Genomic DNA, 115343 nt, shown 5'->3' on the forward strand with positions numbered 1-115343 from the left:
CCGGCACGCACTCTCGCCGCACCGGACGAAAGCCCTAGTAGCTCCGCTACGAGGACTTCCGCCCGCCACGCCGAGAGCACGCACCGAACGCCGCTCCTTCTTCCACGGAGATCCATCAGAAGGGCCCTAGCGGACTTCGACGGCTAGCACCGCAGGTCACCGCACTAACACGAGCGCCGCACACGAGCGCCGCACACGAGCGCCGCACACGAGCGCCGCACACGAGCGCCGCATACCGCGCAGGAAACGGTGAGAACGAACATGACGCAACCCGCCCTGGCCGACGTCCTCCCCCTGACCCCCCTCCAGGAGGGCCTGTTCTTCCACGCGCTGTACGAGGCCGGGCCCGAACAGGGGCAGCCCGCACCGGACGTGTACCTGGTGCAGCTCGTCGTAGAGCTGGAGGGAACGGTGGACGCCGGCCGGCTGCGCGCCGCCGGACAGGCGCTGCTGGAGCGGCACCCGAACCTGCGGGCCGCCTTCCGGCAGCGCCGGGGCGGTCAGCCGGTGCAGGTCGTACCGCGTCAGGTGACGCTGCCGTGGGCCGAAGCCGACCTGAGCACGGCGGACGGGGACCGCGATCTGGAGCAGAGGTGGAGCCGGCTCCTGGAGGAGGACCGCGCCCGCGGCTTCGCCCCCGCCACCCCGCCGTTGCTGCGGTTCACCCTGGTGCGCACCGCTGAGCGGCGGTACCGGCTGGTCATCACCCACCACCACATCCTGCTCGACGGCTGGTCGGTCTCCGTCCTCTTCCGGGAACTCCTCACCCTGTACACGGCGGGCGGCGATCCTGCGTCCCTGCCGCCCGTCCCGCCCTACCGCGCGTTCCTGGACTGGCTGGCCCGGCGGGACCGGCCCGCCGCCGAGGCCGCGTGGCGCGAGGCGCTGGCCGGAGCCACGGAGCCCACGCGGCTGGCGCCGCCGGCCCCGGGCGGCCTCACGTCCGGGGGCCTGGCGCAGGCCAGGACCGAGCTGTCGGCGCAGACCGGCGCGGCGCTCACCGCACGGGCCAGGGAACTCGGCGTCACCGTCAACACCCTCGTCCAGACCGCCTGGGCGATCGTGCTCGGCCGGCTGACCGGACGCGACGACGTCGTCTTCGGCACCACCGTCTCCGGACGCCCGCCCGAACTGCCCGGCGTCGAGTCGATGGTCGGTCTGTTCATCAACACCGTCCCGCTGCGGATCCGGCTGCGCCCCGACGAAGAGCTCGGCGCCGTACTCATCCGGCTCCAGGGCGAGTACGCCCGCCTGCTCGACCACCACCACCTCGGCCTCGCCGACATCCAGCGGGCGGTCGGCACTCCCGAACTCTTCGACACTCTGCTGGTGTTCGAGAGCTACCCCATCGACCCGGCGGCCACGGACGGCGAACCGGCGGATGCCGGTGAGCACGCCGGCGACCGGCTGCGCGTCCGCGGTGCCACCGGCCGGGACGCCACCCACTACCCCGTCACCCTCGTGGCCGTCCCGGGCCCCCGGCCGCGCTTCCGGCTGGCCTACCGACCGGACCTGTTCGACCCCGACTGGGCCGAGGCCACCCTCGCCCGGCTCGTCCGCGTCCTCGACGCCATGGCCACCGCCCCGCAGCTCCCCGTGGGGCGCGTCGACATCACGGCTCCCGAAGAGCGCCGTCGGCTCACCGCCGAGACTGCCGGTGCCACCCCCACCGCCCCGGCCACCCGCACCCTCACCGAACTGTGGGCCGCCCAGGCCGCGGCCACCCCGGACGCCGTGGCCGTGCTGGACCACGGCATCCGGCTGACGTACCGGGAAGCCGACGCCAGGGCGGACCGGCTGGCCCGTCGGCTGACCGCACGCGGCGCGGGCCCCGAGCGACCCGTCGGCATCGCGCTGCCCCGCACGGCGGACCTGGTCGTCGCGCTGCTCGCGGTGCTCAAGGCGGGCGCCGCCTACCTGCCGCTCGACCCCGCCTACCCGGCCGACCGGCTCGCGTACATCGTCGGCGACGCCGACCCGGCCGTCGTCCTCGCTACGACCGCCACCGCCGGGGCCCTGCCTGACGGCACCCCGATGCTCACCCTGGACACTCCCGACACCGACGGCGAACTGGCGGTCCAGCGACCGTTCCTGACGCACGATCACCCCGCCTACGTCATCTACACCTCAGGATCCACCGGACGCCCCAAGGGCGTGGCGGTCACCCACCGCAGTGTGGTCGAACTGGTCGAGTGGGCACACGCCGAGTTCGGCCCCGACCGGCTGGCGAAGGTGCTGTTCTCGACCTCGCTCAACTTCGACGTGTCCGTGTTCGAGATCTTCCCGCCCCTGCTGTGCGGCGGCCGGATCGAGATCGTCGAGAACCTCCTCGCGCTCGTGGAAGAGGATCGGGCGGACGGCTGGGACATCGGCCTGATCAGCGGCGTGCCGTCGGTCGTGGCCACCGTCGTCGCCGCCGACCGGCCCACCGTCTCGCCGTACACCGTCGCGCTGTGTGGAGAGGCCGTCACCGCACAGCTCATCGACGACATCGAGGCCGCCTTCCCCGGCGCGCGGATCGCCAACATCTACGGCCCCACCGAGGCGACCGTCTACGCCACCGCCTGGTACGCCGACCAGAACCCGGACGGCAAGGGCACCCCTCCCATCGGCCGGCCCCTCGCCCGCAACCGGGCGTACGTCCTGGACCAGACACTCCAGCCCGCGCCCGAGGGCGTCGCCGGCGAGCTGTACCTCGCGGGCGGCGGCCTGGCCCGTGGCTACCTGAACCGCCCGGGTCTTACCGGGCAGCGGTTCGTGGCCGATCCGTACGGTGCTCCCGGCGACCGCATGTACCGCACCGGCGACCTCGCCCTGCGCCGCCCCGACGGCCAGTTGGAGTTCGTCGGCCGGGCCGACCACCAGGTCAAGGTCCGCGGCTTCCGGATCGAGCTGGGCGAGATCGAGTCCGTCCTCAGCCGCCACCCCTCCGTCGCCCAGGGCGCCGTCACCGTCCGCGAGGACCAGCCCGGCGACAAGCGGCTGGTGGCGTACGTGGTCCCCGCCGAGCCGCTCGGCGGCACCGACCCGGCCTCCGTCCTGCGCGACCACCTCGCCCACACCCTGCCCGCCTACATGGTCCCCTCCGCGTTCGTGGTCCTGGACGCCCTGCCGCTGACCGCCAACGGCAAGCTGGACCGCAAGGCCCTGCCCGCACCCGGCACCGGCGGCGACACCGGTGGCGGTGCGCCGCGCACCCCGCAGGAGGAGATCCTGTGCGGCCTCTTCGCGGACGTTCTCGGCCTGCCCCGGGTCGGTGTGCACGACGGCTTCTTCGACCTCGGCGGCCACTCTCTCCTCGCCACCCGACTGACCTCCCGTATCCGTTCGGTGCTGGGCGCCGAACTGCCTGTACGCGCCGTCTTCGACACCCCGACGGTCGCCGAACTGGCCCGCCGCCTCACCGTCCGGGCGACCGGCCGCCCCGCCCTGCGCCCGGTCCCCGAGTCCGGGCGGCCGGACGAGGTGCCCCTGTCCTACGCCCAGCGGCGCCTGTGGTTCCTGGACCGGCTGCACGGACCCGGCGCCACCTACAACATCCCGATGGCCGTACGGCTGACCGGCCCGCTCGACGCCGAGGCCCTGGGCGCCGCCCTGCACGATCTGACGGCCCGGCACGACGTCCTGCGCACCACCTTCCCCGACACCGACGGCAGGCCCCGCCAGCGGATCGCCGACCCCGCCGCCGTACCGCTGCCCGCCCTGCCCATCGCCCAGGACGATCTCCCGGACGCGCTGGCCGAAGCGGCCCGGCACGCCTTCGACCTCGCCGCCGAACCGCCGCTGCGTGCCACCCTCTTCGGCCTCGGCCCCCGGGAACACGTCCTCCTGCTCGTCGTCCACCACATCGCCGCCGACGGGTGGTCCTCCGGCCCGCTCGCCCGCGACCTCGGCCTCGCCTACGCCGCCCGGTGCGCGGGACGGGCCCCGCAATGGCCGCCGCTGCCCGTCCAGTACGCCGACTACACGCTGTGGCAGCGCCGGTGGCTCGGCGCCGCCGACGACGAGAACAGCCCGCTGGCCCGCCAACTCGGCTTCTGGCGCGAGGCACTCGACGACCTGCCCGAGGAACTCGACCTGCCCGCCGACCACCGTCGGCCCGCCGAGCCCGGCTCCGCCGGCGGCAGCGTCCCGCTGGAGATCGGACCCGATCTGCACCGCGCCCTGACCGATGTCGCCGTACGCAACCGGGCCACCCTCTTCATGACGGTCCAGGCCGCAGTCGCCGCCCTCCTGCACCGGGTCGGCGCCGGCGACGACATCCCCCTCGGCACCACTATCGCGGGCCGCACCGACGAAGCCCTCGAACCCCTGGTCGGCTTCTTCGTCAACACCCTCGTGCTGCGCACCGACCTCTCCGGCGACCCGACCTTCGCCGAACTGATCGGCCGCGTACGGGACTTCGACCTCGCCGCCTACGAGCACCAGGACGTGCCCTTCGAGCACCTGGTCGACGTACTGGCCCCGGAACGCTCGCTCGCCCGTCACCCCCTCTTCCAGGTCCTGCTCGCCTTCCAGAACACCGCGCGCGCGGACCTGGACCTGCCCGGCGTGGACGTGCGCGGCGAGCGGGTCGACACCGCGACCGCGAAGTTCGACCTCTCCTTCCACTTCCGGGAACGGCGCGGCCCGGACGGCACCCCGCAGGGCATCGACGGCGACCTCGAATACAGCGCCTCCCTGTTCGACCGGGACACCGTCGAGCGACTGGCCCAGCGGCTGGTGCGGATGCTGGCGGAACTCGCGCGGAACCCGTCGCGGCGGGTGGGCGCCGTCGACGTGCTGCTGCCGGGGGAGCGGGAGCGGCTGCTGTCCCTGTCCCGGGGCGAGGAGACGGACCCGACGCCGGGGTCCTTGCACGGGCTGGTGGAGGCCCAGGCGCTGCGTACCCCGGACGCCTGCGCGGTGGTGTGTGGTGGGGCGGAGGTGTCGTACGCCGATCTGGTCGCGCGTGCCGAGCGGCTGGCGCGGGTGCTGGCCGGGCGCGGGGCGGGACCGGAGCGGGTGGTGGCGGTGGCCGTGCCGCGGTCGGTGGACGCGGTGGTGGCGCTGCTGGCCGTGCTGAAGGCCGGCGCGGCCTATGTGCCGGTGGACCCGGCGTACCCGGCGGAGCGGATCGCGTTCATGCTGGCGGACGCCCGACCGGTCTGCGTCGTCACGGCACCCGGGGTGGAGCTGCCCGCGACGGACGTGCCACGGGTGGAGGTCGGCGCGGACGCGGACGCGGTGGCCGACGTGGAGCCGCACCCCGGTAGCGACCCGCGTTCCGCCGCGTACGTGATCTACACATCGGGGTCGACCGGTCAGCCCAAGGGCGTCGTCGTCGCGCACGCGAACGCGGTCAACCTGGTCCGCTGGGCGGTGGCGGAGTTCGGCCCCGCGGCCCTGGCGCGGGTGCTGTGCTCGACGTCGCTGACCTTCGACGTGTCGGTGTTCGAGCTGTTCGCGCCGCTCGCCTGCGGCGGCCGGGTGGAGCTCGTGCCCGACGCGCTGGCGCTGGCCGAGCGGGATCCGGCACCGGGCGGGGCGGGCCTGGTCAGCGGGGTGCCGTCGGCGCTGGCGGCCGTGGTGTCGGCCGGGCGGCTGCCGCGGGGCGTGGGCACGGTCGTGCTGGCCGGTGAGGCACTGCCGGGGACACTCGTGGCCGATGTCCTGGCCGCCGCGCCGCAGGCGCGGGTGGTGAACGCCTACGGGCCGACGGAGTCGACCGTCTACGCGACGGTCTGGTCGACGCGGGACCCGGTGGCGGGCCTCCCGCCGATCGGCCGGCCGGTGGCGAACACGCGGGCGTACGTCCTGGACGCGGGGCTGCGGCTGGTGCCGCCGGGCGTGGTGGGCGAGCTGTACCTGGCGGGCGCCGGACCGGCGCGCGGTTATCTGCGCCGACCGGGACTGACGGCCGGCCGGTTCGTCGCCGACCCGTACGGCGCTCGGGGTGACCGGATGTACCGCACCGGCGACCTGGTGCGCTGGTCGGCCGCCGGGCAGCTGGAATACGTCGGCCGCGCCGACGACCAGGTCAAGGTCCGCGGCTTCCGCATCGAACTCGGCGAGATCGAGGCGGTGCTGTCCCGGCACCCGTCCGTGGCGCGGTCCGCCGTGGTGGTCCGGGACGGAAAACTGGTCGGACACGTCGTGCCGCACAACGCCGCCGACCCGGCCGCCCTGCGCCGCCACGTCGCCGCGTCCTTGCCCGACTACATGGTGCCGACAGCCCTCTTCGTCCTCGACCGGCTGCCGCTGACCGCGAACGGCAAGCTGGACCGCAAGGCCCTGCCCGCCCCCGGGATCCCCGCGGGCGGCGCGAAGCAGGCGCCGCGCACCCCGCAGGAGGAGATCCTGCGCGACCTGTTCGCCGACGTCCTCGGCGTCTCCGCGGACCAAGTGGGCGTGGACGACGGCTTCTTCGACCTCGGCGGCGACAGCATCGTGATCCTCCAGCTCGTCAGCCGCGCGCGGACCGCGGGGCTGGTGATCGGCGCGCGCGACGTCTTCGTCCACCGCACCGTCGCCGAACTGGCCGCCGCCGCCCGCGAGAAGACGGCGCCGACGGCCGAGGACGACGGCGTGGGACCGCTGCCCGCCACGCCCGTGATGCACTGGCTGGCCGAACGCGACACGCCCTACGGGGAGTTCTGCCAGGCCGTGGTCCTGCGGGCCCCGTCCGACGCGGACCTGCCCCGGCTCACCCGTGCCGTACAGGCCCTGCTCGACCATCACGACGTACTACGGCTGCGCGTCGCACCCGGACTGATCGCGGAGGTCGCGCCGCGCGGAACCGTTCAGGCCGGAGACCGCCTGCGGCGCATATCGGCGGGCGGCCTGCCCGACGAGGAGTGGCTGAGCCTGCTGGACGCCGAGGCCCGCGCGGCCCGGTCCCGGATGGACGTCGCGGCCGGGCGGCTGGTGGACGTGGTCTGGTTCGACCGGGGGCACGGCGAGCCCGGACGTCTGCTGGTGACCGTGCATCACCTGGCGGTGGACGGCGTGTCGTGGCGGATCCTCACCGAGGACCTGACGGCGGTGTGGCGCGGTGACCAGCCCATGCCGGTCGCCGTCTCCTACCGGCGCTGGGCGCGAGTGCTCGCCGAGGAGGCGCTCACGCCCGCGCGGGCGGCCGAACTGGACCTGTGGCGCGGCATGCTCGACCGGCCCGATCCGCTGCTGGGCAACCGGCCGCTCGACCCGGAGCGGGACACGGCCGGCACGGCCCGCAACGTCACGCTGTCCCTGCCGCCCGACCTGACCGACCTGCTGCTGACGACGGTTCCGGCGGCCTTCCACGCCCGGGTCAACGAGGTGCTGCTCGCGGGTCTGGCGCTGGCCGTCGACCGATGGCGGGAGCGACGGGGAGGCGACACCGGCGCGGGCGTCCTGGTGAACGTGGAGGGCCACGGCCGCGAGGAGATCGCGGACGACCTCGACCTGGCGCGCACGGTGGGCTGGTTCACCGCCATCCACCCCGTACGGCTAGAGGTGACCGGACGTACCGCAAGCCAGACGGTGACCGAGGCCAAGGAACGACTGCGGACGTTGCCCGACAACGGGATCGGCTACGGCCTCCTGCGCTACCTTAGCCCCGAGACGCGTCCCCTCCTCGGCCAACTCCCCGTCCCGCAGATCGTGTTCAACTACCTCGGCCACTTCCGGACGCCGGCCTCCTCCGGCGACTGGTCCTACGCCCCCGAACGCCCCGCCCTCACCGGCGGCGACGCCGGGCTCGCCCTCGCCCACACCCTGGAACTCAACGCCGCCGTCTGGCACACCGAGAACGGTCCACGCCTGGACGCCGGGTGGACCTGGGCCGACGGAGTGCTCACCGAGGCGGAGGTGCGTGAGCTGGGCGAACTGTGGCAGCTGGCGCTGGAGGAGTTGGCCGCGGTCCCCGAGGGTGAGGCGGGCTGCTACGCGCCGTCGGATTTCCCGCTGGTCTCGGTCAGCCAGGAGGAGATCGACGCCTGGGACACCCCGCAGACCCCCCTCGACGAGGTGCTGCCGCTGTCGCCCTTGCAGGAGGGCCTGTTGTTCCATGCCCTGTACGACACACAGGGGCCGGACGTATACGCGGTGCGGCTGGTGCTGGAACTCGAAGGGGAGGTCGACGCGGCACGGTTGCGGGCGGCCGGTGAGGCGCTCCTGGAGCGGCATGCCAACCTGCGGGCCTCCTTCCAGCAGCGCGAGGGCGGGCGCCCGGTACAGCTCGTGAGGCGCCGTGTGACCCTGCCGTGGCGCGAGGCCGACCTGTCCGCACTCGGCGCCGAGGAACGCGAAACCGCCTGGGCGCGGCTGCTGGCGGAGGAAGAGACTCGGCGTTTCGACCTCGCCGCCGCGCCGTTGGTGCGATGCGTGCTGGTGCGGTGGGCGCCGGGCCGGTTCCGCCTGATCCTGACGCACCATCACATTCTGTTGGACGGCTGGTCGACGCCGCTCCTGGTGGGCGACCTGCTGGCCCTGTACGCGGGCGCAGAGCTGCCTCAAGTCGTCCCGTACCGCGACTACTTGGCGTGGCTGTCCCGGCAGGACCGTACCGCCGCCGAGACCGCCTGGCGGTCCGCGCTCGACGGCCTGGCGGAGCCGACCCGCCTCGCCCCCGCCGACAACACGGCGCCCGGGTCCGCACGGCCCGAACGGCTCACCGCGGACCTCCCCGAGGAGGTGACCGGCGCCCTCACCGACCTCGCACGCCGCCACGGCGTCACCCTCAACACCGTCGTCCAGGCCGCCTGGGCGTTGCTGCTCGCCCAGCAGACCGGGCGCGCCGATGTCGTGTTCGGTACGACGGTCGCCGGACGGCCGCCCGAGCTGCCGGGGTCGGAGTCCATGGTCGGGCTCTTCATCAACACCGTCCCCGTCCGCGTGCGGCTCGACCCGGCCGAGCCCCTGGAGACACTGCTGGGCCGGGTGCGCGACGAGCAGGCCGAGCTGATGCCGTATCACCACCTCGGACTCGCCGACATCCAACGCGCGGCCGGACTTGGCGAGTTGTTCGACACCACGGTGGTGTTCGAGAACTACCCGGTCGACCCGGTGTCCGCCGCCGACCGTGACGAGGACGTCCGGCTGGTGGCCGGCGAGACCCGGGACGCCACGCACTACGCCCTGACGCTCGTGGCCCTGCCCGGCGATCGGCTGCGCTTCCGCCTCGACCACCGGCCGGACCTCATCGGCCGGGGCGAGGCACAGCGGATCGCCGCCCGCCTGGTCCGCCTGCTGGAGAAGCTCGCGACCGACGACCCCTCGGTCCCGGTCGGGCGCGTCGACACCCTGGAGCCCGCCGAACGGCGGCGCCTGCTCACCGAGTGGAACGGCACGAAGCCCGCCGAAGGGCCGTCGGCCACCCTGCCCGAACTGTTCGCCCGCCAGGCGGCCCGGACCCCCGCCGCCACGGCCGTGGTGCACGACGGGACCAGCCTGTCGTACGCCGAACTCGACGCACGCGCGAACCGCCTCGCCCATCTGCTGGCCGCCCGGGGCGCCGGCCCAGAACGCCTCGTGGCGCTCGCGCTGCCGCGCTCGGCGGACCTGGTCGTCGCGGTCCTCGCCGTCCTGAAGACCGGGGCCGCGTACGTCCCGCTGGACCCGGAGTACCCGGCGGACCGGCTGGCCTTCATGCTTGCCGACGCCCGGCCCGCCCTCCTCGTCACCAGCGCCGACAGCGCCTCGGGCCTGCCCGCGCACGACGTCCCCCGCCTCCTCCTGGACGCCGAGGAAACCGCCGCCGCACTGCGCGCGTGCCCCGACACCGATCCCCGCCCGAAGCTCACCCCCGACCACACCGCGTACGTCATCTACACCTCCGGCTCGACCGGACGCCCCAAGGGCGTGTGCGTGCCGCACGGCAACGTGGTGCGGCTGTTCGACGCCACCCGCCACTGGTTCGGCTTCGGCCAGGACGACGTGTGGACGCTGTTCCACTCCTACGCCTTCGACTTCTCCGTCTGGGAGTTGTGGGGCGCGCTGCTGCACGGCGGCAGGCTGGTCGTGGTCCCCTTCGCCGTCAGCCGCGAACCCGGCGCGTTCCTGCGGCTGCTCGTCGACGAGCGGGTCACCGTCCTCAACCAGACGCCCACCGCCTTCGGTCAACTGCTGCACGCCGACGCCGAGTCGCCCGACCTGGGCCGGCGACTCGCCCTGCGCTACGTGATCTTCGGCGGCGAGGCCCTGGACTTCCGCAAGGTCGCCGACTGGTACACGCGCCACCCGCAGGACGCCCCTGTCCTGGTGAACATGTACGGCATCACTGAGACCACCGTCCATGTCACCCACCTGCCGCTGACCACGGACCGGGCCCGCGGCCAGGACACGAGCCGCATCGGCCGGCCCATCCCCGACCTGCGGCTGTACGTCCTCGACCCGGCGCTGCGACTCGTGCCGCCCGGCACGGTCGGGGAGCTCTACGTCGCCGGTGCCGGTCTGGCCCGCGGCTATCTGAACCGGCCGGGGCTGAGCGCCGGACGGTTCGTGGCGGATCCGTTCGGCGGGCCGGGGGAGCGGGTGTACCGCACCGGTGACCTGGTGCGGTGGTCGGCGGACGGCGAGCTGGAGTACGTGGGCCGGGCGGACGACCAGGTGAAGATCCGCGGCTTCCGCATCGAACTCGGCGAGGTGGAGGCGGCGGTCGCCGGCCACCCGGACGTGGCGGAGGCTGCCGTCCTCGCGCGGGACGGGCGGCTGGTGGCGTACGCGGTACCGCGCGGCGGTGCCGAGCCCGACCCCGCCGAACCCCGCCGTCACGCCGACCCCGCCGAACTCCGCCGTCACACGGCCGCCGTCCTGCCGGACCACATGGTCCCGGCCGCGGTCGTGCTCCTGGACCGGCTGCCACTGACCGCGAACGGCAAGCTCGACCACAAGGCGCTGCCCGCCCCCGACTTCGCCCCCACCGCCGCCTCGCGCGCCCCCCGGACCCCGCGCGAGGAGACCCTCTGCGCCCTGTTCGCACAGGTGCTCGGCGTGACCCGGGTCGGCATCGACGACAGCTTCTTCGAGCTCGGCGGCGACAGCATCGTCTCCATCCAGCTGGCCGGCCGGGCCCGGGCGGCCGGACTGGCCGTCTCCCCGCGCGACATCTTCGAACACCGCACCCCGGCCCGGCTGGCGGCCGCCGCCCAGGACCTCACCGCCCCGGCCGCGCAACCCGACGACGGCACCGGACCGGCCGAGCCGACCCCGATCATGCACTGGCTGCGCGGCCTCGGCGGCCCTGTCGGCCCCTACCACCAGGCCATGCTGCTCCAGGCTCCCGCCGACGCGGACCTGGCCCGCATCCTGGTCGCCGTACAGGCCCTGCTCGACCACCACGACGCGCTGCGGATCCGCCTGCTGCCCGACTGGACCCTCGACGTGGCCCCGCCCGGCACCGCATGCGCCGACGACGTCGTACGCCGGATCGACGGCACCGACCGGCACCCGGTCGCCGCGACGAGGGTGACCGAGGAGGCGCGGAAAGCCGCCGGACGGCTGGACCCGGAGGCCGGAGTCATGGTCCAGGCGGTGTGGTTCGACCGGGGTCGGGACGAGCCCGGACGTCTGCTGCTCACCGTGCACCACCTGGCGGTGGACGGCGTGTCGTGGCGGATCCTCACCGAGGACCTGGCGGCGGTGTGGCACGGTGACCGGCCCGCGCCGGTGGCCACCTCCTTCCGGCGGTGGACGCGCCTGCTCGCCGAGGAGGCCCGCACACCCTCGCGGACGGCCGAGCTGGACATATGGCGCGGCATGCTCGACGGCCGGACCGAGCCGCTGCTGGGCGACCGCGCGCTGAATCCCGCTCACGACACCGTCGCCACCGCCGAGGCCGTCACCGTCACGGTGCCGGCCGGCCCGCTGCTGACGACGGTTCCGGCGGCCTTCCACGCCCGGGTCAACGAGGTGCTGCTCGCGGGTCTGGCCCTGGCCGTCGAACGGTGGCGGCAGCGACGGGGACAGGACACCGGAGCCGGCGTCCTGGTCGACGTCGAGGGACACGGCCGCGAGGAGATCGCCGAGGGCGTCGATCTGTCCCGCACGGTGGGCTGGTTCACCAGCCTGTACCCGGTACGGCTGGACGCCGAGGCCCACCCCGCCCGTACGGTCCGGCGCGTCAAGGAGCGGCTCCGGACGCTGCCCGACAGCGGCATCGGGTACGGCCTGCTGCGCCACCTCAACCCCGGGACCGGCCCCGTCCTGGCCCAACTCCCCGTCCCACAGATCGCGTTCAACTACCTCGGCCGCTTCGCAAGCGGCACGCCGGGCGATACGGCGGCCCACTGGACGCCCGCCCCGGAGACCGGCCCCCTCGGCGGCGGCTCCGACCCGGCCGCGCCACTCGCCCACGTCGTGGAGATCAACGCCTGGACCCTGGACGGCACCGACGGGCCCACCCTCACGGCCCAGCTGTCGTGGGCCGGCCGGCTCCTCGCCGAGGCGGAGGTGCGTGAGCTGGGCGAGCTGTGGCGGCTGGCGCTGGAGGAACTGGCCACGGTGGCCGACGACGAGGCGGGCGGGCATTCGCCGTCCGACTTCCCGCTGGTGTCGGTGACCCAGGAGGAGATCGACGCGTGGGGTGCCCCGCAGGCCCGGCTGGACGACGTACTGCCGCTGTCGCCGTTGCAGGAGGGCTTGCTGTTCCATGCCCTGTACGACACGCAGGGGCCGGATGTGTACGCGGTGCGGCTGGTGCTGGAACTCGAAGGCGAGGTGGACGCGGCACGCTTGCGGGCGGCCGGTCAGGCGCTCCTGGAACGGCACGCCAACCTGCGGGCCTCCTTCCGGCAGCGCGAGGGCGGGCGCCCCGTCCAGGTGATCCGCAGTCAGGTGTCATTGCCCTGGCGCGAGGTGGACCTTTCCGACCTCACCGGGGACGCCCGGGACGCGGCCTGGACCGGATGGCTCGACGAGGAACAGCGCCACCGCTTCGACCCGGCCGAGCCGCCGCTGCTGCGCTGCACGCTGGTGCGATGGGCGCCGGGCAGCTTCCGGCTCGTGCTGACCCACCATCACATCCTGCTGGACGGCTGGTCGACGCCGCTCCTGGTGGGCGACCTGCTCGCGCTGTACGCGGGCGGAGAGCTGCCTCAAGTCGCGCCGTACCGCGACTACTTGGCGTGGCTGTCCCGGCAGGACCGTACCGCCGCCGAGACCGCCTGGCGGGCCGCGCTCGACGGCCTGGAGGAGCCGACCCGCCTCGCCCCCGCCGACAACGCGGCGCTCGCGTCCCTGCGGCCCGAACGGGTCACCGTGGACCTGCCGGAGGAACTGACCGACGCCCTGACCGACCTCGCCCGCCGGCGTGGGGTCACCCTCAACACCGTCGTCCAGTCCGCCTGGGCGTTGCTGCTCGCCCAGCAGACCGGGCGCGCCGATGTCGTGTTCGGTACGACGGTCGCCGGACGGCCGCCCGAGCTGCCGGGGTCGGAGTCCATGGTCGGGCTGTTCATCAACACCGTCCCCGTCCGCGTGACGCTGGATCCGGCCGAGCCCCTGGAGGCCCTGCTGCACCGGCTCCAGGACGAGCAGCTGCGCCTGATGCCCCACCAGTACCTGGGCCTGAACGAGATCCAGCGACTGGCCGCACTCGGTGAACTCTTCGACACCGCCATGGTGTTCGAGAACTACCCCGTCGACCCGGAGTCCTTCGCCGATCGCGGCGAGGACGTCCGGCTCGTGGGGGCCCGGACCCACGACGCGACGCACTACGCGCTCGCCCTCACCGTGCTCCCCGGCCGCCGGCTGACGCTCCGGCTCGACCACCGCCCCGACGCGCTCACGGCGGCCGAGGCGGGGCGCGCCGCCGCCCGGCTCGCCCGGCTGCTGGAATCGCTCGTCACCGATCCGGCCCTGCCCGCCGGACGGCTGCACGTCCTCGACGCCGACGAACTGCGGCGGATCGAGGAGTGGAACGCGACCTCGCGCGAGACGCCGAGGGCGTCGCTTGCGGAGCTGCTGCGCGAGCAGGCCGCACGGACACCGGACGCGCCGGCCGTCACCGACGGGACACGCGAGCTGTCGTACGCCGAACTCGACGCGCACGCCGAACGGTTGGCGCGGGTGCTGGCCGGGCGGGGCATCGGTCCCGGGGACGTGGTGGCCGTACGGCTGCCGCGTTCGGTGGACCGGGTGGTGGGCGTGCTCGCGGTGGCGCTGGCGGGCGCCGCCTTCCTGCCGGTGGATCCCGAACTGCCCGACGAGCGCATCGACTTCATGCTGGCCGACGCCCGGCCGGCACATGTACTGACGGACGCGGCACCGGACGGCGACCCGGGCGAGCTGCCCACCGCCCACGACCCCGCACAGGCCGCCTACGTCATCTACACCTCCGGCTCGACGGGCCGGCCCAAGGGTGTGGTCGTAGAGAACCGAGGACTGGCCGACCTGGCGGCCACACAGCTCGAGCGGCTCGAACTCGGCCCCGGCGCACGGGTGCTGCAGTTCTCGTCGCCCGGATTCGACGCGTCCGTCTTCGAGCTGCTGATGGCCCTCGCCTCGGGCGGGACGCTGGTGGTGCCCGCGCCGGGACCGCTCGTCGGGGAGGCACTGGAGCGGGCGTTGACCGACGGGCGGATCACGCACGCGGTGATCCCGCCCGCGGCGCTGGCGACACTCGCGGCGGGCGCGTTCCCGCAGCTGCGGTCGCTGATGGTGGCCGGCGAGGCCTGCCCGGGCGAGCTGGTGGCGCGATGGGCGCCGGGCCGGAGCATGGCGAACGGCTACGGACCGACGGAGACGACGGTCTGCGCGAGCATCAGCGTGCCGCTGACCGGCGACCGGACCCCGCCGATCGGACGCCCGATCGTGAACACCCGGGCACATGTGCTGGACGCCTGGCTGCGGCCCGTTCCCATCGGCGTGGTGGGCGAGTTGTACATCGCCGGTGCCGGTGTGGCCCGTGGCTATCTGAACCGGCCAGGGCTGAGCGCCGGACGCTTCGTGGCGGATCCGTTCGGCGGGCCGGGGGAGCGGGTGTACCGCACCGGTGACCTGGTGCGGTGGTCGGCGGACGGCGAGCTGGAGTACGTGGGCCGGGCGGACGACCAGGTGAAGATCCGCGGCTTCCGGGTCGAACTCGGGGAAATCGAGGCGGTGTTGTCCCGGCATCCGTCGGTGGCGCAGTCCGCCGTGGTGCTGCGGGACGGCAAGCTGATCGGATACGTCGTGCCCCACGGCACCGCCGACCCGGCCGCCCTGCGCGGTCACGTCGCCGCGTCACTGCCGGACTACATGGTGCCCACGGCCGTCGTCGCCCTGGACGCCCTTCCGCTGACGCCCAACCGCAAAGTCGACCGCAAGGCGCTCCCCGCACCCTCGCCGGTGGCCGCCACGGGCCGGCCCCCGCACACCGACCGGGAGAAGCTCCTGCGCGACCTGTTCGCCGGCGTCCTCGGCATCCCGGCGGACCAGGTCGGCACGGACGACGGCTTCTTCGACCTCGGCGGCGACAGCATCGTCTCCATCCAACTCGTCGGCCGGGCCCGGGCCGCCGGCCTGGAACTGACTCCACGCGATGTCTTCCAGCACCGCACCGTCGCCCGGCTCGCCACCGTGGCCCGCCTCCCCGAGGAGACCGCACCGGCGGACGACGCCACCGGACCCGTGCCCCTCACCCCGGTGATGCGGTGGGTGGCGGAACACGGCGGCCCGCTCGGCGGATTCCGCCAGTCCCTGCTGCTGAACACCCCGGCCGGTGCCGACCTGCCGCGCCTGACCGCCGTACTGCGGACCCTCCTCGACCGCCACGACTCCCTCCGCCTGCGCGCCGAGGACGGCTGGCCGGCCCTGGAGGTCCTGCCGCCCGGCTCCGTCCCGGCCGCGGACGTCGTACGGCGGGTCGACGCGGGCCCGACGGCGGCGCCGTCCGACGAGGAGTGGACGGCGCTGCTGCGCGACGAGGCGGCCGACGCCAAGGCGGCCGTGGACGCGGCGGCCGGACGGCCGCTCGGCGCGGTGTGGTTCGACCGCGGGCCCGACCGCCCCGGACGGCTCCTCCTGGTCCTGCACCACCTCGCGGTGGACGGCGTGTCCTGGCGGATCCTGACGGCGGACCTGGCCCAGGCGTGGCAGGCGGCCGAGGAGGGCCGTGACCCGCGACTGCCGCCCGTCGGTACCCCGCTGCGTCGCTGGGCCCGGCTGCTCGACACCGAGGCCCACGAGCCGTCGCGGATCGCGGAGGCCCGGGTGTGGCGGGACCTGCTGCAAGCCCCCGAACCGCTCCTCGGCACCCGGCCGCTCGACCCCGCACGGGACACCAACGCCACCGCCGGCCTGGTCACCCTGTCCCTGCCGCCCGCCCTGGCCGCGCCGCTGCTGACCGCCGTGCCCGCCGCATGCGGGGCACGGGTGAACGAAGTGCTGCTCGCCGCCCTCGCCCAGGCCGTCGAGCGATGGCGCGAACGGCATGGCCAGGGCACCGGCTCCGGTGTGCTCGTCACCGTCGAGAACCACGGCCGGGAGGAGCAACTGGCCGACGGCACCGACCTGTCCCGTACGACGGGCTGGTTCACCGTCGTCCATCCGATACGGCTCCACGGGGCGGGCCTCGACCCCGTCGCGGCCGTCCGGGAGACCGCCGAACGGCTGCGCGCGCTGCCGGACCACGGCATCGGATACGGCCTGCTCCGCCACCTGAACCCCGAGACCGGCCACGAGTTGGCCCAACTACCGGCCCCGCAGATCGCGTTCAACTACCTGGGCCGCGTGGACGCAGCCGACGGGACGTCCGACTGGGGGCGCGCGCCCGAGGCGGACACACTGCCCACCGCCACGGACGGGGCACTGCCGCTCACCCACACACTCGGCGTCAACGCCGTGGTGTGGGACACCGAGGACGGGCCCCGCCTGGACACCGGCTGGTCGTGGCCCGCCGGCGTACTGACCGAGACGGACGTGCGGCAACTGGGCGAACTGTGGCGCCAGGCACTGGAAGCGCTCGTCGCCCGGTCCACGAGCGCCGTAGCACCGGCCGCCACGGACTCCCCGCGCCCGCAAGGCGGCCTCCTCGACGTGCTGCTGCCGCTGCGCCCGAAGGGAAACCGCGCACCGCTGTTCTGCTTCCCGCCGGTCTCCGGACTGGGCTGGACCTTCACCGGACTGACCCGGCATCTGGACACCGAGCGGCCCCTGTACGCCTTCCAGTCACCCGGCCTCGCCGGGCAGGAGCGCCCGGCCCAGAGCCTCGCCGCACTGGTCGCGGACTGTCTGACCCGGCTCCGCGAGGTCCAGCCGCACGGCCCGTACCACCTGCTCGGCTGGTCGATGGGAGGCCTGGTCGCCCATGGCGTCGCCACCGCCCTCCAGGCCGACGGCGAGGAAGTCCCCCTGCTGGCGATGCTCGACTCCTTCCCGGAGCACTCGCGCGCGGGCCGGAAACCGAACGGCACCGATCGGCAGGCCGCCTTCTACGACCTGCTGGGCATCCTCGGCCGCGACACCGGGCCCCGGGACACGACGGACGGCACGCTGACCGAGGCCCGTTTCCTCGAACTGGTCCGCCGGGTGCCCGACCTGCCCGCCAGCCTCGACGACGAGGAACTGCTGACCCTCGTGGACGTCACCGCCCGCAACCGCCGCCTGATCGAGGAGTTCGCTCCGCGTTCGTACCGGGGTGATCTTCTGTTCTTCACCGCCGCACAGGATCCGGACGCGGGCGCGTACACGTACACCTCATGGCGACCGTACGTGGACGGACGGATCGACAACCACGACATCCCCTGCACGCACGACGAGATGACCCGGCCCGACTCCCTCACCCGGATCGGACCGGTGCTCGCGACACGCCTCGCCGAGACCGCCGACTTCCCAACCGTAAACATCCGCCAGTGAAGCCCCGACCGTGAGGAGCCGGACATGACCACCAACCCCTTCGACGACGACAGCCTGGAGCACTACGTCCTGGTGAACGACGAGGGCCAGCACTCACTGTGGCCCGCCTTCGCCGAGGTCCCGGCCGGATGGACCGTCGTCCACGGCCGCGCGAGCCGCCAGGCCTGTGTGGAGTACGTGGACGAGCACTGGACCGACATGCGTCCCAAGAGCCTGATCCGGGCCATGGGTGAGTAGCGGAACACGAGGTAGCGGAACACGAGGTAGCGGAACACGAGGTAGCGGAACACGAGGTAGCGGAACACGAGAGGGAAACGCGATGACCACGCGGCGGACGATCGCCCCGGACGAGCTCGACACACTGAACCTGGCCGATCCGCGGCTGCACGCCGAAAACGACCTGTCCGCCGTGTGGCGCCACCTGAGGCGGCACGACCCGGTCCACTGGAACCCGCCGACCGGCTCGGCCCCCGGCTTCTGGGCGGTGACCCGGCACGCCGACGTCACCTCCGTGTACCGCGACAGCACCCGCTTCACCTCCGAGGGTGGCAACGTCCTGGAGACCCTGCTCGCCGGCGGCGACTCCGCGGCCGGCCGCATGCTCGCGATCACCGACGGGGAGCGGCACACCGGGCTGCGCCGCATCCTGATGTCCGCCTTCACGCCAAGGGCCCTGGAACCGATCGTCGCGAGCGTGCGGCGCACGGTGGAACGGCTGCTGCGGGACGCGATCGAGAAGGGCGACTGCGACTTCGCCGCCGACGTGGCGGCGGGGATCCCGCTCGGCGCCATCTGCGACCTGCTCGGCGTGCCCGACAGCGACCGGGCCCACGTGCTCAGCCTGACCTCGTCGGCGCTGGGCTCGCACGAGGCGGACAGTACGGCGGCCGACACGTGGATCGCCAAGAGCGAGATCCTGCTCTACTTCGCGGGCCTCGCCCGCGACCGGCGCGAGGGCCCTCACGCGGACGTCATCGCGCTCCTCGCGGGCAGCCGCGTGAACGGGCTGCCGCTCGACGACGACGAGATCATGCTCAACTGCTACAGCCTGATCCTCGGCGGCGACGAGACCGCCCGGCTGTCCATGGTCGGCGCCGCCCTCGCCCTCCTGGACCACCCCGACCAGTGGCAGGCGCTCAAACGGGGCGACGCCGGAATCGACACCGCCGTCGAGGAGATGCTCCGCTGGACGACCCCCGCCCTGCACTCGGGACGCACCGCGACCACCGACACCGAGGTCGGGGGCCGCCCGATCGCCGCCGGGGACATCGTCACCGTGTGGAACGCCTCCGCCAACCACGACGAACTGGTCTTCGACGCCCCGGACCGACTGCGCCTGGACCGCACCCCCAACCGGCACATCACCTTCGCCCACGGCCCGCACTTCTGCCTCGGCGCCTACCTGGCGCGGGCCGAGATCGGGGCCGTACTGGCGGGACTGCGCGACCAGGTGGCGGAGATGGAGCGGACCGGCCCGGCGCGGCCCGTCTACTCCAACTTCCTCAGCGGGATCAGCTCACTGCCGTTGGCGCTGAAGAGCGCGTGACGCGGGGACGCGGCGGGGGGAGGCGTCGATCGGCTAACGGCGGTGCCGGCGCACGTGCCGCGACCGTCGGCGTACGAGTCGGCGCAGCCATCGCAGGGGACGCACCTCGGAGCCGGCGGTCCGGGGCGGTGCGTGTCGAGCGGTGAGCGGCGCGTAGGGCACGGGGGTGCGGACGCCGTCCGCTTCCATGACACAGACGGGGAGGTCCCGGGCCTCTTTCGGCCGGTCGAGGCGGACCGTGAAGGGATGCGGCGGATCGCCGGGCAGTTCCGCCGCCAGTACCGTGACGTCCTTGCCGCGCCTCTTGTGCGAGGCGACCACTTTGCCGTCGACGAGGAGCTCGACCGCGGCTGATGGCGCGCCCGTCTGCACCGTGACCGAATGGCCGTCCCGGTCGAGGTGAAAGCGCTGGCCGCGGGTCATGGGACACCTCCCGATCCGGTCATTTCGAGGGAATCAGCCTGTCTTCCACCCCCACCGAGTGTCGATCCGCTCCCACTCCTCGGCCCACTGCGCCATACGCCGTCGGTCCAGCTGCAGACGTACCACCCAGGCGGCGCCCAGGGTCGCCCCGCCCGCACCCATCGCCGCCAGCACGCCTCCCGAGATCGCGTGCAGCCTGGTCTCCGCGGCGCTCAGGGGCTTGGTCGTGATGTTGTCGTTCCGGTCCGTCCACACGGTGACCGTGCTGCCGGCCCGGGTCTTGGCGGGCACCCGCGCCTTGTCCGTGTGCGTCGTGCCGTCCGGGGCGGTCCAGCGGACCTTGGCCGACACCCGGTAATCGGTCGGCACCCGCTCGGACACCCGGTCCTTCGCGTCCTCGACCAGGACGGCCGAGACCTCGCGACCGTGCGCCCGCTGTTGTTCCGCTGCCCGCTCCACCGCGGCCGCCGTCGCCTGGCCCGCGATCAGGGCACCCACCAGGGCGAACAGCCACCCGGCGAGCACGATCCAGGCTTCGATGACGTCGCTGCGCCGCCTCAGCGGGCTACGCCGCCACCGCCACAACCGCACCCTCGTACGCCGTGACGCCGCCATCGGCCGACACCCCCTTGTGAGCACCGACAGCACATCTCCAGTGTGCGCCCGACGACGGCGTCGCGTATGTTTCCCGTCAATGTCCTGGCCGGAGCACCGCACGTGTACGACGCTGGGGCAGGGAGATGCTCAGCGGATGGGAGCCGGTCGAGCGTGCTCGTGACCTGGCGGTCGCGGAGCAGGTGAAGGCCGGGCCGGGCGGGCGGGCGCAAGGGGGCACGCGCCTGCTGGGCGTGATCACCGCCTCGCACCTCCCGCACGAGCTCCTCGGCGCGTCGGGCGCGCTGACCGCCCCGTGACCGCCAGGGCGTGCCAAGCGCGCGCCATGCGGCCTGAGAGATGAGTACACAGCGGGCCGCGATGAGGAAAGGGAATCGACGTCTCCCTGGTCATCGCCGCGAAGAAGGCCCGCCCCTCGCGCGTCTGCGACGTGGTGCTCCACCGGTGGTCCGGAAAGCGGGCGAGTAAACCATGCACGAGTTCACGCCCGAGGCCCTGGCGCTGCCAGGTTTCGAGGACCCAGACATCCAGGATCCGCCCCGTCCGGCACGCCACGCAGGTGCGGAAGCGCAGCCGCCCGATGAGCGTGTCCGGCCCCTCCAACAGCACTAACTCGGTCGCGGAGTCCCGACCCGAAGCAGTGATTCCGTTCATGTGCGGCTCGCCCCTCAGTACCACCACCGCTGCGTCTTCGGAGCGGCAACCCTGAGAACACTATGGCGAACCTGTGGCGGATCCGTGAAGTCAACTCCAACTCGTGGTCAAGACCCGCACAGGCCGCCCAAGCCCCATTGCCCGCCATCTCTGGGTACTCGTACGTCCACGAACCGACGACCGGCGGGGACGGGAGGACGGCACACATGCGCACAGCCTTCCCGCCCCACGCGCTGCACGACTACGCGCTGCTGGCCGACGGCGAGCGCGGCGCGCTGATCGGACCCGACGGCGCCATCGGCTGGCTGTGCTCGCCCACCTGGCACGACGAATCGGTCTTCGCCACCCTCGTCGGCGGCGCCGGCGTCTACGCCGTCACCCCTGCAGTCCGGCACGTCTTCGGCGGCTACTACGAGGAAGGCACGCTGATCTGGCGCAGCCGGTGGGTCACCGACGACGGCATCGTGGAGTGCCGGGAGACCCTGGCCTTCCCGGGCGAGCCCGACCGTCTCGTCCTGCTGCGGCAGCTGCGGGCCGTCGACGGACCCGCCCGGTTCTCCGTCGTCCTCGACCCGCACGGAGGCTACGGCGGCGAGCCGGTCACCTCCGTCCGGCACGGCGACGACGGGGTGTGGGAGCTGCGCACCGGCAACCACCGCCTGCGCTGGCAGGGCGGCCCGCACGCCGTGGCCGCCGATCAGGGTCTGACCGCCGACATCGTGCTCAAGCCCGGCGAGCGGCACGACCTGGTCCTGGAGTGCGCCGCCTGCGCACTGCCCCGCGAGCTCCCGCGCGCCGAACAGGCCTGGGCCGCCACCGAGGCCGCCTGGCGGCGGGCGGTGCCCCCGCTCGAGAACACCGTCGCCGTGGGGGACGCGCGCCGGGCGTACGCCGTGCTGCGCGGCCTGACCACGCACGAGGGCGGCATGGTCGCGTCCGCCACCACCAGCCTGCCCGAGCGTGCCGAGGAAGGCCGCAACTACGACTACCGGTACGTGTGGATCCGCGACCAGAGCTTCGCCGGGCAGGCCGCGGCCGCCGCCGGTGCCTACGACCTCCTGGACGCCGCCGTCGGCTTCGTCGCCGCCCGGCTGCACACCGACGGGCCCCGGCTGGCCCCCGCCTACACCGTGCACGGCAGCCCCGTCCCCGATCAGCGCGACCTCGAACTGCCCGGCTACCCGGGCGGCTTCGACCGCGTCGGCAACCAGGTGCGCGAACAGTTCCAGCTCGACTGCTTCGGCGAGGCGCTGCTGCTGTTCGCCGCCGCCGCGCGCCTTGGGCGGCTCGACGAGCACCACTGGCAAGCGGTCGACCTCGCCGTGCGCGCGATCGGCGAACGCTGGCGTGAACCGGACGCCGGCATCTGGGAGTTGAACAGCCGGCTGTGGACCCACAGCAGGCTCATCTGCGTCGCCGGCCTGCGGGCCGTGGCCGACGCCGCGCCCCGCCGCCCGCCGGCGCTGACCTGCACCCGCCTGGCCGACATGATCCTCGGCGCCACCGCGCGCAGCAGCGTGCACCCCGACGGACACTGGCAGCGCACCCCCGACGATCCGGCGGTGGACGCCGCCCTGTTGCTGCCCGCCGTGCGCGGCGCGCTGTCCGCCGGTGACGTGCGCACCCGCGCCACGCTCGCCGCCTGCCGCCGGGAACTGGCCGAGGACTACCTCATCTACCGCTTCCGGCACGACGACCGCCCGCTGGAGGACGCCGAGGGCGCCTTCCTGCTGTGCGGGTTCGTCATGGCGCTCGCCGAACACCAGCAGGGCCGGACCGTCGAGGCGTACCGCTGGTTCGAACGCAACCGCGGCGCCTGCGGCGCATCGGGCCTGTACGCCGAGGAGTTCGACCTCGCCCAGCGCCAACTGCGCGGCAACCTCCCGCAGGCCTTCGTGCACGCCCTGCTCCTGGAGACGGCGGCACGCCTCGGCGACTGACCCCTCCGGCTCCGGGTACTGGCGCGCGCATGGCGGTGGATTGCTGCGCTGGGCGACGACGACCGAACACAAGACGATCGGCGACCTCTACCTGGCGACCGCCTTCTCCTTCTTCCTGTTCGGCGGTGTCCTCGCGCTGCTGATGCGGGCCGAACTCGCCCGTCCTGGGCTCCAGTTGTTCAGCACGCAGTAGTACAACCAGCTGTTCACGATCCACGGCACGGTCATGATGCTGCTGTTCGCCGGGTCCGCCAACGCGGTCATGCCGTTGCAGATCGGCGCCCCGGACGTCGCGTTCCCCAGACTCAACGCGCTGTCGTAGCTCAACAGCGCGGTCCGCAGCCCCGGCGCGGGCGGTGACCTGTGGACCATGGGCCTGGTGGTGACCGGAGTCAGCACCACGCTCGGCGCGGTCAACCTCATCACCAGGGCGAGCAGCAGCCCGGGGAGCAGCAGGATGTGCAGGGAGTACAGGCGCGGGACCATGTCGTGCCCGGGGAACTCGCCGCCGAAGGCGAACATGCTGAGGTACGTCCCCGCCACCGGGATCGACAGCATGATGCCCTGCGCGATCCTCAGGCCCGTGCCCGACAACAGGTCGTCCGGCAGGGAGTAGCCCGCGAAGCCCTCGGCGAGCGCCAGCGTGAACAGCGTCACCCCGATCACCCAGTTGACCTCGCGGGGCCGGCGGAACGCGCCCGTGAAGAAGACCCGCAGCAGATGCGCGCCGATCGCGGCGAGGAACACCAGCGCGGCCCAGTGGTGGAGCTGCCGGATCAGCAGACCGCCGCGCACGTCGAAGCCGATGTGCAGCGTCGAGCGGTACGCCTGAGACATGCGCACCCCGGCCGGCGGACGGTAGGAGCCGTCGTAGACGACCTCCGTCATGGACGGGTGGAAGAACAGCGTCACCGGCAGCCGGCCGTCCACCCAGTCGGCGGTGCGCTCCGTCGCGTTTCGGGCCCGGGCGCCGGCCCGGGCCCTTCTCCTTCTCAGCAGCGCCGCGCACGGGTGCCCTGGCGCCCGTGCCGGAAACAGCTACGTGCGATCACCCTTCGGCTTGCCCCGCTGATCAGGGGTGCCGTGCGGCGGCGGGCTGAAGGGCTGCGACGCGGTCGTGGGCGACACCGGGGAGCCGGTGTGGCCCTCGGCCTGTTCCGGGCGCAGCGCGCCGGGGTCCCCGGACGTCGGCTCGGCACCCGCCTCCAACTGCTCCAGGCGTGCCGTCAGCACTTCGGTCACCGGGCGGCGGTCGGCGTGCGTCCGCTCGTACGCCAGCAGCTCCTCGACCTCCGGCGCGGTCAGCGACCGCACGCGGCTCTCCAGGCCGCCGATCGGCAGGTGGTCGTAGTCGGGCAGCGGCAGGGCGGTGCGACCGGAGTCGGCCATGGCTCTCACTTCCCTCTGTTCGATGGTCCCGTCTGCGGTGGTCCCGTTGCGAGGTGCTCAGCGACCGCCCGGCCCGCCGCTGCCGAAGGAACCGCTGCTGCCCTCGTCCCAGCGGGGCCGTTCCTTCGACGGGCCGGTCCGGGTTCCCGCGTTGCCGTGGCCGGGCAACTGGTGCGGTGTCAGGCGCTGACGGCCTCGGGGCACCTCGTCGGGCTCACGGTTCTCCATGACCTCGCGGACCGGGCCGCCCTCCGGCATCCGTGGCTGCTCCTCGGGGACCGGCGGGGGCGGCTCACGCCGCTTGACGCGGACACCCAGCCAGAAGGCACCCATCAGCACCGCCACGACCACCACACCCGCCACGGCCAGGCCGACGCCGAGCCCGCCCCGACCTGCGGCGATGTCCATCCATGAGGCATTCATGGGACGCGAGTACCCCTGGCCGTGCCGGTGAACCGACTCACCCCGAGCGGGACGCCCGTGTCTGAGAGCGGTTGGCCTTGCGGACCGCGTCGAGCAGTTCTCCCTTGGTCATCCGCGACCGGCCGTCGATGCCCAGGTGCTTCGCGACGTCGTACAGATGCTTCTTCGAGGCGCTCTCGTCGACACCCTCGCCACTGCGCCCGCCGCGTCCCCGGGGCCGTGCCGACCGCGGGTCCGAAGGGCCCTTGCGAACGCCTTCCTTGCGCTCCCCGTGGTCGGCGACCTTCTCGTACTTGTGCTTGAGCGCGCCGTACGCCACCCGGTGGGCGCGCTCGCCCTCGCCGTACTGCTCCACCGCAGAGTCGTGCGCCTTGATCCAGGTGCGCTGGGCGTCGTTGGCGGAACGCTCCAGGGTCGACGGCAGCTCTTCTCGTGCGGGCACGGGTCCACCTCCGTCCGTCGTGGTCCGCTGTGGTGCGCGGACGCCGCCCGGGTTCCCGGCGCGGGTGGGGAAAATCCGGCGGAAACCCTGGGCGCACCGGGTTTGACGTGGTCGGCTCCGGCTACCCGCGCGGTGTGACATCGACGACATCCCAGGAGGAGCTCTTCCGGTTCCTGGAAGACAGGTTCGCGTGCGCCCAGGCGTGCACCGAATGTGCGCGGGCGTGCGCCCTGCGCGCGAGCCTCGTGGATCCGGACGGGACCGAGGAGCAGGAACTCGTACGACGCAAGGGCATCATGTGCGCGGAGGTGTGCGACGCGACCTGCCGGGTGCTCTCCGAGCAGAACCGGCTCGACGAAGCCGGCATCCGCGTCCAGCTGGAGTGGTGCCGGTCGGTCTGCCTGGAGAGCGCGCACGTCTTCGACCGGCACCCGAGCGCGGAGGACAGCGCGAAGGCGTGCCGGGAGTGCGCGCAGGCGTGCTCGGGCTTCATCGCGACGCTGGCCTGAGTGGTCGCGGGGGCAGGCTGTGCACGGTCCATGGGCTTTCGCATGCCCATTCCCAATTTCTGAAACACGTTCTACGGTGTGCGCCGTCAGGACCGGCCTTGGGAGCCTGGAGGCGCCGTGCATCTCGATCACACGCCCGAACAGCAGCGGCTGCGCACCGAACTACGCACCTATTTCGCCGAGTTGGTGCCGGACAACGCCCACGCCCGGTTCACCGACCGCGCGGCCCAGAAACGCTTCTACCGCGACACCATCCGCCGCCTGGGCACCGACGGCTGGCTCGGCGTGGGCTGGCCGAAGGAGTACGGCGGGCGGGGCCTGACGGCGATGGAGCAGTTCATCTTCTTCGACGAGGCCGCCCAGGCCGGCGTCCCGCTGCCGCTGATGGCGCTGAACACCGTCGGCCCGACGATCATGCGGTACGGCACGGACGAGCAGAAGGCGTACTTCCTGCCGAGGATCCTCACCGGCGAGATCGATTTCGCGATCGGCTACAGCGAGCCCGACGCCGGCACCGACCTGGCCTCCCTGAAGACGCGCGCCGTGCGGGACGGCGACTCGTACGTCGTCAACGGCCAGAAGATCTGGACCACCAACGGCGACACGGCCGACTGGGTCTGGCTCGCGGTCCGTACCGACCCCGACGCCCCGCCGCACAAGGGCATCACCATGCTCCTGATGCCGACCTCCGCCCCCGGCTACTCCTGCACCGTCATCAACACGCTCGCCTCGCACGACACCACGGCCGGCTACTACGAGAACGTCCGCGTCCCCGTCGACCACCGGGTCGGTGAGGAGAACCGGGGCTGGCGCCTGATCACCAACCAGCTCAACCACGAGCGGGTCACCCTCGCCGCGCACGGCACCATGGCGATCCGCGCCCTGCACGACGTGCAGCGCTGGGCCATGGAGACCAAACTCGCCGACGGCCGCCGCGTGGTCGACCTGTCCTGGGTCCGCCGCCTACTGGCCCGCACCCACACCCGCCTGGACGCGCTCAAGCTCCTCAACTGGCGGATGGTGGGCGCCGTCGAGGATGGCACCCTCACCCCGCAGGACGCCTCCGCTGTCAAGGTGTACGGCTCCGAGGCCCGCCGGGACGCCTACGCATGGCTCATGGAGATCGTCGCAGCCGCGGGCGCCCTGAAGGAGGGCTCGGCGGGCGCGGTGCTGCACGGCGAACTGGAACGCGGCTACCGCTCGGCGGTGATCTTCACCTTCGGCGGCGGCAACAACGAGATCCAGCGGGAGATCATCTCGTGGATCGGGCTGGGGATGCCGAGGGTGCGGCGTTAGCTGGGTTGTGACCCTTCTTCTTTCCGGCAGCAGGCAAGGTGATCAGCAGCACAGCTGCTCCGAGGAGTGCGATGACCGCGATCCAGCCCGCGCCGACGTGCATAGCATGGATAAACGCATGATCGGCAGCCTGAGCAAGAGCGGGCCGGTGGATAGCGGTGGCGACGTGGCGGGCCTGTTCGGCGGAGACTCGCGCCTGATCCTGCACCGGACCGGGTGCACCCTCCAGCGACGGTTCGATCGCCCGTCGGTACACGATCGACATGATCGTGCCGCCTACTGCGATTCCGATCACACTGCCGGTTTGCCGCACGGTGTTGGTGACGGCCGATCCTGCACCGGCCTGTTCCAACGGCAGGTTGCTGATCAATGCGGCCGTAACCGGGCCGATCACCATGCCGATCGAGAGACCCTGTATCAACAACAGGATCTCGATCCCGACGAGTGGCGTTTGGAGTCCGAGGAACCCGTACCCGCCCATGGTCAGCGCGGCCAAGGTCAGCGCCGGCACCGTGACAAGGCGTAGCGACAGGCGGCGAACCAGGCGCGAGGCAAGGGGCGCCCCCGCGAGCGCGCCGAGTGCGGTCGGGATATTGGCCAAACCCGCCTTCATCGGCGAAAATCCGAGCGCGCCTTGCAGGTAGAAGGCGTTGTAGAAGGTAATGGCGGCCACACCGAAGAGCAGCAATCCGAGCGCCACATTGCCGCCACCGAATGTGCGTTGCACGAACAGTCGCGGATCAAAGCTGGGCACCTTGACACGCAGTTCGACGAGTACGAAAAGGGCCAGCAGAACCAGACCGACAACGATCGGCGCCCAGACGTCGGTACGACTCCACACAGCCACCTGCCCCGCACGGATCAGCCCGTAGGCCAACGCCACGAGCCCACTGACCGACAGCAACATTCCAGCGGGGTCCAGTGGTCGCAGAGTGGGGCTGCGGAAATTCGGAACCAGCACGGCGAGCCCGATCAACGCCAATGCCGCGACCGGGACATTGATCAGAAAGACCGAGCCCCACCAGAAATGATCGAGCAGGAACCCCGCCAGCACCGGGCCGGCAGCCATTCCGACACCGGCCGACGTCGAGAAAATGCCGATCGCGGCAGCCCGCGCGGGGCCAGTAAAGGTCCACATAAGGATGGCCATCATGGCGGGCGTGATCAGCGCGCTGCCCACCCCCATCGCAGCTCGAGCCGCAATCAGCTGGCCCGCATCGCTTGCGTACGCCGCCCACAGCGAGGACCCGGCGAAAATAACCAACCCGCTGGAAAACACAGTCCGGTGACCGAACCGATCGCCCAATGCGCCCGCAGTGAACATCAATGTGGCGAAGGCCAGAGTGTACGAACCGGTCGCCCATTGCAGCTGACCGGGATTGGCCCCCAGTCCACGGACCGGGTCTGCAAGGGTCTCGAGCGTAGTACTCAGGACGGTATTGTCCAGCCAGATCATCAGCGAACACAACATAAGAACGGCAAGAATTAACTGCTGCCTGAACTTCGGCAACGTTGGAGGCGCGGTCATGGACACCTTCGGATATCGATCGGCGGGCACCTGAACGACTGGACCATAAGCAAACTCCACGACGCCGTCAAGCTCAGAGTTTCTTGTCAAGACTGTTGCGGCTGAACAGGCCATATGCCCTCTGCGGGGTTTGCGGACCGAGCAAATTTGTGCCCTCTGGCGAATTTGCGAGTCGAAGGGTTTCATGACTTACGGAGGGTTGCGATTGGGCGGATTTCATGCCCTGAGGAGACGGCGGTCGGGCTGCCTGCGCATCTGTTCGCTGATCGGCAGCAGGGGTGCGCTCCGGCTGCCGCGCGCCCGGGTGGTGCCCCTGTCTGCCCCGCCGTCGTCTTGCACCGCGGCGGGGTCAGGAGTCCTCGCCCAGCCCCTCCCAGTGGTCGGCGAGGGAGGTGAGCAGACGCATGATCTCTTCGCGCCGCTCCGGTCCGAACGGTGCGAGAAGCCGTTCGTCCAGCTGCCGGGCGCGGAGGTTCGCGTCATGGAGGGTCCGCTTGCCCTCCTCGGTCAGATGGAGCAGCTTGCGCCGGCCGTCGTCCGCCGCCGTCCTGCGGACGATCAGGCCCCGGTTCTCCAGCCGCCGGGCGACGTCCGCCATCGTCGACGTGTCCAGGGCGACCGCCGACGCCATCGACCGCTGGTCGTGCCCCGGGGCCGACTCCACGGCCTGGAGCACCGCGAACTGCGGCCCGGTGAGCGTCGGGTCGACGGCACGGATCCAGACCGCGAGATACGCCTGGTAGAGGCGGCGGACCTGGTAGCCGGGCGCGGCGGTGAGTGCGGGGGGCGGCCCGGGAGGCGTGGACGTCGTGGTTGCGGTTTCGTCACCCATGGAGCTCACTTAAGCACGGCATTTGATCGGACCGGCAGTCGGTCGGTAGCCCGTCGGCAGTCGGATCGGTAGCCGGTACGACGGTCGGATCGGTAGCCGGTACGACGGTCGGTCCCGCGCCTCCGGGAACTCGCGCTCCTCCGTCAGGTCAGCATCGGACGCAGCGCCTCACGCAGCGCCGCGAGCGCGGCGGGCGGGTTGTCCCAGAACAGCATGTGGCCGGCGTCCGGGATCTTGGTCAGTACGGCCGAAGGCAGCAGCCCAGCCGCCTCCGCGGCGCCCTGCGCGGTGACGACGGGACTGTCCGCGCCGTACAGCAGCGCCGTGGGACCGGGCACGGAGGGCCACCAGTCGAAGAAGTCCTCGCTCTCGAAGCCGCGATGCGTGGCGGAGACGGCCTCCGTGTCGCAGCTCGCCAGCCAGCGCGCCCGCAGCTCCCGCTCACGGCGCGGCCAGCGCGGCCAGGACCGGGCCACCTCGTCCGCGTCGGTGCCGCGCCGCGCCTGGGCCAGCTGGTCCAGGAACGCGGCCAGCGGTGTGGGATAGGGCCCGCGGCCGGGACCGCTCATCGGCGGATCGCCCAGCACCGTGCCCCGTAGCCCCACCTTCGCCCGGACGGCGGTCACGGCCGCGATCCGCGCGCCCATGGAGTGCCCGAAGAGGACCGGCCGGTCGAGCCCGAGGCCCGTGACGACGGCCTCGGTGTCCTCGGCGTACTCCTCCAGTCCGTACGAGCCGCCGCCGTCGGACAGCCCGCGCCCGCGGACGTCGACGACCAACGGCCGTACGAGACTGGTCAGTTCGCGCGCCACGAAGTCCATCGTGACGGCGGGGCTGGTGATGCCGGGCAGCACGACGAGCGGGACGCCGTCACCCCCGTAGTCCAGGACGTGCAGACGTGTGGCACCCGAACGCACCCAGCGACTGGTGGCGGGAACGTCGGCGAGATCGGCGAGCGCGGGGTGCGCCAGCAACCGGGTGGGCGGAGGCGTGGGCGCGGTCATGAGGTCCTCCGTAGTCCGTCGAGATACGAGACGGCGTCCTTGAGGACGATCACGTCGCCGTACTTGGCGTGGATGTCGAAGAGGTTCGCCTCGTGCGGCCCCTGCGCCCGGTCCCCGACGCACTCCCGAGGCACCAGCACCGGGAACCCGCACTGCACGGCGTCCACGGCGGTGGCCCGTACGCAGCCGCTCGTCGTCGCCCCGCACACCAGCAGCGTGTCGCAGCCGGCCCCGGTCAGCAGGGCGGCCAGGGAGGTGCCGAAGAACGCGGAGGCACCCTTCTTCACGATCAGGTGGTCCTCCGGTGTCCGCGGCAGCCGCGGATCGAGTGCGACCCCCTCGCTGCCCTCGACCATGCTCCGCATGCCCGGAACCTTGTCCAGCCAGGTGACGGCGGAGCCCGTCGCCTCGGCCGGTGTGTAGGCGATCGTGGTGAACACGACCGGCACCCCGGCCGGACGCGCCGCCGCGATCAACTCGCCCGTGGCTTCGACCACGTCGGTGAGATCGGCCCCCGTGGGGAAAGCCGCCTCGGTGAAACCGCGGGTGAGGTCCACCACGAGGACGGCGGGTCGGCCGCCGCGGCGCACGGACGCGCCGAATCCCGCCCGCTGGTAGGTCCGCTCGGTCTCCTGCCCGTACCGCGCCTCGCCGCTCATGACGTCCTCCGCAGGGTCCGCAGCTCCCGCGCCTGGGCGCCGAGCCGGCCCAGCAGCCAGCCTTCGAGGAGGCCGAACGCGAACGCCCCGGCCACCAGGCCGTACTTCGCGGCCGAAGGGCCGAGCAGCATCGCCAGGCCGTCGAGGTCGGGATTCTGTGCGAGGGCAGGCCGCGCCGCGGCGGGAGCCTCGGGCAGGACGGTCCCGGTGACCTGGTCCTGGTCCTGGTCCCGGTCCCGGTCCAGCAGGCTTCCCAGGTTCCGCGCGAACTGCTGAAGGATCCGGTCCGACACCGTGACGATCGCCCCCTTGCCGAACTGGACGATCTTGCCGCGGATCACCAGGTCCGTGGAGAGCTGGAGCAGTGCTCCCTCGGGCGCCGCGAGCACTTCGAGACGGACCTCGGCCTCCGCGTCCCCACTGCCGTGGATGTCGGCGCCTCTGGCCTGCGCCCGCAGCCGCCGCCGCTCGGCATCGACCTCCAGGAACCGTACGGTGCCGGCGTAGGAGGCGCTGATGGGACCCACCCGGATCTTCACCTTCCCCCGCCAGGCGTCGCCGTCCTGCCCGTCGAGCGCGGCGCCCGGCATGCAGGAGGCGACTCGTTCGACGTCGTTCATCAGGGCGAAGACCTCGTCCGGGGAGGCTTCGACCAGCACCGTATTGGTGAGCCGCATGGGTCAGTGCTCCTTGCTGCTGTCACAGGGCTGTGCGCAGGCCCCGCGCCGAGCCGTTGCGCATCCGTCGATCGCCTCGACGATGGTCTGGTAGCCGGTGCACCGGCACAGATTGGCGGCGACCACCTCACGGATCTCCTCCTTGGTCGCCTCCGGCCGCTCGGCGAGGAACCCCTCGGCGAGCATCAAGAACCCAGGCGTGCAGAACCCGCACTGCAGCGCGTGGTGCTCGCTGAACGCCCGTTGCAGATCGCTCAGTTCACCACCAGAGCCCTTACTCAGCGATTCGACCGTACGAATCCGGGCTCCCTCGGCCTGCGCCGCGAACATCAGGCAGGCGCGGACGGGCGCGTCGTCGACCAGGACCGTGCAGGCGCCGCAGATGCCGTGCTCGCACCCGACGTGCGTACCGGTCAGCCGCAGCGCGTGCCGCAAAACGTCGACGAGGGTGCGGCGGGGCTCGGTGACGACGTCGTACTGCTCGCCGTTGACGTCGAGGCTGATGAGTTGCAGCTCCGGCTGCACCGTAACGGCGTCGTGGTTCATGAGGACAACTCCAGGTTCAGGGCACGGTTCAGGGCGCGGTGCACCGTCTCGGGCGTCACCGGGGTCTGGTCGAGCTCGATCCCCGTGGAGCGCAGGCCGTCGTTGACGGCGTTGAGGACGGCGGCGGGCGCCCCGATGGTGCCGCCCTCGCCGACGCCCTTCGCGCCGGTCTCGGTGAACGCGCTGGGCGTCTGAAGGTGGTGGATCAGCACATCGGGGATCTCGTGGGCGGTGGGCACCTTGTAGTCCATGAAGCCGGTCGCCGACGGCTCGCCCTGGTCGTCGTACGTCACCTGCTCGAACAGCGCGCCCGCGATGCCCTGCGCGATGCCGCCCCGGCACTGCCCCTCCACGACCTGTGGGTTGATGGCGACACCGCAGTCCTCGACGCACACGTACCGCAGGATCTCCACCTGCCCGGTGCCCTCGTGGAGTTCGACGACGCAGCCGTGGGTGGCGTTGGCGAAGGTGCCGTCGCCGAAGACGTCGAAGGTGGCGGTGACCGACAGGCCCGGCTCGATGTCCTTCGGCAGCAGGTGGGCTTGGAGGTAGGCGATGTCGGCGATCTCCTCGTAGGTGAGGACATCCTCCTGGTAAGTGGGGGCGTCGCGGCGGCGCGCGGCGCCGTCCGCCAGCTCCACCTCCTCGGGGGCTACGCCCCAGCGTGCGGCGGCGATGGCGCGCAGCTTGTCGCCGAGCTTCGCCGCGGCGAGGCGTACGGCGCTGCCGCCGATGGTGATGGAGCGGCTGGCGAAGGTGCCCCAGCCGTAGGTGATGCGGTCGGTGTCGCCCTGATGGATCCTCACCTTGGCGATGTCCAGGTCGAGTTGGTCGGCGACGATCTGCGCCATCGTCGTCTCGTGGCTCTGTCCGTGGTTCATCGTGCCGGTGGTGAAGGTGACCGCGCCGCTGGTGTCCATCCGCACCTCGGAGATGTCGAACCCGGGCACCACCCGCATCTTGCGCTGCGCGAAGGCCGCGGAGCCGTACCCGGTGCGCTCGCTGAAGCAGGAGTAGCCGATGCCGATGTGCCGCCCCTCGGCAGCCGCCGCCCGCTGCTTGTCGTACCAGCCCTCCTCCCGAACGAGTTGCTCGCACAGGTTGAGCGACTCCAGGTAGGAGCCCGGGTCGTACGTGATGTTGTTGACGCCGGTGTACGGGAAGTCGGTGATGACGTTGCGGCGGCGGATCTCGACCGGGTCCAGGCCCAGTTCGCGGGCGGCGCGCTCGAAGAGCCGCTCCACGACCATGACGTACTGCGGACGGCTCACGCCGCGGTACGGCGCGGTGGGCGCCTTGTTGGTGGTGACCGCCCTGCCCCGCACCCGGTACGCGGGCACCTTGTAGACGCCGGGCATCTCGGCGGACGCCATCAGCGGCTCGATGCCCGCCGTGAAGGGATAGCAGGAGTATGCGCCCATGTCGCAGACCACGTCCGCGTCGAGCGCGAGGATCCTGCCCTCGGCGTCGAAGGCGGCGCGCGACCGGTAGTGCTGCTCGCGGGCGAGGAACGAAGCGGACAGGGCGTCCTTGCGGTCCTCGATCCACTTCACCGGCCGCCGCAGCCGCAGCGCGGCCGCCGCGGCGGCGATCTCCTCGCGGCCGACGACGCATTTCTGGCCGAATCCGCCGCCCATGTCGGGCACCACGACCCGCACGGCGCGTTCGTCGAGCCGCAGACATCGGGACGCCACCGTCCGCACCTGGTGCGGAATCTGGGTGCAGGTCCGCAGAACGAGCTGGTCCTCGCGGTCGTCCCAGTGCGCCACGACGCCCCGGGTCTCCAGCGGCAGCGCGTTCTGCCGTCCGGTCCTCGTGTCGACCTCGACGACACAGGGCGCGGACTCGAAGATCTCGTCGATGCCCTCGGTCGCGAAGAGCGAGAGGTCCAACAGTGTGTTGTGCGCGGCCTCCGCGTGGAGGAGCGGGGCGCCGGGGGCGAGCGCCGCCTCCTCGGACGTCACCGGCGGCAGCGTCGTGTAGGAGACCTTCGCCGCCTCGAGTCCGTCCTCCGCAGCGTACGCGTCGCGGGCCACGACGACGGCGATCGGCTCCCCGACGAAGCGGACCTTGTCGCGGGCGAGGACCGGCATGGCGGTCGGGACGAACTCCGAGAGCGGGCGACCCAGTTGGGCGACGATGTCGCCCAGCTCCAGGTCGTCCGCCGTGAACGCGGCGACGACGCCCGGGACTTCGCACACCGCGGAGAGGTCCACCGAGGCGATCTCGGCGTGGGCGACGGTGCTGCGCACGAACTGGGCGTGCAGCATGCCGGGCAGCGCGATGTCGTCGACGAACCGCCCGCGCCCGGACAGCAGCCGAGGGTCCTCGCGGCGCGGGACCGACCTGCCCACCAACATCCGTTCATTCATGGGGACATGGCCTCCTCACAGGCGCGCCGGACCAGGGTCCGGACGAGTTGCTTGCGGTAGTGCGTGGAGCCGGACGCGTCGGCGGGGGGCTCGACGGCCTCCGCCGCGGCGGACGCGCAGGCCTCGAAGGAGCCGCCGGCGGTCAGCACGGCCTCCGCCTCGGGCACACGGACGGCGGCGGACGCCACACCGCCGAGCGCCACCCGGCCGGAGCGCACCTCGCCGTCCTCGACGTCGAGGTCGACGGCGGCGGCCACGAGGGCGAAGTCCCCGCGCCGCTCGGCGAACTCGGTGAGCGCGGCATGCGGCGCGGGACGCGGGAAGACGATCTCGACCAGGAGCTCGTCCGGGTCGAGGGCCGTCGTGTAGTAGCCGAGGAAGAAGTCCCCGGCCGCGATCCTCCGTTCTCCCCGGGGACCGCGTGCCACGAACTCGGCGCCGAGCGCCACCGCGAGCAGGCACCACTCGGCGGTGGCGTCGCCGTGCGCCATGCTGCCGCCGACCGTGCCCCGGGTGCGGATCGGGAGGTGCCCGATCCAGCTCATGGCCTTCTTGAGGACCTCGAAGCCCGCCCCCAGAATCCCGTCCGGGTCGGTCTCCACCCTGTGATGGGTGGTGAGCGCCCCGATGCGCAGACCGCCGCCGGAGTCCCGGTGCATGCGGTCCAGTTCCCGCAGTCCGCCGATGTCGACGAGGTGCCGCGGGCGGGCCAGCCGGAAGTTCATCATCGCGACGAGGCTCTGCCCGCCGGCGATGACCTTGGCGTCGTCACCGAGCTCGGCCAGCAGCCGCGCGGCTCCGTCGACGTCGCGGGCCCGGTGGTACTGGAAGGGGGCGGGCTTCATGGTCCTCCTGTCGGGCGTTGCGTGCGGGGCCGTGCTGCTCAGGGGCTCAGAAGACCGCCCGCTCGGCGACACCCTGACGCGCGAGTGCCGACGACTCCTTGCCGTCGCTGTCCTCGTCGAGTCCCCGACCCTTCGTCTCGGGCGCCGCGACCGCCATCCACACCACGGCCAGCAGTACGGCGATCCCCAGCACCGCGAAGGTCCACGGCAGCCCCAGCAGGGGCCACATCAGCGAGCCGAACACCATCGGGGCGAACCCGGTGAGCGCCCGGCTGACCGACGAGGCCCAGCCGAAACCGCTGGCCCGCAGCTCGGTGGGATACAGCTCCGAGACGTACGCGTACAGGACGGGAATGGTGAGCTGGATCAGGAAGCCGAAGACGGCGATCGCCACGACGGACCCGGTCGGCATCTCCATCACCAGCGCGAACACCACCAGCGCGAGGGACGCGACCGGCGCCGAGACCCCGATGAGCCACTTGCGGCCGACGATGTCGACGAGCGCCGTGGACACCAGCACCCCGACGATGCCGACGGCGCTCATGAGGGTGGTCTTCATGAACGCCGCCGTGTCGCCGAGGCCCTCGTCCCGCAGGATCGACGGCATCCAGCTCAGGGCCGCGTAGTAGACCAGCATGATCGTGGCGAACAGCAGCCAGGCCGCGGAGGTGATGCGCGGGCTGAAGCGCCAGATGCCGCGCAGCTGTTCGGCCGCGGCGGCCACTCCGCGCGGCCCGGTCTCGGCGACGGGCTCGGGAATCACGTACGGCACGACGCGGGCGCCGGTGCGGGCGACCAGGTCGTCGATGACCTCGCGGGCCTCCGCCTCGCGGCCCTTGCGCGTTAAATAGACGGGCGACTCGGGGATGCCGCGGCGGGCCCAGAACAGCAGCAGCGCGGGCAGGACCATCGTCGCCAGCATCCACCGCCAGTTCCCGTCGGCCGACAGCAGCGCCGTCGACACGAAGCCGCACAGCGTGATGCCCACCGGCCACCACACATCGAGCGCGGTCAGCACCCGGCCCCGGTACTTGCGCGGCGAGAACTCGCTCACCAGCGCGTAGTCCACCGGAATACAGCCGCCGAGACCGATGCCCGCGAGGAAACGCAGCGCGAGGAAGACGGAATACGTGGGGGAGAGGGCGCCCAGGACGGAGAACAGGGCGAAGATCAGCAGCGTGACGCTGAAGGCCTTCTTCCGGCCGATCCGGTCCGCGACCGAACCCCAGATGATGGCGCCGACGGCCATACCGACGAGGTTGGCGGTGGCGACGAGCCCGCGATCGCCGAGCGAGAGGTCGAAGTGCGCACCCACGAGCGGCATGAGGAAGCCGTTCAGGGCGATGTCGTACGCGTCGAAGAGGTAGCCGAGGCCGCCGATGATGAAGATCTTGCCCTGGACGGGCCATTTCCAAGGGAGTTCCTGAACGATCTGATCGCCTGTTTTCACGTTCGCTCCACGGGAGGGGGCGGGTGGGGGGACGGGGCATCCTTTCGTGAGGGGGCCGTCTTGGACGAGGGGGGGCCAGGCTCAGCGGCCGAACTGGTAGGAGAAGGCGCCGAGATCGGGGTCGTCAAGGGGGGTACCCGACCACAGCCAGTCGTAGGACAGGTCCGACTCCCCGTCGAAGTTCCTGAGCAGCTTCTCGTCCCTGGCCCGTTGCTCGGGGCCGTCGGGCAGGTGGTAGAAGTCCTTGTTCCGCAGTGACGCGTCCTGGACCATTCCGGCGTGCTTGGCGCGCCGGTCGACATAGCGGCGCAGCGCTCCCTCGACCCCGGCGGCCGTGACCGCGCCGAGCTCCTCGGCCAGTACGGCGGCGTCCTCCATGGCCTGCGAGGCGCCCTGCGCCTGGTAGGGGAGCATCCCGTGGCAGGCGTCGCCGAGGAGGGCGACCCGGCCGTCCATCCACACCGGATCGCGGCGCCGGTGGTGGAGCGCGAAGGCGGAGACGTCCTCCTTCGCCTTGGACAGCATGGCCGGCACGCGGTCGTCCCAGCCGGGGAACGCGTCCACGAGATCCTGCGCGGTCGCGGACACGCTCCACTTCTCGGCGACCTCGTCCGTGCAGGGCACGCAGGCCACGACGTTGAGGTACTCGCCGCCACGGATCAGGTAGTGGACGAGATGCCGGTCGGGCCCGTACCAGATAGTGCTCTGGAAGCGGTCCATGAGCCAGCGCGTCGCCGGATCGGCGGCGATCAACTCGCCCGGAATCAGCGCCCGGTAAGCCATCTCGCCCGAGAATAGCAGCGTGTCGCAGAGACCGATCAGGTCACGTGTCCGCGAACGGATGCCGTCGGCACCGATGAGCACGTCGCCGGCCTGGCGACGCCCGTTCTCGATGACGGCCACGGGACGCTCGGGGTCCGTGCGGTCCAGCTCGACGACCTTGCTCCCGGTGTGCACCGCCACGACGGGGCCGGGACCGGCGGGATCGACGCACGCGTCCAGCAGCATCCGGTGGAGATCGGCCCGGTGGTAGTGCCAGTAAGGGGCGTTGAACTCGTCCTTGCAACGCTGCCCGAGCGAGGTCAGGCCGACGATGCCGCCGTCCTGCCACCGGCGCCGCACCTGATCGAGCGGCTCGGTACGGATGGCCTCCATCTGGCGGCGCAGCCCGAGACCCATCAGCACCCGGCTCGCGTTGGGCGCCGTCTGGATGCCCGCGCCGACCTCGCCGAGCTCGGCCGCCTGCTCCAGGACGGTGACCCGCAGACCGCGCTGCCGCAGAGCCAGCGCTGCGGTCAGCCCGCCGAGACCTCCCCCGACGACGGTGACTTCGTACGACTGACTGGACGCCACGCTTCCTCCAATTCGCGGGCACGTACGGGCACTTCGTGCGCGAGCCGACGCGGTCAGCCGTCGGTGAGCTGCCCGCCGGTGACGACCGCGACGTCGTCGACGGTGACGGTGCAGCCGCGCATCGCGATGTCGAGGTGGGCGTACGACTCACGCCCGAGGACCGGATGCGGGCCGGTCGACCAGAGGAAGTTGCCGGCGAAGGCGCGGGCGTCCATGCCCATCAGGTCGTCCTTGCCGTACATCGCCGTGGCGAACCAGTCGGCGGTGCGCATCAGGCCCCAGCCCATGTGGGAGAGGCTGCGCGCCCACTGGTCCTGGGCGTCCTCGAAGAACGTCGACAGCAATGCGGCCTCGGCGCCGCCGGACACCTTCTCGATGTGCCCGCCCGTGATCTGCAGGGTGACGGGGGAGCGGACGTACTCCTTGAAGGGCAGCAGGATGTCGCCCTCGGCGAGTACGATCTGCCCGTCGGAGATCTCCGGCCAGCACAGCACCATCGTGCTGGGCCAGTGGTCCCAGCGGCCCGGATCGTCGGCGAAGCCGCACTGGAACTCCGGCTTCGACCCGGCGAGTTGAACGGTCAGGTCGGTCCCCGCGTCCGAGGTGACCCGCATGACGGACGACCGCTTCAGCAGGTCGACGCCCGCCAGCACCTCGGCCTTGTCGCCCTCCTTGGGCAGATTGCGGATCAGTACGTCGGGGGCGTCGCAGACGAAGATGATGCGGGTGCCGGCACGCAGGATCTCCTGCTGGACCGGCGCGTGGATGAAGCCCTCACGGGTCAGGTCGACGACCAGGTCGGCCGACTTCAGCAGGTCCTGCGCGGTGCTGTCGTGGAGTACGGAGACCAGGCCCGGGCCCGCACCGGTGTGGGTGCTGGGCATCGGCGCGGGGCTGCCGCCCGGCACGGTCGCGGCGATGACATGCGCCCCGCAGGCCTTGGCCGCTCCGAAGGCGGCCGCGACGTAGTCGCCGCGGCTGCCGGGCTCGGACAGCACCACGACATGCTCGCCGCTGCGCAGCTTGCACAGGCGCAGCTCACGTGTGAAGGCGTCGAGCAGATCGACGGACGAAAGATCGAACACGGGCTTCCTCCCGGGGGCTTGCTGACGGGTTCCCGTCGCTCCTCGTACCCGAACCGGGCATGGCGCAGCCGTGCTCCGGGCACGGCGCTGGAAGGAGGGAGGGGACGGGAGTTGAGCAGCGGATACGGGACGGTGGGGCGCCGCCCGACTGAGATAATCCGAACACGTACTATCTCGGCTTGGCAAGGGGGCGTGGGCCGAGTTAACACGGTTCTTTCATGACGGACCGTCAGCTCGAGTCCTGAAGCGCGTCGGTCAGGCGTTGGCGGCGATCGGCCGCATCCGCGGCCGGACGATCCGCGAACTGTGGGTCCCGGCCGAGGAACTCGACTGAGCGTCGTGACGGCCCCGAGGCGAGCCTAGGGGCGCGCCAAGTGCCGCATGGTCAGTGCCAGTTGCAGTCTCAGCCGGCCCTGGGGCGTGCGCACCGGCCAGCCGAGCAGGTGCTCGGCATGGGTCAGGCGGTCCTGGAGCGTGGAGTGGTGGACGTTGATCTCGGCGGCCGCCGCACGCAGGCTCGCCGTCGAGGCCACGGCGTGCAGCGTGGCCAGCAGCCAGGGTGCGGTCGTGGCGGCCGCTTCCACGGCGTGGACGTCGGGCGGCGGTTCGGCGCCCGGTGTGACGAGGTCGGCGAGGAGGGCGACGCCGCCGAGCTCGTCGGCGTGCACCACGAGCGGGCCCGGGTCCTGGGCGGTGCCGTCCGCGGTGAAGCGCAGGGCGATGCGGGCGGCGTCCCAGGAACGCGGCAGGTCGGGCACCGGGACGGCGGGGCCGACTCCGAGGCGCCCGGCGGGCAGTCCGGCGTCGGAGTGCGCGGGAACGATCCTGGACTGGCCGTCACGCCGGGCCAGGGCACGCGCCGGCGCGCCGATGTCCAGCCCCAGCCCGCGCGCCGCGTGCAGCCGGGCCGGTTCCGGAGCCGTGGCGTCCAGGACCGTCTCGACCAGCGCGGGATCGTCGACCGGGGCCCGGCCCCGGGTGCGGTCCAGGACACGCCGTACGGCACCGGCGGCCCGCTCCAGGATCACCGCGTCGACCACACTGGGCGCCGCTTCCGGGCGCTCCAGCCACAGGGCGGGCGCCCCGCCCGGCGTCAGTGCCGCGAACGGCCAGGCGGGATCCGGCGGGAGATCCGAGTCCCGGCGCATGCCGTCGGCCTCGACGCGGACACGCGCCCGCCGCTCGGTGTCGGCCAGCCGGGCGGGGACCCCGGACAGCACCGCGGCCCCGCGCACCAGCGCCTCCAGGCCGGCCCGGGACTCGACCAGCCGGTCGAAGTAGGCGATGACCTGGACGGCGGCACCGGCGTCCGGGTCCAGCGCGGTCAGGCGCCCGGCCAGCTCTTTCATACATCCATGGTGCGCTATGCGGTCAGGTTCCGTGCAGACTGCGTGGAGAGCTTCCGCTGTACGGAAACGACCGAGGGTGCCTCCCCGGAGGCGGCGGTCAGTCGCCCAGCAGCCTGCGCAGCCACTCCAGCTGGGCCGCCCGGGCCGCCTGCGAGAGGGCCGCCTGCGGGGCGAAGCCGTCGAAACCGTGGAAGCCGCCGGGCCACACGTGCAGCTCGGCCACCCCGCCGGCCTGCCAGATCCGTGAGGCATAGGCGACGACCTCGTCCCGGAAGGTCTCCGCGGAACCCACGTCCAGGAAGGCCGGGGGCAGCCCGGTCAGGTCCTCGGCCCGGGTCGGCGCCGCGTACGCGGGTACGTCCGAGCCGCCGCGCGCCTGGCCGAGCAGCGCCGACCAGCCGGTCTCGTTCGCCGTACGGTCCCAGACGCCGAGGCCCGCCATCTGATGGGAGGACGGGGTGTCGTTGCGGTCGTCCAGCATCGGGCACATCAGCAGCTGGCCGATCGGCCGCGGCCCCTTGCGGTCCCGGGTGAGCAGGGCCAGCGCCGCGCTCAGCCCGCCGCCCGCGCTGGCGCCCGCGACGACGATCCGCTCCGGGTCACCGCCGATCTCGGCCGCGTGCTCCGCCGTCCAGACGAGACCGGCGTAGACGTCCTCCACCGGGGCGGGATGCGGATGCTCGGGCGCCAGCCGGTACTCCACGGACACCACGACCGCGCCCAGCTCCTTCGCCCAGGTCAAGGGACCGTCCACGCCGAACCGATTGGTGCCGAGGATCATGCCGCCGCCGTGCACGTGGTAGATGACCGGCAGAGGGAGGCCGACCGCGAGCGCCGGGGCGGTCGGCCGGCAGATCAGCAGCGAGATCTCGGGAGCGCCCTCGGGCCCCGGCACCGCGCGGTCCTCGACCTCGAAGAACCCGCCCATGGTCACGTCCAGCTCGGCCAGCTGCTGGACCGTCGGGCCCTGGCGTAGGACGTCGATGTCGTCCGGGCCGAAGCCGGGCGATATGAACTCCTTGATCAGATCCAGGGCGGCGGCGAGCTCCGGGTCGAACGGGGGCGGGGCGTGTCTCATGGTTTCTCCTCACGCGGGGCGCGGCGGCTCGTAGCGCCATAATCCGCACACCGGCCGCCGTCCGGAGCGCCGCCGGACGGCGGAACCTGCCCGCCGTCCGGCGGGTGGCACCCCCCGGCTGCACGCCGCGCTCCCGGCCCTGACCTGCTGATCCAGTGAACGTCAGATCTGGACGGCCTGGAAGCTGGTCCTGCACGCACTGCACGAGTCCGGGGTCCACGTCCCGGAGATCGGCATCCCCTTCTCGCTCGGCTTCATCGTGCTCGTCCTGGCGGTCACCACGCCGACCAGCCTGCGAGCGGCGAAGCAGCAGGAGGCCGCCGGGACGGAACGCGTGGCGTAGCGGCCGGTCAGTCCTTCGCGGGGGCCGCCTCGGCGCGCATCAGGACACAGTCGAACTCCACGACCCGGCCCGTGGCCGCCTCGCGCGTCACCGGATACATGCCGGTGATCCCGAAGCCGCTCTTCTCGTACGTGGCGATGGCCTCGTTCATCGCCGGGCTGCCCTCGTACAGCCGCAGCACGGCGACCTCCGACTGCATGCCCAGGAAGTCCGCGATCCGCTCCCCGGCGCCCGTGAACACCTCGAGGTCGAAGCCCTGCGTGTCCATCTTGAGGAACGGGCGCGGCTCGGCGATGCCGTCGAGCGCCTTCTCCATCATGCCGTCCAGGCGCCGGATCTGGATCTCCTCCGTGCGCTGCGTCTCGAAGCGCGGGTAGCGGTCGCGGCCGTAGTCGCTGGGCGGCAGCAGCGAGTTCATCGTCTTCCAGCCCACATGGATGGAGCTGACCGTGTCCTCGCTGCCCAGGCCCAGCTGGTACACCCACCAGTTGGGGTCCTTCTCGGCGGCCTTCTCCAGGCGGGCGAAGGTCTCCGCGGTCGGCTCGAAGGAGACGATGCGTCCCTTGTAACCGAGGCGGCGCAGACGTTTGGCGTACTGGCCGGTGTTGGCGCCCACGTCGAAGACGCAGTTCACGCCGTAGAAGTCGAGCATGGCGGCCACGTGCTGATGGCACAGGTACTCGGCGGCCGACAACTGGAGCTTGCGCTCGTCGGTCCCGGCCTGGTCGTCGAGCAGGAGATGCGCTCCGGTGGCGCCGAGGGGGACGGTGCGCAGCCGCCCGCCGGACTTCCCTTTCTGGCGGGTCTGGTTCCGCGCCACGAGCCAGGCGTCCTCGCCGGTGGTGGTCACCTGGTAGCGGCCGCCGTCCCGGGTCAGCAGATCGGCACCCGGTCCCAGCGGGGTCCGGACCCGCCCGCCGCGCCGCGAGACCACCGCGCTTCCGGGGCCGAGATCGGTCACCTGCATGCCCAGTCGGGGCATCAGCTTGAGCAGTCGTCGGTAAAGGGTCTGCATTCACTCACCCTTGCAGAGATGACGGGAAGTGGTTGTTGGTTTGAACGCATTACGTCGGCCCGGTGACTCTTTGGGTTCGTCAAGTGACGGACAAGAGCCGCTGTGGCCAGTGTGGCGACCAGCATGCACACGCCTGACCAGCCGAAGCCGGCGTATGCATACGTTCCCAGCCAGGAGCCGGCGGTGCCGCCGAGGTAGGCACAGGTCATGTACGCGGTGGTGAGCCGGCCGCGGACATCGGCGCCGAGCGCGTAGATCCGCACCTGGTTGGCGACCGTCCCGGACTGCATGCCGACGTCGAGCAGCAGGGTGCCGACGACCAGGGCGGCGATCCCCGGTCCACCGCCGAGGCTGCCGAGCGCCAGGACCGCGGCCGACGCGCCGACCACCAGGAAGCACACGAGGCTGACCGCGTCCGGCCCCCGGCGGTCCACCTGGCGCCCGGCGTACGGCGTGCACAGCATGGTGGCCGCGTTGACCAGGGCGAGCAGCCCGGCGGCCCGCGCGCTCATGCCGTACTCCGGACCCGTGAGCAGGAGTGCGACGCCGGTCCACACGGCGGAGAAACCGGCGAACACCGTGGCCTGGTAGAGGCAGGAGCGGCGCAGCTCGGGCTCGGCGCGCAGCAGCCGCAGCGGTGCCGCCAGCAGGGCCGGGTAGCGCTGAGCGGACGGCGGCGGAGTGGTCGGCAGCGTGCGGGACAGGAGGACGGCCACGGTCAGGGAGAGCGCCGCGGCGCACACGTACGGCGCCCGCCAGCCCAGCCAGTCGCCGAGGGCGCTGCCGGCCGTGCGGGACAGCAGCATGCCGGCGAGGGAACCGCTCAGCAGGGTGCCGCTGACCACGCCCCGGCGCTCCTCGGGCACCAGACCGGCGGCGAGCGGTCCGGCCAGGGGCGCGACCACCGTCGCCGTGCCGATCAGGACGGAGACGGCGACGAGGGGCACCAGGGCCGGCGCGGCGCTCGCGGCGAGCAGTCCGAGCCCCGTCAGCGTGAGCAGCGTGACGATCAGCCGGCGGGGGACCAGCCGGTCGCCGAGCGGGACGAGCAGGAAGATACCGGCCGCGTAACCGAACTGGGTCGCGGTCACCACCGAGGTGGCCGCATCGGGGGAGACGCCCAGACCCGTGGCCACCAACGGGCTGACGGCCTGCGGGAAGTAGACGTTGCCCACGGCCACGCCGCAGGCCAGGCCCAGCAGTGCGATCACCCGGGGACCTGCGGGCCGGTGCGCTGTACGCTGCCGGTGGATGCGTTGTGTCATGCGCCGAAGTCCACGGCACGGACGCGCGGTGGCCAAAGGATGTAGCCGGGGGCTTAATGATCAGCTTCCTGCTCGACGTCGAGGACCTCGCGGACACCCGGTTCGCGCTCTCGCCGTTGCGCGAGGTGATGGGCAGCCTGCGGGCCCTGCGCGCCCCCGCTCTCTATCCCCTGCACCGCCCGTGGCGCGCGTCCGTCCTGCGCGACCTAGTGCCCCGGCAGGCAAGGTTCGCCCCGTCGCGGCGTCCGGCACGCCCTCTCGCCGCACCGGCCGAAAGCCCAAGTACGTCCGGTCCATCGACGGGGCCTTCCGGCCGGCACGCCGAGAGCACGCACCGGACGCCGCTCCTTGACGGGCAAACGTTGCCTGCCGGGGCACTAGATCCGGCCGACGCCCGGCTGCTGGCGGCTCTGGTGGGACCGACCCTGGCGCTGCCCGACTTCCTGACGCCGAGACCGACGACCTTCGCGCCCACGATCGACGAGCAGTTGGCCGTCGTACGGGCGACGCCGGGGGAGGTCGTACGACGTGACCTGACGGCCGTTCACGCGCCCGGGCCGCTGCCGGAGGCCCTGCGCGCGGTCACCGGGCCCGGCGCCGCGCCGTCGGACCGGCTGTGCCAGGTCCTGCTCCGTTACTGGGAGTTCGCGCTGCTGCCGTCATGGCCGCGGATGCGGCTCGTGCTGGAGGCGGACATCACCTACCGCGCACGGCAGTTGGCGACCGGCGGGGCGCATCTGCTCTTCGCCGACCTGCATCCGAACCTTCGCTGGGACGGCGGGGTGCTCCGCATCGACAAAATGATCGGGCGGCACCAGGTGGACGGATCCGGGCGGGGACTGCGCCTGGTGCCGTCCCTGTTCGCACACAAACCGGCGCCCCCGGTCAGCGCCGCGCAACCGCCGATGCTGGCCGACCCGAGCCGGGGCGCCGCCACCCTGTGGGAGCCGGTACCGGAACCCGACGCCTCGGCCCTGTCCGCACTGCTCGGCGCGCCCCGCACGACGGTCCTGCGGCTGCTGGCCGAGCCGCTGCCCACCGTCGAGATCGCCCGCCGTCTCGGCGTGACTCCCAGCGCCGTGTCCCAGCACCTGAAGGTCCTGCACGCGACGGGCCTGGTCAGCCGGGCCCGCGACGGACGCCGGGTGCTGTACCGGCGCAGCGCGCTCGGCGACCAACTGACGGAGCACTAGCTCCGCGGAAGCTCCTTGACGAACACGATGCCGTCGATTCCCGCCAACTGGGCCGGGTTCAGCGGGGAGTAGCCGAACCAGGGAGATACGCGGGGCGCGGGCCGGACCACTCCAGCAGTGGCTGGTCCCACATGCGCATCGTGCTCTTGCCGCGCTGGAGATGGTTGTGGGCGTGGACCAGCGCCGGGCCTCGTTCGGCGACGGCGAGGAGGTTGTCGGCCATCATCCGGTCGCGCAGGCCCACCAGCCGCGTCATGCGGCCCGGCGAGGTGTCGGCCATCCTGAAGTGGTAGCGCGGCAGGCCGATCGCGGTACGCCCGAACAAGCGCGCCCGGTCGTAGTCCTCCCGCGAGGTCGCCGTGATCAGGTGCGGCGTCCGCGCGTCGAGCAGCGCCGCCAGATCGTCGGCGAGCAGCCGCAGCCGCAGCCGACTGGCCTCGGCCGACTGCCCCACGGACTGCGCCGGGTCCGTCATCGCGGCGGGCTCGGTCCACCGGTCGTCGGTGCCGAGCAGGCGGTCGAGCGTTTCCGCGGCGCAGGGGAGCGGGTCCGCGTCCACCCGGGCCAAGAGGTGGTCGTGGGGTGCGGTGAGGGACTGCCGGGGGCTCTCGGCGTGGGTGATCTCCAGCGGACCGTCGACACCGGCGAAGCGGACTCGCTCGGACGCGGGCCGACCGTCGTTGAACGCCCGTAACCAGCACACGAGTTCGCGGTTGGCCGTGGACGCGCCCCACCCGTGGCGGAATCCGCACCGCATGACCTCGTCGAGGGTGCCCGTGCCCGCGGTCCGTAGGTCGATCGATCTGGCGCGCAGGCACGGTCTGTCCACCAGGTGCGGGCGGCCGGCGGGCTGGAGCCGCTGGAGGCCGCACTGACGCGTTAGCCGGGGAACGCTCGCGGACGGGCTCATCGCCACGTCAGTGCTGTCCGCTCGGCGGCTCCGGCTTCGGCTACACCTGCGAGGCGGCGAGCAACTGCAGTGCCTTTTCCTTCAGTTGGGGACTGGCCTCTGCGGCGTTGCCGGAGTCGAAGGGAGGCTGGGGGTCGTATTCGACGGCGAGTTGGATTGCTTTGGCCGTGTCGTCGTCCGCAATGAGGGAGGCGAGATACAGGGCCATGTCCACTCCCGCCGACACCCCGGCCGCAGTGATGATCTTCCCTGAGCGTACGTAGCGCTGTGGCAGGTAGGTCACGTCGAACGTGGACCGGAAGTACTCGGCGGAAGCCCAGTAGGTCGTCGCCCGCCTTCCGTCCAGCAGCCCGGCCCCGGCGAGGATGATGCTGCCGGTGCACACGGAGGTTGTCCATTGGCTGTGCCGGTGGATCTGGCGGATCCAGCGCAGGAGCGCCTCGTTGTTCATCGCCGCGACGGTGCCCCGGTTGCCCGCGCCCGGCACGAGCAGGACGTCGAGACGGTCCACCTCGTCGATGGACTGCTCAGCGACCAAGGCCACGTCTGCCGTGTCCGTGCGGACCGCGCCGCGCCGCTCGGCGATCATCGTCACGGTCGCGTCCGGCAGCCGGGACAGCACCTCCGCCGGACCGGTCGGGTCCAGCAGGCTGTAGCCGTCGTACAGCAGGATTCCGATGTTCGGCCCCGCGCCGCCCCGCGGAATGGCGTGCGCCACCCCGGTCGGGGCCGCAGCCGTGGCGGCGAGGGCGGCCGTGGCCACGGTCCCCCGAAGTACGTTTCTGCGTGTCGCCGAATGCCTCATGGCCCGGAAGTCTTCTGCCTCGGCGTGACGCGCGCAGCCGGCATGTCCGGCATCCTGCGAATCCTGTCCCCCGTGACCCCGTAGTGGTCGAGGAACGCCTGCCGCAGCGTTTCCGCCGACCCGAAACCGCAGCGACGGGCGATCGCCGCCATGGACAGTCCGCTGGACCGCACCAGATGCGCCGCTGCTTCGGTACGCGCCACGCGCACGGCCCGTGCCGGGGTCGTACCGAGGTGCGTGGTGAACAGGCGTGTCAGGTGCCGGGGGCTGACTCCCGCCCGCGCTGCCAGGGCGGAGGGCGTGAGGTCCTCGGCCAGATGACCGGCGATATGACCCACCAGATCCCGCACCAGCCGGTCCTCCGGCGGCGGAGCGGCCAGGAACATGGAGATCTGCGCCTGATCGGCCGGCCGGTGCAGATGAGTGACGAGCTCCCGGGCAACGGCACGAGCCAGCGTCGGCCCGTGGTCGTCCTCGATCAGCGCCAGCGTCAGGTCGAGTGCGCTGATGACTCCTGCCGAGGTGTAAACGTTGCCGTCGCGTATGTAGAGAGGAGCGACGTCCACGGCCACGGCGGGGTGACGCTCGGCAAGTCGTTCCCCCCACCCCCAATGGGTCGTCACCCGCCGGTGGTCCAGCAGCCCGGCGGCGGCGAGCACATAGGCACCGGTACAGACAGAGGCCACCCGCCGACTGAGTCCGGCCAGCCGGCGCACCTGGCCCAGTAATCGCTCGTCCGACGCCGCGTCCTCACAGCCGATGCCGCCCACCACGAACAGGGTGTCCACCGGCCCCTCGACCGTCTCCAGTCCTTGCCCCGCTCCCATCGCAATCCCCGCCGAGCTACGGGCGACCCGACGGCCCAGGGTCCCCAGTTCGATGGAGTACGGCGGCTCGGCGCCGTACCGGTTGGCGATGTCCAACCCGCCACTGGGACAGGCGATGTCGAGAATCTGCGCACCGTCGTAGGCGACGATCAGCACGCGCCGCTTGTTGTCCATGCCCTGATACCAGCACATCCCGCAACGCCACCTGCCAGCGCGGCAGCGACGATTCAAGACCGCGGACGGCTTGGATGGGGTCGCAGGCGAGGAAGGTCGCGACGTCGGCTGGTGTGCGGACGCGGGCCGTGGGTGCGCTTGACTTCGAGAGCACTCGAAGAACTAGCGTCACCAGCGGCGGTGACGGTCCGGAGGAACGAGGAACGGAGACAGGCATGCGGGTGGGCGTACACATCAACCGGTTCGACCACGTCGGAGGCGCACCCGCTGTCGGCGCCGAACTCGCCGCGGCGGGCGCCGCGGCCGAGGCGGCGGGCGTGAGCTGGCTGTCGGTCATGGACCACTACTTCCAGATGGAGTTCAACGGCGGCGCCGAAGCCCCCATGCTGGAGGCCTACACGACGCTCGGCTACCTCGCGGGCCACACCTCGACACTCCGGCTCGGCGCCCTCGTCACCGGCGTGACCTACCGCCACCCGGGCCTGCTCGCCAAGATCGCCACCTCGCTCGACGTACTGTCCGGCGGCCGGGCCACCCTCGGCATCGGGGCCGCCTGGTACGACCGCGAACACCTCGGACTCGGCGTGCCGTTCCCGCCGCTCGCGGAGCGCTTCGAGCGGCTGGAGGAGACCCTGCGGATCTGCCTCCAGATGTGGGACCCGGAGGCGAACGGCCCCTTCGAGGGCGAGCACTACCGGCTCGCCGAGACCCTGTGCGTACCGGCACCGGTGAGCTCCCCGCACCCCGAGATCATGATCGGGGGCGGCGGGGAGCGGAAGACCCTCCGTCTGGTCGCCCAATACGGCGACGCCTGCAACCTGTTCGCCACCTCCCCGGAAGAGGTCACGCACAAGCTGGGCGTCCTGCGCGGCCACTGCGAGACCGAGGGCCGCGACTACGACGAGATCCGCAAGACCGTCGCCTACACGGGCGAGCCGTCCACCGAGGGCGACCTGGAGGCCTTTACCCGGGACATCACGGGCTACAGCAAACTCGGCATCGACACGGTGATCCTCTCCCCGCGCATCGGGCCGTCGGCCGAGTGGATGGAGCGCTTCGCGGCCCCGGCCGTTCAGCGGCTGGCCGAATTCGACTGAGCGCCCGCGGGCCGGCTGCGGGAGAGGACCCGGGAGCCGCGGTCGTCGACCACCCGGACCTGCAACGAGCCGCAGGCGCAGCGCGTCCACACCGTGCGGCCCGCCGCCGTGCTGTGCCGGGACACCACCTGGAAGGGCTCGGCGCCATCGGGCCATCCGCAGTGCGGGCAGACGACGCCGGTCGTGCAGGTCATGAGGGACTCCTTCGTACGGGCTGGCTGTTGGGCCGTCGCGACACAGCCAGGGTGCGTCGAAGTCTTCGTACACGTCCAGGTTGACTTTGTGGACGTGACCCTGAAGCGTTGACTTCATGATTGACCTGCGCCGGCTTCATGTCCTGAGGGCGGTGGCGCACTACGGCACGGTCACCGCCGCCGCCCGCGCCCTGCACTTCACGCCCTCCGCCGCCTCCCAGCAGGTCCGGCAGCTGGCCCGTGACCTGGGCGTCGACCTGCTCGAACCGCAGGGGCGCGGCGTACGGCTCACCCCGGCCGCCGAGAGTCTGCTCGCGCACGCCGACGCCATCCAGGCCCGCTGGGAACAGGCCGAGCTCGACCTGCGCGCCGATCACGGCGAACCCGCCGGGCCGCTGCGGATGAGCGGCTTTCCGCTGGCCGTCTCCGTGCTGCTGGCGCCCATGGCGGCCCGGCTGCGCGCCCGCCATCCGCGACTGGACCTGCGCATCCAGGAAGCGGAGGTGCCGGAAAGCTTCGACCTGCTCTTCGAGGGGGCGGTCGATCTGGCGATCGTCGAGGCGACGGTGTTCAACCCGCCGCTGAGCGACGCCCGGTTCGACCAACAGCCGCTCCTGGACGACCCGTTCGACCTGGTCGTTCCCGAGGGGCATCCGCTGGTCGGACGCGAGGGAGTCGACCTCGCCAAGGCCGCGCACGAGGACTGGATCGCCCCGGTGCTGAACAGCCCGTGCCGTCCGCATGTGCTGTCGGCGTGCGGTGAGGCCGGATTCACGCCGAACGTGGTCCACCACGCCATGGACTGGAACGTCATGGCCCACCTGGTCGCCCACCGGCTCGGCGTCGCGCTGATCCCGCGACTGGCCCAGCTGACCCCGCACCTGCCGATCGCGCGCGTGCGCTGCAGGGGCAACCCGCACCGCAAGCTGCTCACCTGCACCCGCCGGGGCGGCCGGGCTCGCCCGGCGGTCGTGGCCGCGCTGGAGGAGCTGCGGGAGCTGGCGCCGACGGCGGTGGCCTGACCCGAGGAACGGGGCCGGAGACGAAAGAGCGGAGGGGGGCAGGAGCTTCCGACCCCCTCCGGGATGCTCAGAGCACCGCTCAGGCGGCGGCCGCCTCGTCGGCGTGGGCGTGCAGGCGGGCGACCACCTCGGTCAGCTGCGCGGCGACCTCGGCGTCGTCGGCCGGGTGGGTCTCGGCGAAGCGGACCACGGAACCGGGGATGGAGAGCTTGAGGTCCTCGATCACCTTGCCGCCGGCGATGCCCACGGACTTGCGGGTCTCGTCCTGCGCCCACACGCCGCCGTACTGGCCGTAGGCGGTGCCGACCACGGCGACGGGCTTGCCGCCGAAGGCGCCGGCGCCGAACGGACGGGACAGCCAGTCGATGGCGTTCTTCAGGACGGCGGGGATGGTGCCGTTGTACTCGGGCGAGAAGAACAGGAAGGCGTCGGCGGACTGGGCCGCCTCGCGCAGCTTGGCGGCGGCGGCCGGGACGTCGCCCTCGATGTCGATGTCCTCGTTGTAGAAGGGGATGTCGGCCAGGCCCTCGAACAGCTCCACGTCGGCGCCCTCGGGAGCGAACTTGACGGCCGCCTCGGCGAGCTGACGGTTGTGCGAACCGGCGCGAAGGCTGCCGACGAGCGCAAGGATGCGAACAGACATGCGGAACTCCCAGGTGCTGAAACACTGCCGTTACGATCCGGACCGAGGTCCGTTTAAGGTTGTAGCACCCTAATCGGACCGCGGTCCAGTTCTGGCTCCGATGCTTTACGCTGGCTTCATGACGTCCGCCGTCCCGCCGCCCCTCGTCGAGCCGCAACAACCGTTCGCTGAGCCTGAGTTGCTGCAGCTCGGGTCCGCCGAGGACGAGCCCTGCCTGCGCGCCGACGCCGCGCGCAACCGGGCCCGGCTGCTGGAGGCCGCCGCACATCTGGTTGCCGAGCACGGCGCGGCCGGCGTGACGATGGAAGCGGTGGCCGTCGCGGCGAACGTGGGCAAGGGGACGGTCTTCCGCCGCTTCGGCGACCGCACCGGCCTGCTGACGGCGCTGCTCGACCACTCCGAGAAGAAGCTCCAGGCCGCCTTCCTCAGCGGCCCGCCGCCACTCGGGCCGGGCGCGCCGCCCGTGGAACGGCTACGGGCGTTCGGCCGGGCGCAGCTGCGCCGCTCGGTCGACGAACTGGACCTGCAACTGGCGGCCGAGCCGAGCCCGGACCGCCGCTTCTCCCACCCGGCCCGCCGGGTGCGGTTCAGCCACGTCGCCCTGCTGCTGCGTCAGGCGGTGCCGGACGCGGACAGCGAGCTTCTCGCTCATTCGCTCATGGGGTATCTCAGCCCCGTCCTGATCCATCACCTGACCAAGCAGTGCGGGATGCCGGTCGAGCGGCTGGAGGCCGGGTGGGACGACCTGGTCGACCGGGTGACGGGCGGCCGGTGACGCCGGTTCAGGTGCGGGCCGCGAACAGCTGCTCCTCGTAGGCGGCCGGGGCGGTCTCGGTGTCCCCCCGGTGCGCGGCGAGCACGAGGCCCAGCTCGACCCCTCGATGGCGTACGTCCCCCACTCGAAAGCTCGGACACAGGTTCTGCAAGGATGCCGTACGTCATGGTGCAGATACCGAAAACGCCCGCGCCCGCGGCGCCCGCACCGCGCTCCGTGCCCACGAGCGCCGATGTGGCCCGCCTGGCCGGAGTCTCGCGCGCGACCGTCTCCTACGTCCTCAACAACACCAGCGCCGTCCGGATCAGCGAGCCCACGCGCCGCCGCGTCCACGAGGCCGCGAAGGAACTCGGGTACGTTCCGCACGCCGCCGCCCGCAGCCTGCGCGCCGGACACAGCCGTCTGGTCCTGATGCCCGCGCCGTCCTTCCCGGTGGGCCCGCTCTACAGCCAGTTCATCAGCGAGCTCCAGTGGGCCCTGGGCCGTCTCGACTACACGGTCGTGCAGTACGGCACGGTCGGCGTGCACGGCGACGAGGCCGCCCGCGCCTGGGCCGAACTCCGCCCGGTCGCGGTGCTGGTGCCGGGCTCCGGCCTCGGCCCCAAGGGCGTGACCGTGCTCAAGCGGTCCGGCGCCCGGGCCGTGGTCACGCTCGGCCCCGAGTCCGTCGAGGGCGCTCACGCCCTGGTGATGGACCACGAGGCCGTCGGTCACTGCGCCGGCACCCACCTGTACGCCCGCGGCGCTCGCCGTGTCGGTGTCGTCGTGCCCGAGGAGTCAGGCCTGGAGTCCTTCTCCGCGCCTCGCCTCCGAGGTGTACGGCGCGCCCTGGACGGTACGGACGCCACCGTCACCGAGCTGCCCCTCGGATACGAGGAGGCGGCCGCCGCCCGGCTGGCCGCCCGGTGGCGTGACCTCGACCTCGACGCCGTGTTCGCGTACAACGACGAGTACGCGATGCTGCTGATGCGCGCCCTCCAGGACGAGGGCGTCCGCATCCCGCAGGACACGGCCGTGATCGGCGCCGACGACCTCATGCTCGGCCGGCTGCTGCGGCCCCGGCTCAGCACGGTCCACATCGAGCTCCCGTCCGGCCGCGACCTCGCCGAACTGGTCGACCGCGCGGTACGCGATCCCGGGGTCGCGCCCGAGACGCACAAGGTGCTGGGAGCCTCGGTGGTGCACCGCGACTCCAGCTGACGCAGCGGGCGCGCATGCGCACGACGCTCGGCCCGTGCCTGTCCAGGGTGTCGCAGGCCACACGTTTCTCGTGCGGCACGACTAGGATGTTGCACACTCAACAAAATGGGGATGCGTTCGAGAGACGGATGCAGCTCGCACGGCTGCGCCGGATCACCGCATCCCGGCACGCGGCCGCCGAACCGGCCGCGAACGACACGGGACGCTCCCTGCGTGAGTCCCGCCGGTGACCGAACGGAGAGCCGTCATGCCGTTGCTCGACCCCAAGACCTGGCAGCCCACCCCCCTCTCGGGCCCTGAACACGCCGTCACCGAGCCCGCCACCGGCGACACCCTCGGCATCGTCACCCTCGCCACCGCCGAGGACGTCGAAGCGGCCGCCGAGACCGCCCGCGGCGCCCAGGCCGAGTGGGCCCGTGCCCCCCACTTCGTCCGGGCGGGAGTGCTGCGCAGGGCCGGCGACCTGTTCGCCGCGCACGCCGACGAACTGCGCGAGTGGCTGGTGCGTGAATCCGGGTCCATCCCCGGCAAGGCCGACTTCGAACTGCACGTCGCCGCCCAGGAGTGCTACGAGGCGGCAGCGCTCGCCTCCCGCCCGGCCGGACAGGTCCTGCCCAGCGAGGCGCCCCGGCTGTCCTACACGCGGCGCGTCCCGGTCGGCGTGGTGGGCGTGATCTCCCCGTTCAACGCCCCGCTGATCCTCTCCATCCGCTCCGTCGCACCGGCCCTCGCCCTCGGCAACGCGGTCATTCTGAAGCCGGACCCGCGCACGGCGGTCTGCGGCGGCCTGTCACTCGCCGCGGTCTTCGCCGAGGCGGGGCTGCCCGAGGGCCTGCTGCACATCCTGCCCGGCGGCCCGGACGCCGGGCAGGCCCTGGTCGCCGACCCGCGGGTGCCCGTGATCTCCTTCACCGGGTCGACCGCGGCCGGCCGGGCCGTCGGCGAGGCCGCCGGACGCCACCTCAAGCGCGCGCATCTGGAACTGGGCGGCAACTCCGCCCTGATCGTGCTGGAGGACGCCGACCTCGACGCGGTGATCTCCACCGCCGCCTGGGGCTCGTTCTTCCACCAGGGCCAGATCTGCATGACCACCGGCCGCCACCTGGTGCACGAGTCCTTGTACACGGAGTACGTCGAGCGGCTGGCGGCGAAGGCCGACTCGCTCGCCGTCGGAGACCCGCACCGCGAGCAGGTCCACCTCGGCCCGGTCATCGACTCCGGCCAACTCGCCAAGGTGCACGGCCTGGTGGAGGCGAGCACCGCCCGCGGCGCCAAGCTGGCCGCGGGCGGCACGCACGACAAGCTGTTCTACCGGCCGACGGTCCTCGCCGGCGTCGACGACCACACGCCCGCGTACGCCGAGGAGGTGTTCGGCCCCGTCGCGCCCGTCCGGTCCTTCGGCACCCCCGACGAGGCGGCCGCCCTGGCAGCGGAGGGGCCGTACGGACTCTCGCTCGGCATCGTCACCCGGGACACCGCCCGCGGTCTCGACCTGGCCGAGCGGATCCCGACCGGCATCGTCCACATCAACGACCAGACCGTGAACGACGAGGCCGTCGCCCCCTTCGGCGGGATCGCCGCGTCCGGCACCGGCGCCCGCTTCGGCGGCGAGGCCAACCTGGAGGCCTTCACCGAGGTGCGCTGGACGACGGTGCGCTCGGACGTGGCGTCGTACCCGTTCTGAGTGCGGATACGGGGCGAGCGGGTACGGGTGCTTACTCGCCCGTCTGCTCGGCCTGCGCCTGCTGCTCGGCGACGGACTTGCGGACCTCGTCCATGTCCAGCTTGCGGGCCTGCCCGATGACGTCCACCAGGGCGGGCTCGGGCAGGGCGCCCGGCTGGGCGAACACGGCGACCTGATCACGGACGATCATCAGCGTCGGGATCGACTGGATACCGAAGGCGGCGGCCAGCTCCGGCTGCGCCTCGGTGTCCACCTTGCCGAACACCAGGTCCGGGTTCTCCTGAGCCGCCTTCTCATAGACCGGCGCGAACTGACGGCACGGACCACACCACTCCGCCCAGAAGTCGATCAGGACGAACTCGTTGTCCGTGACCGTCTGGTCGAAGTTCTCCTTGGTGAGCTCCACGGTGCTGCTCATGGTGTGATCCCTCTTCCTGGTCTCGGGGCGAAGCCGTCGGCACAACACGGCGGCCCGGGTATGTATTCCGCGCACGTACCCGTGTGGCCTCCGCGCACACCACCCACCAGACTGACCCCATGACGGAAACGGAATCCATCGCCTACGACGTTGTGGTGCTCGGTGCCGGACCCGTGGGGGAGAACGTCGCCGACCGCACCCGTGCGGCCGGCCTCTCCACCGCGGTCGTGGAGAGCGAACTGGTCGGCGGCGAATGCTCGTACTGGGCGTGCATCCCCAGCAAGGCCCTGCTGCGCCCGGTCATCGCCCGCGCCGACGCCCGACTCGTACCCGGCCTGCGCCAGTCGGTGCAGGGCCCCCTCGACGCGGCAGCGGTCCTCGCCCACCGGGACTACTACACCTCCGACTGGAACGACGACGGCCAGATCCAATGGCTCGACAGCATCGGCGCCGACCTCTACCGCGGACACGGCCGCCTCACCGGACCGCGCACGGTGACGGTCACCGGCGGCGACGGCGAGCGGCGAGTACTGACCGCCCGGCACGCCGTGGCCGTGTGCACCGGCACCCGCGCCGTCCTGCCCGACCTGCCCGGCCTCGCGGACGTCAAGCCCTGGACGAGCCGTGAGGCCACCAGCGCGAAGGCGGTGCCCGGCCGGCTGGTCGTGGTGGGCGGGGGAGTGGTCGCCACCGAGATGGCCACGGCCTGGCAGGCCCTCGGTTCGCAGGTCACGCTCCTGGTCCGCGGCAAGGGCCTGCTCAACCGGATGGAGCCCTTCGCCGGCGAACTGGTCGCCGAGGCACTCGTCGAGGCGGGCGCCGACGTGCGCACCGGCACCTCCGTCGAGTCGGTCACCCGCGAGAACGGCACGGTCGTGGTCGTCACCGACGCCGGCGACCGCATCGAGGCCGACGAGATCCTCTTCGCCACCGGACGCGCCCCGCACACCGACGACATCGGCCTGGAGACCATCGGTCTGGAGCCCGGCTCCTGGCTGGACGTCGACGACAGCCTGCGCGTCACCGGCAGCAAGTGGCTGTACGGCGTCGGCGACGTCAACCACCGCGCCCTGCTCACCCACCAGGGCAAGTACCAGGCGCGGATCGCGGGCGCCGCCATCGCCGCCCGCGCCTCCGGCGTCCCCATCCTGGAGTCGGACCCCTGGGGCGCCCACGCGGCCACCGCCGACCACGCCGCCGTCCCTCAAGTCGTGTTCACCGACCCGGAGGCGTCCGCCGTAGGGCTCTCGCTGGCGGAGGCGGAACAGGCCGGACACCGCGTCCGCGCCGTCGACTACGACCTCGCCTCCGTCTCCGGAGCGGGCCTGTACGGCGACGGCTACAAGGGACGCGCCCGCATGGTCGTCGACCTGGAGCGCGAGATCCTGCTCGGCGTCACCTTCGTCGGCCCCGGCGTCGGCGAACTGATCCACTCGGCGACCGTCGCGGTCGCCGGCGAGGTCCCGATCAGCAGGCTGTGGCACGCGGTCCCGTCGTTTCCGACGATCAGCGAGGTGTGGCTGCGGCTGCTGGAGGCGTACCGGGACAACTGACCCGCCCTGTCACCGGGGCAGCTCGAAGCCGAGGGAGGCCGCCGCCTCCTGAGGCGTCGGCTGCGTCCACCGCTGGGCCATCGCCTCGTTGGAGGACAGCGAGCGCGGCTCCGCGCGGTCGAGGTACAGCATGCCGTCGAGGTGGTCGGTCTCGTGCTGGACGATCCGCGCGGGCCAGCCGGTGAACACCTCGTCCACCGGGCGCCCGTGCTCGTCCTCGCCCGTCAGCCGCACCTCGGCGTGCCGTGCCACCACCGCCTGCCAGCCCGGCACGCTCAGGCAGCCCTCGAAGAACGCGGCACGGGCGGTGCCGACGGGTTCGTACGACGGATTGACCAGCACCCTGAACGGCTGCGGTACCCGCCCGCGCGCCAGCCGGACCTCTTCCGGCACCGGCGCCGGGTCCTCGATGACCGCCAACCGCAGCGGCACGCCGACCTGCGGCGCGGCGAGGCCCACGCCCGGCGCCGCGTGCATGGTGAACCGCAGCGCCTCGACGAAACGGGCCAGCAGGGCGGAGTCCAACTGTCCGTCGAAGCGCTCGGTGCCCTGCCGCAGCACCGGGTCGCCGGCCGCGACGATGGGCAACGGGCCGTCCGTGGCCAGGAGTTCCTCGACCAGGTCGCCAAGGGGCGCGCGATCACGGGGAGATGCCATCGCGCCAGGATGCCACAGCACCTCCCGACACCCTTTCCTCCCCTGGGTGTGACGCAGGCCACTCGCGCCTGCGGGAACTCGGGGCCCTCTTCTCCCGACATCTGGACCGCTACAGCTCACTTCTGGACCGCTTCAGCCGCTACAGCCGAGAAACGTCCCCTGCCTCGGGAGAAGCCCGCCGATGACCATCACTCCCTCGACGACCACGGACGAGGCCCCGCAACCCGCCCCCACCCCGCCACCGTCCACCGGCAGTTGGGCCGCGCTGCGCCCGCTGATCCTGCGCCTGCACTTCTACGCAGGAGTGCTCGTCGCGCCGTTCCTGCTCGTCGCCGCCGTCACCGGATTCCTGTACGCCGGCTCGTTCCAGGCCGAGAAGTTCCTGTACGCCGACGAGATGACCGTCTCCGCCGTCGGTGACACCAAGCTGCCGATCTCCGAGCAGGTGGCCGCCGCCCGCGAAGCCCACCCCGAGGGCACCGTCTCGGCCGTACGCCCTTCACCGCAGGCCGACGCCACCACCCGCGTCCTGCTGACCGGCGTCGAGGGAGTCGGCGCGGACCACACGCTCGCCGTGTTCGTCGACCCGTACACCGGCAAGGTGCGCGGTGCCCTCGAGCAGTACGGCTCGACCGGCGCGCTGCCGCTGCGCACCTGGATCGACGAACTCCACCGCGATCTCCACCTCGGCGACACGGGCCGTCTCTACAGCGAACTCGCCGCGAGCTGGCTGTCGGTGATCGCGCTCGGCGGTCTGGTGCTGTGGCTGTCCCGACGCCGCGCCCTGCGCAAACTGCGGGGGACCAGCGGACGGCGCCGCACGCTCGGTCTGCACGGCTCCCTCGGCGTGTGGGCCGCGGCCGGGTTCCTCTTTCTCTCGGCGACCGGACTGACCTGGTCGACGTACGCCGGAGCGAACATCGGCGAACTGCGCACCTCGCTCGGTCAGGCCACCCCGTCGGTCACCGCGACGGCGGGCGGCGAGCACACCGGCCACGGCTCCTCCGCCTCGGCCGGGGGCGCCGAGCACGGCGTAGGCCTCGACAAGGTCCTGGCCGCCGCCCGCGCCGAAGGGCTCGGCGACCCCGTCGAGATCGTCCCGCCCGCCGACTCCTCGTCCGCCTACGTCGTGAGCCAGGTGCAGCGCAGCTGGCCCGAGAAACAGGACTCCGTCGCGATCGACCCGGCCACGGGCGAGGTCACCGACGTCCTGCGGTTCGCCGACTACCCGATGCTGGCGAAGCTGACCCGCTGGGGCATCGACCTGCACACCGGCGTGCTCTTCGGCCTGGTCAACCAGATCGCGCTGATGCTTCTCGCGCTCTCCCTGATCCTGCTGATCGTGTGGGGCTACCGCATGTGGTGGCAGCGCGGCCGCGGCCTGGCCTTCGGCCGGCCGATCCCACGCGGCGCCTGGCAGCAGGTGCCTGTGCAGATCCTCGTTCCGTGCGTGGCCGTGATCGCCGTGCTCGGTTACTTCGTGCCGCTGCTCGGCATTCCCCTGGCCGCCTTCATCGCCGTCGACGTCCTCCTCGGCGAGATCGCCCATCGGAAGGGCTCTCGGGCGAGGGCGAGCGACGCCGGCGTCGAGTAGGGGGCCGAGGGCGGCGTACTGCACGGCTCGGGCCCGGCTCCCGTGAGGAACCGGGCCCGAGGCACGGTGGGATCAGAGCTGCTGGGTGGGGTCGGTGCCGCTGGGGTCAGAGCCGCTCGGTGCGATCAGAGCTGCTCGAAGTCGCCCGCGAGCGCCGAGGCGAGGCGCATGTGCGGTTCCGCCTCCTCCTGCCGGCCCTGCCGCTCCAGCGTGCGGCCCAGCATCAGCCGGGCGTACTGCTCCACCGGGTCGCGCTCGATGATGACGCGCAACTCGGTCTCCGCACGCCGCAGTTGGGCCGAGTGGTAGTAGGCGCGGGCCAGCAGCAGCCGCGGTCCGGTCTGCTCCGGCACCTCCTCGACCAATCCGCCCAGGACGCGCGCCGCGGCGGCGTAGTCCTTCGCGTCGAAGAACATCTGTGCGCGCTGCCAGCGCTCCGTCGGTGTTCCGTGGTCGTAGTACGTCGTGTCCACTGCTGACCTCCTTTGCGGCCTACAACCGCACGAGATGGTCAAACATTCCACTACTTGGGGAGGGTGGCCAGTTCCGCGTTCGCCCGCTCGGTGACCAGGGCCAACACGCGGCCGGTAGTCGCCAGATCCTCCAGGGACAGGCCCGCGTAGATCCGCGCGGAGATCTTCCCGGTCTCGGCGCTCGACTCGGCATACATGTCCCGTCCGGCGTCTGTGACCAGGACATTCGGCCCGTCGCTCGCCACCAGCCCCTTGGCGGTCAACTCCTCGATGACGTCCCGCACTTCCGCCGCCTCGACCTTGAGCGCGTCGGTGACCTGCTCGACGAGTCCGTCGCGCTCGATGGGGGCGTCGGCGATCGCCACGGGCCGCAGGGTCACCGATTGCTGGAATGTCATGCCGTAGCGGGCCAGGACGGTCTCCAGGACCGCGCGTCCGGCGTAGTGCGCCAGGGCGATGACCCGGCCGTTGACGGCGGGTGTGGTGGTGGTCATGAGTGTTCCTCCGCTCCTTGATGCGAATACTGTACATGGCTACTAAAGCCATGGTTACTGTATTCGCGACCCGTGATGAAGCGGAGGTTCTTCGATCTGACGCGGAAGCCCGCACGGGGCTAGGTTGAGCGGCATGAGCAATCTCGATCGCGAGGCGGTTCCCGCCCTGTGCGGTGGCCGCGGCTTCGTGGTGGCGGAGCCCGTGCGGGAACTCCTCAGCCCCCGTCGCGTGCGGCTGGGCGAGTCCACCGAGGTCCGTCGTCTGCTGCCCAACCTGGGGCGGCGCATGGTCGGCGCCTGGTGCTTCGTCGATCACTACGGCCCGGACGACATCGCCGACGAGCCCGGCATGCAGGTGCCCCCGCACCCGCACATGGGACTACAGACGGTGAGCTGGCTGCACGAGGGCGAGGTGCTGCACCGCGACTCCACCGGCAGCCTCCAGACGATCCGCCCGCGCGAGCTGGGTCTGATGACGTCCGGCCGGGCGATCAGCCACTCCGAGGAGAGCCCCAGGTCCCACGCCCGTCTGCTGCACGGCGCGCAGCTGTGGGTCGCCCTCCCGGACGGTCACCGCCACACCGACCCGCACTTCGAGCACCACGCCGAACTGCCGCTCGTCACGGCGCCGGGCCTGACGGCCACGCTCGTCCTCGGCACGCTCGACGGCGCGACCTCGCCCGGCACGGCGTACACCCCGATCGTCGGCGCCGATCTCGCCCTCGCCCGCGGCACGGACGTGCGCCTCCCGCTGGAGCCGGACTTCGAGTACGCCGTCCTGTCCATGTCCGGTGAGGCCCACGTGGACGGTGTGCCGGTCCTGCCCGGCTCCATGCTCTATCTCGGCTGTGGCCGCACCGAACTCCCGCTGCGCGCCGAGTCCGACGCGGATCTGATGCTCTTGGGGGGTGAGCCGTTCGACGAGGAGCTGATCATGTTCTGGAACTGGATCGGGCGGACCCAGGAAGAGATCGCACTGGCGCGGCAGGACTGGATGGAAGGGTCCAGATTCGGTGAGGTGAAGGGGTACGACGGGGGCCCGTTGCCGGCCCCTGAACTGCCGCCGACGCCTCTGAAGCCGCGGGGAAGGGTTCGCTGACCTGCGGATATGGCTGATTTCTGCGTTGCCGCAGCGAGCAGTCGACGGGCTGGCGACAGCCGGGCCACGAGCCGACGGGGGGTTCCCGAGGCCACCGCAGGGTTCACTCCAGCACGACCTGTGGCGGTGCCGCGAGCCGCCCTGCGTCCTGGTCCTGCATGAGGCGTCCCGCGTCGGCGACCGCCGGGTCTGGTGCCCAGAAAAACGACCCCATCCCGTCGAGGGCCGACGTCCGGCGCGGGCTCAGAGCGGCGGACGGCGTCCGCTGCTCTCCCGTACCACCAGTTCCGTCGCCACCTCCACCCGCGTGGTCTCCGGCTGCTCCCCGGACAGCAGCCGCAGCACCATCCGGGCGGCGAGCGCGGTCATGTCGGCGAGGGGAGTGCGGATCGTCGTCAGGCGTGGGGTGACCCAGTCCGCGAAGGGCAGGTCGTCGAAGCCGACCACGCTGACGTCGGCCGGGATGCGCAGGCCCAGTTCGGCGGCGGCCCGGTAGGTGCCCAGCGCCTGGTGGTCGCTGCCGGCGAAGATCGCCGTCGGACGCTCCGGCAACGCCAGGAGGTCCAGGGCGTGTTGGTGCGCGAGACCGTGGGTGAAGTCGCCGTAGCGCACCAGCTCGGGTGCGAAGGGCAGACCGGCCTCGGCCAGTGCCGAGCGGTAGCCGTCGACCCGCGCCCGGGAGGTGAGCCGGCGCTCCGGGCCGCTGATGATCGCGATGCGCCGGTGGCCCAGCTCGATGAGGTGGCGGGTCGCGGCCAGTCCGCCGGGCCAGTTGGTCGCGCCCACCCAGGGCGTGCCCGGTGCGGGCTCGTCGATCGGCGCCACCAGCGCGTAGGGGATGCCGAGCCGGCCTAGCTCCTCGTGCTGCTCGGGCGTCAGTTCGGGCACCACGAGAATCGCTCCGCGCGTGGAGCGGGTGGCCAGCGAGTCCAGCCACTGCCGGGCGCGTCTGGTCCGGCCGTGCGTGGAGGAGACCACCAGCCCCATGCCCGCGTCGTGCAGTACGTCCTCCGCGCCCCGGATCAGCTCGACCGCCCAGGGGCTGTCCAGTTCGTTGATGACGAAGTCGATCAGTCCGCCGGGCGGGGTCGCGGTGGCCGCCGGGCGGTGTTTCGCCAGATAGCCGTGCTGTTCCAGCAGCCGCTGCACCTTGGCCCGCGTCTCCGCCGAGACATCGGATCTGTTGTGCAGCACTTTGGAGACCGTGGACACCGATACGCCTGCCTGCTCGGCGATTTCAGCCAGGGTGCGCCGTCTTCCAGGACTGGATCCTGTCCGAACCGTTGACGTCATCGGATGAATCTCCTACGTTTCCGGGCGATCGAGTTTTGCGAAAACTATCGCAATCCTCGCTCCCGGAGTAAGGCTCCTCGGCGAAAAGGTGGTCCCCCGTGAAGACCTCCCACATGAAGTCCCCCAAGAAGAGATGGCGTTCGGCCTCCCTGGCCGCGGCCGTGGCTCTGCTGCTCTCCGGCTGCGGAGGCACCGGTGGTGGCACTGGCGGCGGTTCGGGCGACGGGAACGGCGAGTTGCTGGTCTGGGTGGACAACACCCGGATGCCCGCGGCCCAGCAGTACAAGAAGGCCCATCCCGACCTGAAGATGCGCATCGTCACCATCCCGCCCGACGCGGGCTACGTGCCCACCAAGATCTCGCTCGCCAACCGCACCAAGAGCGGCTGGCCCGACGTCGTCTTCCTGGCCAACCCGGCCGAGGCGGCGACGCTCGCCAGTGAGAAGTTCGGCTACGCGGCCCCGCTCGACGACCTCGTCCCCAAGTCCGTCCGCGACGGCTTCACCCCCGGTTCCCTCGACACCTGCACCTTCGGCGGCAGGACGTACTGCCTACGCAACGACATCGCCCCCACTGTCCTGTGGTACGACGCGACGCTGATGAAGCGATACGGCTACCAGGTCCCCAAGACCTGGGCCGAGTACCAGCAGACCGGTCTGCAGGCGGCCGCCGAGCACCCCGGCACCATCGTCGGAGCCGTCAACGGCAAGTACGGCGCCGGCATCTACTTCGGCAGCAGCGGCTGCCCCACCCGCGACACGCTCAGCCTCACCAAGGTCCACATCGATCTCGGCGAACCGGACTGCACCCGGGTAGCCGATCTGCTTCAGCCGCTCGCCCGTGAGAAGGCCGTCACCACCGTCGTGCCCATCGACCCGGGCTTCGCCAAGTTCGGCAAGGACGACAAGATCCTGATGCTGCCGGCCCCGGCCTGGTTCGGCGACTTCATGTTCGGCCCCGCCTTCAAGGTGCCGGGGGGCCGGATCGCCGCCGCCCCCATGCCCACCTGGCCCGGCGAGAGCAAGCCGTACGCCGGACAGGTCGGCGGCGGTGCCTTCCTCGTCTCCTCGCACGCCGGCGGACGTACCAAGGAGGCCGCGGACCTGGTGCGCTGGATGACCACCGACGTGGAACTCCAGGCGAAGCAGCCCACCTACCCCGCCTTCACGGCTGCCGCGAAGAAGTGGGGCGAGGCCAAGTCGACGGATCCGTACTACGCCTCCGACCCGATGCCCGCACTCACCGCGGCGGCGAACGCGCTGCGCCCCGGCTTCGGTGCGGTCCGCTTCGAGGCCGACTGGCAGAGCACCTTCAACGACACGCTCGTCAAGGCGATGGACTCCGGTGGCAACCTCCGTAAGGCGCTGGGGAGTTGGCAGGACAAGCTGGAGGCGGCGGCCAAGGCCGGCGGGTACACGGTCGGATGAGGACGCTCACGACGCCCCGTCCGCCCGCGGTCGTCGCGGCGCCGCCGGCGACTCCCCGCCGCCGGCGCCGCCCCGGCCGCAGTGCCGCCGTCTGGATCCTCGTCGGCCCCTACACAGTGTTCCTCGTGGTCTTCGGGCTCGCGCCCGCCGGATACGCCCTGTGGACCTCGTTCGTCGACAACGGCTCCTTCACCGGCGGGCGCGACTGGGCGGCCGTGTTCCAGGACTACCGGCTCGGCGATGCCGCCGCCCACGTGACGACGTATCTGCTGCTCTGGCTGCCGATCCTGCTGCTGACCGTGCTGTCCCTCGCCTTCACGCTGCACGCCCGCCCCGGCCGGACGACGCGTGCGCTCCAACTCGTCTACTACCTGCCCGGCGCGGTCACCGGCTCGGCCGCGGCCCTGCTGTGGCTGTTCATGGTCAGCCCGGACAGCAGCCCGTTCTCACCCCTGCTCGAGCTGATGGACGTCAAGAGCGCCACGGACGCGCTGTCCGGCCCCAGCCTCATCGCCGTCCTCACCGTGATGGGCGTCGCGGTGCACGCCGGCGGCTGGATCGTCGTCCTGTACGGGGCGCTCAACGCGCTCCCCAAGGACGTCCTGGAGGCCGCGCAGGTCGACGGCGCCTCGGCCTGGCGCACCATGTGGCACATCAAACTGCCGATGGTCCGCACGTACGTCGCCTTCGTGCTGATCTCCAGTTTCGCCTCCGGCAGTCAGGTCTTCGTCGAGCCCACCGTGCTGTCCACCGGGGCCCCCGGCCAGATCAGCCCCACCTGGTCCATCAACCAGCTCGCCTACACCTACGCCACCCAGGACGGCGACTTCGGCAAGGCCGCCGCGCTGTCGCTGGCCATGCTCGCGGTCGGCATGCTGGCCGCCTGGATCGTGATCACCCGTACTCGTATGTACGACACCGACTCCTCCGACTCCCGGTGAGTGAGGCGATGACCGCTCTGTCGCGCGGCGCCCGTGCCCTGTTCCTGCTCGGCGCGGCCGTCTTCTTCGGACTGCCCCTGCTCTGGCTGCTGCTCGCCCCCACCCGCACGGCCGACGACCTGACCACCGGCGCACCGCTCGGCTTCGGCTCGCTGGGCAACGTCGGCGAGGCCTGGTCCCACCTGACGTCGTACAACGACGGCGAGATCACCCTGTGGATCGGCAACTCGATCATCTACGCGGCGGCCAGCGTGGCCCTCGCCCTGCTGCTGTGCGTTCCCGCGGGCTATGTGCTCGCCAAACACGACTTCGCCGGCCGCCGGGCGCTGCTCACCCTCTCGATCGTGACGATGATCCTGCCCCCGGCCGCACTGGTGCTCCCGCTGTACCTGGAGATGTCGGCACTCCACCTCACGGGCACGGTCTGGTCGGTGATCCTGCCGCTGTCCTTCTACCCGTTCGGCGTCTACCTGGCCTTCCTGCACTTCCAGGCGAACCTGCCCGACAGCCTGCTGGACGCCGGACGCGTCGACGGGGCGAGCGAACTGCGGCTGTTCTGGTCGGTGGCGGTGCCGCTGGCCCGCCCCGCCATCGCGCTGATCGCCTTCTTCGGCTTCGTCCGCTGCTGGACCGACTTCTTCCTGCCCTTCGTGATGCTCTCCGACGACCGCACCTTCACTCTCCAGCTCGGCCTGATGTCCCTGCTCCAGTCCACCGGCGCGGTCAACAACTCCAGCGGCTTCGCCGACCTCGACATCCACCAGCCGGAGGCGGCCCTGGCGGGGCTCGTGGCCTGCGCGCCGCTGCTGATCGGTTTCATCCTCGCCCAGCGCTTCCTGCGCACCGGGCTGCTGGCCGGGGCGGAGAAGGGCTGATGGGCGGAGAACGGCTGATGGACGACACGCGTATCGAACTCTCCTCCCACGTACGGGATTTGGTGGAGCCCCTCGCGTCCCGCTTCAGCACGGGCCGGGCGCGTGTACGGCTCGGCGTGAACACCGCGATCCACGACGACACGGCCGCCGAACTGGAGGCGTTCGCCCGGCCGTTGTGGGGGCTCGCGCCGCTGGCGGCGGGCGGACAGGCCGTTCCCCACGCCGAGCTGTGGCTCCAGGGACTCGCTCACGGCAGCGATCCCGCGCACCCCGAGTACTGGGGCGAGCCGGTCGACCACGATCAGCGCATCGTCGAGATGGCCGCCATCGGCTTCGCGCTCGCCCTCGCTCCCGAGCAGTGGTGGGACCCGCTGAGCGGCCCCGAACGCGACCGGCTCGCCCGCTGGCTGCTCAGCGCGCTGCCCCGCCAGACCACCGACAACAACTGGCTCTTCTTCCCGGTGCTGGTCGGCCTCGGCCTCGACCGGGTGGGGGTGCCCTACGACCGCTCGCTGATCACCGCACGCCTCGACCGGCTGGAGACCTTCTGGCTCGGCGACGGCTGGTACGCGGACGGCCCCACCGAACGCCGCGACTACTACATCCCGTGGGCCATGCACTTCTACGGCCTGCTGTACGACGTGCTCACGAGTGGCGACCGTTTCAAGGAACGGGCGGCCCGGTTCGCCGGCGACTTCCGGCACTGGTTCGCCGACGACGGCGCCGCCGTCCCGTACGGCCGCAGCCTGACCTACCGCTGGGCGCAGGCAGCCTTCTGGGGCGCGCTGCCGTACGCGGGCGTCGACGTACTGCCGTGGGGCGAGGTCAAGGGGTATCTGCTGCGGCATCTGCGCTGGTGGCGCGGGCGGCCGGTGGCCGGGCCCGACGGGCTGCTGTCCGTCGGGTACGGCTATCCGCAGCCCGCGCTGGCCGAGCAGTACAACGCGCCGGGCTCGCCCTACTGGTCGCTCAAGGCGTACCTGCCGCTCGCGCTGCCGGCCCCGCACCCGTTCTGGACCGCGAAGGAGGAGCCGGCTCCCGCACTGCCCGCCGTCAGCGCCCAGCCGCACGCCGGGGCGGTGCTGATGCGCGCGTCCGGCGACGTCACCCTGCTCGCCGGGCGCCAGCACCACCCGTGGGTGCGCCATGGAGCCGAGAAGTACGCCAAGTTCGCGTACTCGACCCGGTTCGGCTTCAGCCTGCCGAACGGCACACTAGGCCTCGAACAGGGCGCGTACGACTCGATGCTGGCGCTGAGCGACGACGGCGGGGCGCACTACCGGGTGCGCGAGGAGCCGGTCGCGTCCTACGTCACCGCCGACACGGTCCTCAGCACCTGGCATCCGTGGCCCGACGTGGAGATCACCACCTGGCTGACGGCCGCCGCGCCCTGGCATGTGCGCACCCACCGCATCCGCACCGGCCGCGCCCTGCACACCGCCGAGGGCGGCTTCGCCGTCGACCGGGACGCGGGCACGGAACGAGAGAGCGGGCCAGGACACGCACGGGTGTCGGCGCCCGCGGGACTCACCGGACTGCGCGACCTCGACGGCCGGCGCGAGGGCGAGGTCGTCGACTGTCTGCCCGGCACGAACGTCCTCGCACGGCGCACCGCCCTGCCCGTGCTCCTGGGGCAACTCCCACCCGGCGAGCACTGGTTGAGATGCGCCGTGCTCGGCGCCCCGGACGGACCCGAAGCCGAGACGGCCTGGCGAGAACCCCCGACCACCGCACCGCCCCCGACTACCGCACTGCCCCCGACCACCGCACATCCGACGACTGGAGACGTACGGGACATGAGACTTGGAGACGGGACATGAGACTCAGGCACCTGTCCGTACTGGCCGCCGTGACCGCCCTGCTGACCTCCCCGGTCCAGGCGCAGGCGGCGCAGTCCGGCCACACGTACCACGTCGCCCCCGGGGGCAGCGACCAGGCATACGGCACCCAGGCAAGCCCCCTGCGCACCATCGGCGCCTGCCTCGACCGCGTCCGCCCCGGCGACACCTGCCTGATCCACCAGGGCACCTACCGCGAACAGCTCACCCCTCCCTCCGGCACCGCGGGCGCCCCGATCACGATCGCCGCCTACGGCGACGGCCCGGTGACCGTCGACGGGACCGAGCAGGTGACCGGCTGGAAGGACGCCGGCGACGGACTGATCGCCGCCGACACCGACCTGCCGCCCGACCCCGACTTCAACGCGGTGTTCCTGGACAACGCCCGTGCTGCGGAGGGGCGTTGGCCCAACTCCGGCGCCGATCCGCTGAACACCACCTGGGCCGAGGCCGACACCACCTCCACCGACCAGCACATCGACGACACCGACCTGCCCGACGCCGACTGGACCGGCGCCACCGTGCACCTGTGGGCGGGCTCCAACCCCTGGGCCCAGCAGACCGGCACGGTCACCGCCACCGCACCCGGCAAGCTGGACTTCAAGGGCGGCAACTACCGCTGTCCGCCGCTGTGCATGGGCAACCAGACCTACCGCAACTACTACCTCGTCGGGTCGAAGGCCGCCCTCGACCAGCCGGGGGAGTGGTACTACGACAAGACCGCGCACAAGCTCTACATGGTCCCCCCGAAGGGCGGCATCGCCGGACACACGGTGACCGCCAAGCACCGGCTGTGGGGCGTCGACCTGAGCGACAGCTCGTACGTCACCGTACGCGGCCTGAACCTGTGGGGTACCTCCCTGCGAACGGGCGCCTCCAGCAAGGGAGTCGTGGTCGACCGACTGCGCGCCACGTACATCTCCGAGTTCTCCACCCTGCCCATGCCCCCGGACAGCGATCTCGCGATCGAGCCGTTCGAGGGCCATATCGTCGCCTCCCGCATCCTCGACTCCGGCGTGCAGATCCTCGGCACCGGCAACACGCTGAAGAACAGCGAGATCTCGCAGTCGGCCGGTGACGGCGTCCTGGTCCGCGGCACCGGCAACACCGTCACCAACAACTACATCCACGACGTCGGCTGGATGGGCAGCTACACCCCCGGCATCGAGATCAACGGCAACGGCCACACGGTTACCCACAACACGATCCGGCGCACCGGACGGGCGGCCATCGACACCGCCTGGCAGCTCAACGGCACCGAGTTCCACGACAACCGCATCGCCTACAACGACATGTCCGAGGCGATGCGCACCTCCCGCGACGGCTCGCCCTTCTACGTCTGTTGCAGCCTGAACGGCTCCGGCACGTCCATCGACCACAACACCTCGCACGACGCGGACGGTCAGGTCGGCTTCTACGTCGACAACTACTCCGGACACTTCCGGCTGCACCACAACGTCGCCTGGAACACCGGCGCCCGGGGCACCTTCTTCAACGGTCACACCGGCCCGAGCATCGCCAACGAGGACCACAACTCGAGCTACGGCATGGGCATCAACGGCAACTCGGTGCTGCTCAGCGGCGCGACGGACGCCTCCGGCTCGTACATCAGCAACATCGTCGGGCCGAAGCCGATCAGCGCGACGCAGACCGGCGACCCGCTGCCGGTCGTCCGCTCCAATCTGATCAGCGACAAACCCGGTTACACCGACGCCGTCAACGGCGAGCTGTGGCTGACGCCCGGGTCACCCGCCATCGACGCGGGCGAGGTGGTCGACGGCATCACCACCGACACCCTGGGTGCGGCTCCCGACCAGGGCGCCTACGAGTACGGCGCACCCGTCTGGTCGACCGGCTGCGACCTGCCCGGCTGCCAGCAGCGGGTACGGCACGGCAGCTGGAGCGCCACCGCGAGCGACGGCACCGACGCCTCCGCCACCGTCGACGCGGACATCAACACCCGCTGGACGGGCGCCGCCCCGCAGGCCGCCGGGCAGTCCCTGACCGTCGACCTCGGCGAGAGCAAGACCTTCGGCCGGCTCTCCCTCGACGCCGGCCGCGACACCAACGGCCAGCCGTACGGCTTCACGGTCTCCGTCAGCGGCGACGGCGAGAACTGGGGCGAGCCGCTCGCCCGGGTCTTCGGCCGCTCCTTCACCCAGGACGCGGTGTTCCCCAGCCAGACCACCGCCCGCTATGTACGGATCACGCTCACCGCGAGCGGGCCCGTGCCCTGGGTCGTCAACGACATCCGGCTGTACGGCGACGGGCCCGACGCCGCCTCGACGCTCCAGGCCGAACAGGCCACGAGCGTACGAGGGGTGGAGCGCGGCACGGCGGCCACCGGGGTCCTCGGCTCGGGCGACTGGGTGGCCTTCCGCAAGGCGAACATCCGTGGACAGCACCTCACCGCCCGCCTCAACTCCACCTGTAAGCAGGGCTGCTCGCTCCAACTGCGCCTGGACGCGCCGGACGGTCCGGTGGCCGGGGTGGTGCCCGTCGCGGGCACCGGCGACTGGCGGGAGCAGTCCGTGACACTGAAGCGCGAGGTCACCGGCGCGCACGACCTCTACCTCGTGGCGAAGGGCACGGGCCGGGTCGCCGCGCTCGACTGGCTGACGATCAGGCCCTGACAGGCGAGGACCGGGCCGGGCGGCGGGATGGGGAACCCCGTCGCCCGGCCCGGCCGCGATGGCTACCGCGTACCGGTGTCAGCCCGCGATGGAGTCCAGCTGCTCCGCTGCCGGGCGCAGGGCCCACAGATCCCCGCCCGGTGGCGCCTCCAGGGAGGGGACGGCCCGCTGCGCCTGCCGGTCGCCTGCGTCGGCGGCCGTGTGCACCACGTCAGTGGCCGCATACCGGTGGAACTCGAGGTCCGGATGCGGCCAGGTGGCGGCTCCGGTCGCGGCGGGCAGCAGGTAGTCCACCGCCTTGAACAGGGTCTGCCCGTCGGGGCCCCGGTACTTCCACAGGTTCACGCCGACGTGCTCGCCGACGGCCGCGAGCCGGGTGTGGGCGACCAGGGCGAAGGTCGAGTAGTGCCAACTGCGCGTGCGGGTGAGTTCCTGGGGCTGGCTGCCGTCGGCGGCGATCTGCCGGGCGATGCGCGCACTGCCCGCGTTCAGGACCGTACGACGGGCCAGGTCCCTGTCGCCGGTCGCGTAGGCGAGGGCGGCGACCTGCATGTCGTGGAAGGTGCCGTGGTTGTTCGTGGCGGCGCCCTCCTCCTTGCCGAAGTCGCTGTTCCTGAGCCAGTCGAGGAAGTCGGTGTTCCACTTCGTCATGCCGGCGCGGTCCGTCCTGGTCCAGCCGGCGGCGCCGGTGTCCAGGATGGCGAGCGCGTCGAGGACGCTGGTGTACGACTGCGAGAAGTCGATGATGCCGATGGCACGGCCGTCGTACTTGCAGGGGATGAACTGCGCGTGGTTCAGGTTCGGGTTCATCTTCGTGGCCGGGTCGAGGAACCAGGTGCGCAGGATCTGCCCGACCTTCTCCGCGTACCGCTTGTCGCCGGTGTAGTACCAGGCGAGGGAGAGGTCGTAGGCGGAGTCGAAGACCTTCTCGACGTCCTGGCGGTCGGTGCCGGTGTCGACCTCGGGGTTGCGCTCTCCGTCACGCTGCACATATGGGCAGCCCCACGGGTTGCCGGAGGTCGGCGGCTGGGAGGGCCACCAGTACGGGGCCTGGCTGAGGTAGTCGTGGATGTCCCCACCGGGTGCCGGCTTGGGTTTGTCGACGACCGTCCAGGGGCCCTGGTTCAGCCACTTGTCGGCGCGGGCCGTCAATGCCTGGGCGGCTCGGCGCAGTCGCGGGTCGCCGTGGTCCAGACGGACCTTTGCCTGTTGCAGGCGGGTGCCGTCGAGGACGGCGGTGTGCGGGGCCTTGGGCACCGGGTGGGCCACCTCCGCCGAGGCGGCGGGAAGAGCGCCGGCGGTGAACGCGGATAACGCCGCCAGGAGGACACCCAGGCGCGGGAGAGCGCGCATCGGTCAACTCCGATCATGTATGTGAATTCAGGGAACCGTCTTTCTTGGGCGAGAAGAGGTGCCTCAACACCGCGGGGGTGGAAGCTAGATGCCTCGTTCGTCGTCCTCTGCCGCGGCCTTCAGCCCGCGCTGGGCCTCGTACAGGTTCCGCGGCCGTACCGCGCCGGGGTTGCCGTACAGCTCCAGCCGCGCGTGCAGGTCGCCGGTGAAGTCCGGGACGTCGATCTGGTCGAACTCCCTGACCTCGTCGATGCCGACGGTGGCGGAGTGCGGTGCCAGAGCGTCGATCTTCATCAGGCCCGCCCGGCCGTTGGTGACGCGAATGTTCCAGTGCGTGAAGCGGGCGCCGAACAGGGGACCCGCGCTCGCGTCACCACCGTGACGGCCGTTGTTGTGCACGGTGATGTCGGTGCGGACGTTGGCGAAGGGCATCCCGCGGTGGCTGTCGAACGTGCCCATCCGCATGTCACCCCGCGACCACACGTTGTACGAGGACAGTCCCTCGACGTTGATGCCGTGCAGCTGGGTGTTGGCGGGCGCGGGGGTGGTGCGCTCTTCGACGGTGAAGTCCTCGAAGAGGTTGTCGTGTGAACCCTCGCGGCAGAAGTAGGGATGATGGGAGCCACGGCCCGCGACCCGCGTCCGGCGCAGGGTGCAGGCGGACGCGGCTACCAGGCCGAAGCCGTTGTCGACGTGACGGGCCGTCACATCGTCCACCCAGCAGTCGTAGGCGCACTGAAGGACGACGCCGTTGTACCCCTGGTCGAGAAGGTGCGGCTGCTGCGGTGTCTGCACGGCCTCCAGGGTCAGGCCCTCGACTCCCGAGCCCGTCAGCTCCGGTACATGGGTGGTGAGCTGAGGGTTCCATTCGGGGCGTACGTCGAGCGGGAGGGGCCGTTCCAGCGTGACCCTCCGGCCGTGGACACGGGCGATACGCACCGGCCACTCGTAGGGGACGTACGAGGTCAGCTTCGTCTTGTCGTCCCAGTAGTACGCCTCAGGGCCGGGTCCCCCACCTGCCATGTGCTCCAGCAGGGTGTGACCGGTGTCGTCGGCGAGCCGGAGGAGGACGAGCATGCCGGGACGCAGTCCGGCGGGGTCGGTGACCGTCACCGTCCAGGAGCCCTGGCGGGCCGGGGCGACGTCGGTGAGTGGCCGCCATTCGTCGCGCCGGTTGCCGGTCCAGCCCTCGAACGGCCATGCCTTCGCCCGGATCGCGGCGACGAGGGAGTTCCAACGGGCCTCGGGGGCGAGCCAGATGAGGCCGCCCGCCCAGGACCAGGACGACTTGTCGCCGCCGTAGCGGGAGCCGTAGGCGCCGATCAGCTCGGTGAGGCTGCGCGTCGCGTATAACTTCGTGCGACCGCTGCCCGCGCCGCGCAGGACGACGTTCGAGTGACCGAGGCGTATGGCGTCGTCGATCCGGAAGGTCCCGGACGGGATGGAGACCGTGCCACCGCCGGCCCTGCCGGCAGCGACGATGGCACGGTTGATCGCGGGGGCGGAGTCGGTGGTGCCGTCCGCCCTGGCCCCTGAGGCGCGTACGTCGAACACGGGGCGGCGGCGGGGGAAACGCTCCGCGCCGCCGCGGTAGCCCGCCCGGCCGACGTAGGGGATCTGGGAGTGGGTGTAGGGGCTGTCGGTCAACTCACGCCACAACAGCGGGACTTGACCTTGTGCGGCGGGTGCGGCCTGCGCCGTGCCGTTGCCCGCCGCGGCACCGGCCGCCAGGGCCGCGGCGCTGCCCAGCAGGCCTCGTCTCGTGATGCCGGCGTACCTGTCCCCGCTCGCGCACTCGTGTAAGTCGCTCATGTCCGCTCGCTCCTCCACAATTCATGTAGATGAACAACGTTCATAGCTCTGTGTGTCGCGAGCATGACATGCCGCTGCTGGGACGGGAAAGGGTCGTGCACGCCTCTTCCGCCGCGCGAACCTACTTAGTTTCCCCGATACACCCGATGTATTGACGGGTTGTCAGGTTTGTGAGATCGATGAGGACCTCACGCCCCTCGTCCCCGGCAACGGAGTCGGCGCCGCGTCCCCCTCCAGCACGGCCTCGATATTGCTTGCCGCGAGCTCCACCATCGCCGCGCGTGTGGCCTCCGTCGCCGAGCCCACGTGTGGCAGTACCACCAGGTGCGGCTCGGCGAACAGCGGGTCGGCCGGATCCATGCGCGGCTCGTCCACCATCACGTCCAGCCCGGCCGAGTGCAGCTGCCCGCCGCGCAGCGCGGTGAGCAGGGCCGCCTCGTCGACGATTCCGCCCCGGCCGGTGTTGACGAGGGTCGCCGTCGGTTTCATCAGGGCGAGCTCCGGTGCGCCGATCATGCCGGTGGTCTCGGGCGTCAGCGGAGTGTGCACGGACACCACGTCACTGGTCCGCAGCAGTTCGTCGAAGGTGACCCAGCGGGACAGCGCGTCGTCCTCCTTGCGGCGCGGATGGTGGTGCTGGATCCGCATCCCGAATCCGGCCGCCCGGCGCGCGAGGGCCTTGGCGATCTGCCCGTAGCCGATCAGGCCGAGTGTCCCGCCCTGTACGTCGAGCCCCAGGAAGGCGTCCATCCTGAAGGCGCCCCACTCGCCGCGCCGCATCGCGTCGGTGCTGGCGCCGAGGCGCCGTCGCGCCATGAGGATCAGCGCCATCGCCACGTCGGCGGTGGTGTCGGCGAGCACATCGGGGGTGTGGGTGACCACCACACCGCGCGCGGCGGCGGCATCGACGTCCACGCCGTCGTAGCCCATCGAGGCCAGCGCCACGACCCGGAGGCCGGGGCCGGCCGCGTCCAGCAGGGCGGCGTCCACCCGGTCGCTGCCGAGGACGAGCAGCCCCTCGCAACCCCGGGCCAGCGCGCCCAGCTCGGCGGAGGTGGGCGGCGCCGTTCCTTCCCACGCGGTGACGTCGTACCGCGAGGCCAGGCGCCGGACGGCGGCGCCCGGCAGGCCCGTGCGGCTCACCGCGACGCGGGGACGGGGTGCGGAGGTGCCGGACATGCTGAACTCCCGGAGACAGAAGGGGCGTTGGAGGAGAGAGGGAAGGCGTATGGCCGGCCCGCGTCAGAGCTTCGCCGGAACCGCGAAGTCGAGGAGCACCTTGCAGGAACGCGCCGGGTCCGCCGCCAGTTCGAAGGCCTCGCCGGCGTGTGCCACGGGGAGTACGGAGGTCACCACGGGGTCGACGGGGAGGCGGCCGTCGGCCAGCGCCCGCAGCACGTCGCCGAGTTCGGTGTCGAAGCGGAAGGAGCCGACCAGCCGCAGCTCCCGCGTGATCACCGCGTTCGCGGCGACCGGGGTGTCCCCGGGCGGGAGCAGGCCGAGGCCCACCACCAGACCGCCCCGGTCCACTCCGTACACACAGGTGCGCAGCCCGGCCGGATTGCCCGAGGACTCGATGGCGATGTCCGCCGCGAGTTCCTCCAGTTCAGCTCCGCCGCCCGTGGGGCCGCCGACGCGTACGGTCGAGGTGGCGCCCAGCTGCTTGGCGACGGCCAGCGGCTCCTCGTGGACATCGGTCACGGTGATCTCGTCGGCGCCGGCGGCGCGCAGGGCCGCGACCACCAGGCAGCCGATGGGTCCGGCGCCGGTGACCAGGACGCGCTTGCCGCGTACGTCGCCGGCCCGCCGTACCGCGTGCCAGGCCACCGCCGCGGGCTCGGCGAGCGCGGCGAGCCGCAGGTCGAGCCCCTCGGGCAGGGGCAGCACCCGCTCCGCGGGCACCACCAGGACCTCGGCGAAGCCGCCCTGGACATGGGGATTGCGGGCGGCGCTGCCCAGATAGCCGGTGTCCAGGCAGGTGTTGCGCCGTCCCGCGAGGCACTGCCGGCACCTGCCGCAGGAGGCCAGCGGGTGCACGGCCACCGGGGTCCCGGGCGGCGGGGCCTGCGCACCCGGGCCCGCCGCGCGCACCTGGCCGACGATCTCGTGGCCGAGGACCAGCGGTTCGCGCAGCCGGAACTCGCCGACCGCGCCGTGCCGCCAGTAGTGCAGGTCGGAGCCGCAGATCCCGCCGTAGCGGATGTCGACCGCCACCTCGCCGGGGCCGGGCTGAGGCACCGGCCGCTCCTCCAGGCGCAGGTCGCCCGCCCCGTGGGCGACGACCGCTCGCATCGTGGCTGAGTTCGCTGAGTTCGCTGTGTTCCCTGTGTTCATGTCCTCGGTCCTTTCTCAGATGACCGCGGTCAGGCCGCCGTCGACGGCGATCACCTGGCCGTTGACGAAGTCCGACGCCGGGGCGGCGAGCCACACCAGCGTGCCGACCAGATCCTCGACCGAGGCCCAGCGCCCGGCCGGAGTACGGCCCCGGATCCAGGAGTCGAAGGCGGGGTCGTCGACGAGCGGGCGGGTCAGTTCGGTGACCACATAGCCGGGCGCCAGGCCGTTGACCGTCAGCCCCGACTCGGCCCACTCCGCGCACATGCCCCGGGTCAGCATCGCGAGGCCGCCCTTGGAGGCCGCGTAGGCGGCGATGCCCGGACGGGCGAGCCAGGTCTGCACGGAGCAGATGTTGACGATCTTTCCGTGGCCGCGCCCGACCATGCCCGCGGCCACCGCACGGCCGACCAGGAAGGCGCTGGTGAGGTTGGTCCGCACGACCCGTTCGAAGTTCTCGGCGGAGACTTCGAGGAGTGGTTCTCGGTGCTGTACGCCGGTGTTGTTGACCAGGATGTCCAGCGGGCCGATCCGGTCCTCGATCTCCCGGACCGACGCCTGTACGGCCGCCTCGTCGGTGACGTCGAAGGGCACGCCGTGCACCTTGGCCCCGGTGCGTTCGGCGAGGTCGGCGCGGGCGCGTTCCAGGGCCTCGGGATCGCGGCCGTTGAGGACGAGTTCGGCGCCCGCCTCGGCCAGTCCTGCCGCGAGGGCGAATCCGATGCCCTTGCTGGAGCCGGTGACCAGGGCGAGCCGCCCGGAGAGGTCGAACAGGGAAGAACCCTTGGCTGAAACCGTCATGACTTGTCTCCCGTCCGGCCGTTTCCGGTCCCGGTCCCGTTTCCGTTTCTGGTCCCGGTCCCGGTCCCCGTTCCGTTTCCGGTTTCGTAGTAGTGCATGAGCGCGGCGTTGTCGGCGTCGCCGTGGCCCGCGGCGGCCAGCCAGCGGTGCAGTTCTGCGACGGCGGTGGTGACCGGCAGCGGCACTCCCGCCGAGCGGGCGTAGTCGCGGGCCGCCTCCAGGTCCTTGACCATGTTGCTGACCCGGCCGGTGGGCGTCAGATCCACTTCGGCGAACTTCACGAAGAACTCCTGGAGCAGCGCCGAGTCGGCCCTGCCCCCGGTGAGCGCCGCCTGTACCTGCCGCGGCGGCAGACCGGCCGCCCGGATCAGCGCGGCGGCCTCGGCGAGGGCGGCGAACCCGCAGCCGACCAGCACCTGGTTGACGGACTTGACCAGCTGCCCGGAGCCGGCCGGGCCGAGGTGGGTGAGCCGTGAGGACAGCGCCCCGAGCACGGGCAGCGCCCGCTCCACGTGTTCCTCCGCGCCGCCGAGCATCAACGTCAGCTCGCCGCGTTCCGCGCCCGGCGCGCCGCCCGACAGAGGGGCGTCGACCCAGCCGGCGCCGAGCTTCCCGGCCCGTTCGGCGAACTCGCGGGTGCGTCCGGGATCGATGCTGGACATGTCGATGACGAGGACGCCCTCGGGCGTGGCGGCGAGGACGCCTTCGGGGCCGAAGACCACCTGTTCGACGATGTCGGCGGTGTTGAGGGAGAGGATCACCACGGAGGCCGAGGCGAGCTGTGCCGCCGAGTCCGCCGGATCCGCGCCGTCCCCGGCGAGCTCCGCCACCGCGTCCTGCCGGACGTCGTAGACCCGCACGGTGCGTCCGCGCCGCAGCAGTCTGCGGGCGATGGCCGCCCCCATGACTCCCAGCCCGGCAACCCCCACCTCCGGATGTCCTGTCACTCAGACCAACCTCCTGAACGAAATGCTGTTCTCAAGCCAGCATATTGAACCAGGGTGATGGAGAAGTGCAACTGTTCGACGGTGTGAGTGCTCACGTGTTCAGCATGTTGGCTTGAGTGCCGCATGCTGTTACGGTCCTCGCGTCCGCAGATGTACGGCGTGTTACCACGTCGTTTGAGACGGAAGGCGGCATCCCATGCAGGTGCCAGCGACGAGGACACCCCGGCCTGCCGACGGCGGCGGCGAGGAGGAGAACCCGGGTCTGCGCCGTGCGCTCGTCACCAGTTCGGTGGGCAGTGCCCTCGAGTACTACGACTTCGCCATCTACGGCACCGCCTCGGCCCTGGTGTTCAAGCACCTCTTCTTCCCCGGGCTCGGCCCGGCGGTCGGGCTCGTCGCCATCTTCGCCACCTACGCGGTCGGCTTCTTCGCCCGCCCGCTCGGCGGGCTCTTCTTCGGCTCGCTCGGAGACCGGCACGGCCGCAAGACCGTGCTGGTCGTGACCGTCGCGCTGATGGGCGGATCGTCCTTCGCCATCGGACTGCTGCCGACGTACCACACGGTCGGTGCCTGGAGCCCCGTCCTGTTGATGTTCCTGCGCCTGCTCCAGGGCTTCGGAGCCGGAGCGGAGCAGGCCGGGGCCTCGACCCTGATGGCCGAGTACGCCCCGCCGGCCAGACGCGGCTACTACGCGGCGCTGCCCTTCGTCGGCATCCAGGTCGGCATGCTGCTGGCCACCGCCCTGTTCATCCCGCTGGCCCGGCTGGACGACGACGTGCTGTTCGGCTGGGTGTGGCGGGTGCCGTTCCTGCTGAGCGCCGTACTGATCCTGGTCGCGGTGTACATCCGGCTCCAGTTGGAGGAGAGCCCCGCCTTCGAGCAGTTGGAGCAGAGCGGCGAGGTCAGCAAGCGACCGCTGCGCGATCTCATGGTCAAGAGCCGGCGTAATCTGTTCATCGCCTTCGGCCTGCGGATGGCCGAGAACGGCACCTCGTATCTCTACTCCACGTTCAGCATCAGCTACGTGACCACCGTGGTCGGCGTCTCCGACTCGGTCGGCCCGCTCGCCGTGGCCTGCGCCTCGCTCGCCGGTATCGCCACCATCCCCCTGTTCGGGATGCTCTCCGACCGGATCGGCCGGGTCCCGCTCTACCGGATGGCCGCACTGTTCCAGGCGCTCTTCGCCGTCCCCGCCTTCGCGCTGATGAGCTCCGGGAACACCGTGCTGATCTGCGTGGTCATCACTCTCGGTATCGGCGTCGGCGTCAACGGCATGCTGGGGTCCCAGTGCGCCCTGCTCGCCGAGCTGTTCGGGGCGCGGCATCGCTACACCGGTGTCGCGATCGGCCGGGAGATCAGCGCGATCGTCGCCGGCGGAATCGCCCCGCTGCTCGGCGCGACGCTGCTGCTGGCCTTCGACGACGCCTGGTGGCCGCTGGCGGCCTACGTCGTCGTCCTCTCGCTGATCACCTTCGTCACCACCTTCTTCACTCCGGAGACCCGGGGCCGGGACCTCACCGATCTCGCCGACGCTCGCTGAACAGCGAACAGATGAACAGCAAACAGAGTCGCAAGAGAAACGGAGCAGAAGACAGTGATGAAGGACGAGGCCCAGGTGGTGCTCGGGATCGACCTGGGCACCACCGCGACCAAGGTGGTCGCCGTGGACGGGGCCTACCGGGTGGTGTCGACCGTCGAGCGTCCCGCACCCCTGCGCACGGGCCGGCACGGGGAAGCCGTGCACGATCCGGAGACGGTGCTGGCCGGGGTCGTAGAAGCGGTACGGGAGAGCGCTGGGATCTGCGCCGGGCGCGGTCTCTCGGTCGCCGCCCTCTCCTTCAGCGCGGCCCTGCACACCCTGCTCGCCCTGGATTCCCGCGGTGAACCGCTGACCGAGGCACTGAGCTGGGCGGACACCCGGGCCGCCGGCATCGCCAGGGACCTTCGGGCGGACGGGGGCGCCGACGCTCTGCACCGGGCGACCGGAACCCCTGTGCACTCCATGGCCCCGCTCACCAAACTGGCCTGGTTCGCGGCTCACGAGCCGGAACTCGTCCGGCGTACGGCGACTTGGTGCGGTCTGAAGGACTACGTCCTCTCGCGGTTCACCGGCAGCCTGGTCACCGACCTGTCCTGCGCCTCCGCCACCGGCCTGCTGGACCTGCGCACCACCCGATGGCACGGTCCCGCCCTGGACATCGCCGGGGTGAGCGACGACCGGCTGCCCGAACTGGTGCCGCCCACCGCCGTGTTCACGCTGCTCCCCGAAGTCGCCGCCACGCTGGGCCTGCCCGCCGGGCTGCCCGTGGTGGCGGGCGCCGGGGACGGCCCGCTGGCCAATCTCGCCGTTGGCGCCACCGCACCCGCCACGGCCGCGCTCTCCCTCGGCACCAGCGGCGCCCTGCGTGTCGTACGCGACCGGCCGGGCGTGGACGAAGGCTGCCGGGTGTTCTGCTACTACCTCGCGGACGGGCTGTGGGTGCTCGGCGGGGCGGTCAGCAATGCGGGGGTCGTCGCCCAGTGGGCGGCCGACTCCTTCGGCGGCGTCGACGTCGGCGACCTGCTGAAGGAGGCGGCCCAGGTGGAGCCCGGCGCCGAGGGCCTGATCGCCCTGCCGCACCTGCTCGGGGAACGCGCCCCCTGGTGGGATCCGGACGCACGCGGTGCCCTGATCGGGCTGCGCCGCGGACACGGCAGGGCCCAGATGACCCGGGCCATGATCGAGGGTGTCGGGCAGCAACTCGCCCTCGTCCGCGACTCCTTGCTCGCCGCCGACGCCCCGATCACCTCGGTACGGGCCACTGGGGGCGCCCTGCGCTCCACTCTGTGGGCCCAGATCGTCGCCGCCGCGCTCGACATGCCGCTGGAGATCACCGACGACACCGCCGGCTCGGGCTTCGGTGCCGCGCTGCTGGCCCGGCACGCACTCGGCGCCCTGCCCTCGCTGACCTCTCCGGTGCCCGGCGCCCGCGCCCACCGCACCGTGACCCCCGACCCGGCGGCGGCACGGCGGCTGGCGCAGACCCGGCCGCTCAGCGAGCAGTTGTACCAGCTCCTGCGCGAGGTGCAGGGGCCGCACCGGTGACCACCGCCCCCGCGTCCGGCCGCAGCCGTGCCGCCTCCGCGACCGTGATCAGGGGAAGCAGCGCGAGCAGCGCGAACGCCACCCGGTAGGGAGCGACGGGTCCGTCCAGGCCGAGGAGGGGAGCGAGCGGGTCCGCGGCGCGCAGCGCGAGGGCGCCGAAGGCGACCCCGAGCCCGGCGGCGAGCTGCTGCACCGTGCTGGAGAGCGCGTTGGCGCCGCTGGTGCGGTCCGGCTCGATGTCGGCGAAACCGATCGTCGCGTACGCGCTCAGCGAGACGGACCGGCACACGCCGCTCACGAACAGCACGGACACCACCACGGCCATCGGCGTGTGCGGGCCGAGCAGCCCGCACAGCACGAACGTCACCGCGGTCGCGACCCCGTTCACCAGCAGCACCGCACGGAAGCCGAAGCGGCGCAGCAGCGGGGAGGTGAGCGGCTTGATCGCGACGTTGCCCGCGAACACCGCGATGAGCACCAGCCCGGCGGTGGCCGCGCTCCAGCCGAAGGCCCCCTGGAACATCAGGGGCAGCAGGAACGGCACGGCGGTGATCGCGGCGCGGAACAGGGCGCCACCAGCGTTCGACACCCGGAAGGTGTCCACCTTCAGGGCGCCGAGGTCGAGCAACGGGCTTCGTACCTCACCGAAGTGACGTACCGTCACGACGCAGAGCGCGACTCCCGCGATGAACCAGGACGCGCCCGCGTCCCAGGCGGCGGGCGCGGCGCCGAACCGCTCCAGGCCCAGCACCAGCGCCGCCAGCCCGGCCCCGCCGAGCCCGAAGCCCACCCAGTCGAGACGGGGCCGCTCCGGCTGCCGCAGATCGGGGACGAGCCGCAGGGCGAACGGCAGCGCCAGTACGCCGAGCGGCACATTGACCAGGAAGATCCAGTGCCAGGACGCGTACGTCGTGAACAGCCCGCCCAGCGCCGGTGCGAGGACCGGGGCCAGCAGACCGGGCCAGGTCAGCCACGCGACCGCCCGCAGCAGATCCGACTTCCGGGTGGAGCGCAGCACCGCCAGCCTGCCGACGGGCACCATCATCGCCCCGCCGATGCCCTGCGCGACGCGCATCACGACCAGTTCGGGCAGGTCGCCCGCCGCCGCGCAGAGCGCCGAGGCGAGCGTGAACACGGCGATCGCCCAGACGAAGACCCGACGGGCACCGTAGCGGTCGGCGGCCCAGCCGCTCACCGGGATGAACACGGCCAGCGCGACGAAATACGCCGTCATGGCGACGCCGATGTCGGCCGGCCGCACCCCGAAGGAGGCGGCCATGTCGGGGGCGGCCGTCGAGATGATCGTGCCGTCCAGGTTCTCCATGAAGAAGGCCCCGGCGACCAGCAGCGCCAGCCCCCGGCCGCCCCCGCCGCTCACTGATGTGTCTCCGTACCGTGCATGGACATCGGCGTCGGCATCGGCATACCGATGTCCTGTATCTGTCCGGGGAGGACGACGAACTGCCGCATCATGCCCATGTCCTCGTGTTCGAGCATGTGGCAGTGGTACACGAACTTCCCCGCCGAGTCCCCGAAGTACCCGTCCACCGTGACCAGCTCACCCGGTCCGACCCGAACCGTGTCCTTCCAGCCCCGCTCGCCCGGGGCCACCGTCCCCGCGCCGGTCCGGCGCAGCGGGGCGGCGGTGCCGCAGCCGATGGAGCCGTCCGGCATCGAGAACGACGTGAACCCGCCGACGTCGTACGACTCCCGGCTCGCCACCCGGAAACTCGTGGCGTGGATGTGCATGGGATGCGGCCAGCCCGACGGCGCCGCGTGCAGGAACCGCCACCGCTCCCAGCCACGGGTACGGACGAAGAAGCGCACCGGGTCGTAGAAGTCCGCCGCCGCGCGACGGTACGTCGTCAGGGTGCCGTCGTCCTCCTTGATCTGCACGATGCCGTCGGCCGGAAGCTCACCGGACGGCGCCTCGGTCCTCTCCATCTCCCAGCACAGGGCCTGACCTGGGCCCATCGGCGTCAGCACCACCAGCCGCTCGGTCGGGTGCTGAGGGGTGGCCGGGGTGCCGGTCCCGTCGTCGTCGAGGGAGCCGTCGCTCAGCCGTCGCGGCAGCGTGAAGGGGTCGTGGACGGGACGCTCGGCCACCCGGAACTCCATCACCTGCGGCCACGGCCCGGGGTCGGGATTGGGGTTGGTGTTCGTCAGCCGCAGCCGACGACCGCGGAACGCCGAGAAGTCGATGAGCAGGTCGGCGCGCTCGGCGGAACCGAGGGTCAGCCCGTCGGCGCCGTCCACCGGCACTGGTTCCGTCAGCAGCCCGTGGTCCGTGCCGATCTGGTACACGGCACCGGACGGCACGGCACGCCCGTTCTCGTCGGTCAGCGTCAGCCGGTACTGGCGCGTGTTGGCGCCATTGACGACACGGAAGCGGTACCAGCGCGGCTCGATCTCCAGATACGGCCAGATCACCCCGTTGACCATGGTGAACGGGCCGGTGAACGCCCGCATCTGCACCAGGGGTTCACTGTGCACGACGATCGTCTTGTGCAGCAGCCGGCCGGTGAGCAGGCCCTCGCTGTCGGTCTCCAGGTTGCGGTCCGCGAGCATCAGCGGAATCTCGTACGCCCCGCCGGGAAGGCCGAGGGCGTCCTCCTCCTCGTCCCGGATCAGATACATGCCGGACAGACCCGCCATCACGTTCCACCGGGTGATGCCCATGGCGTGGTCGTGGTAGAAGAGCGCCGCCGCACGCTGCTCGTTGGGGTACTCCGAGAGCTGGGAGGTGCCCGGCTGTACGCCGTTCTCCGGCCAGCCGTCGTTGCCGCTGCCCGTGAGCGCGCCGTGCAGATGGACCACCGTCCACGGCCGCAGGGCCGCCACGTCCTCGCGCGCGCTCACGCCGCCGCGCCCCGGCTGGTCCCAGGGCCCGGGTGTCGTCGTGGCGTTGGGCACCTCGACGACCGTCACCGGGAGGTCGCCGGACAGTTCGTTGGTCCAGGTCACCCGGAGCTTCTCGCCCCGGCGGACCTCGAAGGTGGGGCCGGTCACCTGGCCGTCGTAGGCCCAGACGGGGGTCGGCGGCAGCTGGGAATGCATGCGGGTCGTCGTCGCCCGCATCCGGACGGTGGCGTACGAGACGCCGTCGTCCCGGGTCTTCGGGACGGTCGCGGGGATGCGCAGGGGGTCACGGAAGGGGGTGAGACTGCGGTAGGTGGGTGCGGCCGGGGCGGATCCGGCCGGTCCGCCGCGAGCCGGGCGGGGTTCGTCGTCCGGTCCGGCCGCTGCTGCGGTCCCGGACTCGGGACCGGCTCCGGACTCGGTGGCCGCGCTCGCCGACGTCGGCACCGCCGCGCTGTCGGCGGTGGCGACGACGGCGCCCGCCGCCGCGGTGGCGAGAAAACCCCGGCGAGTGAACGCCGAACGGGTCGCGCTCGCCGGGGTGTTGCCGTCCTGGGTGTGCATGGTGTCCTTCACTCATCACCGCGGCGGACCCGCCCTGGCGGTCCGCCGCTACGGCTCCTGGTCGCCCGGTCCCGGGGCGTCCACCTCGGGACCGGGCGGTGTCCCCGCCGGGTCGCACACACTTCGGCCGTGCGCGCGGTCCGTACGGAGACGCACGCCGTGTGGCAGCACGACGTGCTGAAACAACGCCTCCTGCATACGTCGGCCTCGGGTACGGGACATCCGTGTCCCGCCCCTCGACCGACATGGTGCGGGTCCCGGCAGGGTCAGCCCTGCTCCGCCCCGCCCGCGGCAGCGGCATGCACCGCGTGGCCGCCGAACTGCCGGCGCATCGCCGCGAGGGCCTTGAGCTGGGCCGCGTCCGGCTTGCGGGAGGCGAAGCGGGCGAAGAGGGCCGCGGTCATGGCGGGGGCGGAGACCGAGAGGCGTACCGCCTCCTCGACCGTCCAGCGACCCTCGCCCGAGTCGTCGACGCGGCCGGAGAGGGTGGCCAGGCCCGGGTCTTCGTCGAGGGCACGCACGAGGAGGTCGAGCAGCCAGGAGCGGACGACCGTGCCGTGCCGCCAGGAGGCGAGCACCTTGGGCACGTCCGGCACGAACTCGCCGGCCTCCAGCAGCTCGTAGCCCTCGGCGAGCGCCTGCATCATGCCGTACTCGATGCCGTTGTGGACCATCTTGGCGTAGTGGCCGGCGCCGACCGGGCCCGCGTGGCACAGCCCGTCCTGGTCGGGGGCGAGCGACTCCAGCAGCGGCCAGACGCGCTGTACGTGCTCGTCCTCGCCGCCGCACATCACGGCGTAGCCGTTCTCGCGGCCCCAGACGCCGCCGCTGACACCGCAGTCGACGTAGCCGATGCCGTGCTCGACGAGCATCCGCGCGTGCTCGGTGTCGTCGCTGAAGCGGGAGTTGCCGCCCTCGACGATCACATCGCCCGGGGACAGCAGTTCCGCGAGCTGCCGCAGGGCCTGGTGGGTCGGTTCGCCCGAGGGGAGCATCAGCCACACCACGCGGGGTCCGGCGAGCTTGCCGACGAGTTCCTCCAGCGAGTCCGCGTCGCGGTCGGGGGAGGTGCGGCTGTAGCCGAGCACCTCGTGGTCGCGGTCCCGCCAGCGGGCGGCCATGTTGCCGCCCATGCGTCCCAGGCCGACGATTCCTACCTGCATGTGTCTTCAGTCCTTCGCGAGATGAGGGGAGTGCGGCGAGCCGCCGCGCAGCAGGCCGAGGACGACGCTGTTGTCCAGGTCGCCGAGGCCCTGGGCCTCGACGGCCGCGTACAGGTCGGCGACGGTCGTGGAGAGCGGCAGCGTGACGCCCTCGTCGGCGGCGCTGTCCAGGACGAACCCGAGGTCCTTGTGGAGGTAGCGGGCCGGGCCGGACGGGGTGAAGTCCCCCTCGGCCAGATGGTGGCGCTTCTGCGTCAGCACCTCGGAGGAGGCGAGGCCGCCGGCCAGTACGTCGAGCAGCGCGGCGGGTTCGAGGCCCCCGCGCTCCCCGAGCAGGACGGCCTCGGCGAGCGCGACCAGGGTTCCGGCGACGACGAGCTGGTTGCAGGCCTTGGCGAGCGAGCCGGCGCCGGTGTCGCCCATGCGCCGTACGGTCGAGCCCATCGCCTCCAGAAACGGGCGGAGTCGTGCGACGGCCTCCGCCGGGCCCCCGGCCATGATCGACAGGGTGGCGTCGCGGGCGCCGGTCACCCCGCCGCTGACCGGGGCGTCGACGACCGTGATGCCCTGCGGGCTCAGCCTCTCGGCCAGGGCGCGCACCGCGACGGGGGAGACGGTGCCCATGACGACCAGGGTGTCCATGACCGGCCGTCCGCAGCGCAGTCCGCCGGGTCCGTCCAGCAACGCGACCACCTGGGGGAGGTCGGGGAGCATCGTGAGGACGACCGGTGCGGCGGCGGCCACCTGCTCCGGGCTGTCGGCGGTGCGGCAGCCGGCTGACACGGCGGGCTCCAGCGGGGAGGGGCCGCGGTTCCAGGCGAGGACGTCGAAACCGGCCCGGGCGAGGTTCACCGCCATGGGCAGACCCATCGCACCGAGTCCCAGAAAGCCGACGGTGCCGGTGCCGACGTCGGGGACGCTCATGCTCCGGCTCCCGCCGGAGCTTCCTGACGGGCCGTCAACTCGGCGAGGCGGCCGACCAGTCGGGGACTGTCGACCACATCCCGGTTGACCACGAAGGGCGGTACGCGGCCCGCCGCCACCTCCAGCACCGCCCGGACCGCGCTGCCGCCGTTCCCGGCGGACATCTCGTCGGTCCACGCCAGCGCGTGCGGGCTGAGCACGACCTGGTCCATGCCCAGCAACGGGTTGTCGGGCGCGGGCGGTTCGCTCTCGAACACGTCCAGTCCGGCGCCCCTGATCCGCCGTACCCGCAGCGCGTCGATCAGCGCGGCCTCGTCGACGATGGGCCCGCGGGCGACATTGAGGAGGACCGCCGTGGGCTTCATCAGCGACAGCCGCCGCGCGTCGACGAGATGCCGGGTCTCCTCCGTCAGCGCGCACATCACGATCACGGCGTCGGCCTCGGCCATCACGGTGTCGGCGTCCGCGAGCCGTACACCGAGCACGTCCGCGGTCTCCGGCGGGCAGTACGGGTCGTACGCCACGACGTCGACCTCGAACGGCCGTAGCAGCCCGACCAGATCGCGGGCGGTGTTGCCGAGGCCGATCAGCCCGATCCGGCGGCCGGTGAGCCCGAGGCCCATCCACTGTTCCTTCTCGGCCCAGCGGCCCTCCCGCACCAGCCGGTCCTTGGCGGTCACGTTGTGCAGCACGGACAGGAGCAGGGTGAGGGCGGCGGTGGCGACCGGGCGGCGGGCGCCGTCCGGGGTGATCGTCACCAGGGCGCCGTTGCGGGTGCACGCGTCGAGGTCGACGGCGTCGTAGCCGACGCCGAAGCGGGCGAAGAGCAACGGTGGGCGGTCGGCGCCCTCGAAGGTGCGTGCGGTGACGGCGGGGCCGGCGAACAGGACGGCGTCCAGGCCGTCGACGTCGCTCGCGAGGAGTTCCGCGGTGTCACGCGGCAGGTAGTGCCAGTCGACCCCGGCGGCGTCGAGTTCGCCGAGCCGGATGTCGCCCCACACATTGCGGCCGTCCGCGTCCAGGAAGTCCCGGCTGACGCCGACTGCGAACCGTGCGCCGCTCATCACAGCACCGCGATCGGGTTGACGGGCGAACCCGTGCCGCCGGGGACGTTCAGCGGGGCCACGACGAACAGGAACTCGTAACGGCCGGCCTGCGCGCAGGCGGCGGAGAGCGCCTCGAGGTCGAGGTTGTCCAGCAGCGGTACGCCCATGGCGGTGATCGCCAGGGCGTGCACGGGGGAGTGCAGGCCTTCGACGGGCGAGGGCCGTACGTCGCTGTCGCCGTCGCCGCCGAGCAGCGCGATCCCGCGCTCGGCGAACAGCGGCATGGCGTCCACGTGGAAGCCGGCGCTGGCGTTGTCCGGGTTCCAGGCGCCGAGTTCGGCGCGGCGCCGGAAGTGGCCGGAGCGCAGCAGCACCGCGTCGCCGTCGCCGATGGTGACGCCGAGGGCCTTCTCGGCGGCGGCGACGTCCTCGGCGTGCACGGCCCGGCCGGGCTCCAGCCAGTCGATGCCGAGAACGGCCGGCAGGTCGAGGAGCACGCCCTTGGTGACGAGCGGGCCGAGCGCGGAGACGGACCCGAAGCGGGCGCCGCCCGCGTCGACGACCTCGCGTGCGGTACGGCCGTCGTAGAGCTGTCCGCGGTAGGCGATGTGGGAGAGGGCGTCGAGGTGGCTGACGCCCTTGCCGTGGTAGTCGACCGCGATGAAGTCCTTGTGGCAGGACGGTTCGGGGGCTTCCACGTCGCCGAGGTCGGACATGTAGTGGAGTGCGGGCTTGCCGTTGTCCGGGCCGTGCACCGTGTTCCACGGCAGGGCCGTCGCGACGGTGGTGCCGGTGCGGACCAGCGCGGCGGCGCGCTGTGCGTGCTCGGGGGTGACCCCGTTCCACGCGCCGCGGTCGGCCTCCTCCGGGGCCCAGCGGCCCCAGGTGCGCAGCTCGTCGAAGAGTGTGTCGAACTCCGCGCGGGACAGCGCGGGGCCGTTGGGAGGGGGGTCGGGAAGTGGTTCGTGCGGGTTGCTGGTCATCTGCTGCTCAACGCTCCAAGGCTCGGAGGATGTCGTCGGCCGACCCGGAGGGCGCGCTACGGTCGAGTGGCCCGGGGGGATGCGAGAAATCTCGACGGGAAAGCGTGCGCCGACGGCATTGTCGTTCCGGGGCACACGAGAGACAATAGCCAATATGCTGAACGACGAACAGAATGATGGGTGGAGTTGCTGGTGAGCGCAAGTGACCCGGGTAGTCTCGTTCCCGCCGTGACGCGGGCCGTGGCCATCCTCGACGCACTCGGCGAGGCGGAGGGGCGTCCGCTGTCGGTGAGTGAGATCGCGCGCGCCCTGGACCTGCCGAAGTCCTCGACGGGCAATCTGTGCGCCTCGCTGGAGGCGGCCGGCATGATCGCGCGCAACGGCTCGGGCTTCAGCCTGGGGCGCAAGCTCGTCGAGCTCGGCGGCCGCTATCTGGCCACCGTCGACCAGCTGCGCGACTTCTACGAGCTGTGCCGGCGCAGCGCCCATATCTCGCGGGAGACCGCCCGGGTCGCCGTACTCGACGGCCTGGACGTCCTCTACCTGGGGCGTTACGACGGCACGCAGCCGTTGCGGCTGACCGCCAACATCGGCGACCGCTTCCCCGCGAACTGCACGGCCACCGGCAAGGCCATCCTGTCCACCCTGGACCCGGCGGTGGCCGAGGACCGGCTGCGCGGCCGCACCCTGCCCGCGCTCAGCGAGCGGTCCCTCACCTCCGTGCCGGCCCTGATGGCGGACCTGGCCGAGACCCGGGAGCGCGGCTACGCGATCGACGACGAGGAGGCCACGGCGGGCATCCTCTGCCTCGCCGTGCCGGTCAACGGCTTCCGTGCGGACTCGGCGCCCTTCGCGATCAGCGTCACCGTGCTCAAGGCCCGGCTCGACGACGAGTTCCGCGAGGCGCTGCTGAAGGACCTGCGGGTCATCGCGGCGGGTCTGGAGAATCCCATGCTTCCGCAGGGGCAGCGGGTCGACGGCGGCTGAGGTCAAAGGCCTGTTCAGCGCCCCTTCGGTGCCACCCCACGGCGGCCGTACGGAGATCTTCCCGTACGGCCGCCGTAACTTTGGGGCAATAAATGCCGACGGGAGTATTGACCAACATGCTGGCGGCTGTACAGGATTCTGGTCGAGCCGGGGAATGGTCCTCGGCTGGCAGATCCCTTCGGAGAAGTCCGTGCCTGACGCTCCCGATGACATAGCTGACACAGCAGACACAGCCACACACCCGCCCCTGGTGAGCATCCGGGGGCTGCGCAAGCGATTCGGCGGCACGCTCGCCCTCGCCGACGTCGACCTCGACATCCACTCCGGCAGCGTCCTGGCGCTATTGGGACACAACGGCGCCGGCAAGTCCACCCTGATCAAGGTCCTCGCCGGGGTCTACCGGGCGGACCAGGGCGAGGTCACCGTCGCCGGCCATCCACTCGGCACCGATGCCGCCGCCACGGAGATGTCCTTCATCCACCAGGACCTCGGTCTGGTCGAGTGGATGACGGTCGCCGAGAACATCGCCCTCGGCACCGGCTACCCGCGCCGCGCCGGCCTCGTCTCCTGGCGGCAGGTCCGCGCGCGCAGCGCCGAGGCGCTGGCCATCGTCGCCGGTCACCTCGACCCGGACATGGCGGTCGCCGACCTCACCCGCGCCGAGCGGTCCCTGGTCGCCATCGCCCGCGCCCTGTCCACCCGGGCCCGGCTCATCGTCCTCGACGAACCCACCGCGAGCCTGCCCGCCGCGGACTGCGCCCGCCTCTTCGACGTACTGCACACCCTGCGCGACCGCGGCCACGGCATCGTCTACGTCAGCCACCGGCTCGACGAGGTCTACCAGGTCGCCGACAGCTTCGCGGTCCTGCGCGACGGCCACCTCATCAGCGAGGGCCGCCTCGCCGACCACGGCCCCGACCGCGTCGTGCGCGACATCGTCGGCCACGAACCGGACAGCCACCGCCCGCAGCCCGGCCCCAAGGCCGCCACCGGCGAGGCCCCGACCGTGCTGCGCCTCACCGGCGTCACCACCGAGGGCGCGGGCCCCGTCGACCTGGAGCTGCGCGCCGGAGAGGTCCTCGGCATGGTCGGCCTCACCGGCGCCGGCCACATGGACCTCGGCCGGGCCCTCGCCGGATCCCGGCCGATCCAGGACGGTGCCGCGCTGCTCGACGGCAGGCCGTACCGGCCCGGCTCGCCCGCCGCGGCCGTCGACGCGGGCATCGGCTTCGTCACCAGCAACCGCCAGGAGGAGGGCTGCGCCCTCGAACTCACCGTCCGGGAGAACTTCCTGGCCAACCCGCGGGCCGACAGCCGCTCCCCGTGGCGCTGGATCAGCCCGTCACGCGAGCGCGCCGCGGCGACCGCCCTGGTCGAGAGGTTCGGCGTACGCCCGGCCAACTCCGAGGCACCCATCGCGACCCTCTCCGGCGGCAACCAGCAGAAGGTCATGATCGGCCGCTGGCTGCGCCTGAGCAGACGCGTCGTGATCCTGGAGGAGCCGACCGCGGGAGTCGACGTCGGCGCCAAGGCGGAGATCTACCGCCTGCTCGACGACGCGCTCGCCCAGGGCCTCGCGGTCCTCCTCATCTCCACCGACTTCGAGGAAGTCGCCGACGTGTGCCACCGCGCCCTGGTCTTCGTACGGGGCACCGTGACCGCCGAACTCAGCGGCGAGGCCCTCACCGTCACCGAACTCACCCACGCCGCGTCGGCCATGCCGGCGCTGACCGGAACGGCGGACAACTGATGGCCACCGAGACCGAATCCGCCCGCCGGGAGGCCGCCGGCCGCGGCGGAAGCCAGCAGCGGGACGGCGCCCGCAAGGCAACGCCCCCGCGCAAGCAGCCACCCGGCGGCGCCGACGAAGGCGCGGGCAGCGGCTCGATCGCCGCCCGCCTGCGCGGCGGTCACCTCATCGGCACCTACGGCCTGCTCGGCCTGACCGTCCTGCTCTTCGTGATCTTCGCGCTGGCCCTGCCGGACACCTTCCCGACGATGGACAACGCCTCGTCGATCCTGTCCAACCAGTCGATCCCCGCGATCCTCGCGCTCGGCGCGATGATCCCCATCGTCACCGGCAAGTTCGACCTCTCCGTCGGCTACGGACTGGGCTTCGCCCACGTCCTGGCCATGCAGCTCATCGTGAACAGCGGCTGGTCCTGGCCGATGGCGTGCGTCGCCGTCATCATCGGCGGCGGCATCGTCGGCGTACTCAACGGCCTGCTCGTGGAGTTCGCCAGGATCGACTCCTTCATCGCCACCCTCGGCACCGGCAGTCTGCTGTACGCCTGCACCGGCTGGATCACCGACGGCGCCCGGATCGTGCCCGGCCCGCACGGCCTGCCCCCGGCCTTCACCGACCTGTACGACTCCACATTCCTCGGCCTGCCGGTCCCCGCCTTCTACGTCCTCGCGCTCGCCGTGGTGCTGTGGCTGCTCCTTGAGCGCCTGCCGCTCGGCCGCTACCTGTACGTCATCGGCTCCAACGCCCGCGCCGCCGACCTCGTCGGCATCCCCACCCGCCGCTACGGCATCTACGCCTTCGCCGGGTCCGGACTCGTCGTCGGCTTCGCGGGCGTCCTGCTCGCCGCGCAGCAGCAGATCGGCAACCCGAGCGTCGGCATGGACTACCTCCTGCCCGCCTTCGTCGGCGCCCTGCTCGGCTCCACCGCCATCAAACCGGGCCGCGCCAACGCCGCCGGAACCGTCGTCGCCGTCGCCATCCTCGCCATCGGCCTGGCCGGCATCCAGCAGCTGGGCGCCGAATTCTGGGCGACCTCCCTGTTCAACGGCGGCACCCTGCTCCTCGCGGTCGGCCTGGCCGGCTACTCCGCCCGCCGCCGACTGCGCGCCGGGGCCAGTGCCACCCGCCGCTCGCTGTCGGGGCCCGGAACGGAACCCACGACGGTGACGGGCGTCGCTACCGAACCCGTGACGGTGACGGGCATCGCGGCCGAACCCGTGAAGGTGGCCGCGACCGAGCAGCCGACGTCTGCCGCTGCCGGGGTGCCCGTTGCTGGATCGCCTGCCGGGGCGTCTGCCGCTGCCGGGGTGCCCGTTGCTGGATCGCCCGCCGGGGCGCCTGCCGCCACCGGAGTGCCCGCCGCCGGAACGCCCGCCGGAGCGCCCGCCGCCGCCGGAACGCCCACCGCCGGAGCGCCCGACGGCGACCCGCCGCCCACACCCTGACCACCTTCGCCGCCCCCTCGCCCCGCGCCACCCCCTCGTAGCCCTCTTGCCGCCCCCTCGCCGTACGCCCTCAAGGAGCCCCGCCGTGTCGCACCACCCCACCCGCAAGGCAACCATCAGAGCTGTGGCCGCCCTGGCCGTGCTCACCGCTACCGTCGCGGGCTGCACCCGGGGCTCCGAGAGCGCCGGCTCCACCACCGTGGGCGGGTCCTCGAAGCCCGGCTGTCCGGCCGTACTCGCGAAGGCGAAGAAGGCGGTCACGGCCGCCGAGGCCGTCGACGCACCCTGGGGCGGACCGACCACCGGCCCCAAGGCGGTCGCCGGCAAGACGATCGTCTACGTCGCCCAGAGCATGACCAATCCCGGTGTAGCGGGCGCCGCCGCAGGCGTCCAGGAGGCCGCCAAGGCCATCGGCTGGAAGGTGAGGATCATCGACGGCCAGGGCACCCCGGCCGGGATCCAGGCCGCCGTCAGCCAGGCCGTCGCCGTGAAGCCCGACGGCATCGTCCTGTCCGGCTTCGACCCCAAGTCGACCGCTCAGCAGGTCGCGCAGGCCAATGCGGCCGGTATCCCGCTCATCGGCTGGCACGCCGTCGGCACCCCCGGCCCCAGCACGAATCCGAAGCTCTTCAGCAACATCACCACCAAGGTCGAGGACGTCGCGAAGATCAGCGCCGACTGGATCATCGACCAGTCCAACGGCCGGGCGGGCGTGGTGGTCTTCACCGACGCCTCCATCCCCTTCGCCAAGGGCAAGTCGGACCTGATCGAGAAGGAACTCGGCACCTGCTCCGACATCAAGGTGCTGTCCACCTCCAACATCCCGATCGCCGACGCTAGCAGCCGCACCCCGCAGGAGGTCTCCGCGCTGCTGTCCCGCTTCAGCACCAAGTGGACGTACTCGGTGGCCATCAACGACCTGTACTTCGCCGACGCGGCGCCCGCGCTGCGGGCGGGCGGCAAGCAGGGCAACGGCGCCCCCTTCAGCATCGGCGCGGGCGACGGCGACCCGTCGGCCTTCCAGCGCATCAACAGCAAGCAGTTCCAGGCGGCCACGGTGCCCGAGCCGTTGTCCGAGCAGGGCTGGCAGATCGTCGACGAGTTCAACCGCGCCTTCGCCGACAAGCCCGCCAGCGGCTACATCGCCCCGGCGCACATCACCACGGCGGCCAACAGCGGCGGCGGCTCCTCCTGGGACCCGAAGGGCTACCGCGAGGCGTACCGCAAGCTCTGGGGCAAGTAGCCCCGGCCTCTCCCGGTGGACCGGACCGCCGCTCACGCCCCGCGCAGATCCTTGACCCGGCGGAGCTTCCCGACCGAGCGCTCCAGGGTCTCCGGATCGACGATCGCCACCTCGACGGTGACGCCCACGCCGTCCTTGACACCGTGGGCGATGGCCCGCGAGGCGGCCTCCCGCCGGTCGGGATCCGTGCCGGGGCGTGCCTCGACGCGGACGAGCATGTGGTCCATGCGGCCGCGCCGGGTCAGCTGGATCTGGAAGTGCGGGGCGACACCGGGGGTGCGCAGCACGATCTCCTCGATCTGGCTGGGGAAGACGTTCACCCCGCGCAGGATGATCATGTCGTCGCAGCGGCCGGTGATCTTCTGGATACGGCGGAAGGCGGGCCGGGCGGTGCCGGGCAGCAGCCGGGTCAGGTCCCGGGTGCGGTAGCGGATGACCGGCAGGGCCTCCTTGGTGAGGGAGGTGAAGACGACCTCGCCCTCCTCGCCCTCGGCCAGGACGGCGTCCGTCACCGGGTCGACCACCTCCGGGTAGAAGTGGTCCTCCCACACGTGCAGCCCGTCCTTGGTCTCCACGCACTCCTGAGCGACACCCGGGCCGATCACCTCCGACAGGCCGTATATGTCGACGGCGTGGATGTCCATACGCTCCTCGATCTCGCGCCGCATCTCCTCGGTCCACGGTTCGGCGCCGAAGATGCCCACCTCCAGGGAGGTGCCGCGCGGATCGACGCCCTGTTTCTCGAACTCGTCGAGGAGGGTCAGCAGGTAGGACGGCGTGACCATGATGATCTCGGGCCGGAAGTCCTGGATGATCTGCACCTGGCGCGCCGTCATGCCGCCGGAGACCGGGATCACCGTGCATCCGGCGCGTTCGGCGCCGTAATGCGCGCCGAGGCCGCCGGTGAACAGGCCGTAGCCGTAGGAGATGTGGACCTTGTGGCCCTGGCGCCCGCCGGCGGCGCGGATCGAGCGGGCGACCACGTCCGCCCACATCGACAGGTCGTTCTCCGTGTAGCCCACGACGGTGGGGCGGCCGGTGGTGCCGCTGGACGCGTGGACGCGGCGGATCTCGGACATGGGGACGGCGAACATGCCGAAGGGATACGTGTCCCGCAGGTCGGCCTTGGTGGTGAAGGGGAAGCGGGACAGATCCGCCAGGCAGCGGCAGTCGTCGGGCCCGACCCCGGCCTCGTCGAACTTCTTCCGGTACAGCTCCACGTTCTCGTAGGCGTGCCGCAGGGTCGCGCGCAGGCGGTGGAGCTGGAGCTCGCGCAGTTGCTCGCGGGTCAGGCGTTCGCCGTCGTCCAGCAGATCATGGGGGAGCGGATCTCCTCTGCGGGGTTCCGGTCCAGGGGGTTCCGGGGCAGCTGTGGTTGTCGGCTCGCTGCTCATCGCGACTCCTTCCTCGTCGTGCTCGGCGAGGAAGATATGCCCGCAATATCGCCCCAGTGGCCACGCCTGGTCTTGCCCAGCCCCCGGAAACACGTCACACTGGTACCGAACGAATGGTCGGTTGGGAAGCGAGTGGCGATGAAGCGGATGCAGGAGCACTTCGACGCGACGATCGCGCGGGATCAGCGGATCGAGCCGCGTGACTGGATGCCGGACGGCTACCGAAAGACACTGGTGCGGCAGATCGCCCAGCACGCGCACTCGGAGATCATCGGCATGCAGCCGGAGGGCGAGTGGATCACGAAGGCGCCGTCGCTGCGCCGCAAGGCGATCCTGTTCGCGAAGGTCCAGGACGAGGCCGGTCACGGGCTGTACCTGTACTCGGCGGCCGAGACCCTCGGCGCCGACCGCGCGGACCTGACCCTGCGGCTGATCGAGGGGCGCCAGAAGTACTCGTCGATCTTCAACTACCCGACGCGGAGCTTCGCCGACGTCGGCGTGATCGGCTGGTTCGTGGACGGCGCGGCGATCTGCAACCAGGTGCCGCTGTGCCGGAGTTCGTACGGGCCGTACGCGCGCGCGATGGTGCGGATCTGCAAGGAGGAGTCCTTCCACCAACGGCAGGGCTACGAGCTGCTGTTGACGATGATGCGCGGCACCGAGGACCAGCGCGCGATGGTGCAGGACGCGGTGAACCGCTGGTGGTGGCCGTCGCTGATGATGTTCGGCCCGCCCGACGCCGACTCGCCCAACTCCGCCCAGTCCATGGCCTGGAAGATCAAGCGGCACAGCAACGACGAGCTGCGCCGGCGCTTCGTGGACATGACCGTCCCGCAGGCCCAGAAGCTCGGCGTGACCCTGCCCGACCCGGAGCTGCGCTGGAACGAGGAGCGTGGTCGCCACGATTTCGGCACCCCCGACTGGGCGGAGCTGATGCGGGTCATCAAGGGCGACGGGCCGTGCAACGCCGAGCGGGTGGAGCGGCGCAGGACGGCCCACGAGGAAGGCGCCTGGGTGCGGGAGGCGGCCACCGCCCACGCTGCCAAGCAGGCGGCCCGGCAGCGGAAGGGAGCGGCGGCATGAGCGACGAGGTCACCAAGGCCGAATGGCCGCTGTACGAGGTTTTCGTGCGCGGCAAGCGCGGGCTCAACCACGTCCACGTCGGCTCGCTGCACGCCGCCGACGACGCCATGGCCCTCACCCACGCCCGCGACCTGTACACCCGGCGCAACGAGGGTGTCTCGATCTGGGTGGTGCGCTCCGAGCACATCGCCGCCTCCACGCGCGACGAGAAGGACCCGTTCTTCGCCCCCAGCGCCGACAAGGTCTACCGCCACCCGACCTTCTACGACATCCCCGACGACGTCCCCCACATCTGAGGAGCCGGGCATGAGCGACGACCACGTCTATCTGACCCTCGCCGAGGGACACGAGGACGACGCCCGCTGGGCGTACGGCACCGGCTTCGAAGACCCGCTGTACGGCGTGGACACCGCCGTGCCCGAGGGCATCGACACCGGCCGGCTCGCCGCGGACTGCGTGGCCCTCGCCGACGACGCGCTCGTCTGCGCCCAACGGCTCGCCGAGTGGACCACCCGGGCCCCCGAGCTGGAGGAGGAGGTGGCGCTGGCGAACATCGGTCTCGACCTCCTCGGCCAGGCCCGGCTGCTGTACGCGCGCGCGGGGCAGGTCGACGGCACCGGGCGCGGGGAGGACGCGTACGCCTACTTCCGGGACGCGGGGGACTTCCGCAACGTACGCCTGGCCGAACTCCCGTGCGGTGACTTCGCGTTCTCGATAGTGCGGCTGCTGGTGCTGTCCACGTGGCGCCTCGCCCACTTCGGGGAGCTCTCGTCGCACCCGGACCCCGTCCTGTCGGCCATCGCCGCGAAGGGCGTCAAGGAACTGACGTACCACCGGCAGTACGCGGCCGAGTGGGCGGTGCGCCTGGGCGACGGCACCGAGGAGTCGCACCGCAGGATGCGTACCGCGCTGGAGCAACTCGCCCCGTACCTGGGCGAGTTGTTCACGGCGTACGACGTACGGGACGAGGTCGTCGCCGTACTGCGGCAGGTCACCGAGGCGGCCGGACTGCCCATGCCGGTGTACCGGCCGCTGCCCGGCGCCGGCCGTGCCGGCGAGCACACCGAACATCTCGCGCCACTGCTCGCCGAGTTGCAGGGCGTGGCCCGCGCTCACCCGGAGGCGACATGGTGACCACCCTGCCCCAGGCGCGGCACGCGCGGCACGCGCGGCACGCGCGGCACATCGCCGAACAGGTGCCGGACCCCGAGCTGCCCATGCTGACCCTCGCCGACCTGGGCGTCCTGCGCGACGTGGAGGTGACCGGGGACGGGACGGTGGTCGCGCGGCTGACGCCGACCTACTCGGGCTGCCCGGCGATGGCCGAGATGCGGGCGGACGTCGCCGCACGGCTGCGCGCGGCGGGGTACGCGCGCGTGGAGATCCGTACGGTCCTCGACCCGCCCTGGACCAGCGACTGGATCACCCCGGCCGGCCGCCGCAAGCTCGCCGAGCACGGCATCGCCCCGCCCACAGCCGCGCCGCGCCGGGCGGCCGGTCCGGTGCCCTTGGTGCTGGCCGCCACCCGCAGCGCGGTTCCGTGCCCGCGCTGCGGATCGGCGGACACGGAGGAGACGTCCCGCTTCGCCGCCACCTCCTGCAAGGCGCTGTGGCGCTGCCGCAGCTGCCGCGAGCCCTTCGAGTACGTCAAGGAGATCTGATGGACGACGTGGTGGACGGCGTGCTGGATCCGGCCGCCTCGGCCTTGGCCCCGGCGGTGCGTCCGCGCGCCCGTCGCCGTCCGGCCTTCCACACCCTGCGCGTCGCCGCCGTACAGCCGCTGTGCGAGGACGCGGCGGCCGTCGGCTTCGAGATCCCCGAGGAACTGGCCGAGGAGTTCGCGTTCGCCCCCGGACAGTCGCTCACCCTGCGACGCGAGGTCGACGGCCGCGACGAGCGCCGCTCGTACTCGATCTGCTCACCGGCGGGCGCGCCGCCGCGCATCGGGGTCCGGGTGGTGCCGGGCGGACTGTTCTCGTCCTGGCTGGCGCACGAGGTGCGGCCCGGCGACACGGTCGAGGTGATGGCCCCCGTCGGCGTCTTCACCCCCGACCTCACCACTCCCGGCCATCACGTGCTGATCGCGGCGGGCTCCGGCATCACACCCATGCTGTCCATAGCCGAGTCCGTCCTCGCCGCCGACTCCCGCTCCACCGTCACCCTCTTCTACGGCAACCGGCGCACGGACACCGTGATGTTCGCCGACGAACTCGCCGACCTGAAGGACCTGTATCCGGCCCGGTTCCAGCTCGCCCACGTCCTGTCCCGCGAACCCCGCGAGGCCGAGGTGCTCTCCGGCCGCCTCGACGCCGACCGGCTCTCCGCGCTCATCGACGCGCTGGTCGACGTGCGGGGCGCGGACCACTGGTGGCTGTGCGGCCCGCACGGCATGGTCCGCGACGCCCGACGGGTCCTGACCGGCCTCGGCGTGCCGGACGAGCGCGTCCATCAGGAGCTGTTCTACGCCGACGACGAGCCCGTACGGGAGGTGCGCCACGAGGAGTCCGGCCCGCGGGGACCCGTCAGCCAGGTCACCGTCACTCTCGATGGCCGCTCCACCACCTCCGCCCTCTCCCGGGAGCGGACCCTCCTCGAAGGCGCCCAGAAGACCCGCCCCGACCTGCCCTTCGCCTGCAAGGGCGGCGTCTGCGGCACCTGCCGCGCCCTGATCACCGACGGCAAGGCCGACATGCGCCGCAACTTCGCCCTCGAACCCGCCGAGGTCGCGGCCGGCTACGTCCTGACCTGCCAGTCGTACCCGGTCTCCGAGGCCGTGACGGTCGACTACGACAGCTAGGGCCGCGGCACTGGAGATCCGCAAGCTAGACGTCGATCTCGTACAGCAGGATGTCGTGGACGAGCGAGCCAAGGCTCTCCGAATCTGTCTTGGCCTTGATCCTCGCACGGTGGACGTCGACGGTCTTGGCACTGGCGCCGAGCCTGCGGGCTATGACCTGGCTGGGCAGTCCGTCGATGACGTGCCGGAGTACCTCGCGTTCCCGTTGGGTCAGCGTTTCGAGACGCCGGAGGACCGCTGTGCGGCGGGCGTGCGCGGCGAACCGCCGACGCGCCTGAAGAAGCTGGTCCTGCACCAGCTCGAGCATCCGCTGGGGCTGGTAGGGCTTCTCCAGGAAGTCGGCGGCCCCGTGCCGCAGCGCTCGCACCGACATCGGGATGTCGCCGTGTGCGGAGCAGAAGACGAGAGGTGCCGGGTAGTCGAGTTCGAGCAGCCGCTCCTGCAACTGGAAGCCGCTCAGCCCGGGCATGCGGATGTCGACGATGACGACCGCCGGCTCATCCGGGTCGAACTCGGCGAGGAACGAGGTCGCGTCTGCGTAGGTGAGCGCCTCGATGCCCACACTCTCGAAGAGAAAGACGAGGGACCTGCGGAGATCCTCGCTGTCGTCGACGATGTGGACGACGGGGTTGTGTCGAGGCGGCCGTTCCAGCGATGTCATGCAGCCTGCCTTCCGGCCAGGAGGTGTCACCGCCGCGCCTCAATCGCCGACTGCGGCCAGGAACGAGAGGACCTCGTCCGCCACTTCGGTCGGCTTCTGCTCCATCAGGGGAATCATGCCGCCGTCGATTTCGCGGACCTTCACGGTGTCGGCATTGGTGTAGACCTTGGACAGCTGCTCGGAGTGCGGGTAGGACACCGGGTCCGCCGTGGCCGCGAGGAGCAGCACGGGTGCGGTGACCAGACCGACACGGTCCTCCATGACGTAGCGCTTGCAGGCCAGGTGACCTTCCCGGGGATCCACCCCCGGAGCGAGGGCATCCCGGATGAAACGGTCGAGGAGATCGGGACGTCCGGCCGGGTAGAGCGGAGCACGCTTCGCCCACAGCGTCGTGAGGTGACTGCCGTCGTCCCGCTTTTCCGCGGTGTCGACATCCGAGCCGGCCGCAGGCTCACGGAAGTGAGCGTCGGCATAGGCACCGGCGGACAGGATCGCGGCGGTCACCCGACCGGGAGCGGCCGCGGCGACTTCGGACGCCACGAACATGCCCGTGTGGTGTCCGAGGACGGCGAACGTGGTCAGGCCCAGTGCGTCGGCGAGAGCGAGCACGCCGGAGGCGTACTGCTCGATGGTCTGCGGCGCGGGGGGCTTCGCGGACAGGCCGAAGCCGTACATGTCCATCGCGATCACGCGACGCTCGGCGGCGAGCAACGGCTGCACCTGTGTGAACTCGTCGAGCGAGCGGGGAGTCTGGTGCAGCAGGATGAGCGGCTCGCCGGCTCCGGCCTCGGTGTAGTGCAGCTGCCCGAGCGGCGTATCGACGTAGCCATAGCGGACGGTGATGCCGGACATGAGCCTCCTTCGAAGCGGAACGGAATGCCGGAATGCCAAGTGGCGTCAGTGTCGGTTCCGGGACCGGTCCAGGCCATGGGCTGGTCCGGTCAGCGAACCGAACCACCGTGCGCTGAACAGGCCCACCTCCAGGCCGGCGTGGTTCGGCGCACCCCCCTGCCGCGGCGGGACCGCTCACCGAACCACGGCCGTCCGTGGAGGCGAGCGGACCCCTAGCCTCGGGAGCGGCCAAGCGGCCGTGTGACCGGCAGTCACCACCGGCAGGCTGTTGCCGCGGAAGGGAAGAACGATGACGCAAGACGCCACCATCGCGGAGTTGACCCAGCGGATCGGGGTGCTGGAAGCCGAGGCGGAGATCCGCCGGGTTCAGGCACGCTACATGTTCCTGTGCGACACACCATGCCCGGAGTTCGGTGTCCGCGACGACACGCACCGCATCGACCTGATCATGGAGCTCTACACCGAGGACGCCGTCTGGGAGGGTGTGGGGGAGTACTACGACGGCCAGTTCGGCCGGGCCGAGGGCCATGCCGCGATCCGCGCCCACTTCGAGACCTTCTGGGGTGAGAAACAGGACCCGGCGCTGCTCCTCAACGCGCACTATCTGACGTCGGAACAGATTCACGTCGAAGGCGACGAGGCCACCGGCCAGTGGATCCACATGCAGCCCTGGCTGTTCTCCGACGGTCAGGCCCTGCTGCGTTCGAGTCGGCTCAACAACGCCTTCCGCAGCATCGGCGGCGCCTGGAAGATCACCCGGACTCGTACCGAGAACGTCTTCGTCGCTCCGCTCCCGGCGAACTTCGCCGCGAGTCATCCGTCGGCCTCAGTGCTGATGCGGCTGTAACCGTGTCCAGCGCCTTCTCGCTGATACGGAGGGGAGAGCGGTGACGCGGCGGGAGTCACCGGTTGTCCACATCGTCGACGACGACGAGGACCTGCGCCAGTCACTGGTCTTCCTCCTGAAGAGCGTCGGGATCGTCGCGCTCACCTATCCGGACGCGGCCAGCTTTCTGGCGGAGTTCGACCCCGGCGAACCGGGTGTGGTCATCGTCGACGTCCGGATGCCGGGGCTCAGTGGCTTCCAGCTCCAGGAGCGGCTGATCCGCCGCGACTATCCGGCCCCGGTCATCTTCTGCTCGGCGCACGGCGACATCTCGCTGTCGGTGCGTGCGATGCGGGCGGGAGCGGTGGACTTCCTGGAGAAGCCCTATGAGGCGCAGCGGATGCTGGAGATCGTGCAGGCCCAGCTCGCCGAGGCCGAACGCGCCTTCGCCGCACAGGCGAATCGCAGGCGCGTGGAGGAGCGGCTGCGGAGCCTGACGCCACGGGAGCGGGATGTGCTGCGGCTGGTGATCGACGGGCTGTCGAGGCAGCTGATCGCGCGTCGGCTGGGCGCGAGCGTCAAGACGATCGACGTGCACCGGGCCGGGATCAAGGCCAAGACCGGGGCCGAGACCCTCGGTGCCCTGGTGCGGGACATCCTGTCGTTTCGGATCAGCGTCTGAATAGGGAGCCGCAGACGGCGGGAGTCAGCCCCTCGCCGGTGCCAGCACGATGTCGAAGCGCGCCTTCGACCAGGTGCCGTCGATCTGCCGCCCGTCAGGCGTGGGCGTCCCGGCCGGATGCTGCACGAAGTCCTTGACCAGGGAGTCCCGCACCCCGAAGACGCTGTCGGAGCCGAGCAGTTCGTCGCCGCGGACGAAGATGTGGGTGACGAGGGTACGGCAGCCGCGGTGGCTGACCCTGAAGTGCAGGTGGGAGGCGCGCATCGGGGAGCGGCCCACTGCCTGGAGCAGCCGGCCGACGGGGCCGTCGTGCGGGATCGGGTACGGCGTCGGGGTGATGGCCCAGAAGGAGTAGCGGCCCCGGCCGTCGGTGCGGAGCCGGCCCCGGGCAGCGGTCCGGTCGTCGTCGTACTGCACGTCATAGCGGCCGTCCGCGTCGGCCTCCCAGACCTCGATGAGCGCTTCCGCGACCGGATTGCCGTCGGTGTCGCTGACGGTGCCCTCCACCCAGCACGGCTCACCGGCCGCACCGTTCGAGATGTCGCCGCCGATCGGCACCGGAGGGGAACCTTCGACGAAGAACGGCCCGAAGACGGTTGCCTCGGTCGCGTCGCCGTAGGCCTCGTTGTTGACCGCGATGGTCTGCATCGAGGCACCGAGGACGTCGGAGAGCAGGATGAACTCCTGCCGCTTGTCGTCGGTGATGTGACCACATCGGGTGAGGAAGCCGATCGCCCTGTTCCACTCCTCCTCGGTCAGCCGCACCTCGCGGATGTAGGCGTGCACGTGGCGGACCAGACCGACCATGAGTTCGGTCAGCCGCGGGTCGGAACAGGTGTCGAAGGAGCGCACGACGCGCTCGATGAGCTGTTCCTCACGGGAGCGCTGCTCGGCGCTGACAGCAACGGGGGTAGTGGTCATCGGGGCAGGTTTCCTTCCCATGCCGCACGAAGCAGTGCGGTGAGGTCGTCTTCGGTGACGAGGGCGGGGTTGCCGGCGGGAACGACGGCCAGTACCGCCTTCACCGCGGGGGCGATGCCGTCCTCGGGCATGCCCAAGGCGCGCAGCGCGACGGGCGCGTCCAGCTCGGCGCGCAGCGCGGCAAGTCCTTCGCCGGCCGAGGGCGCGTCGAAGGCGAGTGCGATCCGCCGCTCGGCGTCCGGCGCGGCCGGGCCGTTGAAGTCCAGCACATGCGGCAGCACGACGGCGTGGGTCGGTGCGTGCGGCAGGTCGAACATCCCGCCCAGTACGTGGCAGATCTTGTGGTGCAGCCCGGAGCCGGCCGAGGCGAACGCCACCGCCGACAGGTACGCGCCGTACAGCGTCTGCTCCCTGCCCTCAAGGCCGGTCGGATCGGCCTTCACCGCGGGCAGGCCCGCGCGGAGCGCCCGGATGCCCTCTCCGGCGAGCACGGCGTTGATCGGGTCTGCCCGCGGGGCCCACATCGAGTCGACACAGTGCGCCAGCGCGTTGAGACCCGACGCCACCGACACCTCCACCGGCAGCGTGAGCGTCAGTGCGGCGTCGTACACCACCGTCCGCGGGAGCACACGGTCGTCAGCGCCGGTGGTCTTGCGATCAGCCTCGGTCATACCCCATACGTTGGTGGCCTCCGAGCCGGCGTACGTCGTGGGCACCGCGATGATCGGCAGCCCCGTGGTCAGCGCCACCGCCTTCGCCAGCCCCGTGGTCGAGCCCCCACCCACCGCCACCAGCGCGTCCACGTCATGCGCCGCCGCCGCCTCCCGCGCCCGGAACGCGACGTCCACCGGCACATGCATCGCGACCTCGTGGTGCCACACCGCCACCGGCAGCCCCGCGGCGACCCGCTCGGACGACTCCTTCGCCGCCTCGGACGCGATCACCATCACCCGGGACGCCCCGAGTTCCCCGACCTCCTCGGCCAGTTGCCCAGCCGCCTCGTGCGAAGCGAACCGAACTCGCTGGGGCAGGCTGTCATGGAGGAACCTCATGTCTCGTCCCAAGCGGCGTCGGCCTGCCAGTAGTCCATGCCACTGGCGCTGACGCCGTGCCACCACCGCGAGGTCCGCCTGAGCCGGGGTTCGACCTCGGCGGTGACCTCGTCCGCGGCGTCGGGGCCGTCCGCGGACACCGCCCAGTGGACCCAGTCGAGCTCGCGGCCGTCGGCGTCGTAGGTGAACAGATCCACGTGGCGCCAGCCATGGCCGAAGGTGTCGTTGTAACAGGTCAGCGTCATCCGGCGGCTCTCGTCAGTCATGCACGTTCCTGCCGGCGACGATCGCACGGTCAGCTTCCACGGGCATCATCTCCTTCTGCTTACGCGTCGGTGCTCAGCGGAAGCGCGAAGCCGAACGTCGAGCCACCGCCGTCACGGTGCTCGCTCCAGATCCCCCCATGCTGGCGCGTGATGATCCGATGGCTCAGCGCCAGGCCGATCCCACTGCCACCGGCTTTCTCGGTGAAGGACTCGGTGAAGGGGTCCTGGCGCAGTCCGCGGCCACGATCGGCGACCGTGAACACACCCTCCCCACCGCGGCTGCCGGTCCTGAGTTCGATCTGCCGGTCCGCTGCGAGCGCTGTCTCGCACTCGGCCATTTCCTCGATCGCGTTGAAACAGAGGTTGAGGACGACCTGCCCGGTGAGAACACGCTCGCAGCGCACCGGGACCGGATGGCCGGCAAGGTCGAGCTTGACCCGGACTCCGGCGGGCTCGGCCCGCAACCGGATGAAGGGGAGGCATTCATTGATGACATCGTTGAGCTCGACAACCTGCTCGACGTGCTCGAGACGCCCGACGAAGGCCCGCAGCGTGTTGACGATCGTCGCGGCTCGCTCGATCTGACGGCTCACGCTCTCCAGGCCGTACTCCAGTGGCCCGCAGTCCTCGCCGGCCAGCCGGCCGTTCGCCGCCAGGACCTCGGTGTGCGCCTGGATCCCGGCGAGGAAGTTGCCGGCCGCGGCGAGCGGCTGGCCCAGCTCGTGGGCGATGGCCATGGCCATGTCCCCCATCACGTTGTAGCGCGCCAGATAGTTCTCGCGATGCTGCTCCAGTTCTCGCAGCGCATCCCCGCGTACCCGGTCGGAGACATCGTGCATGATCATCAGATAGGAGGCATCGGCCTGCTGCTCCGGCAGCCGTTCGACGCTGCCCTCCAGCCACACCGGGTGACTGTCCGGCTGCTTGATCTCGAGCCCGACCGGAACGATGGGGTCCGTTGCGGCCACGACGTCGGCCCAGGGCGCGGGCTCCCCACGGACACGCAGGTCGGCGTACGACGCCAGCGGCCGGCCAAGGAGGCCGGAGTTGCCGGTGAGTCCGAGGTATCCGAGCGCGGTGTCGGTCGCCGAAACGATCACACCGCTCGCGTCGAGCATGAAGGCGACGGTCGAGGTGTGGCGCGTCAGCGTCTCGACGTACGACTCGGCCAGTCGCTGGTCCGCTTCGGAGCGCCGCTCACGCTCGATGTCGCGATATTGCACCATGACCGCGGGTCCCTCGGCGAGCTCCACCCGGACCGCGACCGCGTCCGTCGGAATGAGACGTCCCGACTTGGACCGAAGACGCCACTCCAGCCGGCTGGTTCCCTTGTCGATCGCTTCCTGGAGCCAGGCGCGCGCGACGACCCGGTCGTACTGCTGTGCCGCGCTGCTGATGTGGTTGGCGCGCAGCGGGAGGATCTCGTCAAGACTGAACTCGAGCATCGCGCACGCTGCCGGGTTCGCCCAGAGAATCCGCTTGGTCTTCGCGTCGTGGACGAGCGTGCAGACGTCCGAGGCATTCATCAACGCGACCAGGTCGGAGTCCATCAGCATGCCGTGCAGCGTATGTGGCGCAGGCGCGACGCCGCCATGCCGAGCAGCCTGTCCGGACTGAAGGAATTCCCTAGGTCCGGCGAGGCATTCCCGATTGGCGCGAAACTCCTCGTTCCTTAGCGTCGATGGCACCGATCCGGACGAGGAGTGAACCTGTCATGTCGCAGACCCCAAAGGCGGCGGCCTCCGCGACCTGGGACTCGGTGCTGGCCGAGTTGGCCGAGCGGCGCGAGGAGTTCCACGCCCAGGGCTACGTACCGCGCGACTTCATCGAGAAGTTCAAGCCGCTGGGCGTGTACCGGGCCGCGGCACCGAAGCGGTTCGGTGGCGAGCCGCTTCCGCCCGCGGAGTTCATCGGGATCGTCGAGCGGGTCGCCAAGGTCGACGGCTCGGCGGGCTGGGTGGTGGCCTTCGCCTCCGCCCTGACGTACCTGGGAGCCCTGCCGATCGATACCCAGGCCGAGATCTACCGGGACGGCCCCGACGTGGTGTACGCCGGCGGTCTCTTTCCGATGCAGCCGGCCGCCGAGACCGGGAAGGGGTTCCTGGTGGGCGGCCGGTGGAAGTTCGCCAGCGGCTGCATGGGCGCCGATCTGATCGGCGTCGGTCTCCTCGACGAGGCGTCCGAGGGCAGGCCCCGGGTGGGGCTGCTCCACAAGCCCCAGGTGGAGATCGTCCAGGACTGGGACGTCACGGGCATGCGTGCCTCCGGGTCGTTCGACGTCGTCGTGCGGGATGTCGAAGTGCCCCGTGAGTGGACCTTTGTCCGCGGCGGCCCGTCCACCATCGACGAGCCCCTCTTCCGCTACCCGCTCATCGGTTTCCAGGCCCAGGTCCACGCGGCCGTCGGCCTCGGTGTCGCCCAGGCCGCGCTCGAGTTCGTACAGCGGGCCGGCGCCCGGACCGGGGTCACCTCGGCCCCGCCGATGGCGGACCGGGCCTACTACCGCACCAACTTCGCCAAGGCCTACGCCGCGCTCCACTCGGCCCGTGCCTTCTACTACGACGTCGCCCACGAGGTCTGGCAGACGGTCCTCACCGGAGATGACGTGAGCCCGCGCCAGCTCGCCCGGATCCGGCTGTCGTCGGCCAACATCGCCGACGTCTGCGCGCAGGTCGTCCACGATCTGTGCGGGATCTCCGGCGCGGGGATCATCAACAACAGTCACCCGCTGCAGTTGCTGCGCCAGGACGCTCATGTCCCGCAGCTCCACGCCACCCTGGGCCAGGCGGTCTACGACGGCGCCGGGGCCCTGCTGATGGGCCGGCCGTCCACCATCCCGGGCTTCCCGTAAATCGTCCACCCGGAACTGGAGGTAACCCGGTGACTGCCGAGTTCACCGCAGAGAACGTCCACGACCTCGCGCCGGCCGACCTGGTCCTCAGCGACCGCGTCGCCGGGCGGATGTACACCGATCCGGAGATCTTCGAGCAGGAGATGACGAAGATCTTCGAGGGCACCTGGGTCTGGGTGGCTCATGACAGCGAGCTGCCGAAGGCGGGCAGTTTCAAGTCGACCCACGTCGGTCGGCAGCCCGTCATCGTGACCAAGGACCGCAAGGGGAACATCAACACGCTGCTCAACCGGTGCCGCCATCGCGGCGCCAGTATCTGCGAACGGAGGCAGGGCAATGCCAACGGCTTCACCTGTCCCTACCACGCCTGGTCGTACGGCCTGGACGGCAGGCTGCGCGGCATCCCCTACCCCGACGGCTACGAGGGCGTCATGGAGAAGGAGGGCATGGGGCTGAAGAAGCTCCGCACCGAGTCCTACGGGGGGATGATCTTCGCCACGTTCAACGACGAGGCCGAGCCGCTCTCCGAGTTCCTCGGCGACGTCAGGTTCTGGATCGACCGGTTCATGAAGCAGGGCGGCGGCTACCCGGTCAAGGTGCTGGGCACCCACAGATTCAGGTTCAGCGGCAACTGGAAGATCCAGCTCGAAAACACCACCGACGGCTACCACTTCCCGATCGTGCACCGCTCGTGGATGGCCTCGGTCGACGCCGAGACCGCCGACATGATGTCCTTCATGACCGACCTGGCGGCGATCACCCACGACCTCGGCAACGGCCACAGCGTCATGCAGATGGTGCCCGAGCACTCCGATCTCGACGCCGACGACGGCACCGAGCCGCTGCAGCCCCGCTTCGACGGCCTGGTCGCCGAGCTGCGGGCCACCGGCCTCGACGACGCCGCGATCCGCAGGCTGGTGCGCTCAATTCACGGCACCGGCTTCAATCTCAATCTCTTCCCGAACGTGTCGATGTCGATCGCGTTCTTCCGGGTGCTGCGCCCCATATCGGTCGACGAGACCTGGATCGAGCACGTCGCGCTCGGTGCCGACGGCCCGCCGGAGATCGTCGGACCGGTCAACCGGGAGCGGCTGCGGGCGCATGAGCACTTCCAGGGCCCCTTCGGCTTCGGCACCCCCGACGACGCCGAGGGCTGGGACCGGGTCCAGCGGGGCGCGCAAGCCGCCCCGGAGATGCCGATCATGGTCAACCGGGGCCTGGCCCGCGAGACGAAGAGCCCCGAAGGCTGGCCGACGTCCCATGTCACCGACGAGACCGGCATGCGCACGGCGTACAGCATGTGGAAGCGGATGATGAGCGATGACTGACACACCGACCGGGAACAGCACCCGCGCCCCGTTGCTGGCCGACCCGCGTGTGGCGCGCGCGATCGAGCTGGTCTGGAACGAGGCCGATCTGCTCGACCGCAAGGAGTACGACGCGTGGCAGGACCTCTACACCGAGGACGGCCATTACGTCATCCCGATCGACCCGGAGACCGATGACTTCGCGAACAGCCTCAACATGGTCTACGACGACGCGCGGATGCGGCGGATGCGCGTCACCCGGATGACCGAGGGCCATGCCATCGCAGCGGTGGATGCCGCGCGCACCATCCGGACGGTCTCGCGGTTCGTGCCGACCGAGGTCTTCGACCATGAGGTCACGCTCCGCTCGGCGCAGGTCGTCGTCGCGTACAAGCGCGGCCGGCATGACCTGTGGGCGGCCCAGGTCACTCACAGGATCCGGCTCTCGGAGCACGGCGACCGGATCGCGCTGAAAGCGGTCCGTCTCGTCGACTGCGAGGACACCGTGCCGGCAGCGGGATTCCTGCTGTGAGCGTCGTCGTCCGGATCGCCGAGGTGGCGCGGGAAACCCCGGAGATCCGGACCTTGCGACTGGTTCGCGAGGACGGTGAGCCGTTCACTCCCTACCAGGCGGGCGCGCACATCGACGTGACCGGTCCCACCGGCGTGCTGCGGCAGTACTCCCTGTGCGGTCCTCCGGGCGACCCGTCGTCCCTGCTCATCGCGGTCAAGCGGGAGCCACGGTCGCGGGGCGGCTCTCTCGCCCTGCACAAGGTCGCCACGGGCGACCGCCTCACGATCAGCGAACCGCACAGCCTGATCGCGCCGGCCGAGGGTGCCGACCGGCACGTTCTGGTCGCGGGCGGGATCGGAGTCACCCCGCTGCTGAGCATGGCCTATGAACTGCACGCCCGAGGCGCGGAGTTCGAGTTGCACTACTTCGCGCGCTCACGGGGGGAAGCCGCCTTTGTCGACCTGCTGGAGAATCGTGTCGAGTTCGGTGACCGGGTGTTCCTGCACTTCGGCGTGGAGCGGGGGGACCAGCCTGCGGTCCTCGCCGAGGCCGCCCCCGGCCTGACGCCGGCCGGCCACGTCTACGTCTGCGGCCCGCGCGGCTTCATGGACCAGGTGGTCTCGGTCTTCGCTCCGGTGGTCGGCGCCGACCACGTTCACGTCGAGTACTTCGTCGCCACAAAGAGCGACACGAGAGCGGACCAGCCGTTCATGGTCGAGCTCGACACCGGAGAGGTCTTCGAGATCCCCGCCGACACGTCGATCCTGCGGGTGCTGACCGAGAACGGCATCGAGGTCTCCAAGTCCTGCGAGGAAGGCGTCTGCGGCTCGTGCGTGTCCGGGGTTCTGGAGGGCGTCCCGGACCACCGCGACAACTGTCTCTCCGCTGCTGACAGGGCATCGGGCACGCAGATGGCCCTGTGCGTCTCCAGGGCCCTGTCCGAAAAGCTCGTCATCGAGCTCTACTGAGGCTCTGTTGGGGCTCTATCCGTGTCTGGCCAGGAGTTTTCCTGCCTTTGACGCACTGGACACGGGGAGTGGGGACACTCACAATTCCTTTCATCCACAAAGTCGACGCAAGGGGCTGGGATGTCCGCGAGTACGCGACAAGTTCCTGATGAATCCCACCCTCTATCGGTGCTCGGCAAGGCCCATCTCCTGCTGGGAGCCTTCGCATCCGATGCCCCGTCACTGGGCCTGACCGAGCTCAGTCGCCGTTCGGGCGTCCGCAAGGCCACGGTGCACCGGCTGGCGACGGAGCTGGTGCATCTCGGGTACCTGGCACGGACTGCCGGCGGTTACCAGCTCGGCTGGCGCATCTTCGAGCTGGGGCAACTCGTGCCGGGGCCGGCCGGCCTTCGCACCGTCGCGCGACCGGCGCTGATCGACCTGCGCACCGCTACGAAGTCGGTTATCCACCTTGCGGTGCCGCATGGAGTCGACTGCGTCTACCTCGAACGGCTTGCGGGCCGTCGGGAGGCGCGGGTCCTGACAGCCGTAGGCACGACAGTGCCGAGCTGGCTCACCGCCTCGGGAAGGATCTTCCTGGCGCACCGCGAGGACCGCGACGATATTCTCGCGGCGCTCGACGAGGCCGCCCTGACGCCGCTGGCACCGCACGGTATCGGGGACGTCTCGCAATTCATCGCGCACTTGGAGACGATTCGCGAGCGCCGCTGGGCCGACGAACGGGAGCAGTGCGTCCAGGGCTTCAAGACTTTCGCGGTCCCGATCATGTACGGCGCGAGCGACCGCGTCATCTCCGCGGTCTCGGCGACGATGCCGGTCGAGCGCTGCGACGATCAGCGGATCGTCCATGCCCTGTGGGCTGCCGCGGCCGACATCAGCCGCAGCCTTCAGGGGCCCGTCGCAGCCCTGCGTGACGACTCGCCCTACTGGACCAAGCTCGTCGGTTGACCGCGGCAAGCTAAGGATTTCTCCTAGGCGGCCGGGCAAATCTCCGATTGTCGGCCGATCGTGGCACTCGTAGCGTGAGAGCACCGCCGAACTGTACGCCGACATACCGGACGTTCCTTCGCCGCCGACCAACGCCTGTGCCTCGCGGTCGAAATCCCCGCGTTCGGTGGCCGACCTGTGTGACCACACCACAAAGGAGCAATCCGTGACCGTCATAGAAACCGATCAGCCCCCCTCCCAGGCTGAATTCCGGGAGGGAATGGCGCACTTGGCCGCAGCCGTCAACATCATGACGACCGACGGTCCCAGCGGCCGCTGCGGCATCACGGTCAGCGCGGTCTGCTCGGTGACCGACGATCCACCGACGGTGCTGGTCTGCCTCAACCGCGAGAGCGCCATGCACGATGTGTTCAAGGCCAACAGCCGCGTCTGCGTCAACGTTCTGGGTGGCGGCCAGCAGGAGCTTGCGATGCACTTCGCCGGGGCGACGAAGGTCCCCATGGCCGAACGGTTCACCTGGGACATCTGGGATCTCGACCAGAAAGTGCCGGTCCTGAGGGACGCGCTGGTGACCGTGATCGGGGTGGTGAAGGACTGCAAGCGACTGGGGTCGCACAGCGTGCTGTTCGTGGAGATCGAACGGATGCGCACCCGTAGAGGTGGCCAGAGCCTGGTCTACTTCAATCGCGGCTTCCACCGCCTGGGCGCCGTCTCGCCCGCGGCCCGCTGATGGAAGCGATCACTCAAGCGATCGAGGTCGCGCTGCGGCGCGTCGAGGAGACCGAGGCGACGATACTGGCCTGGACGCTGGTGGACGCACCGGGGGCGCGGGCGGCGGCCGAACGGGCCCCGGACGGGCCGCTGCGGGGCCTGCCGTTCGGCGTCAAGGACATCATCGACGTCGCCGGTCTGCCCACCGAGTGCGGGTCGCCGCTGCGGCGCGGGCGGATCGCCACCGACGACGCCTGGCTGGTGGACGTCCTGCGCCGGGCCGGAGCCGTACCGCTCGGCAAGACGGTCACCACCGAGTTCGCCTACTTCCAGCCCGGTCCGACCCGCAATCCCCACGACGTGACCCGGACTCCGGGAGGATCCTCCAGCGGCTCGGCGGCCGCGGTCGCGGCGGGTGTGGTGCCGCTGGCGCTCGGCTCGCAGACGGCCGGCTCGCTGACCCGGCCCGCGTCGTACTGCGGCGTCGCCGGATATGTCGCCCCCGTCGGAACCTGGTCCACCCGGGGGATCACCGGGCTCAGCCCGAGTCTGGACGCGCCGGGGCTGATGACCCCCACGGTCGCTGACCTCGCGGCGGCGATCGCGGCCGTCGACGGCACGACGATCGACGCCACCGACCGGCCACGGGTGCTGCTCTGGCGCGGCACCGAACTCGCCGACATCGCCCCCTCCATGCGCGACGCCCTGGACCACACGCGCCTCGCGTTGCTCGGAACCGGAGCGGAGATCGGCGACTTGGACATCCGCACGCCCGAACTGGCCGAGGCGCACGCCGTTGTCATGGCCTACGAGGCCGCCCGCTCGCCGGCCGTCGAGTCCGAGCAGCCCTCCGCGTTGAGCAAGCCCCTGCGAGAGCTGCTGGAACAAGGGCGGCGGACGCCCCACGCCGCCTACCGGACGGCCCTGGAGACCGCCATCACGGCCCGCACCCGGGTTCTGGACATGCTCACGGATGTCGACGCCATCCTCGGGGCGGCCGCCCCCGGCCCCGCGCCCCGCGGTCTTGACGCCACCGGTTCGCCCGTTCTCAGCCGCCCCTGGCAGTTGCTCGGGTTGCCCGCCGTGACCGTTCCCGGCCATCGTGACGCGGCAGGTATGCCGCTCGGTCTGCAACTCCTCGGCCACCCCGACCGCGTGGGCCGACTGCTCCACGTCGCCCGCTGCGTCGAGGCACTCGCCGCACTCCGCCGCGGTACATGACGGCAGATTCTGTGACGGTCCGGTCACCGGACCCGGCCCTGCGGCCCACCGGACCGCGACCCTACGGTTCGACGAACTCCCGCACCGCGCCGCAGCCACCAGCCCCGGGCCCAGCCCCAGCCCCATCGAGGTCCTCATGAAGACACCGCTCATCGCCTGGCGTGCCGTCGTGGCCGCCATCGCACTCACCATGACCATGTCCGCCTGTAGTTCCGCCTCGACCGACTCCGCCGGCACCGGGGCGGACGCGGCCGGGCCCGAGATACGGATCGGGGTCGGCATCGACGCCTCGTACGCCCCCCTCTTCCTGGCCGACGAGAAAGGCCTGTTCGAGAAGGCGGGCGTCAACGTCAAGATCGTGCAGTTCGGCAGCGGTGGTGAGGCCGCCGACGCGTTCGCCGGCGGCCAGGTCCAGTTCGCCGGCCTCTCGGACGTGACGACGATCGGCCGGCTCCCGCAGAACCCGGATATGCGCGCCCTGCTGCTCTACCAGGTGGACGACAAGTACCTGAAGGTCGTCGAGAGAAAGGGCGTGAGCGATGCCAAGCAGATCAAGAAGATGGGCATCGTGCCCGGCGTCTCGCAGCTCGCCGCGATTCGGTTTCTTCAGTCCAAGAACATCGACCCGAAGTCGGTGAAGTTCGTGACCGCGGCTCCGCCGGAGATCCCGGCCCTGCTGCAGAAGGGCGACATCGACGCGTTCGTCCTGTGGGAGCCGTGGCCCACCAAGGCCGTCGAGCTCGGCGGGAAGATCGCCGAGACCACCGGTGACTTCGGCGTGCTGCCCGTTCACTGGCTCGTCACGGGTGCCAAGTGGCTGAAGGGCAACCAGGACACCGCCGCCAAGGTCGCCAAAGCCGTCGACGAGGCCGCGACGATGACCGAGCAGGACCCGCAGGCGGCGGCGCAGGCCACGCAGAAGGCCACGAAGATCCCTGCCGCGCAGACCCTGACCGCGATCAAGGAAATCCAGTTCGGGGCCCGCGGCTTCACGGCGGCGGACCTCAAGGGCTACGAGTCCACCGCACAGTTCTACGTGGCCACCGGCATGGCGAAGTCGGCGGCGGACGTGGACACCGCCGTTCTCCAGAACTGGTTCACCGAGCATGTCGGCAAGTGAGGTTCCCATGACCATCGAGATGGAACGGCAGGCCGCACGCGGCGCTCCCACGAGCATCGACGGTGTGGGCATCCGCTTCGGCTCCTACCAGGCCGTCGACGGCATATCCCTCGACATCGCCGCGGGCGAGTTCCTGTGCCTGCTCGGCCCGAGCGGCTGTGGCAAGTCGACGCTGCTGTCGGCGCTGGCCGGCTTCACCCCTGCCACGTCCGGCACCATCACCGTCAACGGGGCGCCGGTCGACGGGCCGTCGCCCGACCGGGGCATGGTCTTTCAGAACAGCGACGCGCTCTTCGACTGGCTGACGGTGCGGCAGAACGTCGCGTTCGGCCCCCGCGTGCGCGGTCTGTCGCGCAAGGAACAGGCATCGCTGGCCGACGAATACATCGGCCTGGTCGGCCTGCGCAAGTTCGCCGACCGGCTTCCCGCCCAGCTCTCCGGCGGCATGCGGCAGCGCGTGCAGATCGCGCGGGTCCTGGCGAACAAGCCGCCGATCGTGCTGATGGACGAGCCGTTCGGCGCGCTCGACGCGCAGACCCGGCACGTCATGCAGGCCGAGATGGACCGCATCTGGCGGGAGTCCGGCTGCACCGTGGTGTTCGTCACCCACGACATCGGCGAGGCCGTCATCCTCGCCGACCGGATCGCGGTCATGACCGCGGGACCGGCGGCCTCGATCAAGAGCGTCTACCGCGTGGATCTGCCCAGGCCGCGCGACGAGACCTCGCCGGAGGCGATCGCGCTGCACCAGAAGCTGCGACGCGACATCGGGCAGGAGGTCCGTACCGCCATGCGCCAGCAGGGATTCGACCAGGACCCGGAGAGCGGGGAAGAGAAGGAATGACGAGTACGACAACCCCGCCCGATGCCGCCCGGGCGACAGAGCGCCGGAGGGAACGGCGCTCGCGCACGGCGTCCGGCCTGCCCCGGACGGTGGGCCTGTACCTGGTCTCCGTCGCGATCGGCGTGGTGGTCTGGCAGCTCCTCGCGATGCGCTACGGCGCGGCACTGGTCGCCTCGCCGAAGGCGACATTGATCGCCGCCAAGGACCTCACCGCGGACGGCACCCTGCCGAACTCCGTCATCGCGTCGGGGCGCCGCATCCTGATCGGATGGGGGCTCGGGGTGGTCGTCGGTGTGCCGGTTGGCCTGCTCATGGGGCTCCTGCCGGTGGCCCGGCAACTCCTGGACCCCTACATCGAGTTCTTCCGCTTCATCCCGCCGGTCGCGTTCGTGACGCTGGCCGTCGTGTGGCTCGGCATCGGGGAGGCGTCGAAGGTCGTGCTGATCTTCTACACGTCCGTCTTCATCGTCACGCTGAACACCATCGCCGGCGTGCTCTCGGTCGGGGAGTCGAAGCTGCGCGCCGCCGGCAGCCTGGGCGCGAGCCGGTGGCAGGTGATGCGCCTGGTCGTGCTGCCGGCCACGGTGCCGCACATCGTCACCGGCGCCCGCCTGGCCATGGGTAACAGCTTCCTGACCATCGTCTCTGCCGAGATCGTGGCGGCCCAGGTCGGCCTCGGGGCGCTGATCTGGACCTCACGCAACTACGGCCGCATCGACTGGGTGTTCGTCGGCATCATCACGCTCGGCGTCCTCGGGTTCGTGTTCGACCGGGTGCTG

At 71.5% G+C, this 115343-nt stretch carries 92 protein-coding genes and 6 pseudogenes (1 of these 98 cut by a window edge); 47 read left to right on the forward strand and 51 right to left on the reverse strand.

Going from position 1 to position 115343, the window contains the following annotated elements:
* The first annotated feature begins 261 nt into the window (after window positions 1-261).
* The 3 genes from AB0I77_RS07060 to AB0I77_RS07070 all read left to right on the forward strand — a co-directional run bounded on the left by AB0I77_RS07060 (window position 262) and on the right by AB0I77_RS07070 (window position 19342).
* Entirely contained in the window at window positions 262-17796 is a 17535-nt protein-coding gene (locus AB0I77_RS07060; RefSeq protein WP_363281354.1) for an amino acid adenylation domain-containing protein, read from the forward strand.
* A 24-nt stretch (window positions 17797-17820) separates the two neighbouring features.
* Window positions 17821-18033, forward strand: a complete 213-nt coding sequence (locus AB0I77_RS07065) for an MbtH family protein (RefSeq protein ID WP_363281355.1) — start codon at window positions 17821-17823, stop codon at window positions 18031-18033.
* An 82-nt stretch (window positions 18034-18115) separates the two neighbouring features.
* Window positions 18116-19342, forward strand: a complete 1227-nt coding sequence (locus AB0I77_RS07070; protein WP_363281356.1) for a cytochrome P450 — start codon at window positions 18116-18118, stop codon at window positions 19340-19342.
* A 33-nt stretch (window positions 19343-19375) separates the two neighbouring features.
* Here the strand turns inward: AB0I77_RS07070 and AB0I77_RS07075 are convergent, their stop codons facing one another.
* The gene (locus AB0I77_RS07075; RefSeq protein WP_363281357.1) at window positions 19376-19765 is read right to left on the reverse strand and encodes a hypothetical protein; all 390 of its coding nucleotides are present in this window, start codon (window positions 19763-19765) and stop codon (window positions 19376-19378) included.
* A gap of 33 nt (window positions 19766-19798) precedes the next feature.
* Window positions 19799-20380: a hypothetical protein gene (locus AB0I77_RS07080; protein WP_363281358.1), complete on the reverse strand. Its 582-nt coding sequence runs from the start codon at window positions 20378-20380 to the stop codon at window positions 19799-19801.
* A gap of 125 nt (window positions 20381-20505) precedes the next feature.
* Between AB0I77_RS07080 and AB0I77_RS07085 the strand changes: the two genes are divergently transcribed.
* On the forward strand, window positions 20506-20679 hold the full coding sequence (locus tag AB0I77_RS07085; RefSeq protein WP_363281608.1) for a hypothetical protein: 174 nt from the start codon (window positions 20506-20508) through the stop codon (window positions 20677-20679).
* On the opposite strand, the gene AB0I77_RS07090 is transcribed toward AB0I77_RS07085, so the two are convergent.
* Window positions 20618-21034, reverse strand: coding sequence for a GNAT family N-acetyltransferase (locus AB0I77_RS07090; protein ID WP_363281359.1), 417 nt, complete (start codon window positions 21032-21034; stop codon window positions 20618-20620). The two genes, AB0I77_RS07085 and AB0I77_RS07090, sit on opposite strands and share 62 nt — an antisense overlap.
* A 206-nt stretch (window positions 21035-21240) precedes the next feature.
* Between AB0I77_RS07090 and AB0I77_RS07095 the strand changes: the two genes are divergently transcribed.
* Window positions 21241-22974, forward strand: coding sequence for a glycoside hydrolase family 15 protein (locus AB0I77_RS07095; protein ID WP_363281360.1), 1734 nt, complete (start codon window positions 21241-21243; stop codon window positions 22972-22974).
* 40 nt (window positions 22975-23014) lie between these two features.
* Window positions 23015-23398: pseudogene (locus AB0I77_RS07100) on the forward strand (cbb3-type cytochrome c oxidase subunit I); the annotation flags it as partial.
* Here AB0I77_RS07100 and AB0I77_RS07105 read toward each other — a convergent pair.
* The 4 genes and pseudogenes from AB0I77_RS07105 to AB0I77_RS07120 form a co-directional block, all read right to left on the reverse strand.
* Window positions 23398-23970: pseudogene (locus AB0I77_RS07105) on the reverse strand (cytochrome b); the annotation flags it as partial. The pseudogenes AB0I77_RS07100 and AB0I77_RS07105 overlap by 1 nt on opposite strands.
* A 42-nt stretch (window positions 23971-24012) precedes the next feature.
* The gene (locus tag AB0I77_RS07110; RefSeq protein WP_363281361.1) at window positions 24013-24363 is read right to left on the reverse strand and encodes a hypothetical protein; all 351 of its coding nucleotides are present in this window, start codon (window positions 24361-24363) and stop codon (window positions 24013-24015) included.
* Between the two features lie 57 nt (window positions 24364-24420).
* Window positions 24421-24786 (reverse strand): DUF6479 family protein, encoded by a 366-nt coding sequence (locus AB0I77_RS07115; RefSeq protein ID WP_363281363.1) that lies wholly within the window; start codon window positions 24784-24786, stop codon window positions 24421-24423.
* 37 nt (window positions 24787-24823) lie between these two features.
* Entirely contained in the window at window positions 24824-25228 is a 405-nt protein-coding gene (locus AB0I77_RS07120; RefSeq protein ID WP_363281364.1) for a ChaB family protein, read from the reverse strand.
* Window positions 25229-25362: 134 nt separating this feature from the next.
* Here AB0I77_RS07120 and AB0I77_RS07125 point away from each other — a divergent pair, with 134 nt between their 5' ends.
* Complete coding sequence (locus tag AB0I77_RS07125) at window positions 25363-25737, forward strand: four-helix bundle copper-binding protein (RefSeq protein WP_363281365.1); 375 nt, start codon at window positions 25363-25365, stop codon at window positions 25735-25737.
* Between the two features lie 117 nt (window positions 25738-25854).
* Window positions 25855-27033 (forward strand): acyl-CoA dehydrogenase family protein, encoded by a 1179-nt coding sequence (locus tag AB0I77_RS07130; protein WP_363281366.1) that lies wholly within the window; start codon window positions 25855-25857, stop codon window positions 27031-27033.
* Here AB0I77_RS07130 and AB0I77_RS07135 read toward each other — a convergent pair.
* From AB0I77_RS07135 to AB0I77_RS07195, 13 genes are all read right to left on the reverse strand, one after another.
* Window positions 26990-28561 (reverse strand): MFS transporter, encoded by a 1572-nt coding sequence (locus AB0I77_RS07135; protein WP_363281367.1) that lies wholly within the window; start codon window positions 28559-28561, stop codon window positions 26990-26992. The genes AB0I77_RS07130 and AB0I77_RS07135 overlap by 44 nt on opposite strands.
* A gap of 349 nt (window positions 28562-28910) precedes the next feature.
* Window positions 28911-29393 (reverse strand): MarR family winged helix-turn-helix transcriptional regulator, encoded by a 483-nt coding sequence (locus AB0I77_RS07140; protein WP_363281368.1) that lies wholly within the window; start codon window positions 29391-29393, stop codon window positions 28911-28913.
* Window positions 29394-29536: 143 nt separating this feature from the next.
* Complete coding sequence (locus AB0I77_RS07145) at window positions 29537-30397, reverse strand: alpha/beta hydrolase (RefSeq protein WP_363281369.1); 861 nt, start codon at window positions 30395-30397, stop codon at window positions 29537-29539.
* The gene (locus tag AB0I77_RS07150; RefSeq protein ID WP_363281370.1) at window positions 30394-31056 is read right to left on the reverse strand and encodes an isochorismatase family protein; all 663 of its coding nucleotides are present in this window, start codon (window positions 31054-31056) and stop codon (window positions 30394-30396) included. Before AB0I77_RS07150 ends, AB0I77_RS07145 begins: the two co-directional genes overlap by 4 nt.
* Window positions 31053-31733 carry an SRPBCC family protein gene (locus tag AB0I77_RS07155; protein ID WP_363281371.1) on the reverse strand — a complete coding sequence of 227 codons (681 nt, stop codon included), beginning with the start codon at window positions 31731-31733 and terminating at the stop codon, window positions 31053-31055. Before AB0I77_RS07155 ends, AB0I77_RS07150 begins: the two co-directional genes overlap by 4 nt.
* Window positions 31734-31736: 3 nt before the next feature.
* Entirely contained in the window at window positions 31737-32279 is a 543-nt protein-coding gene (locus AB0I77_RS07160; RefSeq protein WP_363281372.1) for a (2Fe-2S)-binding protein, read from the reverse strand.
* Window positions 32276-34651 carry a xanthine dehydrogenase family protein molybdopterin-binding subunit gene (locus AB0I77_RS07165; protein WP_363281373.1) on the reverse strand — a complete coding sequence of 792 codons (2376 nt, stop codon included), beginning with the start codon at window positions 34649-34651 and terminating at the stop codon, window positions 32276-32278. The genes AB0I77_RS07160 and AB0I77_RS07165 overlap by 4 nt, the downstream gene beginning before the upstream one ends.
* On the reverse strand, window positions 34648-35496 hold the full coding sequence (locus AB0I77_RS07170) for a xanthine dehydrogenase family protein subunit M (RefSeq protein WP_363281374.1): 849 nt from the start codon (window positions 35494-35496) through the stop codon (window positions 34648-34650). Before AB0I77_RS07170 ends, AB0I77_RS07165 begins: the two co-directional genes overlap by 4 nt.
* A 46-nt stretch (window positions 35497-35542) precedes the next feature.
* The gene (locus AB0I77_RS07175) at window positions 35543-36946 is read right to left on the reverse strand and encodes an MFS transporter (RefSeq protein WP_363281375.1); all 1404 of its coding nucleotides are present in this window, start codon (window positions 36944-36946) and stop codon (window positions 35543-35545) included.
* A gap of 81 nt (window positions 36947-37027) precedes the next feature.
* Window positions 37028-38299 (reverse strand): FAD-dependent monooxygenase, encoded by a 1272-nt coding sequence (locus AB0I77_RS07180; RefSeq protein WP_363281376.1) that lies wholly within the window; start codon window positions 38297-38299, stop codon window positions 37028-37030.
* Window positions 38300-38352: 53 nt separating this feature from the next.
* Window positions 38353-39384, reverse strand: coding sequence for a hypothetical protein (locus AB0I77_RS07185; RefSeq protein ID WP_363281377.1), 1032 nt, complete (start codon window positions 39382-39384; stop codon window positions 38353-38355).
* A gap of 359 nt (window positions 39385-39743) precedes the next feature.
* The gene (locus AB0I77_RS07190; protein ID WP_363281379.1) at window positions 39744-40733 is read right to left on the reverse strand and encodes a helix-turn-helix domain-containing protein; all 990 of its coding nucleotides are present in this window, start codon (window positions 40731-40733) and stop codon (window positions 39744-39746) included.
* A gap of 97 nt (window positions 40734-40830) precedes the next feature.
* Window positions 40831-41811 (reverse strand): alpha/beta hydrolase, encoded by a 981-nt coding sequence (locus tag AB0I77_RS07195; RefSeq protein WP_363281380.1) that lies wholly within the window; start codon window positions 41809-41811, stop codon window positions 40831-40833.
* Between the two features lie 181 nt (window positions 41812-41992).
* Between AB0I77_RS07195 and AB0I77_RS07200 the strand changes: the two are divergent.
* A pseudogene (locus tag AB0I77_RS07200) lies at window positions 41993-42154 on the forward strand (TerC family protein); the annotation flags it as partial.
* A gap of 7 nt (window positions 42155-42161) precedes the next feature.
* Here AB0I77_RS07200 and AB0I77_RS07205 read toward each other — a convergent pair.
* Window positions 42162-43169 carry an FkbM family methyltransferase gene (locus tag AB0I77_RS07205; RefSeq protein ID WP_363281381.1) on the reverse strand — a complete coding sequence of 336 codons (1008 nt, stop codon included), beginning with the start codon at window positions 43167-43169 and terminating at the stop codon, window positions 42162-42164.
* On the reverse strand, window positions 43136-44434 hold the full coding sequence (locus AB0I77_RS07210) for an MFS transporter (RefSeq protein WP_363281382.1): 1299 nt from the start codon (window positions 44432-44434) through the stop codon (window positions 43136-43138). The genes AB0I77_RS07205 and AB0I77_RS07210 overlap by 34 nt, the downstream gene beginning before the upstream one ends.
* Before the next feature lie 56 nt (window positions 44435-44490).
* Here AB0I77_RS07210 and AB0I77_RS07215 point away from each other — a divergent pair, with 56 nt between their 5' ends.
* The gene (locus AB0I77_RS07215) at window positions 44491-45627 is read left to right on the forward strand and encodes a metalloregulator ArsR/SmtB family transcription factor (protein WP_363281383.1); all 1137 of its coding nucleotides are present in this window, start codon (window positions 44491-44493) and stop codon (window positions 45625-45627) included.
* Here AB0I77_RS07215 and AB0I77_RS07220 read toward each other — a convergent pair.
* From AB0I77_RS07220 to AB0I77_RS07230, 3 genes and pseudogenes are all read right to left on the reverse strand, one after another.
* A pseudogene (locus AB0I77_RS07220) lies at window positions 45624-46414 on the reverse strand (erythromycin esterase family protein); the annotation flags it as partial. The gene AB0I77_RS07215 and the pseudogene AB0I77_RS07220 overlap by 4 nt on opposite strands.
* A gap of 163 nt (window positions 46415-46577) precedes the next feature.
* Window positions 46578-47342 (reverse strand): DJ-1/PfpI family protein, encoded by a 765-nt coding sequence (locus AB0I77_RS07225; protein ID WP_363281384.1) that lies wholly within the window; start codon window positions 47340-47342, stop codon window positions 46578-46580.
* On the reverse strand, window positions 47339-48361 hold the full coding sequence (locus tag AB0I77_RS07230) for a DJ-1/PfpI family protein (protein ID WP_363281385.1): 1023 nt from the start codon (window positions 48359-48361) through the stop codon (window positions 47339-47341). The genes AB0I77_RS07225 and AB0I77_RS07230 overlap by 4 nt, the downstream gene beginning before the upstream one ends.
* A 197-nt stretch (window positions 48362-48558) precedes the next feature.
* Between AB0I77_RS07230 and AB0I77_RS07235 the strand changes: the two genes are divergently transcribed.
* Window positions 48559-49440, forward strand: a complete 882-nt coding sequence (locus tag AB0I77_RS07235) for an LLM class F420-dependent oxidoreductase (protein ID WP_363281386.1) — start codon at window positions 48559-48561, stop codon at window positions 49438-49440.
* On the opposite strand, the gene AB0I77_RS07240 is transcribed toward AB0I77_RS07235, so the two are convergent.
* A complete protein-coding gene (locus tag AB0I77_RS07240) occupies window positions 49416-49634 on the reverse strand; it encodes a hypothetical protein (RefSeq protein WP_363281387.1) in 219 nt (72 codons plus the stop codon). The two genes, AB0I77_RS07235 and AB0I77_RS07240, sit on opposite strands and share 25 nt — an antisense overlap.
* Window positions 49635-49750: 116 nt before the next feature.
* On the opposite strand from AB0I77_RS07240, the gene AB0I77_RS07245 reads away from it, so the two are divergent.
* Window positions 49751-50656 carry a LysR family transcriptional regulator gene (locus AB0I77_RS07245; protein ID WP_363281388.1) on the forward strand — a complete coding sequence of 302 codons (906 nt, stop codon included), beginning with the start codon at window positions 49751-49753 and terminating at the stop codon, window positions 50654-50656.
* Between the two features lie 79 nt (window positions 50657-50735).
* Here the strand turns inward: AB0I77_RS07245 and AB0I77_RS07250 are convergent, their stop codons facing one another.
* On the reverse strand, window positions 50736-51299 hold the full coding sequence (locus AB0I77_RS07250) for an NAD(P)H-dependent oxidoreductase (protein WP_363281389.1): 564 nt from the start codon (window positions 51297-51299) through the stop codon (window positions 50736-50738).
* A gap of 100 nt (window positions 51300-51399) precedes the next feature.
* Between AB0I77_RS07250 and AB0I77_RS07255 the strand changes: the two genes are divergently transcribed.
* From AB0I77_RS07255 to AB0I77_RS07270, 4 genes and pseudogenes are all read left to right on the forward strand, one after another.
* On the forward strand, window positions 51400-52074 hold the full coding sequence (locus tag AB0I77_RS07255) for a helix-turn-helix domain-containing protein (RefSeq protein WP_363281390.1): 675 nt from the start codon (window positions 51400-51402) through the stop codon (window positions 52072-52074).
* Window positions 52075-52227: 153 nt separating this feature from the next.
* Window positions 52228-53274, forward strand: a complete 1047-nt coding sequence (locus tag AB0I77_RS07260; protein ID WP_363281391.1) for a LacI family DNA-binding transcriptional regulator — start codon at window positions 52228-52230, stop codon at window positions 53272-53274.
* 35 nt (window positions 53275-53309) lie between these two features.
* A pseudogene (locus AB0I77_RS07265) lies at window positions 53310-53504 on the forward strand (4-hydroxybenzoate 3-monooxygenase); the annotation flags it as partial.
* A 17-nt stretch (window positions 53505-53521) separates the two neighbouring features.
* The gene (locus AB0I77_RS07270) at window positions 53522-54958 is read left to right on the forward strand and encodes a benzaldehyde dehydrogenase (protein ID WP_363281392.1); all 1437 of its coding nucleotides are present in this window, start codon (window positions 53522-53524) and stop codon (window positions 54956-54958) included.
* 31 nt (window positions 54959-54989) lie between these two features.
* Here AB0I77_RS07270 and trxA read toward each other — a convergent pair whose 3' ends face one another.
* A complete protein-coding gene (trxA, locus tag AB0I77_RS07275) occupies window positions 54990-55376 on the reverse strand; it encodes a thioredoxin (protein ID WP_363281393.1) in 387 nt (128 codons plus the stop codon).
* A gap of 119 nt (window positions 55377-55495) precedes the next feature.
* Between trxA and AB0I77_RS07280 the strand changes: the two genes are divergently transcribed.
* Window positions 55496-56929, forward strand: a complete 1434-nt coding sequence (locus tag AB0I77_RS07280) for an NAD(P)/FAD-dependent oxidoreductase (RefSeq protein ID WP_363281394.1) — start codon at window positions 55496-55498, stop codon at window positions 56927-56929.
* Between the two features lie 9 nt (window positions 56930-56938).
* Here AB0I77_RS07280 and AB0I77_RS07285 read toward each other — a convergent pair whose 3' ends face one another.
* Complete coding sequence (locus tag AB0I77_RS07285) at window positions 56939-57586, reverse strand: peptide deformylase (RefSeq protein WP_363281395.1); 648 nt, start codon at window positions 57584-57586, stop codon at window positions 56939-56941.
* 181 nt (window positions 57587-57767) lie between these two features.
* Between AB0I77_RS07285 and AB0I77_RS07290 the strand changes: the two genes are divergently transcribed.
* A complete protein-coding gene (locus AB0I77_RS07290; protein ID WP_363281396.1) occupies window positions 57768-59180 on the forward strand; it encodes a PepSY domain-containing protein in 1413 nt (470 codons plus the stop codon).
* A gap of 125 nt (window positions 59181-59305) precedes the next feature.
* Here the strand turns inward: AB0I77_RS07290 and AB0I77_RS07295 are convergent, their stop codons facing one another.
* Both AB0I77_RS07295 and AB0I77_RS07300 read right to left on the reverse strand, forming a co-directional pair.
* Window positions 59306-59653 carry a tetratricopeptide repeat protein gene (locus tag AB0I77_RS07295; protein WP_363281397.1) on the reverse strand — a complete coding sequence of 116 codons (348 nt, stop codon included), beginning with the start codon at window positions 59651-59653 and terminating at the stop codon, window positions 59306-59308.
* Window positions 59654-59703: 50 nt separating this feature from the next.
* Window positions 59704-60147, reverse strand: a complete 444-nt coding sequence (locus AB0I77_RS07300) for a MarR family transcriptional regulator (protein ID WP_363281398.1) — start codon at window positions 60145-60147, stop codon at window positions 59704-59706.
* 133 nt (window positions 60148-60280) lie between these two features.
* Between AB0I77_RS07300 and AB0I77_RS07305 the strand changes: the two genes are divergently transcribed.
* Complete coding sequence (locus tag AB0I77_RS07305) at window positions 60281-61246, forward strand: pirin family protein (RefSeq protein ID WP_363281399.1); 966 nt, start codon at window positions 60281-60283, stop codon at window positions 61244-61246.
* A 243-nt stretch (window positions 61247-61489) separates the two neighbouring features.
* Here the strand turns inward: AB0I77_RS07305 and AB0I77_RS07310 are convergent, their stop codons facing one another.
* The gene (locus tag AB0I77_RS07310) at window positions 61490-62539 is read right to left on the reverse strand and encodes a LacI family DNA-binding transcriptional regulator (protein ID WP_363281400.1); all 1050 of its coding nucleotides are present in this window, start codon (window positions 62537-62539) and stop codon (window positions 61490-61492) included.
* A 98-nt stretch (window positions 62540-62637) separates the two neighbouring features.
* Here AB0I77_RS07310 and AB0I77_RS07315 point away from each other — a divergent pair, with 98 nt between their 5' ends.
* The 5 genes from AB0I77_RS07315 to AB0I77_RS07335 are packed head-to-tail and all read left to right on the forward strand — an operon-like array spanning window position 62638 to window position 70253.
* Window positions 62638-63966 carry an extracellular solute-binding protein gene (locus tag AB0I77_RS07315; protein ID WP_363281401.1) on the forward strand — a complete coding sequence of 443 codons (1329 nt, stop codon included), beginning with the start codon at window positions 62638-62640 and terminating at the stop codon, window positions 63964-63966.
* Window positions 63963-64907: a sugar ABC transporter permease gene (locus tag AB0I77_RS07320; RefSeq protein ID WP_363281402.1), complete on the forward strand. Its 945-nt coding sequence runs from the start codon at window positions 63963-63965 to the stop codon at window positions 64905-64907. Before AB0I77_RS07315 ends, AB0I77_RS07320 begins: the two co-directional genes overlap by 4 nt.
* 8 nt (window positions 64908-64915) lie before the next feature.
* A complete protein-coding gene (locus AB0I77_RS07325) occupies window positions 64916-65782 on the forward strand; it encodes a carbohydrate ABC transporter permease (protein WP_363281403.1) in 867 nt (288 codons plus the stop codon).
* Between the two features lie 17 nt (window positions 65783-65799).
* Window positions 65800-67602, forward strand: a complete 1803-nt coding sequence (locus tag AB0I77_RS07330) for a DUF2264 domain-containing protein (RefSeq protein WP_363281404.1) — start codon at window positions 65800-65802, stop codon at window positions 67600-67602.
* Entirely contained in the window at window positions 67599-70253 is a 2655-nt protein-coding gene (locus AB0I77_RS07335; RefSeq protein WP_363281405.1) for a discoidin domain-containing protein, read from the forward strand. The genes AB0I77_RS07330 and AB0I77_RS07335 overlap by 4 nt, the downstream gene beginning before the upstream one ends.
* 78 nt (window positions 70254-70331) lie before the next feature.
* Here the strand turns inward: AB0I77_RS07335 and AB0I77_RS07340 are convergent, their stop codons facing one another.
* The 6 genes from AB0I77_RS07340 to AB0I77_RS07365 form a co-directional block, all read right to left on the reverse strand.
* Complete coding sequence (locus AB0I77_RS07340) at window positions 70332-71606, reverse strand: alginate lyase family protein (protein WP_363281406.1); 1275 nt, start codon at window positions 71604-71606, stop codon at window positions 70332-70334.
* Between the two features lie 84 nt (window positions 71607-71690).
* Entirely contained in the window at window positions 71691-73418 is a 1728-nt protein-coding gene (locus tag AB0I77_RS07345; RefSeq protein WP_363281407.1) for a glycosyl hydrolase family 28-related protein, read from the reverse strand.
* Window positions 73419-73580: 162 nt separating this feature from the next.
* Window positions 73581-74597, reverse strand: coding sequence for a D-glycerate dehydrogenase (locus tag AB0I77_RS07350; RefSeq protein WP_363281408.1), 1017 nt, complete (start codon window positions 74595-74597; stop codon window positions 73581-73583).
* 63 nt (window positions 74598-74660) lie between these two features.
* On the reverse strand, window positions 74661-75710 hold the full coding sequence (locus AB0I77_RS07355) for an L-idonate 5-dehydrogenase (protein WP_363281409.1): 1050 nt from the start codon (window positions 75708-75710) through the stop codon (window positions 74661-74663).
* 57 nt (window positions 75711-75767) lie between these two features.
* Window positions 75768-76553, reverse strand: coding sequence for an SDR family oxidoreductase (locus AB0I77_RS07360; protein WP_363281410.1), 786 nt, complete (start codon window positions 76551-76553; stop codon window positions 75768-75770).
* Window positions 76550-77500 carry an NAD(P)-dependent oxidoreductase gene (locus AB0I77_RS07365; RefSeq protein WP_363281411.1) on the reverse strand — a complete coding sequence of 317 codons (951 nt, stop codon included), beginning with the start codon at window positions 77498-77500 and terminating at the stop codon, window positions 76550-76552. Before AB0I77_RS07365 ends, AB0I77_RS07360 begins: the two co-directional genes overlap by 4 nt.
* Before the next feature lie 196 nt (window positions 77501-77696).
* On the opposite strand from AB0I77_RS07365, the gene AB0I77_RS07370 reads away from it, so the two are divergent.
* Entirely contained in the window at window positions 77697-79040 is a 1344-nt protein-coding gene (locus tag AB0I77_RS07370) for an MFS transporter (protein ID WP_363281412.1), read from the forward strand.
* Between the two features lie 57 nt (window positions 79041-79097).
* Complete coding sequence (locus tag AB0I77_RS07375) at window positions 79098-80585, forward strand: gluconokinase (protein ID WP_363281413.1); 1488 nt, start codon at window positions 79098-79100, stop codon at window positions 80583-80585.
* On the opposite strand, the gene AB0I77_RS07380 is transcribed toward AB0I77_RS07375, so the two are convergent.
* From AB0I77_RS07380 to AB0I77_RS07405, 6 genes are all read right to left on the reverse strand, one after another.
* Window positions 80533-81963: an MFS transporter gene (locus AB0I77_RS07380; RefSeq protein ID WP_363281414.1), complete on the reverse strand. Its 1431-nt coding sequence runs from the start codon at window positions 81961-81963 to the stop codon at window positions 80533-80535. The genes AB0I77_RS07375 and AB0I77_RS07380 overlap by 53 nt on opposite strands.
* On the reverse strand, window positions 81960-84008 hold the full coding sequence (locus AB0I77_RS07385; protein WP_363281415.1) for a multicopper oxidase domain-containing protein: 2049 nt from the start codon (window positions 84006-84008) through the stop codon (window positions 81960-81962). Before AB0I77_RS07385 ends, AB0I77_RS07380 begins: the two co-directional genes overlap by 4 nt.
* Window positions 84009-84274: 266 nt before the next feature.
* Window positions 84275-85171: a phosphogluconate dehydrogenase (NAD(+)-dependent, decarboxylating) gene (gene gnd / locus AB0I77_RS07390; RefSeq protein ID WP_363281416.1), complete on the reverse strand. Its 897-nt coding sequence runs from the start codon at window positions 85169-85171 to the stop codon at window positions 84275-84277.
* A gap of 6 nt (window positions 85172-85177) precedes the next feature.
* Window positions 85178-86095, reverse strand: coding sequence for an NAD(P)-dependent oxidoreductase (locus AB0I77_RS07395; RefSeq protein ID WP_363281417.1), 918 nt, complete (start codon window positions 86093-86095; stop codon window positions 85178-85180).
* Window positions 86092-87159, reverse strand: coding sequence for an NAD(P)-dependent oxidoreductase (locus AB0I77_RS07400; RefSeq protein ID WP_363281418.1), 1068 nt, complete (start codon window positions 87157-87159; stop codon window positions 86092-86094). The genes AB0I77_RS07395 and AB0I77_RS07400 overlap by 4 nt, the downstream gene beginning before the upstream one ends.
* Entirely contained in the window at window positions 87159-88124 is a 966-nt protein-coding gene (locus AB0I77_RS07405) for a cyclase family protein (RefSeq protein WP_363281419.1), read from the reverse strand. Before AB0I77_RS07405 ends, AB0I77_RS07400 begins: the two co-directional genes overlap by 1 nt.
* Window positions 88125-88316: 192 nt before the next feature.
* On the opposite strand from AB0I77_RS07405, the gene AB0I77_RS07410 reads away from it, so the two are divergent.
* From AB0I77_RS07410 to AB0I77_RS07425, 4 genes and pseudogenes are all read left to right on the forward strand, one after another.
* Window positions 88317-89111, forward strand: a complete 795-nt coding sequence (locus AB0I77_RS07410; protein ID WP_363281420.1) for an IclR family transcriptional regulator — start codon at window positions 88317-88319, stop codon at window positions 89109-89111.
* A gap of 250 nt (window positions 89112-89361) precedes the next feature.
* Window positions 89362-90861 (forward strand): sugar ABC transporter ATP-binding protein, encoded by a 1500-nt coding sequence (locus AB0I77_RS07415; protein WP_363281421.1) that lies wholly within the window; start codon window positions 89362-89364, stop codon window positions 90859-90861.
* Window positions 90861-91997 (forward strand): annotated as a pseudogene (locus AB0I77_RS07420) (ABC transporter permease); the annotation flags it as partial. The gene AB0I77_RS07415 and the pseudogene AB0I77_RS07420, both read left to right, overlap by 1 nt.
* Before the next feature lie 430 nt (window positions 91998-92427).
* Window positions 92428-93546, forward strand: coding sequence for a substrate-binding domain-containing protein (locus AB0I77_RS07425; protein ID WP_363281595.1), 1119 nt, complete (start codon window positions 92428-92430; stop codon window positions 93544-93546).
* 32 nt (window positions 93547-93578) lie between these two features.
* On the opposite strand, the gene paaK is transcribed toward AB0I77_RS07425, so the two are convergent.
* The gene (paaK, locus tag AB0I77_RS07430) at window positions 93579-94940 is read right to left on the reverse strand and encodes a phenylacetate--CoA ligase PaaK (RefSeq protein ID WP_363281423.1); all 1362 of its coding nucleotides are present in this window, start codon (window positions 94938-94940) and stop codon (window positions 93579-93581) included.
* 138 nt (window positions 94941-95078) lie between these two features.
* On the opposite strand from paaK, the gene paaA reads away from it, so the two are divergent.
* The 5 genes from paaA to paaE are packed head-to-tail and all read left to right on the forward strand — an operon-like array spanning window position 95079 to window position 98820.
* Window positions 95079-96023: a 1,2-phenylacetyl-CoA epoxidase subunit PaaA gene (gene paaA, locus AB0I77_RS07435; protein WP_363281424.1), complete on the forward strand. Its 945-nt coding sequence runs from the start codon at window positions 95079-95081 to the stop codon at window positions 96021-96023.
* Window positions 96020-96319: a 1,2-phenylacetyl-CoA epoxidase subunit PaaB gene (gene paaB / locus AB0I77_RS07440; protein ID WP_363281426.1), complete on the forward strand. Its 300-nt coding sequence runs from the start codon at window positions 96020-96022 to the stop codon at window positions 96317-96319. The genes paaA and paaB overlap by 4 nt, the downstream gene beginning before the upstream one ends.
* Before the next feature lie 10 nt (window positions 96320-96329).
* Entirely contained in the window at window positions 96330-97157 is an 828-nt protein-coding gene (gene paaC, locus AB0I77_RS07445) for a 1,2-phenylacetyl-CoA epoxidase subunit PaaC (protein WP_363281427.1), read from the forward strand.
* Complete coding sequence (paaD, locus tag AB0I77_RS07450; protein WP_363281428.1) at window positions 97151-97684, forward strand: 1,2-phenylacetyl-CoA epoxidase subunit PaaD; 534 nt, start codon at window positions 97151-97153, stop codon at window positions 97682-97684. The genes paaC and paaD overlap by 7 nt, the downstream gene beginning before the upstream one ends.
* Entirely contained in the window at window positions 97684-98820 is a 1137-nt protein-coding gene (gene paaE, locus AB0I77_RS07455) for a 1,2-phenylacetyl-CoA epoxidase subunit PaaE (protein ID WP_363281429.1), read from the forward strand. The genes paaD and paaE overlap by 1 nt, the downstream gene beginning before the upstream one ends.
* A gap of 25 nt (window positions 98821-98845) precedes the next feature.
* Here the strand turns inward: paaE and AB0I77_RS07460 are convergent, their stop codons facing one another.
* Window positions 98846-99481: a response regulator gene (locus tag AB0I77_RS07460; RefSeq protein WP_363281430.1), complete on the reverse strand. Its 636-nt coding sequence runs from the start codon at window positions 99479-99481 to the stop codon at window positions 98846-98848.
* Window positions 99482-99520: 39 nt separating this feature from the next.
* Complete coding sequence (locus tag AB0I77_RS07465; RefSeq protein ID WP_363281431.1) at window positions 99521-100333, reverse strand: alpha/beta hydrolase; 813 nt, start codon at window positions 100331-100333, stop codon at window positions 99521-99523.
* Between the two features lie 289 nt (window positions 100334-100622).
* Here AB0I77_RS07465 and AB0I77_RS07470 point away from each other — a divergent pair, with 289 nt between their 5' ends.
* Both AB0I77_RS07470 and AB0I77_RS07475 read left to right on the forward strand, forming a co-directional pair.
* Window positions 100623-101180 (forward strand): nuclear transport factor 2 family protein, encoded by a 558-nt coding sequence (locus AB0I77_RS07470; RefSeq protein ID WP_363281432.1) that lies wholly within the window; start codon window positions 100623-100625, stop codon window positions 101178-101180.
* A 40-nt stretch (window positions 101181-101220) separates the two neighbouring features.
* The gene (locus tag AB0I77_RS07475) at window positions 101221-101841 is read left to right on the forward strand and encodes a response regulator (RefSeq protein WP_363281433.1); all 621 of its coding nucleotides are present in this window, start codon (window positions 101221-101223) and stop codon (window positions 101839-101841) included.
* Between the two features lie 24 nt (window positions 101842-101865).
* Here the strand turns inward: AB0I77_RS07475 and AB0I77_RS07480 are convergent, their stop codons facing one another.
* From AB0I77_RS07480 to AB0I77_RS07495, 4 genes are read right to left on the reverse strand one after another with little or no spacing between them, the layout of a single operon-like run.
* Window positions 101866-102762 (reverse strand): intradiol ring-cleavage dioxygenase, encoded by an 897-nt coding sequence (locus AB0I77_RS07480; RefSeq protein WP_363281434.1) that lies wholly within the window; start codon window positions 102760-102762, stop codon window positions 101866-101868.
* Window positions 102759-103814 (reverse strand): maleylacetate reductase, encoded by a 1056-nt coding sequence (locus AB0I77_RS07485; RefSeq protein WP_363281435.1) that lies wholly within the window; start codon window positions 103812-103814, stop codon window positions 102759-102761. The genes AB0I77_RS07480 and AB0I77_RS07485 overlap by 4 nt, the downstream gene beginning before the upstream one ends.
* The gene (locus AB0I77_RS07490) at window positions 103811-104080 is read right to left on the reverse strand and encodes a hypothetical protein (protein ID WP_363281437.1); all 270 of its coding nucleotides are present in this window, start codon (window positions 104078-104080) and stop codon (window positions 103811-103813) included. The genes AB0I77_RS07485 and AB0I77_RS07490 overlap by 4 nt, the downstream gene beginning before the upstream one ends.
* Before the next feature lie 59 nt (window positions 104081-104139).
* On the reverse strand, window positions 104140-105636 hold the full coding sequence (locus tag AB0I77_RS07495) for an ATP-binding protein (protein WP_363281438.1): 1497 nt from the start codon (window positions 105634-105636) through the stop codon (window positions 104140-104142).
* A gap of 158 nt (window positions 105637-105794) precedes the next feature.
* On the opposite strand from AB0I77_RS07495, the gene AB0I77_RS07500 reads away from it, so the two are divergent.
* The 10 genes from AB0I77_RS07500 to AB0I77_RS07545 form a co-directional block, all read left to right on the forward strand.
* Window positions 105795-106931, forward strand: coding sequence for an acyl-CoA dehydrogenase family protein (locus AB0I77_RS07500; RefSeq protein ID WP_363281439.1), 1137 nt, complete (start codon window positions 105795-105797; stop codon window positions 106929-106931).
* 29 nt (window positions 106932-106960) lie between these two features.
* Window positions 106961-108259 carry an aromatic ring-hydroxylating dioxygenase subunit alpha gene (locus AB0I77_RS07505; RefSeq protein ID WP_363281440.1) on the forward strand — a complete coding sequence of 433 codons (1299 nt, stop codon included), beginning with the start codon at window positions 106961-106963 and terminating at the stop codon, window positions 108257-108259.
* Window positions 108252-108770, forward strand: a complete 519-nt coding sequence (locus tag AB0I77_RS07510; protein WP_363281441.1) for an aromatic-ring-hydroxylating dioxygenase subunit beta — start codon at window positions 108252-108254, stop codon at window positions 108768-108770. Before AB0I77_RS07505 ends, AB0I77_RS07510 begins: the two co-directional genes overlap by 8 nt.
* The gene (locus AB0I77_RS07515; protein ID WP_363281442.1) at window positions 108767-109720 is read left to right on the forward strand and encodes a PDR/VanB family oxidoreductase; all 954 of its coding nucleotides are present in this window, start codon (window positions 108767-108769) and stop codon (window positions 109718-109720) included. The genes AB0I77_RS07510 and AB0I77_RS07515 overlap by 4 nt, the downstream gene beginning before the upstream one ends.
* Before the next feature lie 168 nt (window positions 109721-109888).
* Window positions 109889-110668, forward strand: coding sequence for an IclR family transcriptional regulator (locus AB0I77_RS07520; protein ID WP_363281443.1), 780 nt, complete (start codon window positions 109889-109891; stop codon window positions 110666-110668).
* A 205-nt stretch (window positions 110669-110873) separates the two neighbouring features.
* Window positions 110874-111398 carry a flavin reductase gene (locus AB0I77_RS07525; RefSeq protein WP_363281444.1) on the forward strand — a complete coding sequence of 175 codons (525 nt, stop codon included), beginning with the start codon at window positions 110874-110876 and terminating at the stop codon, window positions 111396-111398.
* A complete protein-coding gene (locus tag AB0I77_RS07530) occupies window positions 111398-112600 on the forward strand; it encodes an amidase (RefSeq protein ID WP_363281445.1) in 1203 nt (400 codons plus the stop codon). The genes AB0I77_RS07525 and AB0I77_RS07530 overlap by 1 nt, the downstream gene beginning before the upstream one ends.
* A gap of 136 nt (window positions 112601-112736) precedes the next feature.
* Window positions 112737-113720, forward strand: a complete 984-nt coding sequence (locus tag AB0I77_RS07535; RefSeq protein WP_363281446.1) for an ABC transporter substrate-binding protein — start codon at window positions 112737-112739, stop codon at window positions 113718-113720.
* 7 nt (window positions 113721-113727) lie between these two features.
* The gene (locus tag AB0I77_RS07540) at window positions 113728-114564 is read left to right on the forward strand and encodes an ABC transporter ATP-binding protein (protein WP_363281447.1); all 837 of its coding nucleotides are present in this window, start codon (window positions 113728-113730) and stop codon (window positions 114562-114564) included.
* Window positions 114561-115343 carry the 5' portion of an ABC transporter permease gene (locus tag AB0I77_RS07545; RefSeq protein ID WP_363281448.1) on the forward strand. 48 nt of this gene lie beyond the right edge of the window, so 783 of the gene's 831 nt are visible here — the first part of the coding sequence; its start codon is at window positions 114561-114563; its stop codon lies off the right edge, out of view. The genes AB0I77_RS07540 and AB0I77_RS07545 overlap by 4 nt, the downstream gene beginning before the upstream one ends.

It is taken from the genome of Streptomyces sp. NPDC050619 (assembly GCF_040654815.1).
In the GTDB taxonomy this organism is placed as follows: domain Bacteria; phylum Actinomycetota; class Actinomycetes; order Streptomycetales; family Streptomycetaceae; genus Streptomyces.

Bases quoted from the DNA above. Each gene is read 5' to 3' on its own strand.
- AB0I77_RS07060 (WP_363281354.1), top strand. From the start codon at position 262: ATGACGCAACCCGCCCTGGCCGACGTCCTCCCCCTGACCCCCCTCCAG.
- AB0I77_RS07065 (WP_363281355.1), top strand. From the start codon at position 17,821: ATGACCACCAACCCCTTCGACGACGACAGCCTGGAGCACTACGTCCTG.
- AB0I77_RS07070 (WP_363281356.1), top strand. From the start codon at position 18,116: ATGACCACGCGGCGGACGATCGCCCCGGACGAGCTCGACACACTGAAC.
- AB0I77_RS07075 (WP_363281357.1), bottom strand. From the start codon at position 19,765: ATGACCCGCGGCCAGCGCTTTCACCTCGACCGGGACGGCCATTCGGTC.
- AB0I77_RS07080 (WP_363281358.1), bottom strand. From the start codon at position 20,380: ATGGCGGCGTCACGGCGTACGAGGGTGCGGTTGTGGCGGTGGCGGCGT.
- AB0I77_RS07085 (WP_363281608.1), top strand. From the start codon at position 20,506: ATGCTCAGCGGATGGGAGCCGGTCGAGCGTGCTCGTGACCTGGCGGTC.
- AB0I77_RS07090 (WP_363281359.1), bottom strand. From the start codon at position 21,034: ATGAACGGAATCACTGCTTCGGGTCGGGACTCCGCGACCGAGTTAGTG.
- AB0I77_RS07095 (WP_363281360.1), top strand. From the start codon at position 21,241: ATGCGCACAGCCTTCCCGCCCCACGCGCTGCACGACTACGCGCTGCTG.
- AB0I77_RS07110 (WP_363281361.1), bottom strand. From the start codon at position 24,363: ATGGCCGACTCCGGTCGCACCGCCCTGCCGCTGCCCGACTACGACCAC.
- AB0I77_RS07115 (WP_363281363.1), bottom strand. From the start codon at position 24,786: ATGAATGCCTCATGGATGGACATCGCCGCAGGTCGGGGCGGGCTCGGC.
- AB0I77_RS07135 (WP_363281367.1), bottom strand. From the start codon at position 28,561: ATGACCGCGCCTCCAACGTTGCCGAAGTTCAGGCAGCAGTTAATTCTT.
- AB0I77_RS07140 (WP_363281368.1), bottom strand. From the start codon at position 29,393: ATGGGTGACGAAACCGCAACCACGACGTCCACGCCTCCCGGGCCGCCC.
- AB0I77_RS07145 (WP_363281369.1), bottom strand. From the start codon at position 30,397: ATGACCGCGCCCACGCCTCCGCCCACCCGGTTGCTGGCGCACCCCGCG.
- AB0I77_RS07150 (WP_363281370.1), bottom strand. From the start codon at position 31,056: ATGAGCGGCGAGGCGCGGTACGGGCAGGAGACCGAGCGGACCTACCAG.
- AB0I77_RS07155 (WP_363281371.1), bottom strand. From the start codon at position 31,733: ATGCGGCTCACCAATACGGTGCTGGTCGAAGCCTCCCCGGACGAGGTC.
- AB0I77_RS07160 (WP_363281372.1), bottom strand. From the start codon at position 32,279: ATGAACCACGACGCCGTTACGGTGCAGCCGGAGCTGCAACTCATCAGC.
- AB0I77_RS07165 (WP_363281373.1), bottom strand. From the start codon at position 34,651: ATGAATGAACGGATGTTGGTGGGCAGGTCGGTCCCGCGCCGCGAGGAC.
- AB0I77_RS07170 (WP_363281374.1), bottom strand. From the start codon at position 35,496: ATGAAGCCCGCCCCCTTCCAGTACCACCGGGCCCGCGACGTCGACGGA.
- AB0I77_RS07190 (WP_363281379.1), bottom strand. From the start codon at position 40,733: ATGAAAGAGCTGGCCGGGCGCCTGACCGCGCTGGACCCGGACGCCGGT.
- AB0I77_RS07195 (WP_363281380.1), bottom strand. From the start codon at position 41,811: ATGAGACACGCCCCGCCCCCGTTCGACCCGGAGCTCGCCGCCGCCCTG.
- AB0I77_RS07205 (WP_363281381.1), bottom strand. From the start codon at position 43,169: ATGCAGACCCTTTACCGACGACTGCTCAAGCTGATGCCCCGACTGGGC.
- AB0I77_RS07210 (WP_363281382.1), bottom strand. From the start codon at position 44,434: ATGACACAACGCATCCACCGGCAGCGTACAGCGCACCGGCCCGCAGGT.
- AB0I77_RS07215 (WP_363281383.1), top strand. From the start codon at position 44,491: ATGATCAGCTTCCTGCTCGACGTCGAGGACCTCGCGGACACCCGGTTC.
- AB0I77_RS07225 (WP_363281384.1), bottom strand. From the start codon at position 47,342: ATGAGGCATTCGGCGACACGCAGAAACGTACTTCGGGGGACCGTGGCC.
- AB0I77_RS07230 (WP_363281385.1), bottom strand. From the start codon at position 48,361: ATGTGCTGGTATCAGGGCATGGACAACAAGCGGCGCGTGCTGATCGTC.
- AB0I77_RS07235 (WP_363281386.1), top strand. From the start codon at position 48,559: ATGCGGGTGGGCGTACACATCAACCGGTTCGACCACGTCGGAGGCGCA.
- AB0I77_RS07240 (WP_363281387.1), bottom strand. From the start codon at position 49,634: ATGACCTGCACGACCGGCGTCGTCTGCCCGCACTGCGGATGGCCCGAT.
- AB0I77_RS07245 (WP_363281388.1), top strand. From the start codon at position 49,751: ATGATTGACCTGCGCCGGCTTCATGTCCTGAGGGCGGTGGCGCACTAC.
- AB0I77_RS07250 (WP_363281389.1), bottom strand. From the start codon at position 51,299: ATGTCTGTTCGCATCCTTGCGCTCGTCGGCAGCCTTCGCGCCGGTTCG.
- AB0I77_RS07255 (WP_363281390.1), top strand. From the start codon at position 51,400: ATGCTTTACGCTGGCTTCATGACGTCCGCCGTCCCGCCGCCCCTCGTC.
- AB0I77_RS07260 (WP_363281391.1), top strand. From the start codon at position 52,228: ATGCCGTACGTCATGGTGCAGATACCGAAAACGCCCGCGCCCGCGGCG.
- AB0I77_RS07270 (WP_363281392.1), top strand. From the start codon at position 53,522: ATGCCGTTGCTCGACCCCAAGACCTGGCAGCCCACCCCCCTCTCGGGC.
- trxA (WP_363281393.1), bottom strand. From the start codon at position 55,376: ATGAGCAGCACCGTGGAGCTCACCAAGGAGAACTTCGACCAGACGGTC.
- AB0I77_RS07280 (WP_363281394.1), top strand. From the start codon at position 55,496: ATGACGGAAACGGAATCCATCGCCTACGACGTTGTGGTGCTCGGTGCC.
- AB0I77_RS07285 (WP_363281395.1), bottom strand. From the start codon at position 57,586: ATGGCATCTCCCCGTGATCGCGCGCCCCTTGGCGACCTGGTCGAGGAA.
- AB0I77_RS07290 (WP_363281396.1), top strand. From the start codon at position 57,768: ATGACCATCACTCCCTCGACGACCACGGACGAGGCCCCGCAACCCGCC.
- AB0I77_RS07300 (WP_363281398.1), bottom strand. From the start codon at position 60,147: ATGACCACCACCACACCCGCCGTCAACGGCCGGGTCATCGCCCTGGCG.
- AB0I77_RS07305 (WP_363281399.1), top strand. From the start codon at position 60,281: ATGAGCAATCTCGATCGCGAGGCGGTTCCCGCCCTGTGCGGTGGCCGC.
- AB0I77_RS07310 (WP_363281400.1), bottom strand. From the start codon at position 62,539: ATGACGTCAACGGTTCGGACAGGATCCAGTCCTGGAAGACGGCGCACC.
- AB0I77_RS07320 (WP_363281402.1), top strand. From the start codon at position 63,963: ATGAGGACGCTCACGACGCCCCGTCCGCCCGCGGTCGTCGCGGCGCCG.
- AB0I77_RS07325 (WP_363281403.1), top strand. From the start codon at position 64,916: ATGACCGCTCTGTCGCGCGGCGCCCGTGCCCTGTTCCTGCTCGGCGCG.
- AB0I77_RS07330 (WP_363281404.1), top strand. From the start codon at position 65,800: ATGGACGACACGCGTATCGAACTCTCCTCCCACGTACGGGATTTGGTG.
- AB0I77_RS07335 (WP_363281405.1), top strand. From the start codon at position 67,599: ATGAGACTCAGGCACCTGTCCGTACTGGCCGCCGTGACCGCCCTGCTG.
- AB0I77_RS07340 (WP_363281406.1), bottom strand. From the start codon at position 71,606: ATGCGCGCTCTCCCGCGCCTGGGTGTCCTCCTGGCGGCGTTATCCGCG.
- AB0I77_RS07345 (WP_363281407.1), bottom strand. From the start codon at position 73,418: ATGAGCGACTTACACGAGTGCGCGAGCGGGGACAGGTACGCCGGCATC.
- AB0I77_RS07350 (WP_363281408.1), bottom strand. From the start codon at position 74,597: ATGTCCGGCACCTCCGCACCCCGTCCCCGCGTCGCGGTGAGCCGCACG.
- AB0I77_RS07355 (WP_363281409.1), bottom strand. From the start codon at position 75,710: ATGCGAGCGGTCGTCGCCCACGGGGCGGGCGACCTGCGCCTGGAGGAG.
- AB0I77_RS07360 (WP_363281410.1), bottom strand. From the start codon at position 76,553: ATGACGGTTTCAGCCAAGGGTTCTTCCCTGTTCGACCTCTCCGGGCGG.
- AB0I77_RS07370 (WP_363281412.1), top strand. From the start codon at position 77,697: ATGCAGGTGCCAGCGACGAGGACACCCCGGCCTGCCGACGGCGGCGGC.
- AB0I77_RS07375 (WP_363281413.1), top strand. From the start codon at position 79,098: ATGAAGGACGAGGCCCAGGTGGTGCTCGGGATCGACCTGGGCACCACC.
- AB0I77_RS07385 (WP_363281415.1), bottom strand. From the start codon at position 84,008: ATGCACACCCAGGACGGCAACACCCCGGCGAGCGCGACCCGTTCGGCG.
- gnd (WP_363281416.1), bottom strand. From the start codon at position 85,171: ATGCAGGTAGGAATCGTCGGCCTGGGACGCATGGGCGGCAACATGGCC.
- AB0I77_RS07395 (WP_363281417.1), bottom strand. From the start codon at position 86,095: ATGAGCGTCCCCGACGTCGGCACCGGCACCGTCGGCTTTCTGGGACTC.
- AB0I77_RS07400 (WP_363281418.1), bottom strand. From the start codon at position 87,159: ATGAGCGGCGCACGGTTCGCAGTCGGCGTCAGCCGGGACTTCCTGGAC.
- AB0I77_RS07405 (WP_363281419.1), bottom strand. From the start codon at position 88,124: ATGACCAGCAACCCGCACGAACCACTTCCCGACCCCCCTCCCAACGGC.
- paaK (WP_363281423.1), bottom strand. From the start codon at position 94,940: ATGAGCAGCGAGCCGACAACCACAGCTGCCCCGGAACCCCCTGGACCG.
- paaA (WP_363281424.1), top strand. From the start codon at position 95,079: ATGAAGCGGATGCAGGAGCACTTCGACGCGACGATCGCGCGGGATCAG.
- paaB (WP_363281426.1), top strand. From the start codon at position 96,020: ATGAGCGACGAGGTCACCAAGGCCGAATGGCCGCTGTACGAGGTTTTC.
- paaC (WP_363281427.1), top strand. From the start codon at position 96,330: ATGAGCGACGACCACGTCTATCTGACCCTCGCCGAGGGACACGAGGAC.
- paaD (WP_363281428.1), top strand. From the start codon at position 97,151: ATGGTGACCACCCTGCCCCAGGCGCGGCACGCGCGGCACGCGCGGCAC.
- paaE (WP_363281429.1), top strand. From the start codon at position 97,684: ATGGACGACGTGGTGGACGGCGTGCTGGATCCGGCCGCCTCGGCCTTG.
- AB0I77_RS07460 (WP_363281430.1), bottom strand. From the start codon at position 99,481: ATGACATCGCTGGAACGGCCGCCTCGACACAACCCCGTCGTCCACATC.
- AB0I77_RS07465 (WP_363281431.1), bottom strand. From the start codon at position 100,333: ATGTCCGGCATCACCGTCCGCTATGGCTACGTCGATACGCCGCTCGGG.
- AB0I77_RS07470 (WP_363281432.1), top strand. From the start codon at position 100,623: ATGACGCAAGACGCCACCATCGCGGAGTTGACCCAGCGGATCGGGGTG.
- AB0I77_RS07480 (WP_363281434.1), bottom strand. From the start codon at position 102,762: ATGACCACTACCCCCGTTGCTGTCAGCGCCGAGCAGCGCTCCCGTGAG.
- AB0I77_RS07485 (WP_363281435.1), bottom strand. From the start codon at position 103,814: ATGAGGTTCCTCCATGACAGCCTGCCCCAGCGAGTTCGGTTCGCTTCG.
- AB0I77_RS07490 (WP_363281437.1), bottom strand. From the start codon at position 104,080: ATGACTGACGAGAGCCGCCGGATGACGCTGACCTGTTACAACGACACC.
- AB0I77_RS07495 (WP_363281438.1), bottom strand. From the start codon at position 105,636: ATGCTGATGGACTCCGACCTGGTCGCGTTGATGAATGCCTCGGACGTC.
- AB0I77_RS07500 (WP_363281439.1), top strand. From the start codon at position 105,795: ATGTCGCAGACCCCAAAGGCGGCGGCCTCCGCGACCTGGGACTCGGTG.
- AB0I77_RS07510 (WP_363281441.1), top strand. From the start codon at position 108,252: ATGACTGACACACCGACCGGGAACAGCACCCGCGCCCCGTTGCTGGCC.
- AB0I77_RS07530 (WP_363281445.1), top strand. From the start codon at position 111,398: ATGGAAGCGATCACTCAAGCGATCGAGGTCGCGCTGCGGCGCGTCGAG.
- AB0I77_RS07535 (WP_363281446.1), top strand. From the start codon at position 112,737: ATGAAGACACCGCTCATCGCCTGGCGTGCCGTCGTGGCCGCCATCGCA.
- AB0I77_RS07540 (WP_363281447.1), top strand. From the start codon at position 113,728: ATGACCATCGAGATGGAACGGCAGGCCGCACGCGGCGCTCCCACGAGC.